This window comes from Pseudomonas veronii, from assembly GCF_001439695.1.
Classification (GTDB): domain Bacteria; phylum Pseudomonadota; class Gammaproteobacteria; order Pseudomonadales; family Pseudomonadaceae; genus Aquipseudomonas; species Aquipseudomonas veronii.
On record NZ_JYLL01000021.1, the window covers coordinates 1 to 99,959 of the forward strand.

General features: G+C 61.9%; 89 protein-coding genes and 1 tRNA gene. 51 read left to right on the forward strand and 39 right to left on the reverse strand.

The window, feature by feature from the left end; genetic code table 11:
* Positions 1–161: 161 nt before the first annotated feature.
* Positions 162–1,361, reverse strand: a complete 1,200-nt coding sequence (gene tyrS / locus TU80_RS21645) for a tyrosine--tRNA ligase (RefSeq protein ID WP_017847777.1) — start codon at positions 1,359–1,361, stop codon at positions 162–164.
* Positions 1,362–1,570: 209 nt separating this feature from the next.
* On the opposite strand from tyrS, the gene TU80_RS21650 reads away from it, so the two are divergent.
* The gene (locus TU80_RS21650) at positions 1,571–2,989 is read left to right on the forward strand and encodes a peptidoglycan DD-metalloendopeptidase family protein (RefSeq protein ID WP_057005386.1); all 1,419 of its coding nucleotides are present in this window, start codon (positions 1,571–1,573) and stop codon (positions 2,987–2,989) included.
* Between the two features lie 3 nt (positions 2,990–2,992).
* Positions 2,993–4,084 (forward strand): anhydro-N-acetylmuramic acid kinase, encoded by a 1,092-nt coding sequence (locus tag TU80_RS21655; RefSeq protein WP_026140132.1) that lies wholly within the window; start codon positions 2,993–2,995, stop codon positions 4,082–4,084.
* A gap of 78 nt (positions 4,085–4,162) precedes the next feature.
* Here the strand turns inward: TU80_RS21655 and erpA are convergent, their stop codons facing one another.
* Both erpA and argC read right to left on the reverse strand, forming a co-directional pair.
* Entirely contained in the window at positions 4,163–4,513 is a 351-nt protein-coding gene (erpA, locus tag TU80_RS21660; protein WP_007906865.1) for an iron-sulfur cluster insertion protein ErpA, read from the reverse strand.
* Positions 4,514–4,678: 165 nt separating this feature from the next.
* On the reverse strand, positions 4,679–5,713 hold the full coding sequence (gene argC / locus TU80_RS21665) for an N-acetyl-gamma-glutamyl-phosphate reductase (protein WP_017847781.1): 1,035 nt from the start codon (positions 5,711–5,713) through the stop codon (positions 4,679–4,681).
* 136 nt (positions 5,714–5,849) lie between these two features.
* On the opposite strand from argC, the gene hemJ reads away from it, so the two are divergent.
* The 6 genes from hemJ (at position 5,850) to coq7 (ending at position 10,287) form a co-directional block, all read left to right on the forward strand.
* A complete protein-coding gene (gene hemJ / locus TU80_RS21670) occupies positions 5,850–6,278 on the forward strand; it encodes a protoporphyrinogen oxidase HemJ (RefSeq protein WP_017847782.1) in 429 nt (142 codons plus the stop codon).
* Between the two features lie 24 nt (positions 6,279–6,302).
* Positions 6,303–7,265 carry an NAD(P)H-dependent flavin oxidoreductase gene (locus tag TU80_RS21675; protein WP_046381873.1) on the forward strand — a complete coding sequence of 321 codons (963 nt, stop codon included), beginning with the start codon at positions 6,303–6,305 and terminating at the stop codon, positions 7,263–7,265.
* 68 nt (positions 7,266–7,333) lie between these two features.
* The gene (locus TU80_RS21680) at positions 7,334–8,284 is read left to right on the forward strand and encodes a DUF805 domain-containing protein (protein ID WP_017847784.1); all 951 of its coding nucleotides are present in this window, start codon (positions 7,334–7,336) and stop codon (positions 8,282–8,284) included.
* A gap of 63 nt (positions 8,285–8,347) precedes the next feature.
* A complete protein-coding gene (locus TU80_RS21685; protein WP_017847785.1) occupies positions 8,348–9,136 on the forward strand; it encodes an SDR family NAD(P)-dependent oxidoreductase in 789 nt (262 codons plus the stop codon).
* Positions 9,137–9,182: 46 nt separating this feature from the next.
* Positions 9,183–9,521: a histidine triad nucleotide-binding protein gene (locus TU80_RS21690; protein ID WP_017847786.1), complete on the forward strand. Its 339-nt coding sequence runs from the start codon at positions 9,183–9,185 to the stop codon at positions 9,519–9,521.
* Between the two features lie 118 nt (positions 9,522–9,639).
* Positions 9,640–10,287 carry a 2-polyprenyl-3-methyl-6-methoxy-1,4-benzoquinone monooxygenase gene (coq7, locus tag TU80_RS21695; RefSeq protein WP_017847787.1) on the forward strand — a complete coding sequence of 216 codons (648 nt, stop codon included), beginning with the start codon at positions 9,640–9,642 and terminating at the stop codon, positions 10,285–10,287.
* A 57-nt stretch (positions 10,288–10,344) separates the two neighbouring features.
* On the opposite strand, the gene TU80_RS21700 is transcribed toward coq7, so the two are convergent.
* Entirely contained in the window at positions 10,345–10,767 is a 423-nt protein-coding gene (locus TU80_RS21700) for an OsmC family protein (protein ID WP_005792019.1), read from the reverse strand.
* A 248-nt stretch (positions 10,768–11,015) separates the two neighbouring features.
* Between TU80_RS21700 and crp the strand changes: the two genes are divergently transcribed.
* Positions 11,016–11,660 (forward strand): cAMP-activated global transcriptional regulator CRP, encoded by a 645-nt coding sequence (crp, locus tag TU80_RS21705; protein ID WP_017847788.1) that lies wholly within the window; start codon positions 11,016–11,018, stop codon positions 11,658–11,660.
* Here the strand turns inward: crp and TU80_RS21710 are convergent.
* The 14 genes from TU80_RS21710 to TU80_RS21775 form a co-directional block, all read right to left on the reverse strand.
* Positions 11,657–12,352 carry a lipoate--protein ligase family protein gene (locus tag TU80_RS21710; protein ID WP_057005387.1) on the reverse strand — a complete coding sequence of 232 codons (696 nt, stop codon included), beginning with the start codon at positions 12,350–12,352 and terminating at the stop codon, positions 11,657–11,659. The genes crp and TU80_RS21710 overlap by 4 nt on opposite strands.
* A gap of 182 nt (positions 12,353–12,534) precedes the next feature.
* Positions 12,535–13,371, reverse strand: coding sequence for an indole-3-glycerol phosphate synthase TrpC (trpC, locus tag TU80_RS21715; protein WP_017847790.1), 837 nt, complete (start codon positions 13,369–13,371; stop codon positions 12,535–12,537).
* Entirely contained in the window at positions 13,368–14,417 is a 1,050-nt protein-coding gene (gene trpD / locus TU80_RS21720; RefSeq protein WP_017847791.1) for an anthranilate phosphoribosyltransferase, read from the reverse strand. The genes trpC and trpD overlap by 4 nt, the downstream gene beginning before the upstream one ends.
* 9 nt (positions 14,418–14,426) lie before the next feature.
* The gene (locus TU80_RS21725; protein WP_017847792.1) at positions 14,427–15,020 is read right to left on the reverse strand and encodes an aminodeoxychorismate/anthranilate synthase component II; all 594 of its coding nucleotides are present in this window, start codon (positions 15,018–15,020) and stop codon (positions 14,427–14,429) included.
* A 20-nt stretch (positions 15,021–15,040) separates the two neighbouring features.
* On the reverse strand, positions 15,041–16,522 hold the full coding sequence (gene trpE, locus TU80_RS21730; protein ID WP_017847793.1) for an anthranilate synthase component I: 1,482 nt from the start codon (positions 16,520–16,522) through the stop codon (positions 15,041–15,043).
* Positions 16,523–16,591: 69 nt separating this feature from the next.
* Positions 16,592–17,410: a phosphoglycolate phosphatase gene (locus TU80_RS21735; RefSeq protein ID WP_046381869.1), complete on the reverse strand. Its 819-nt coding sequence runs from the start codon at positions 17,408–17,410 to the stop codon at positions 16,592–16,594.
* Positions 17,407–18,081 carry a ribulose-phosphate 3-epimerase gene (rpe, locus tag TU80_RS21740; RefSeq protein WP_046381868.1) on the reverse strand — a complete coding sequence of 225 codons (675 nt, stop codon included), beginning with the start codon at positions 18,079–18,081 and terminating at the stop codon, positions 17,407–17,409. Before rpe ends, TU80_RS21735 begins: the two co-directional genes overlap by 4 nt.
* An 84-nt stretch (positions 18,082–18,165) precedes the next feature.
* A complete protein-coding gene (locus tag TU80_RS21745) occupies positions 18,166–19,314 on the reverse strand; it encodes an iron-containing alcohol dehydrogenase (protein ID WP_046381867.1) in 1,149 nt (382 codons plus the stop codon).
* Between the two features lie 123 nt (positions 19,315–19,437).
* Positions 19,438–20,262: an ABC transporter permease gene (locus TU80_RS21750; RefSeq protein ID WP_017847797.1), complete on the reverse strand. Its 825-nt coding sequence runs from the start codon at positions 20,260–20,262 to the stop codon at positions 19,438–19,440.
* A 12-nt stretch (positions 20,263–20,274) separates the two neighbouring features.
* Positions 20,275–21,522: an ABC transporter permease gene (locus TU80_RS21755; RefSeq protein ID WP_046381866.1), complete on the reverse strand. Its 1,248-nt coding sequence runs from the start codon at positions 21,520–21,522 to the stop codon at positions 20,275–20,277.
* Positions 21,523–21,609: 87 nt separating this feature from the next.
* Positions 21,610–22,650 carry an ABC transporter substrate-binding protein gene (locus tag TU80_RS21760; protein ID WP_057005388.1) on the reverse strand — a complete coding sequence of 347 codons (1,041 nt, stop codon included), beginning with the start codon at positions 22,648–22,650 and terminating at the stop codon, positions 21,610–21,612.
* Between the two features lie 44 nt (positions 22,651–22,694).
* Positions 22,695–23,807 (reverse strand): ABC transporter ATP-binding protein, encoded by a 1,113-nt coding sequence (locus TU80_RS21765; protein WP_046381864.1) that lies wholly within the window; start codon positions 23,805–23,807, stop codon positions 22,695–22,697.
* A 225-nt stretch (positions 23,808–24,032) separates the two neighbouring features.
* On the reverse strand, positions 24,033–24,662 hold the full coding sequence (locus tag TU80_RS21770) for a response regulator (RefSeq protein WP_017847801.1): 630 nt from the start codon (positions 24,660–24,662) through the stop codon (positions 24,033–24,035).
* An 18-nt stretch (positions 24,663–24,680) separates the two neighbouring features.
* Positions 24,681–26,675 carry a sensor histidine kinase gene (locus tag TU80_RS21775; RefSeq protein WP_057005389.1) on the reverse strand — a complete coding sequence of 665 codons (1,995 nt, stop codon included), beginning with the start codon at positions 26,673–26,675 and terminating at the stop codon, positions 24,681–24,683.
* 77 nt (positions 26,676–26,752) lie between these two features.
* Here TU80_RS21775 and TU80_RS21780 point away from each other — a divergent pair, with 77 nt between their 5' ends.
* The gene (locus TU80_RS21780) at positions 26,753–27,727 is read left to right on the forward strand and encodes an alpha/beta hydrolase family protein (protein ID WP_046381862.1); all 975 of its coding nucleotides are present in this window, start codon (positions 26,753–26,755) and stop codon (positions 27,725–27,727) included.
* Positions 27,728–27,750: 23 nt separating this feature from the next.
* Here the strand turns inward: TU80_RS21780 and TU80_RS21785 are convergent, their stop codons facing one another.
* The 3 genes from TU80_RS21785 to TU80_RS21795 are packed head-to-tail and all read right to left on the reverse strand — an operon-like array spanning position 27,751 to position 30,216.
* Positions 27,751–28,518: a TerB family tellurite resistance protein gene (locus tag TU80_RS21785; RefSeq protein ID WP_017847804.1), complete on the reverse strand. Its 768-nt coding sequence runs from the start codon at positions 28,516–28,518 to the stop codon at positions 27,751–27,753.
* Between the two features lies 1 nt (position 28,519).
* The gene (murU, locus tag TU80_RS21790) at positions 28,520–29,194 is read right to left on the reverse strand and encodes an N-acetylmuramate alpha-1-phosphate uridylyltransferase MurU (RefSeq protein WP_046381861.1); all 675 of its coding nucleotides are present in this window, start codon (positions 29,192–29,194) and stop codon (positions 28,520–28,522) included.
* Complete coding sequence (locus tag TU80_RS21795) at positions 29,191–30,216, reverse strand: aminoglycoside phosphotransferase family protein (protein ID WP_057005390.1); 1,026 nt, start codon at positions 30,214–30,216, stop codon at positions 29,191–29,193. The genes murU and TU80_RS21795 overlap by 4 nt, the downstream gene beginning before the upstream one ends.
* A gap of 130 nt (positions 30,217–30,346) precedes the next feature.
* Between TU80_RS21795 and TU80_RS21800 the strand changes: the two genes are divergently transcribed.
* The 11 genes from TU80_RS21800 to TU80_RS21850 all read left to right on the forward strand — a co-directional run bounded on the left by TU80_RS21800 (position 30,347) and on the right by TU80_RS21850 (position 44,417).
* The gene (locus TU80_RS21800; protein ID WP_057005391.1) at positions 30,347–33,160 is read left to right on the forward strand and encodes an LPS-assembly protein LptD; all 2,814 of its coding nucleotides are present in this window, start codon (positions 30,347–30,349) and stop codon (positions 33,158–33,160) included.
* Positions 33,135–34,475 (forward strand): peptidylprolyl isomerase, encoded by a 1,341-nt coding sequence (locus tag TU80_RS21805; RefSeq protein WP_026140134.1) that lies wholly within the window; start codon positions 33,135–33,137, stop codon positions 34,473–34,475. Before TU80_RS21800 ends, TU80_RS21805 begins: the two co-directional genes overlap by 26 nt.
* Positions 34,472–35,461 carry a 4-hydroxythreonine-4-phosphate dehydrogenase PdxA gene (gene pdxA / locus TU80_RS21810; protein ID WP_017847809.1) on the forward strand — a complete coding sequence of 330 codons (990 nt, stop codon included), beginning with the start codon at positions 34,472–34,474 and terminating at the stop codon, positions 35,459–35,461. Before TU80_RS21805 ends, pdxA begins: the two co-directional genes overlap by 4 nt.
* Positions 35,458–36,270, forward strand: a complete 813-nt coding sequence (gene rsmA, locus TU80_RS21815; protein ID WP_017847810.1) for a 16S rRNA (adenine(1518)-N(6)/adenine(1519)-N(6))-dimethyltransferase RsmA — start codon at positions 35,458–35,460, stop codon at positions 36,268–36,270. The genes pdxA and rsmA overlap by 4 nt, the downstream gene beginning before the upstream one ends.
* Before the next feature lie 107 nt (positions 36,271–36,377).
* Positions 36,378–36,758: a Co2+/Mg2+ efflux protein ApaG gene (gene apaG / locus TU80_RS21820; protein WP_017847811.1), complete on the forward strand. Its 381-nt coding sequence runs from the start codon at positions 36,378–36,380 to the stop codon at positions 36,756–36,758.
* Positions 36,758–37,609 (forward strand): symmetrical bis(5'-nucleosyl)-tetraphosphatase, encoded by an 852-nt coding sequence (locus TU80_RS21825; protein WP_057005392.1) that lies wholly within the window; start codon positions 36,758–36,760, stop codon positions 37,607–37,609. The genes apaG and TU80_RS21825 overlap by 1 nt, the downstream gene beginning before the upstream one ends.
* A 33-nt stretch (positions 37,610–37,642) precedes the next feature.
* Positions 37,643–37,972: a thiosulfate sulfurtransferase GlpE gene (gene glpE / locus TU80_RS21830; RefSeq protein ID WP_057005393.1), complete on the forward strand. Its 330-nt coding sequence runs from the start codon at positions 37,643–37,645 to the stop codon at positions 37,970–37,972.
* A gap of 285 nt (positions 37,973–38,257) precedes the next feature.
* A complete protein-coding gene (locus TU80_RS21835; RefSeq protein WP_017847814.1) occupies positions 38,258–40,180 on the forward strand; it encodes a PrkA family serine protein kinase in 1,923 nt (640 codons plus the stop codon).
* A 113-nt stretch (positions 40,181–40,293) separates the two neighbouring features.
* Complete coding sequence (locus tag TU80_RS21840) at positions 40,294–41,565, forward strand: YeaH/YhbH family protein (RefSeq protein WP_017847815.1); 1,272 nt, start codon at positions 40,294–40,296, stop codon at positions 41,563–41,565.
* Positions 41,562–43,124 carry a SpoVR family protein gene (locus tag TU80_RS21845; protein ID WP_057005394.1) on the forward strand — a complete coding sequence of 521 codons (1,563 nt, stop codon included), beginning with the start codon at positions 41,562–41,564 and terminating at the stop codon, positions 43,122–43,124. The genes TU80_RS21840 and TU80_RS21845 overlap by 4 nt, the downstream gene beginning before the upstream one ends.
* Before the next feature lie 63 nt (positions 43,125–43,187).
* A complete protein-coding gene (locus TU80_RS21850; protein ID WP_057005395.1) occupies positions 43,188–44,417 on the forward strand; it encodes a multifunctional CCA addition/repair protein in 1,230 nt (409 codons plus the stop codon).
* Here the strand turns inward: TU80_RS21850 and folK are convergent.
* Both folK and folB read right to left on the reverse strand, forming a co-directional pair.
* Positions 44,412–44,930 carry a 2-amino-4-hydroxy-6-hydroxymethyldihydropteridine diphosphokinase gene (folK, locus tag TU80_RS21855; protein WP_046381854.1) on the reverse strand — a complete coding sequence of 173 codons (519 nt, stop codon included), beginning with the start codon at positions 44,928–44,930 and terminating at the stop codon, positions 44,412–44,414. The two genes, TU80_RS21850 and folK, sit on opposite strands and share 6 nt — an antisense overlap.
* Entirely contained in the window at positions 44,921–45,274 is a 354-nt protein-coding gene (gene folB, locus TU80_RS21860) for a dihydroneopterin aldolase (RefSeq protein ID WP_026140135.1), read from the reverse strand. Before folB ends, folK begins: the two co-directional genes overlap by 10 nt.
* A 72-nt stretch (positions 45,275–45,346) precedes the next feature.
* Between folB and plsY the strand changes: the two genes are divergently transcribed.
* Entirely contained in the window at positions 45,347–45,916 is a 570-nt protein-coding gene (plsY, locus tag TU80_RS21865; RefSeq protein WP_057005396.1) for a glycerol-3-phosphate 1-O-acyltransferase PlsY, read from the forward strand.
* A 33-nt stretch (positions 45,917–45,949) separates the two neighbouring features.
* Here plsY and tsaD read toward each other — a convergent pair whose 3' ends face one another.
* Positions 45,950–46,975 (reverse strand): tRNA (adenosine(37)-N6)-threonylcarbamoyltransferase complex transferase subunit TsaD, encoded by a 1,026-nt coding sequence (tsaD, locus tag TU80_RS21870; RefSeq protein ID WP_017847821.1) that lies wholly within the window; start codon positions 46,973–46,975, stop codon positions 45,950–45,952.
* Between the two features lie 203 nt (positions 46,976–47,178).
* Between tsaD and rpsU the strand changes: the two genes are divergently transcribed.
* From rpsU to TU80_RS21890, 5 genes are all read left to right on the forward strand, one after another.
* Positions 47,179–47,394 (forward strand): 30S ribosomal protein S21, encoded by a 216-nt coding sequence (gene rpsU, locus TU80_RS31935; RefSeq protein ID WP_002551877.1) that lies wholly within the window; start codon positions 47,179–47,181, stop codon positions 47,392–47,394.
* 448 nt (positions 47,395–47,842) lie between these two features.
* Positions 47,843–49,813, forward strand: a complete 1,971-nt coding sequence (dnaG, locus tag TU80_RS21875) for a DNA primase (RefSeq protein ID WP_057005397.1) — start codon at positions 47,843–47,845, stop codon at positions 49,811–49,813.
* Between the two features lie 67 nt (positions 49,814–49,880).
* Positions 49,881–51,731, forward strand: coding sequence for an RNA polymerase sigma factor RpoD (gene rpoD / locus TU80_RS21880; RefSeq protein WP_057005398.1), 1,851 nt, complete (start codon positions 49,881–49,883; stop codon positions 51,729–51,731).
* A 133-nt stretch (positions 51,732–51,864) separates the two neighbouring features.
* Positions 51,865–55,608, forward strand: coding sequence for an EAL domain-containing protein (locus TU80_RS21885; protein ID WP_057005399.1), 3,744 nt, complete (start codon positions 51,865–51,867; stop codon positions 55,606–55,608).
* Positions 55,609–55,623: 15 nt separating this feature from the next.
* Positions 55,624–55,700, forward strand: a tRNA-Ile gene (locus tag TU80_RS21890).
* A 74-nt stretch (positions 55,701–55,774) separates the two neighbouring features.
* On the opposite strand, the gene TU80_RS21895 is transcribed toward TU80_RS21890, so the two are convergent.
* Positions 55,775–56,200 (reverse strand): VOC family protein, encoded by a 426-nt coding sequence (locus tag TU80_RS21895; protein WP_017847825.1) that lies wholly within the window; start codon positions 56,198–56,200, stop codon positions 55,775–55,777.
* 113 nt (positions 56,201–56,313) lie between these two features.
* Here TU80_RS21895 and TU80_RS21900 point away from each other — a divergent pair, with 113 nt between their 5' ends.
* The 10 genes from TU80_RS21900 to pqqE all read left to right on the forward strand — a co-directional run bounded on the left by TU80_RS21900 (position 56,314) and on the right by pqqE (position 66,228).
* Entirely contained in the window at positions 56,314–57,183 is an 870-nt protein-coding gene (locus tag TU80_RS21900) for a LysR family transcriptional regulator (protein WP_057005400.1), read from the forward strand.
* Between the two features lie 35 nt (positions 57,184–57,218).
* Positions 57,219–57,665 (forward strand): Lrp/AsnC family transcriptional regulator, encoded by a 447-nt coding sequence (locus tag TU80_RS21905; RefSeq protein WP_046381848.1) that lies wholly within the window; start codon positions 57,219–57,221, stop codon positions 57,663–57,665.
* A 165-nt stretch (positions 57,666–57,830) separates the two neighbouring features.
* The gene (locus tag TU80_RS21910) at positions 57,831–59,513 is read left to right on the forward strand and encodes a flavin monoamine oxidase family protein (protein ID WP_046385157.1); all 1,683 of its coding nucleotides are present in this window, start codon (positions 57,831–57,833) and stop codon (positions 59,511–59,513) included.
* Positions 59,514–59,524: 11 nt separating this feature from the next.
* A complete protein-coding gene (locus TU80_RS21915; protein WP_046381847.1) occupies positions 59,525–60,319 on the forward strand; it encodes a carbon-nitrogen hydrolase family protein in 795 nt (264 codons plus the stop codon).
* Positions 60,320–60,367: 48 nt separating this feature from the next.
* Entirely contained in the window at positions 60,368–62,758 is a 2,391-nt protein-coding gene (pqqF, locus tag TU80_RS21920; protein WP_057005401.1) for a pyrroloquinoline quinone biosynthesis protein PqqF, read from the forward strand.
* Between the two features lie 159 nt (positions 62,759–62,917).
* Entirely contained in the window at positions 62,918–62,992 is a 75-nt protein-coding gene (gene pqqA / locus TU80_RS31940) for a pyrroloquinoline quinone precursor peptide PqqA (protein WP_003194766.1), read from the forward strand.
* Between the two features lie 71 nt (positions 62,993–63,063).
* The gene (gene pqqB, locus TU80_RS21925) at positions 63,064–63,975 is read left to right on the forward strand and encodes a pyrroloquinoline quinone biosynthesis protein PqqB (protein ID WP_017847831.1); all 912 of its coding nucleotides are present in this window, start codon (positions 63,064–63,066) and stop codon (positions 63,973–63,975) included.
* Positions 63,976–64,080: 105 nt separating this feature from the next.
* Positions 64,081–64,833: a pyrroloquinoline-quinone synthase PqqC gene (gene pqqC / locus TU80_RS21930; protein ID WP_017847832.1), complete on the forward strand. Its 753-nt coding sequence runs from the start codon at positions 64,081–64,083 to the stop codon at positions 64,831–64,833.
* Positions 64,830–65,105: a pyrroloquinoline quinone biosynthesis peptide chaperone PqqD gene (pqqD, locus tag TU80_RS21935; protein WP_046381845.1), complete on the forward strand. Its 276-nt coding sequence runs from the start codon at positions 64,830–64,832 to the stop codon at positions 65,103–65,105. Before pqqC ends, pqqD begins: the two co-directional genes overlap by 4 nt.
* Positions 65,098–66,228, forward strand: a complete 1,131-nt coding sequence (pqqE, locus tag TU80_RS21940) for a pyrroloquinoline quinone biosynthesis protein PqqE (protein ID WP_017847834.1) — start codon at positions 65,098–65,100, stop codon at positions 66,226–66,228. Before pqqD ends, pqqE begins: the two co-directional genes overlap by 8 nt.
* A gap of 5 nt (positions 66,229–66,233) precedes the next feature.
* On the opposite strand, the gene TU80_RS31945 is transcribed toward pqqE, so the two are convergent.
* A complete protein-coding gene (locus TU80_RS31945; protein ID WP_010207008.1) occupies positions 66,234–66,392 on the reverse strand; it encodes a YqaE/Pmp3 family membrane protein in 159 nt (52 codons plus the stop codon).
* Between the two features lie 182 nt (positions 66,393–66,574).
* Positions 66,575–67,843 (reverse strand): aspartate aminotransferase family protein, encoded by a 1,269-nt coding sequence (locus tag TU80_RS21945; RefSeq protein ID WP_046381844.1) that lies wholly within the window; start codon positions 67,841–67,843, stop codon positions 66,575–66,577.
* A gap of 209 nt (positions 67,844–68,052) precedes the next feature.
* Between TU80_RS21945 and TU80_RS21950 the strand changes: the two genes are divergently transcribed.
* Positions 68,053–68,952 carry a LysR family transcriptional regulator gene (locus TU80_RS21950; protein ID WP_046381843.1) on the forward strand — a complete coding sequence of 300 codons (900 nt, stop codon included), beginning with the start codon at positions 68,053–68,055 and terminating at the stop codon, positions 68,950–68,952.
* A gap of 226 nt (positions 68,953–69,178) precedes the next feature.
* Here TU80_RS21950 and TU80_RS21955 read toward each other — a convergent pair whose 3' ends face one another.
* The 10 genes from TU80_RS21955 to bioB form a co-directional block, all read right to left on the reverse strand.
* Positions 69,179–70,957, reverse strand: coding sequence for an acyl-CoA dehydrogenase C-terminal domain-containing protein (locus TU80_RS21955; protein WP_046381842.1), 1,779 nt, complete (start codon positions 70,955–70,957; stop codon positions 69,179–69,181).
* A gap of 122 nt (positions 70,958–71,079) precedes the next feature.
* Positions 71,080–72,849, reverse strand: a complete 1,770-nt coding sequence (locus TU80_RS21960) for an acyl-CoA dehydrogenase C-terminal domain-containing protein (RefSeq protein ID WP_057005402.1) — start codon at positions 72,847–72,849, stop codon at positions 71,080–71,082.
* A 90-nt stretch (positions 72,850–72,939) separates the two neighbouring features.
* Positions 72,940–74,229: a GGDEF domain-containing protein gene (locus tag TU80_RS21965; protein ID WP_057005403.1), complete on the reverse strand. Its 1,290-nt coding sequence runs from the start codon at positions 74,227–74,229 to the stop codon at positions 72,940–72,942.
* Between the two features lie 204 nt (positions 74,230–74,433).
* Positions 74,434–76,239 carry a phenylacyl-CoA dehydrogenase gene (locus TU80_RS21970; protein WP_057005404.1) on the reverse strand — a complete coding sequence of 602 codons (1,806 nt, stop codon included), beginning with the start codon at positions 76,237–76,239 and terminating at the stop codon, positions 74,434–74,436.
* A 249-nt stretch (positions 76,240–76,488) separates the two neighbouring features.
* A complete protein-coding gene (locus TU80_RS21975) occupies positions 76,489–76,770 on the reverse strand; it encodes a hypothetical protein (protein ID WP_046381838.1) in 282 nt (93 codons plus the stop codon).
* Positions 76,771–76,874: 104 nt separating this feature from the next.
* Positions 76,875–77,555: a dethiobiotin synthase gene (gene bioD / locus TU80_RS21980; RefSeq protein WP_046381837.1), complete on the reverse strand. Its 681-nt coding sequence runs from the start codon at positions 77,553–77,555 to the stop codon at positions 76,875–76,877.
* A complete protein-coding gene (gene bioC, locus TU80_RS21985; RefSeq protein WP_057005405.1) occupies positions 77,552–78,364 on the reverse strand; it encodes a malonyl-ACP O-methyltransferase BioC in 813 nt (270 codons plus the stop codon). The genes bioD and bioC overlap by 4 nt, the downstream gene beginning before the upstream one ends.
* Positions 78,357–79,088, reverse strand: coding sequence for an alpha/beta fold hydrolase (locus tag TU80_RS21990; RefSeq protein WP_057005406.1), 732 nt, complete (start codon positions 79,086–79,088; stop codon positions 78,357–78,359). Before TU80_RS21990 ends, bioC begins: the two co-directional genes overlap by 8 nt.
* Positions 79,081–80,262 carry an 8-amino-7-oxononanoate synthase gene (gene bioF / locus TU80_RS21995; RefSeq protein ID WP_017847845.1) on the reverse strand — a complete coding sequence of 394 codons (1,182 nt, stop codon included), beginning with the start codon at positions 80,260–80,262 and terminating at the stop codon, positions 79,081–79,083. The genes TU80_RS21990 and bioF overlap by 8 nt, the downstream gene beginning before the upstream one ends.
* 154 nt (positions 80,263–80,416) lie before the next feature.
* Positions 80,417–81,472: a biotin synthase BioB gene (bioB, locus tag TU80_RS22000; RefSeq protein WP_017847846.1), complete on the reverse strand. Its 1,056-nt coding sequence runs from the start codon at positions 81,470–81,472 to the stop codon at positions 80,417–80,419.
* 92 nt (positions 81,473–81,564) lie between these two features.
* On the opposite strand from bioB, the gene TU80_RS22005 reads away from it, so the two are divergent.
* The 5 genes from TU80_RS22005 to rarD all read left to right on the forward strand — a co-directional run bounded on the left by TU80_RS22005 (position 81,565) and on the right by rarD (position 87,574).
* Complete coding sequence (locus tag TU80_RS22005; protein ID WP_057005407.1) at positions 81,565–82,302, forward strand: ComFC family protein; 738 nt, start codon at positions 81,565–81,567, stop codon at positions 82,300–82,302.
* Positions 82,303–82,360: 58 nt separating this feature from the next.
* Positions 82,361–83,125 (forward strand): TOBE domain-containing protein, encoded by a 765-nt coding sequence (locus TU80_RS22010; RefSeq protein WP_057005408.1) that lies wholly within the window; start codon positions 82,361–82,363, stop codon positions 83,123–83,125.
* 90 nt (positions 83,126–83,215) lie between these two features.
* Entirely contained in the window at positions 83,216–85,114 is a 1,899-nt protein-coding gene (locus tag TU80_RS22015) for a PhoX family protein (protein WP_046489087.1), read from the forward strand.
* Positions 85,115–85,595: 481 nt separating this feature from the next.
* Positions 85,596–86,570, forward strand: coding sequence for a serine/threonine protein kinase (locus TU80_RS22020; protein WP_017847850.1), 975 nt, complete (start codon positions 85,596–85,598; stop codon positions 86,568–86,570).
* A gap of 119 nt (positions 86,571–86,689) precedes the next feature.
* Positions 86,690–87,574, forward strand: coding sequence for an EamA family transporter RarD (rarD, locus tag TU80_RS22025; protein WP_017847851.1), 885 nt, complete (start codon positions 86,690–86,692; stop codon positions 87,572–87,574).
* A gap of 222 nt (positions 87,575–87,796) precedes the next feature.
* On the opposite strand, the gene TU80_RS22030 is transcribed toward rarD, so the two are convergent.
* A complete protein-coding gene (locus tag TU80_RS22030) occupies positions 87,797–88,315 on the reverse strand; it encodes a glycine cleavage system transcriptional repressor (protein ID WP_017847852.1) in 519 nt (172 codons plus the stop codon).
* A 388-nt stretch (positions 88,316–88,703) separates the two neighbouring features.
* Between TU80_RS22030 and TU80_RS22035 the strand changes: the two genes are divergently transcribed.
* Positions 88,704–90,881, forward strand: a complete 2,178-nt coding sequence (locus TU80_RS22035) for a malate synthase G (protein ID WP_046489083.1) — start codon at positions 88,704–88,706, stop codon at positions 90,879–90,881.
* Between the two features lie 156 nt (positions 90,882–91,037).
* Here TU80_RS22035 and TU80_RS22040 read toward each other — a convergent pair whose 3' ends face one another.
* Entirely contained in the window at positions 91,038–91,484 is a 447-nt protein-coding gene (locus TU80_RS22040) for a response regulator (RefSeq protein ID WP_057005409.1), read from the reverse strand.
* A 247-nt stretch (positions 91,485–91,731) separates the two neighbouring features.
* Between TU80_RS22040 and TU80_RS22045 the strand changes: the two genes are divergently transcribed.
* From TU80_RS22045 to TU80_RS33135, 7 genes are all read left to right on the forward strand, one after another.
* Complete coding sequence (locus TU80_RS22045; RefSeq protein ID WP_169850728.1) at positions 91,732–93,654, forward strand: DUF294 nucleotidyltransferase-like domain-containing protein; 1,923 nt, start codon at positions 91,732–91,734, stop codon at positions 93,652–93,654.
* Complete coding sequence (locus tag TU80_RS22050; RefSeq protein WP_057005411.1) at positions 93,651–94,358, forward strand: 3'-5' exonuclease; 708 nt, start codon at positions 93,651–93,653, stop codon at positions 94,356–94,358. The genes TU80_RS22045 and TU80_RS22050 overlap by 4 nt, the downstream gene beginning before the upstream one ends.
* Positions 94,359–94,455: 97 nt before the next feature.
* Positions 94,456–94,974, forward strand: coding sequence for an RNA polymerase sigma factor (locus tag TU80_RS22055; RefSeq protein WP_026140138.1), 519 nt, complete (start codon positions 94,456–94,458; stop codon positions 94,972–94,974).
* The gene (locus tag TU80_RS22060) at positions 94,971–95,939 is read left to right on the forward strand and encodes a FecR domain-containing protein (protein ID WP_046381829.1); all 969 of its coding nucleotides are present in this window, start codon (positions 94,971–94,973) and stop codon (positions 95,937–95,939) included. Before TU80_RS22055 ends, TU80_RS22060 begins: the two co-directional genes overlap by 4 nt.
* A gap of 165 nt (positions 95,940–96,104) precedes the next feature.
* The gene (locus TU80_RS22065) at positions 96,105–98,534 is read left to right on the forward strand and encodes a TonB-dependent siderophore receptor (RefSeq protein ID WP_057005412.1); all 2,430 of its coding nucleotides are present in this window, start codon (positions 96,105–96,107) and stop codon (positions 98,532–98,534) included.
* A gap of 63 nt (positions 98,535–98,597) precedes the next feature.
* Positions 98,598–99,701, forward strand: coding sequence for a PepSY-associated TM helix domain-containing protein (locus TU80_RS22070; protein WP_057005413.1), 1,104 nt, complete (start codon positions 98,598–98,600; stop codon positions 99,699–99,701).
* Positions 99,698–99,850, forward strand: a complete 153-nt coding sequence (locus TU80_RS33135; RefSeq protein ID WP_090234716.1) for a hypothetical protein — start codon at positions 99,698–99,700, stop codon at positions 99,848–99,850. Before TU80_RS22070 ends, TU80_RS33135 begins: the two co-directional genes overlap by 4 nt.
* The last annotated feature ends 109 nt before the right edge of the window (positions 99,851–99,959 follow it).

Below are 99,959 nucleotides of genomic sequence, written 5' to 3' on the forward strand. Positions count from 1 at the left end.
CACTGCTCTACCAACTCCTTCCAGGCTTCGATGAACTGAAGCAGGTCGCTGTCGAATCTTGCGTAACTCTTTGTTTACCAAGGAGTTTTCCGTTTCGACTGCGCCGGAAGTGGGGCGAATTATAGACAGATATAAATCGCCGTCAACAGTTAATTTCAGACTTATTCGGATTTGAGCGTAATACGCGCAAATGCCTTCTTCCCAGCCTGGCAAACATGGGTCGCACCCAGCGCGTATATAAAGGTGCGATCAACCACTTCACCATCGATACGCACACCACCGGAACCCAAGAGGTCACGCGCGACCGCCGAGTTCTTCACCAGGCCTGCCTTATTAAGGACGGCCGCGATCGGCATTGCCTCGGCAGCAGTCAGCTCGATCTCCGGCAGATCATCCGGCAGCTCACCATCCTTCATCCGGTTGCCCGCCGCACGGTGAGCACTGGCCGCAGCCTCCTCGCCATGGAAACGCGCAACAATCTCTTCAGCCAGCTTGATCTTCACGTCGCGAGGATTGGCACCCGCCTCGACATCCGCACGCAGCGCATTGATCTCATCCATCGAGCGGAAGCTCAACAGCTCGAAGTAACGCCACATCAGCGCATCCGGAATCGAAACCAGCTTGCCGTACATCACGCCCGGCGCTTCCTGGATACCGACATAGTTGCCCAGGGACTTGGACATCTTCTTGACGCCGTCCAACCCTTCCAGCAACGGCATGGTCAGAATGCACTGAGCCTCTTGCCCATACGCACGCTGCAGCTCACGCCCCATCAGAAGGTTGAACTTCTGATCGGTGCCACCCAACTCAACGTCAGCGCGCAACGCCACCGAGTCATAGCCCTGGACCAGCGGGTACAGGAACTCATGAATCGCGATCGGCTGGTTGGTCGAATAGCGCTTGTCGAAGTCATCGCGCTCAAGCATGCGCGCCACGGTGTACTGGGATGTCAGACGAATGAAGTCCGCCGGCCCCATCTTGTCCATCCAGGTGGAGTTGAACGCCACCTCGGTCTTGGCCGGATCGAGAATCTTGAACACCTGGGTCTTGTAGGTCTCGGCATTCTCGAGAACCTGTTCACGGGTCAGCGGCGGACGCGTGGCGCTCTTGCCGCTTGGATCACCGATCATCCCGGTGAAATCCCCTATAAGGAAGATCACCTGATGCCCCAGGTCCTGGAACTGGCGCAGCTTATTGATAAGCACGGTATGGCCCAGGTGCAGATCCGGCGCAGTCGGATCAAAGCCGGCCTTGATACGCAGGGGCTGGCCACGCTTGAGCTTTTCGATCAGCTCCGCCTCGACCAACAGTTCTTCCGCACCACGTTTTATCAGCGCTAGCTGCTCTTCAACCGACTTCATAACAGACCCGCAAGGCTCAGATTCAAAAGGGAACCAACCATACAAGATCAGGGACTAATTACAAGTTTTGCCCTGCGCACGGACACCGTTCGACAAGCCCGGCGTTCGCGAGCTTGCGTCACAGATGATTTGGTTATATTTTATACAGTTATTTCATCTTCATCATGTCAGTCATCTTTTCCATTTCATCTTCAAAGTCAAAATTACCTATGACCACAGAACCGTCTAAAGCGCCGCCGCTTTACCCAAAGACCCACCTGCTCGCTGCAAGTGGTATCGCCGCCCTTCTGAGCCTGGCACTCCTGGTATTCCCTTCCAGTGACGTAGAAGCCAAACGAACATCCCTGAGCCTTGACCTGGAAAGTCCCGCAGAACAACTGACACAAGATCAAGACGCTTCCGACGCGCAACAAGCCACAAATGCACCCGTCGATTCGCCGTTTGCCCAGATCGAAAGCGCCCCGGACGAAACCGACAAAACCGCCCAGCAGCAGGCTGCACCTGCCGTAGCGCAGGCCAAGAGCCCTCAGCATCGCGAGGTGCTCGTCGGCAAGGGCGACACGCTTTCCACCCTGTTCGAGAAGGTCGGCCTACCTGCCACTACGGTTAATGAGGTCTTGGCCAGCGATAAACAAGCCAAGCAATTCACCCAGCTCAAACGCGGTCAAAAACTCGAATTCGAACTGACCCCAGATGGCCAGCTGAACAACCTGCACAGCAACCTCAGCGACCTGGAAAGCATCACCCTGACCAAGGGTGCCAAAGGTTTCGCGTTCAATCGCATCACCACCAAGCCAGTGATGCGCTCCGCCTACGTACATGGCGTCATCAACAGCTCGCTGTCGCAATCGGCCGCTCGTGCCGGCTTGTCCCACAGCATGACCATGGACATGGCCAGCGTGTTTGGCTACGACATCGACTTCGCCCAGGACATCCGCCAGGGTGACGAATTCGACGTGATCTACGAGCAGAAGGTCGCCAACGGCAAAGTGGTCGGCACCGGCAATATCCTCTCCGCGCGCTTTACCAACCGCGGCAAGACCTACACCGCCGTGCGCTACACCAACAAACAAGGCAACAGCAGTTACTACACCGCTGATGGCAACAGCATGCGCAAGGCCTTTATCCGCACACCTGTGGATTTCGCCCGCATCAGCTCGCGCTTCTCCATGGGACGCAAGCACCCCATCCTGAACAAAATCCGCGCCCACAAAGGCGTCGACTATGCAGCGCCGCGCGGCACGCCCATCAAGGCCGCAGGTGACGGCAAGGTACTGTTGGCCGGACGTCGCGGCGGTTACGGCAACACCGTGATCATCCAGCACGGCAACACCTACCGCACGCTGTATGGCCACATGCAAGGCTTCGCCAAGGGCGTACAGACCGGCGGCAACGTGAAGCAGGGCCAGGTGATCGGCTATATCGGCACGACCGGCTTGTCCACCGGCCCACACTTGCACTATGAATTTCAGGTCAATGGCGTACACGTCGACCCGCTGGGCCAGAAACTGCCGATGGCCGACCCGATCGCCAAGGCCGAACGCGCGCGTTTCATGCAACAAAGCCAACCGCTGATGGCACGCATGGATCAGGAGCGCTCCACCCTGCTGGCTTCGGCGAAGCGCTAAGGTATGCCGCTCTATATAGGCGTGATGTCAGGGACCAGCCTCGATGGCCTGGATATCGCCCTGATCGAACAAGAGGCGGCGATCAAGCTGATCGCCACTCACTACATCCCCATGCCAGACAGCTTGCGCGCGGAGCTGCTTGGCCTGTGCGCCAGCGGCCCGGATGAGATCGCCCGCTCGGCAATGGCCCAGCAGCACTGGGTGACACTCGCCGCCCAGGGCATCCATGCCCTGCTCGACCAGCACAACCTCAAGCCCCAGGACATTCGCGCGATCGGCAGCCATGGGCAGACTATCCGCCATGAACCGGCACGCGGCTTCACCGTACAGATCGGCAACCCTGCCTTGCTCACCGAATTGACCGGCATCACCGTGGTCAGCGACTTCCGCAGCCGCGACGTTGCCGCAGGTGGTCAGGGTGCGCCATTGGTACCGGCCTTTCATGAAGCACTGTTTGACGAACGCAGCGGGAATCGTGCGGTTTTGAACGTCGGAGGTTTCAGCAACCTCAGCTTGATCGAGACCGGAAAACCCGTAGCCGGCTTCGACTGCGGCCCGGGCAATGTCTTGCTGGATGCCTGGATTCATCAACAGCGCGGCGAACACTTTGATCGCGAGGGTCAATGGGCCGCCAGCGGCAAAGTCGAACCTCAGTTGCTCAACGCGCTGCTCAGTGACCCTTTTTTCTTGACCAAAGGCCCGAAAAGCACCGGGCGCGAAGTGTTCAACCTGGGATGGCTGCAACAACACCTGGCGCGCCTACCCGCCTTCGCCCCCCAGGACATCCAGGCCACGCTGCTGGAACTGACGGCCCTGACCATCGTCGAGGCCCTGCAAACCGCCCAACCCCAGACAAACACCCTGCTTGTCTGCGGCGGCGGCGCGCATAACCGCACGCTGATGAAGCGCCTGGCCACGCTATTGCCATCGACCCAGGTCAGCAGCACCGCCACCTGCGGCGTAGATCCCGATTGGGTCGAAGCCATGGCCTTCGCCTGGCTGGCCCATTGCTGCCTCGAAGGCATCGCCGCCAACCGCCCCAGCGTCACTGGCGCACGCGGGCTACGGGTGCTGGGCGCGATCTACCCCGCCTGACTGCCCGCCAGAATCCGCAGACAGCAAAACGCCGCTTGGCCGATCAAAGCCAAGCGGCGTTTTTATATCCGCTACCGATCAGATCGAGAACGAAGACCCGCAACCACACGTAGTCGTGGCATTAGGGTTCTTGATCACGAAACGCGAACCCTCCAGACCTTCCTGGTAATCCACCTCGGCGCCTGCCAGGTATTGGAAACTCATGGGGTCCACAACCAGGCTCACGCCCTCGCGCTCGACGATGGTGTCGTCATCGGCCACTTCTTCATCGAAGGTAAAACCGTACTGAAACCCTGAACAACCGCCGCCCGTAACAAATACGCGCAGCTTCAAGCGATCATTACCCTCTTCATCGACCAGGCTCTTCACCTTGTGCGCAGCACCGTGGGTGAATTGCAAAGCCGTGGGGGTGAAGGACTCAACGCTCATGCTGATAATCTCCCGGCGTACCGCCGCCATATGCGTAATGGTCGGTATTATCCGCTTCTCCTAGAAAAGCGGTCAACTATTGTTACGGTATATCAATCTGCGCAGCCGCCATTAAAAACACAAAAGGCCCGATCGACGGGCCTTCTGCTTGGCGACCTGACAGCCTTACGGCAGCATGCCTGCGTGGGACAGGCCCAGCTTCTCATCCAGGCCGAACAGGATGTTCATGTTCTGCACCGCCTGGCCCGAAGCGCCCTTGACCAGATTGTCGATCACCGACAGCACCACCACCAGATCACCGTCCTGCGGCCGATGCACGGCAATCCGGCACACGTTGGCGCCGCGCACACTGCGGGTTTCCGGATGGCTGCCGGCCGGCATCACATCGACGAACGGCTCGTTGGCGTAACGCTTTTCAAACAGCGCCTGCAAATCCACCGAGCGATCCACCACCGTCGCATACAGTGTCGAGTGAATGCCACGGATCATCGGAGTCAGGTGCGGCACGAAGGTCAGCCCCACATCCTTACCGGCGGCGCGACGCAGCCCCTGGCGGATTTCCGGCAGATGACGATGCCCTTTTACCGCGTAGGCCTTCATGCTTTCCGACGTCTCGGAGTACAGCGACCCCACCGCCGCCCCACGCCCGGCGCCGCTGACGCCCGACTTGCAGTCGGCAATCAAGCGCGAAACGTCGGCCAGCCCGGCTTCGAGCAATGGCAGGAAGCCCAACTGCGTCGCGGTCGGATAGCAACCCGGCACGGCGATCAAGCGCGCTTGCTTGATCTGCTCACGATTGACTTCCGGCAGGCCGTACACCGCCTCTTCCAACAGCTGCGGCGCGCCGTGTGGCTGGCCGTACCATTTGGCCCACTCGTCGGCGTCCTGCAGGCGGAAGTCCGCCGACAGATCGATGACCTTGGTGCCCGCGGCCAGCAACTCGCCGGCCAGCGCATGGGCTACGCCGTGGGGGGTGGCAAAGAACACCACGTCACAGGCACCGAGGGTCTTGATGTCCGGCACGCTGAACGCCAGGCCGTCGTAATGGCCTCGCAGGTTCGGGTACATATCGGCCACAGCCAGGCCGGCCTCGGATCGGGAAGTGATGACCACCACCTCAGCTTGCGGATGCTGAGCCAACAGACGCAGCAATTCGACACCGGTGTAACCCGTGCCGCCGACGATACCGACCTTGACCATAAACCTGCCCTCAAAGAACCCACTGGAAAGCCGTCGATAATAGGGGCCGCATTGTCCTGCGACAACCGCCAAGGTGACGTAAGGACGCATGAGCCACTACTATCTTCAGTTACCGTGAACCTGGGAATAACTAAAAATGCTTTATCTATGGGTCAAAGCCTTCCATATCGTCAGCATCGTGTGCTGGTTTGCCGGGCTGTTCTACCTGCCGCGCCTGTTCGTCTACCACGCCCAAAGCGAAGACACCGTCAGCAAGGAACGCTTCAGCGTCATGGAGCGCAAGCTGTATCGCGGCATCATGGGCCCGTCGATGCTTGCCACGCTGGTCTTCGGCATCTGGATGATCGCCCTCAACCCCGGCCTCTTCCATATGGGCGCCTGGCTCCACGTCAAGCTGACCCTGGTCGTTCTGCTGATCGGTTACCACCACATGTGCGGCGCACAGGTAAAACGCTTCGCCCGTGGCGAAAACACCCGCAGCCATGTCTTTTATCGCTGGTTCAATGAGTTCCCGGTTCTGATATTGCTGGCTATCGTAATTCTGGTCGTGGTCAAACCGTTCTAACGTCAATGCCTCGGGGTACCTCCAATGTCGCTGCCCGCTTTGCTTGAACAACGTCTGCGCCTGCCCGTCGTGGCCGCGCCGATGTTCCTGATTTCCAATCCGCAACTGGTTCTGGCGTGCTGCCGCAATGGCGTGGTCGGAAGTTTCCCGGCACTGAACCAGCGCGAAAGCAGTGGCTTCAAGGCCTGGCTGGAGGAAATCGAAGCGGGCCTGGCGCAGTTGAGCAACCCGGCGCCCTACGCCGTCAACCTCATCGTCCACCACAGCAACCCACGGTTGGAGGCAGACCTGGCGATCTGCGTCGAGCACAAGGTGCCGATCGTCATCACCAGCCTCGGCGCGGTGAAGGCGTTGGTCGATGCGGTACACAGCTACGGCGGCCTGGTCTTCCATGACGTCACCACTCGACGTCACGCCGAGAAAGCCGCCGAAGCCGGGGTGGACGGCCTGATCGCCGTGGCCGCCGGCGCCGGTGGCCATGCCGGCACCTGGAGCCCGTTCGCGTTGATCGCCGAGATTCGCCAGTTTTTCGACAAAACCCTGCTGCTGGCCGGCTGCCTCAACCACGGGCACGAGATCCTGGCCGCCCAGTTGCTGGGCGCGGACCTGGCGTATCTGGGCACGCGGTTTATCGCCACCGCCGAAAGCCACGCGCCGGATGCGTATAAAGAGATGCTGCTCACATCAGGCGCCGTCGACATCGTGCACACTGCCGCAGTCTCCGGCGTGCCCGCGAGCTTCATGCGCCAGAGCCTGACAAACGCCGGTTTCGACCTGGCCGCCCTGCAAGGCAAAGGCGAAGTCAATTTCGGCGCCAAGCTCAAGCCGTTGAACGACGAGGCCAAGGCCTGGAAGACCGTATGGTCTGCCGGCCAGGGCGTCGGTGAGATCGATGATTTGCCCGGCGTCGATGAACTCGTTGCGCGCCTGGATGCCGAATACCGCGAAGCCCGCGAGAAGGCGGCACAGTTGCGCTGGCCGCGCTGATACACTTGCCGGGCCCGCCCATTGAAGCGGGCCTGCCCCCTCCCCTGTAACATGACAAGGATGCCCGCATGAGCGACAACCGTTTCAAGATTGTGTTTGATGGAGCCCTGCTCCCGGGTGTCGAAAGCACCACCGCTAAACTGAATCTCGCCGAATTGTTCAAAAGCAACGTTGAGGCCATCGAGAAGCTCTTTACCGGTCGCCCCGTCGCCCTCAAGCGCGACCTCGCGCGCCCCGATGCCGAAACCTACCTCACCGCGCTGAAGAACGCCGGGATCGACGCGCGTATCGAAGCCGAACAGCCCGTGGCCTTCAGCCTTGACGAAACCCACGAGACCGAGCCCTCTGCCCGCCCTGCCGCCTCCCCGTATGCACCACCGCGTGCCGCAGTGGGTGACGATTTGCCGGAGTACGCCGAGCTCAAGATCTTCACGATCCATGGCCGCATCGGTCGCCTGCGCTACCTGGCCTGGACGCTGGTACTCACCGTCGCGATGCTCGTCGCCTCGGGCATCCTCGCCACTGCCGGCTTCGCCGTGGCGACCGCTTCGCCGACGGCGGGCATCATCCTGGGCTCGCTGCTGGGTTTCGCGCTGTTCGTGGCGATTGTCTGGGTCAGCGTGCAAATCGGCGTGCAGCGTCTGCACGACCTGGGCTGGTCCGGCTGGCTGTACCTGCTGAACCTGGTGCCGCTGGTGAACAGCATTTTCCCGCTGCTGCTGCTGGTGTTGCCAGGTAACACCGGCGCCAACCAGTACGGTGCGCCGCCACCGCGCAACTCCACGGCAGTGAAAGTCCTGGCCTCCCTGTGGCTGGCATTTATTCCGTTGATGCTCATCATCTTGATGGCCTTGGGGATGAACGGCTACCTGGACCAACTCGAAAGCAACGTGGACAGCAGCTACGAAAGCAGCTCCATCACCTCCGATGAAGACGCCGATCAAAGCGTGATCGTCAATGAAGAAGACGTGCAAAGTGCTGACGACGCGGCCGAACCTGTAGACTCTCCAGAACAGTGAAAAAACGCCCGCCGCCTGTGATGCCTCTGTCACAGGTCCGGCGGCGTTGCGATGGAGAAAGGCATGACCCGTTACGCTCTGATCACCGGTGCCTCCAGCGGCATCGGCCTGGCCTTGGCCGAAGCACTGGCCCGGCGCGGCCGCAGCTTGATTCTGGTGGCCCGCCAGCGTGATCAGTTGGAAAGCATTGCAATCGAATTGACGCAACGCTTCGGCGTCGAGGTGCTGTTCCGCGCCTGCGACCTGGGTGAGCCGCTGCGTTTGTCCGGGTTCCTGTTGGAGCTTGAGGAAGGCGAGCGGCAGATCGACTTGCTGGTCAACTGCGCTGGCATGGGCACCAGCGGGCCGTTCCTGGCCCAGGACTGGATGACCGAGCAGGACCTGATCGAAGTCAACATCCTCGCCCTGACCCGTATGTGTCACGCCCTCGGCAATGCCATGGCCCTGCATGGCGGCGGGCAGATCCTCAACGTCGCCTCGATCGCCGCATTCCAGCCCGGCCCGTGGATGAGCAGTTACTACGCCAGCAAAGCCTATGTATTGCACTTCTCCGAAGGCCTGCGCGAAGAATTGAAAACCTGCGGTATCAAGGTCTCGGTGCTGTGCCCCGGCCCGACGCGCACGGCCTTCTTTGGCACGGCGCAAATGGACACCGCCAAGCTCGAGCGCAGCGCGCACTTGATGAGCCCGGAAGAAGTGGCGCTCTACACCGTGCGCGCCCTGGAAAAAAACCAAGCCATCATCATCCCCGGCCGCCGCAATCGCTGGCTCGCCTTTAGTCCGCGCTTGAGCCCACGCTGGCTGACCCGCAAGCTCGCCGGCGCGATCAACAAGGCCTATTGCCCGCGCTGAAGGCCTGAGTACACTCACCCTGCACATTCACCATGGAGAAACAGCTTTGGATACTCTGTTCACCAAGATCATCAACAGAGAAATACCCGCGAAGATCATCTATGAAGATGATCAGGTCCTCGCCTTCCACGATATCGCCCCACAAGCGCCGGTACATTTTCTGGTTATCCCGAAAAAACCGATCCGCACCCTGAACGATCTGACCGAAAGCGACAAAACCCTGGCTGGGCACATCCTGTTCACCGCTCAGCGCCTGGCCCTGGAACAGGGCTGCGAGAAGGGCTTTCGTGTGGTGATGAACTGCAATGAAGACGGTGGACAGACCGTTTACCATATCCACATGCATGTGCTGGGTCAGCGCCAGATGAACTGGCCGCCGGGCTGATACGCCTGACACACGGGTCGCCGGCCTCCCGCATGCGACCCCATGCCCTTGACTCAACGCAAACGCTTCGCCCTCTCTTGCGGTAAACTGGCCGCCGAGATTCTTCCCGGAGGTCAGCATGACTACCCAACGTCACTACTCGCCGATTGACCGTCTGTTGTTGCAAGCCGACACGGCCATACGCACGCTGCTGCCATTCAGCGGCCAGCCGTATCGCCCGTCGCCCGCCATCGTGCAGCCCGATGCACAGATGAACGAGACCGACACCCGCCACGTCGCCGGCCTGATGCGTATCAACCATACCGGCGAAGTCTGTGCCCAGGCGCTGTACCAGGGCCAGGCGCTGACCGCCAAGCTGCCGCAAGTGCGCGCAGCCATGGAGCATGCCGCCGAGGAAGAAATCGACCACCTGGCCTGGTGCGAGCAACGCATTCGCCAATTGGGCAGCCATCCCAGCGTGCTGAACCCGCTGTTCTATGGCCTGTCGTTTGGGATTGGCGCCGCAGCCGGCTTGATCAGCGACAAAGTCAGCCTGGGGTTTGTCGCGGCCACGGAACAGCAAGTATGCAAGCACCTGGATGAGCACCTGGAACAGTTACCGACCGAAGACGAAAAGTCCCGGGCGATTCTTGAACAGATGCGTATCGACGAAGAACACCACGCAGAAAGCGCACTGGACGCCGGTGGTTTCCGCTTCCCGGCGCCGGTGAGGTTTGGCATGAGCCTGATGGCCAAGGTCATGACCAAAAGCACCTACCGCATCTAACCTGCAAAAAAGGGCGCTATCAAAGCGCCCTGTCTTTATTGCCGACGAATCCCTGGATCAGCCCAACTCAATGATTTCGTAATCATGGGTAATGGCGACACCGGCCGCGCCCAGCATGATCGACGCCGAGCAATACTTCTCGGCCGACAGCTCGATGGCACGTTTGACTTGGGCTTCTTTCAGCGCCCGGCCCTTGACCACGAAATGCATATGGATCTTGGTGAACACCTTGGGATCTTCAGTCGCACGCTCGGCTTCGAGGAAGGCTTCGCAGCTTTCCACGGCCTGGCGGGACTTTTTCAGAATGCTGACCACGTCGAAATTGCTGCAACCGCCTACACCAAGCAGGAGCATTTCCATCGGGCGTACGCCCAGGTTGCGGCCACCGGCTTCCGGCGGACCGTCCATGACCACGACATGGCCACTGCCCGACTCACCGAGGAACATGGCTTCGCCCGCCCATTGGATGCGTGCCTTCATCGCCCAGACTCCACTGCTAAAAAAGGGTCGCCAGCTTAGCACACGGCCCGCGGCCGGCAGCTTTTGCGCGTAAAACCATCAATCGCCACAGTTACCCGGTAAATTGGCTAATCGAGTCACAATGTGTCTGGTAAGCTGGCGCCAAATGAATGGCGCATTGCCATCCTTTGTACAACGTGTATCAATGCAGATACAGCTGGATAAAAACAATTCCAACCACCCTGTGCAGTCTTTTTCGGGATACAACCATGGTTGCTTTTACTCCCATACCCAAGATCAAGAATCTCGACAGACTGCTGACGCATTGCCAGAGTCGTCGTTACCCGGCCAAGCACAACATCATCTGCGCAGGCGAACGCTCCGAAACACTGTTCTTCATTATCAAGGGCTCGGTCACCATCCTGATCGAGGATGAAGACGGCCGCGAGATGATCATTGCCTACCTCAATACCGGCGATTTCTTCGGCGAGCTGGGGTTATTTGAACAAGCGGGCAAAGAACAGGAGCGCAGCGCCTGGGTGCGGACCAAAATCGAGAGCGAAGTGGCCGAGATCAGTTACACGAAGTTTCGTGAACTGACCCAGCACGATCCCGACATCCTTTATGCACTGAGCGGCCAGATTGCCCAGCGCCTGCGGGACACCACGCGCAAAGTCGGCGACCTGGCATTCTTTGATGTCACCGGCCGTGTGGCCCGCTGTCTGTTGGAGCTGTGCAAGCAGCCTGACGCGATGACTCACCCCGATGGTATGCAGATCAAAGTCACGCGCCAGGAGATCGGGCGCATTGTCGGTTGTTCACGGGAGATGGTCGGTCGCGTGCTCAAGGATCTGGAAGAACGCAACCTGGTAGACGTCAAAGGCAAGACGATGGTGGTGTTCGGCACCCGTTAAACCGGCAGGAAGCTGGCCAGCATCTGCCGGTACAACGCATCCAGCCGGCTGAGCGCGTCCGGTGCGGGGAAGGCTTCGTGCAGGGCGATATGGCTGTCGGCGCGAACGCGCTGTTCCAGGCCGCAGGCTTGATTGAAGCGATTGACCGCCGCGATCAGTTCTTCGCGATTGTTGTCCAGCAACAAGGCTCCGTGTACCAGCCCCACCGGACGGCCACCACTTTGGCGCCAGCGCTGGGCGGTGCCGACCATTTTGCGGCCATTGAGGTTGACGTTGTAGCGGCCGTCGCAGAACGCGCCGTCGATTTCGCCGACGGAAGCATCGCCGCCCAGTTCGATCAGCAAGTCACAGATCGGCTGGCACAAACGCAGGTAGCCGGTTTCGATGCGCCCCTGATCGCCTTCGCTGCGCGGCGGTGCGTAGACCAGGGCGATATTGACCGTGGCGTTTGATTGCGGCACCGGCTCGCCGCCGGTTTCGCGTAACAGCACCGGCCAGCCGGCCGCGGCTGACACTTGGCTGGCCACGTCAAACCCCGGCAGTCGGCTCAAGCGCCGCGGCATCACCAATGCCTGATCACTGGGCTGCCAGAACAGCAGGCCAAACGCCTGCTCCCCTGCACAAACAGCCGCCAGCAGGTTTTGCTCGGCAGCAAGCCCGGCTTCGACGCTCATCGACACTGGCTGGATCATCGAACACCTACCTCGCTGAATAAATACAAAACCCAATGTGAATGTGGGAGGGGGCTTGCCCCCGATGGCGGAGTGTCAGTCAGTACATCTATCAACTGATACACCGCCATCGGGGGCAAGTCGAACCGTCGCACCGCCCCTCCCACATGTTGACCGCACTTCAAATACTGACCGCGGTTTGATCAATCCAGGGTCGAACCGCTGACTGCCACACCACGCTCCGGGAAGAACAGGCGTTGCAGTTCGGCGCCCGGGTTCTCGGCGCGCATGAAGGTCTCGCCCACCAGGAACGAATACACGTCGCTGATTTCCATCAGTTCCACGTCGGCGCGGTTAACAATGCCGCTTTCGGTAATCACCAGGCGGTCGCGCGGGATACGCGGCAGCAGGTCGAGGGTGTTTTCCAGGCTGACTTCGAAGGTGTGCAGGTTGCGGTTGTTGACCCCCACCAGCGGTGTGTCGAGGGTTTTCAGCGCACGTTCCAGCTCATCGCCGTCGTGGACTTCCACCAGCACGTCGAGGCCGACGCTTTTGGCCACGGCCGCCAGCTCGGCCATCTTCACGTCATCCAGCGCGGAGACGATCAGCAGCACACAGTCGGCGCCCAGGGCACGGGCTTCAACGATCTGGTATGGATCGATCATGAAGTCCTTGCGGATCACCGGCAACTTGCACGCGGCGCGGGCCTGTTGCAGGAACAGGTCGGAACCCTGGAAGAAATCGACATCAGTCAGCACGGAGAGGCAAGTCGCCCCGCCTCTCTCATAGCTGGCGGCGATGTCGGCCGGTACGAAGTTTTCGCGGATCACGCCTTTGCTTGGCGAGGCCTTCTTGATTTCAGCGATGACAGCCGGCTGCTTGAGCTTGGCCTGAGCGATCAATGCCTTGGCGAAGCCACGCGGCGCATCGGCGATTTTCGCCTGGCTTTCCAGCTCGGCCAGGCTCACGCGGGCACGGCGTTCCGCGACTTCTTCGGCTTTGCGGGCCAGGATCTTTTCCAGAACGGTCGGCACACTCATCCTTCATTCTCCATCTTGAACACCGCAGTAAAGGCCCCCAGTTCTTCGAGCTTCTCGCGGGCAAGGCCGGTGTGCAATGCATCATGCGCGAGGGCCACGCCTTCGTTAAGACTATAGGCGTGATCGGCGGCATAAAGCGCGGCACCGGCATTGAGCACAATCATTTCGGCGGCTTTCTGGCCGTTTTCGGTCTTGCGACGCCCCAAGGCATCCTGAATCAGCGCCAGGGAGTCCGCCGGGCTTTCCACTGCCAGGCCATGCAGGCTCTGGCTCTTCATGCCGAGGTCTTCGGGCTCGACCCAATATTCGGTGATCTGATCATTCTTCAGCTCCGCCACAAAGGTCGGCGCCGCCAGGCTGAATTCGTCCAGGCCATCTTTGGAATGCACCACAAGCACATGCTTGCTGCCCAGGCGCTGCAACACTTCGGCCAACGGCCGGCACAACGCCTGGCTGAACACGCCGACCACCTGATGCTTCACACCGGCCGGATTCGTAAGCGGGCCGAGCATGTTGAACAGGGTGCGCAGGCCGAGATCCTTGCGCGGGCCGGCGGCGTGTTTCATCGCGCCGTGGTGGGACTGCGCAAACATGAAGCCGATGCCCACGTTGTCGATGCAGCGCGCCACTTGTACGGGGGTCAGGTTCAGGTAGATCCCGGCCGCTTCGAGCAGATCCGCGCTGCCGCTTTTGCCGGACACCGCTCGGTTGCCGTGTTTGGCCACGGTGCAACCCGCTGCCGCGACCACGAAGGAGGCCGCCGTGGACACGTTGAAAATATTCGCACCGTCGCCGCCGGTGCCGACCACGTCGACCACGCCGTCGAGGGTCTTGAGCTCGACCTTGTCCGCCAGCTCGCGCATCACCGACACGGCGCCGACGATTTCGTCGATGCTCTCGCTCTTCATACGCATCGCCATCATGAACGCGCCGATCTGCGCGTCGGTGCATTGACCGGTCATGATCTCACGCATCACATCGCTCATTTCCGCGGTGCTCAGGTCCAGATGGCCGACGATACGGCTCAGGGCAGTCTTGATATCCATGAAAAGTCCTTAGCGCGTGCCGCCGCTCTGCTTGAGAAAGTTGGCGAACAGCTCGTAGCCCTGCTCGGTCAGGATCGACTCGGGGTGAAACTGCACCCCTTCGATGTTCAGTGTCTTGTGGCGCAAGCCCATGATCTCGTCGACCGAGCCGTCTTCCAGCTGGGTCCAGGCGGTCAATTCCAGGCAGTCGGGCAGGGTTTCGCGCTTGACCACCAGCGAATGGTAGCGCGTCACGGTGACCGGCAGGTTGAGGCCTTCGAACACGCCGAGGTTGTTATGGAACACCGGGCTGGTCTTGCCGTGCATCACTTGGCGCGCCCGCACCACCTCACCGCCAAACGCCTGGCCGATGGACTGGTGACCCAGGCACACGCCGAGGATCGGCAGCTTGCCGGCGAAGTATTTGATCGCCTCCAGGGAGATGCCCGCCTCGGTCGGCGTGCAGGGCCCCGGCGAAACCACAATGCGCTCCGGGTTCAGGGCGGCGATTTCGGCGACGGTCAGTTCGTCGTTGCGCACCACCTTGACCTCGGCACCGAGTTCGCCCAGGTACTGCACAACGTTGTAGGTAAAGGAGTCGTAGTTATCAATCATCAGCAACATGGGGGAAACCTCAAGAATTCTTAGCCCTGGGGGGTCTGTTCAGCCAACGCCACTGCACGGAACATGGCGCGGCGCTTGTTCAGGGTTTCTTCCCATTCGAGGGCCGGCACCGAGTCGGCGACGATCCCGCCACCGGCCTGCACATGCAGTTCCCCGTCCTTGATCACCGCCGTGCGAATCGCAATGGCGGTGTCCATGTTGCCGTTCCAGGCGAAATACCCCACGGCGCCGCCGTAGACACCGCGCTTGACCGGCTCGAGCTCGTCGATGATCTCCATCGCGCGAATCTTCGGCGCGCCCGACAAGGTGCCCGCCGGCAGAATCGCCCGCAGCGCGTCCATCGCGGTCAGGCCGGCCTTCAATTCGCCGGTGACGTTGGAGACGATGTGCATCACGTTGGAGTAGCGCTCGATGACCATCTTCTCCGTCAACTTCACCGAACCGATTTCCGAGACGCGCCCGGTGTCATTGCGGCCCAGGTCGATCAGCATGAGATGCTCGGCGATTTCCTTGTCGTCGCTGAGCAGCTCTTCTTCGAGCGCCAGGTCCGCTTCCTCGGTCGCGCCACGCGGGCGAGTACCGGCGATCGGGCGCACGGTGATCAGGTTGTCTTCGACGCGCACCAGCACTTCCGGCGAACTGCCGACGACGTGGAAGTCGCCGAAGTTGAAGAAGTACATGTACGGCGTCGGGTTGAAGCAACGCAGCGCGCGGTACAGGTCGATCGGCGCGGCCTTGAAGTCGATGGACATGCGTTGCGACGGCACCACCTGCATGCAGTCTCCAGCGAGGATGTATTCCTTGATGGTATCGACCGCCCGCTCGTAGTCATCCTGGGTAAAGCTGGAGCGGAACACCGGGTCGGCCGCCGGCGGACGGCGCAAATCCAGGCCGCGACGCGGGGTGATCGGCTGGCGCAGTTTTTCCAGCAGGGCTTCGAGGCTGGCCAGGCCTTGCTCGAACGCATCGCTCTGGGAGGGGTCGGCCAGCACGATTGCATGCATCTTGCCGGCGAGGTTGTCGAACACCACCACGGCGTCGGAGACCATCAGCAGAATGTCCGGAACGCCCAATGGATCGGGGTTCGGGCATTTACCCAGGCGTTTTTCCACATAACGCACGCAGTCGTAGCCGAAATACCCGACCAGGCCGCCGTTGAAACGCGGCAGCCCAGGGATGGTCGGCACGTTGTAGCGCGCCTTGAAGGTTTCGACGAAGGCCAGTGGGTCTTCGACGTCATGGCTTTCGATCTCGACGCCGTCATGGGTGATGCTGACGTGATGGTCGTACACGCGCATGACGGTGCGGCACGGCAGGCCGATGATCGAGTAACGGCCCCACTTCTCGCCGCCCTGTACCGATTCAAGCAGGTAGGAGTTTGGCGCGTCGGCCAGCTTCAGGTAGATCGACAGCGGCGTGTCGAAGTCGGCCAGGGTTTCGCAGGCCAGGGGGATACGGTTGTAGCCGGCAGCGGCCAAGCGCAGGAATTCTTCGCGGATCATGAGGTGCCTCGTGGCATGAGGGTCTAACAGTCAGGTGTGCAAACGTGCCGCAGCGCGGCCAGGATTCAGTCAGGCGCGCCAACGCCAGCGGGCCAGGGCCTTGATAACTTTCATCCAGAGTTTGCGAGTGACTACCACGATGGTATTTCCAGAAGGGGATGGATCGGTGTCGGCCAACGTTATCTCAGCGCCCGCTCCCAAGCAACCGGGGATTAGTCGGCGCAGGTCATCAATTACCAGCGCGGGCGACTCTTCGGCGATCGGCCGACCGTGGTTATAGCCGTAACTCAAGGCCACGCACTGCACGCCCGCCGCCTTGGCCGCCAGCACATCGCTACGCGAATCGCCGACAAACAACGACTGGGACGCCGGGATATTGGCCATTTTCATCACGAAAAACAGCGCCGCCGGGTCGGGTTTCTTCTGCGGCAAGGTATCGCCACCGATGATCCAGCGGAAATAACGACCGATTTTCATCTGGTCCAGCAACGGCGCGACGAAGCGCTCCGGCTTGTTGGTGATCAGGGCCATTTCCACGCCCTGCTTGCTCAGCCATTTGAGAGTGTCGCGCACGCCGGGGTACACCACGGTCAGTTCGTGGTGGTCTTCATAGGCGAGGTTGAACAATTCCAGGGCATGTTCGGCCTCGACATCATCGACCCCCTCGGCCTCGATGTGGTTGGCCAGCGCCCGGCGTACCAGTACCTGCGCACCGTTGCCGACCCATTTGCGCACCGACTCGATACCGACCGGCTTGCGCCCCAGCTTGAGCAGCATCTCGTCCACCGCCGCCGCCAGGTCCGGCACCGAGTCGATCAACGTACCGTCCAGATCGAACATCACCAGCCGTGGCAGTTTGCCGGGGAACAGCCGCTCGAAGCCGCTCATGGACGCGCCAGCGCCAGTTCCGCACGCATCTTGGCGATGACGTCCTGGTAGTTCGGCGCATTGAAGATCGCCGAGCCGGCGACAAAGGTGTCGGCGCCGGCGGCAGCGATTTCGCGGATATTGTTGACGTTGACCCCGCCGTCGATTTCCAGGCGGATCTCACGCCCCGAGGCATCGATCAGCGCACGGGCTTCGCGCAGCTTGTCGAGGGTGCCGGGGATGAACTTCTGCCCGCCGAAACCTGGGTTGACGCTCATCAGCAGCACCATGTCGACTTTGTCCATCACGTACTTGAGCACGTCCAGCGGGGTGGCCGGGTTGAACACCAGGCCCGCCTTGCAGCCGCCTTCGCGGATCAGTTGCAGGGTGCGGTCGACGTGCAGCGAGGCTTCCGGGTGGAAGGTGATGTAAGTCGCGCCCGCTTCAATGAAGTCCCCGACGATGCGGTCTACCGGGCTGACCATCAGGTGCGCGTCGATCGGCGCGGTGACACCGTACTTGCGCAACGCCGCGCAAACCATCGGGCCGATGGTCAGGTTGGGGACGTAGTGGTTGTCCATGACATCGAAGTGGACGAAGTCGGCACCGGCGGCCAACACGTTGTCCACTTCCTCACCCAGACGGGCGAAGTCGGCGGAGAGAATCGATGGAGCGATAACGAAGGGCTGCATGACGCACCTTTTTTGAGCTAAATCACAATGGCGCGCATTGTATACCTCATGCTTTGCCCAGCGCACCGTGACCTAACTCAACGGCTAGTACGCCGCCCGATAGATTTTCTCGATATCGGCAGCGCTGAGTTGGCGCGGATTGTTGCACATCAGGCGCTCGATACCCGCCGCTTCCACGGCCATCGCGGCGAGTGCGTCTTCGGGGATACCGAAGCTGCGCAGGCCCGATGGGATCTCCACCGCGGCGCACAGTCGCGTCATCGCCTCAACCGCCTGGTCGGCGGCGTCATTGATGCTCAGGCCGGTGACATTCACGCCCATGGCCTGGGCAATGTCCTGCATGCGTTCGACACACGCCAGCTTGTTCCAGTGCATGACATACGGCAGCAACAGCGCATTGCTCACGCCATGGGCGATATTGAAGCGCCCGCCCAGCGGATACGCCAACGCATGCACCGCGCCGACCCCGGCGTTACCGAACGCCATCCCGGCCATCAGGCTGGCGGTGGCCATGTCGTCGCGGGCCTGCAGGTTGGCCGGGTTGGCGTAAGCCTTGGGCAACGCCTTGGCAATCAGCTTGATCGCGCCGATGGCCAAGGCATCGGTAATCGGCGAGGCGTTCAGCGACAGGTAGGACTCAATGGCATGCACCAGCGCATCCACGCCACTGGCGGCGGTGACGCTGCGCGGGCAGGTCAGGGTCATCTGCGGGCTGATGAGTGCGACGTCCGGCAGCAGGAAGTCACTGACGATGCCCTTTTTCAGTTGCGCGGCCTTGTCGGAGAGGATCGCGACGTTGGTCACTTCCGAGCCGGTGCCGGCCGTCGTGGGAATGGCGATCAGCGGCGGGCCCTTGCGCGGCACCTGATCGACACCGAACAGGTCCGCCAGCGCGCCGTGGTATCCGGCATAGGCCGCCACGCTCTTGGCGATATCGATCGCACTGCCGCCGCCCAGGCCGATCAGGCCGTCATGCCCGCCTTCGCGGTAGGCGCGCATGCAATCTTCGACAATGGCGATTTCCGGGTCGGGCAGCACCCGGTCGAAGATCTCGTAAGAGCGCTCGCCCAAATGCGCCAGCGCCAGCGCCACGGTGCCGGACTTGACCAGCGCGGCATCGGTGACGATCAGCGGGTTGTCGACATCCAGCCGCGTCAACTCTGCGGCCAATTGCTCGATGGCGCCGGCGCCAGTCAACAGTTTGTGGGCGATCTTGAATGAGGAAGTACTCATGTGCGCGGCCTCTTGTCGATTGTGGGCTGGCACAAGAGTAGCTGACGGAGATCGGTTGTCTTCCATTCAACAGCTGAATGGTCACAGAACCGATTGTGGGAGGGGGCTTGCCCCCTCCCACATTTAGACCTGGGCGGTGCGCAACTTCTCGCTACGGCCGCGCAGCCATTCCAGGGTCAGCAGCAGCAACACCGAGAAAGCAATCAGCAAGGTCGCCGCGGCGGCAATCGTCGGGCTGAGGTTTTCGCGGATACCGCTGAACATCTGGCGCGGCAGGGTCGCTTGCTCGGGGCCGGCGAGGAACAGCGTCACCACCACTTCGTCGAACGAGGTGGCAAACGCGAACAGCGCCCCGGAAATCACCCCCGGCGCGATCAGCGGCAAGGTCACCCGGCGAAATGCGGTCAACGGCGATGCCCCCAGGCTGGCCGCTGCCCGCACCAGGTTATGGTTGAAACCCTGCAAGGTCGCGGACACCGTGATGATCACAAACGGCACGCCCAACACGGCATGGACCACGATCAGCGAAAAGAAACTGTTACCCAGCCCCAGCGGCGCGAAGAACAGGTAACTGGCCACGCCGATGATCACCACCGGCACCACCATCGGCGAAATCACCAGGGCCATCACCAGCGCCTTACCGGGGAAATGCCCACGGGTCAGGCCGATCGCCGCCAACGTGCCGAACACCATGGCCAGCACGGTGGCCGCCGGGGCGACGATGACGCTGTTCTTCAGCGCCCGCATCCATTCGGCCGAGGCGAAAAAGTCCTGGTACCAGTGCAGCGAGAAGCCTTGCAGCGGGTACACCAGGAAGCTGCCGCTGTTGAACGACAGCGGGATGATCACCAGCACAGGCAGAATCAGGAACAGCAGGATCAAGCCGCAGAGGATCCGCAAGCTGTAGAACCACACCCGCTCCACGGGCGACATATAAGGGCTCAGCATCGCAAGGTCTCCTTAGCTCAGGCGCAGGCGGCTGGCGCCCACCAGCCGGTTGTAGATCAGGTACAGCAGCACGGTGGCCAGCAGCAGCAAGCCGCCCAACGCGGTCGCCATGCCCCAGTTGATGCTGGTGTTGGTGTAGAAGGCCACGAAGTAGCTGACCATCTGGTCGTTCGGGCTGCCCAGCAAGGCTGGGGTGATGTAGTAACCAATCGCCAGGATGAACACCAGCAGGCAGCCTGCGCCCACACCGGCGTAGGTTTGCGGGAAGTACACGCGCCAGAAGCTGGCGAATGGGTGACAGCCCAGGGAAATCGCAGCGCGCATGTAGGTCGGCGAGATGCCTTTCATCACGCTGTAGATCGGCAGAATCATGAACGGCAGCAGGATATGCACCATGGAGATGTAGACCCCGGTGCGGTTGAACACCAGCTCCAGCGGCTTATCGATCAGGCCCATGCCCATCAGCGCGCTGTTGATCAGGCCACCGGACTGCAGCAGCACGATCCACGCCGCCACGCGCACCAGGATCGAGGTCCAGAACGGCAGCAGCACCAGAATCATCAGCAGGTTGCTTTGCCGTGCCGGCAGGTTCGCCAGCAGGTAGGCCAGCGGATAGGCCAACAGCAGGCAGACAAAAGTGATCACCAGGCCCATCCAGAAGGTGCGGGCGAAGATGTCCAGGTAGATCGCCTGGTCCGGCGTGGCCGGGGCCACTTCGCCGAGGTCGTCGATGCGGTGATCGACGGCCGCCAGCAGATAGTACGGCGTCAGGCTGCTGGTATTGCGCCGGATCGCCTGCCAGTACGCCGGGTCGCCCCAGCGTTCGTCGAGGGTTTCCAACGCTTCTTTATAAGAGGCCGGCGCTTCGGTAAACGGCAGCGCCCGCGCGGTTTTGGTCAGCAGGCTGCGATAGCCGGCCAGTTCCATGTTCAAGCGTTTCGACAGATCGCCGAGGGTCTGGTTCTTGCGCGCTTCGCCAAGGTCTTCGCTGAGCGCCTGGTACACCGGCTCGCCAGGCAAGCCGCGACCGTCCCAGGTCTTCACCGCCACCACCGTGCGCGGCAGGCCGCCCACGACTTCCGGGTTGCCGACACTTTTGTACAACAGCGCAACGATCGGCACCAGGAACACCAGCAGCAAAAACAGCACCAGCGGCGCAATCAAGGCCTGGGCCTTCCAGCGATTAAGCCGCTCGGCACGCGCCAGGCGCTGCTTGAGGGTGGGGCTGTTGACCTCGGTCGAGGGAACGGCGATGGCCATGGCTAACTCCGAAACTTGAAAATGAATGCACTCTGCCAAACGCAGCAGATCCCCTGTGAGAGGGGGCAAGCCCCCTCCCACATGGAGTTACTTGGCAGCCCAGGAATTGAAGCGCTGCTCAAGTTGCTCGCCGTTATCCGCCCAGAAGCTCACATCGATCTGCACCTGGTTGGCGATGTTCTCAGGCGTGGTCGGCATGTCTTTGAGCACGTCCTTGGCCAGCAACGGTACGGCTTGGGTGTTGGCCGGGCCGTAAGCGATGTTTTCCGAGTAGATCTTCTGCTGCTGCGGCTGCACCGAGAAGGCGATGAACTTCTTCGCCGCTTCTGCGCGATCCTTGGCCAGGCCTTTTGGAATAGCCCACGCGTCGAAGTCGTAGATGCCACCGTTCCAGACCACTTTCAGGTTGCTCTCTTTCTGTACGGCAGCGATGCGACCGTTGTAGGCCGAGCTCATCACTACGTCACCCGAGGCGAGGTACTGCGGCGGTTGCGCGCCGGCTTCCCACCACTGGATCGACGGCTTGAGTTCGTCGAGCTTTTTGAACGCACGGTCCTGGCCGTCTTTGCCGGCCAGCACTTTGTACACATCCTTCGGCGCCACGCCGTCAGCCATCAACGCGAATTCGAGGGTGTATTTGGCACCCTTGCGCAGGCCGCGCTTGCCAGGGAATTTCTTGGTGTCCCAGAAGTCCGCCCAACTGGTCGGCGCGCTGCTCAGCTTGTCAGCGTTGTAGGCGAGTACGGTCGACCACACGAAGAAGCCCACGCCGCATGGCTGGATCGCGCCTTTGACGTAGTCAGCGCTGTTGCCGAACAGTTTCGGGTCCAGCGGCTCGAACATGTCTTCGTCGCAACCACGGGACAGTTCCGGCGACTCCACTTCCACCAGGTCCCAGGACACGCTCTTGGTGTCGACCATGGCTTTGATCTTGGCCATCTCACCGTTGTACTCGCCGGCGACGATTTTGCCGTTGCCCGCACTTTCCCACGGTGCATAGAAAGCCTTGACCTGTGCGGCCTTGTTCGCGCCACCAAAGGACACGACCGTCAGATCCGGGCCAGCCATGGCCTGGGTCGCGCCGATCAAGCCGATCGCCAGTGCGGAATACTTAAGGGATCTCAACATTGTTGTTCTCTCCACGTGCAGGGTTGGTGAAGCCATGGGGGCGATTATTTCGCCTCTAGAAGTGGGTCGAGTGCGCGAACGTGCTCGACTTGCCAGCCAATCGGTACCACGTCGCCGACCGCCAGTGCCGGGTCCAGCTCGGCGATCGGTTGTTTCACAAAAAAATCGGTCATGCCGCAGACTTCCAGGCGCACGCGCACGTGGTCGCCCAGGTAGACAAATTCCGCTACTCGCCCAGAGAAGCGGTTCACGCAACGTTCGCTGGAGCCATTGAGGCTGACGCGCTCAGGCCGCACCGACAAGGTCACCGGGCCGCCAACCTGGCCGACGTTCACCGCCAGTGCCTCGACTTTCTCGCCGCGCGCCAGTTCCACCACGCAGCGGTCGCCGGTGTGGCTGTGCAGGCGACCGTTGAGGCGGTTGTTTTCGCCGATGAAGTTGGCGACGAAGGTATTTTTCGGCTCTTCGTACAGGGTACGTGGCGCCGCAATCTGCTGGATCTCGCCCTGATGGAACACGGCCACCCGGTCGGACATGGTCAAGGCTTCGCCCTGGTCGTGGGTCACATACACCACGGTCACGCCGAGGCGTTGGTGCAGGTGCTTGATCTCCATCTGCATGTGTTCGCGCAATTGCTTGTCGAGGGCGCCGAGGGGTTCGTCCATCAGCACCAGCTGCGGTTCGAACACCAGCGCCCGGGCCAATGCCACACGCTGTTGCTGGCCGCCGGAGAGTTGCGCCGGGTAGCGTTGGGCGAAGGCGTCGAGCTGGACCATGCTCAGCACGCGCTTGACCCGCTCGCTGATATCGGTCTTGCTCAACCCTCGCACCGACAGGGGAAACGCCAGGTTCTCGGCCACGGTCATGTGCGGGAACAACGCGTAGTTCTGGAACACCATGCCGATATCGCGCTTGTGCGGCGGCACGTGGTTGATGGCACGCCCGGCCAGCTGGATTTCGCCGGCAGTCGGCGTTTCGAAGCCGGCCAGCATCATCAGGCTGGTGGTCTTACCCGAACCCGACGGCCCTAGCAGGGTGAGGAACTCGCCCTTGCGAATCTCCAGGTTGAGGTCTTTGACGATCAGGTTCTCGCCGTCGTAGCTCTTCTGCACGCCACGAAAGCTGACCAGCACATCATTTGAATCCGCCTCGCTCATACCCGCACCTTTGTATTTTGGACTGCTGTGGCACAAGCGTAGTCCAGGGGCGGGGCCCCGGAAATCGGGGGCCAGGAGAGAATCACATCAGCCGGATGGAAGGTTGGGGGTAGGGAACGCCCTACAGCGATGACGGGGATAGAACAGCGCCGCTATGAGCGCCAGCCTGCAAGCGCCGAGAACGGGCAAATGGCGCCCTGAAGGAGGTCGCAAACAGGCATGTCGTCAGAGCAGCTTGTGCTCCATGGCGTACTTCACCAGTTCGGCCAGGGAGGTGATGTTGAGCTTTTGCATCAGGCGTGCCTTATGGGTGCTGATGGTCTTGCTGCTCAACGCCAGTTGCTGGGCGATGTCGTTGACGTTGGCGCCCTGGGCCAGGCGTTCGAACACCGAGAACTCGCGTTCCGACAGCAGCGAATGCAAAGGTCGCGAATCGGTCAGGCCGACCTCGAAGACCATGCGATCGGCCAGGTCCGGGTCGATATAGCGCCCGCCAGCCGCGACCTTGCGAATCGCCATCAAGAGCAGGGCCGGGTCGCTGTCCTTGGTGGCATAACCGGCCGCGCCTACCTTCAGGGCCCGCGCGGCCATCTGCGCTTCATCGTGCATCGACAGCACCAGGATCGCCGGCGGATTGCTCAGCGCACGAATCCGCGCGATGGCTTCCAGGCCGTTGACGCCAGGCATCGAGATATCCAGCAACACCACCTCGCAAGGCACATGGCGCAAGGTCTCCAGCAACTGCTCGCCATTGCCCGCCTCGCCCACCACCAGCAAGTCTTTGGCCAGGCCGATCAATTGCTTGATGCCTTCACGCACGATGGTGTGGTCTTCGGCTACCAGTACACGGATCACAGGGGTTTCCTCTTATTGTTATGCATCCAATGGCACCGTCACACTCAGGATGGTGCCCTCCCCCGGCTGGCTGTCCAGGTTCAACTGCCCGCCCATGATCAGCACGCGCTCACGCATGCCGACCAGGCCGAACGACACCGGGCGGCCCTTGGCCTCGATGAAACCGACGCCGTCGTCGCTGATGGTCAGCCGCAGTTGCTTGCCCTCCACCGCCAGGGTCAGCTCGACAGTATGCGCCTGGGCATGGCGCATCACATTGGTCAGCGCCTCCTGCAGGATACGGAACAGGCCAATGGCCTTGGCATCGCTCAAGGCCGGCAGGTTATCCGGGACTTGCACCAGGCAGGGAATCTGCGTGCGCGCTTCGAAGCGCCGCGCCTGCCACTCGATGGCCGAGGCGATCCCGGCGTCGAGAATCGGCGGGCGCAACGCCGTGGCCACGTCGCGCACCAATTGAAACAGTTGGGCGATCAGGCGTTTCATGCTGTTCAAGCGCTCGTTCAGGCCGGGGTCCAGTTGCGCATAGGCCAGCTCGCACATGGAGGTTTCCAGCTTGAGTACGGTGAGCATTTGCCCGAGTTCGTCGTGTACTTCGCGGGCGATGCGCGCCTTTTCTTCTTCACGCACGGTTTCCAGGTGCGCCGACAGTTCGCGCAACTGCGCTTCGCTTTGCAGCAACGCAGCCACATAACGGCGACGTTCGGTGACGTCATTGAGGTAGACCACCAGGTATTCGCCGTCGGCAAACCGCAGAAAGCTCAACGACACCTCGGCCGGCAGGATGCTGCCGTCTGCACGCAGGCAGTCGGCGGCGAAATGCTGTGGGCCCTCTTCGCTGGCACGCGCGCGTTTCCACAGGTTCAGCCAACGGTCCATGCTCAGGCTCGGGTCGAAATCGGCCAGCGGACGCTCGATCAGCGCGCCGGGGCCATAACCGAGCATGGTTTCCGCCGCCAGGTTGGCGTAGCGCACATGGCTGTCCCAATTGACCCAGAGGATGCCGACGGTACTTTGATCGATGGAAAACTGCGTCAGGCGCAGCGCTTCGGCACCGGCGGCGCGCGCGGCGCTTTCTTCGCGAGCGGCGAGCAGGTTGTGTTCCAGCACTCGTTGCTGGCGACGCTGCCAGAACACCACCGCCAGGCTGGCGAGCAGCAGCAACCCCAGCAGCAGGCTGAGGTTTTGCCACAGGCCGGGAGACTCGGACAGACGCGGGTATTTGGGTTGCAGCCAGCGGTTGTGCAACTGGTCCAGATCGCGGGCGGGGATGGCGCGCAACGCGCTTTCCATGATGCCGGACAGTTCCGGCCAGTCGCGGCGGGTCGCCACCCGCAGCAATTGCGGCAGGCCGATATCGCCGACCACCGCCAGCCCGGAGAACTCAGGCTCGCCCGACAAGCGGCTCAGTTGCGCCTCATCCACCACGGCGTAACGCGCCTGCTGACTGACCAGCAACTGCAAGGCCTGGCGCTCCATGGGCACGCCTTGCAGGTTGAGACCGGGATAGGTGCTGCGCAGGTAATCGGCCACGGCGCTGGGCATACGCACGGCGACGCGGGAATGTTCGTCGAGTTTTTCCAATTCCACCGCACCGCCGCCCTCACGCACACCGACGATACGCTGGGGCACGCGCATGTACGGGTCGGTGAACAACCACAGGCGCAAACCGGCCGGGGTTTGCTGCAGGCCGGGGGCGATGTCCACCTCGCCGTCGCGCAGGGCGGCTTCCAGTTGCTCCTGAGTGGGGAAATTGCGCCACGTCAGCTCGATGTTCAGGGCCTTGGCCAGCCATTGCATCAACTCGACATTGGCCCCCGACAAACGCTGCAGGCGCCGGTCGTATTGCGCATACGGCGCCTGCAAGACCAGTCCCACCCGCAACTCCGGGTGCTGCGCCAGCCATTCGCGTTGCGGCACAGAGAGCTGCGCTTGCGCAGCGACAGGCACGGGCGCAGCCCCCGCCATCAAGGCAAAGCACATACAGCCGATAACCAGCAGACAGCGAAAACCCATGATCCACGTCTCACATCACTGACAAATACTGACCAACCCATTAGGCTGCTGGAATCACTTCTGGCCGGGAATTAACGATGCCCTATCGAAACCGTTCGGCACTGCCAGCATTGTGCCTGTCACTCCTCTTTACCGCCGTCTTTTCTGCCCAGGCCGCCGACGCGCCTGCGCCGGTTGCGGAAAAACCGCTCGAACGCCAGCCCCTGCCGGAGCGGAGCCGGGAAGAAGCCAGCGCCCTCGAACGCCAGATCCCACGCGAAGAACAGCAACAGCTGCAGGCCGGCAGCGATTCATTCCTGGCCTTGTGGAAACCGGCCAACAGCGCCGAAGCCGAAGGCGTGGTGATTATCGTACCTGGCGCGGGTGAAAATGCTGACTGGCCGCAAGCAATTGCACCATTGCGGCGTAAATTGCCGGATGCCGGCTGGGGCACCCTCAGTCTGTCACTGCCGGACGTGAACCTGGACACCTTGCCACCACGGGTGATCGAAGCGCCCAACGCGGCCGTCGACACCAGCAGCAAAGACGGCAGCACCGCCGCCAAACCGATCGAGCAAGCCGCCAGCGCGGAAGCCGAAGGCACCGACCCGGCCGTGGTGCCGGGCGCGGACGAACAGGACAAGACCGATGCCAAGCGCATCTTCGAGCGCATCGATGCCGCCGTCGCTTTCGCCCAGACCCAAGGCGCCCGCAGCGTGGTGCTGCTTGGCCATGGCAGCGGCGCCTGGTGGGCCGCGCGGTACTTGAGCGAGAAACAACCGAGCCAGGTGCAGAAGCTGGTGATGGTGGCGGGCAAGGCCCCCGTGGGTCGCCAACCGGACCTGCAACAACTCGCCCCGGGCTTGAAAGTCCCCACGGCGGATGTCTTCTACCAGGACCTCGCCCAGGACCGGAACACCGCACGGGAGCGCGCCCAAGCCGCCAAACGCTTGAAGAATGGCGGCTACAAGCAAGTGTCGCTCAAAACCTTGCCCGGCAACAGTTCGGCCGAGCAGGAGCAGTTGTATCGGCGGGTGCGCGGGTGGTTGAGCCCAGAGCCAAAAGACAGCTGACCGCCAGCACCCAAATGGGATGACTAGCGGAAATCCCGCCGCTCGCGAATCAACGTATAGGCGTTATGCAGTTCGCGGGTTCGCTCGGTGGCCTCACGCACTTGCGCGGGGCTGGCGCCGCTACCGGCGATCTTGTCTGGATGGTGGCGGCTGAGCAGGCGGCGGTAGGCGCGCTTGATCGCCGAGGGCTCGGTGGTGCTGGTCACCCCCAGAATCCGCAACGCCTCCTGATACGCGGCGCCACGGCTGGCCACCGGCTTGCGCTCCGGCGCGTAATCGGCGGCCAGCGCCTGAAGCTGTTGCGGCGTCCAGCCCAACCACTTGCCCCACAAGTTGATCAGGTCACGCTCGGCATCATCCGCGCGGCCATCCGCCCAGGCCATGCGCCAACAGGCGCGCAACACGCCTTCTGACGCATGGGGCTGGGACTTGAGGACGCGCAGGTAGGCGCGCACCCGGTCAGAGCCGGATTTACCGCGGTTGAACGCCGCAATCGCCCGACGCTGGGCCGGTTCGGTCATGTCCAGCGCGCGCATTTCCTGGCGTGCCTGCTGGATATGCCCGTCCGCCACGCGGCCATTGCTTTTGGCCAGGCGGCCCAGCAGCACAAACAACAGTTCGTCATTGCGCAACGCCGGGCGCCCGCCCAGGCGCTCACGCAACTGTGCCCAGCTGTGCAGTTGCAGGCGGCGATCCAGCGCCTGCCCGAGCAAGGCTCCCAACAAGGCCCCCGGAATACTGGCAATGGCAAAGCCAGCCCCGGCGCCGATCAGCGTCCCAGGCCACAACATCTTAGCGCCCCGCTGTCAGCAGGGTTTCGACTTGCGCCAGGCGCTCCAGCGTGCCGACATCGATCCAGCGTCCCGTCATGTGTTCTCCCGTTACTTGACCTTGCGCCATGGCCGCGCGCAACAGCGGCGCCAGCTTGAAGGCACCGGTGCTGCAACCCGCGAACAACTTGGGGTCGAGCACAGATATGCCACTGAAGGTCAGGTTATCGGCACCGGGCGCCGCATCATGAAGCACACCATGATCCAGGTGGAAATCCCCGCCCGAGGGGTGATGCGCCGGGTTATCGACCATCACCAAGTGGGCCAGGCCCTGGAGCGGGCGCTGGAGTTGGGCGAAGTCGTAATCGGTCCAGATATCGCCATTGACCACCAGAAAGGGCTCATCCCCCAGCAACGGCAGCGCCTGGAAAATCCCGCCGCCGGTTTCCAACGGTTCGCCCTCGGGGGAGTAGCGGATGCGCAGGCCAAACTGCGCACCGTCGCCCAGGTAGTTTTCAATCTGCTGGCCGAGCCAGGCATGGTTGATCACGACATCGGTGAACCCGGCCCTGGCCAGCGCCTCCAGGTGATACTCGATCAGGCGCTTGCCGCCCGCCTGCACCAGCGGCTTGGGCGTGTGCAAGGTGAGCGGGCGCATCCGCTCGCCTTTGCCGGCCGCCAGGATCATCGCCTTCATACGCTCGCCTCGGCGGGTTGGCGCAGGCTGGCCAGCAGCTCAGCCAGTTCGCCCAACTCCGGACGGTCCGCCAGTACCGCGTCTATATAGGCAAAGAAGCGCGGCACGTCGGCCAGGTAGCGTGGCTTGCCGTCGCGGTGGCAGATACGCGCGAAAATACCGATCACCTTGAGGTGACGCTGCACGCCCATCAGGTCGCTGGCGCGCAGGAAGCCATCGAAATCCGCCTGCACCGGGATGCCCAGGGTTATGGCGCGCTGCCAATAACCGCGCTGCCATTCGCGCACGCGGGCCTGGGGCCAACTGAGGAACGCGTCCTTGAACAGGCAGGTGATGTCGTAGGTCACCGGGCCGTAGACCGCGTCCTGGAAATCCAGCACGCCGGGGTTCGGTGCGCTGATCATCAGGTTGCGCGGCATGTAGTCGCGGTGTACCAGCACTTTCGGCTGGGCCAGGGCGCTGTCGATCAGGCGCTCGCTGACACGCTGCCAGAGCGCCTGCTGGTGCGCGTCGAATTCGATCCCCAGGTGGCGGCGCACGTACCATTCAGGGAAGAGCTCCAGCTCGCGGCGCAGTAAAGCGACGTCATAGCTGGGCAGCGGCGCGTCCATCGGCAACTGCTGGAAAGCCAGCAAGGCGTCGATGGCATCGGCGAACAATTGATCGGCATTTTGCTCGTCAATCACGTCCAGGTAGGTTTTTCTGCCCAGGTCGTTGAGCAAAAGAAAGCCGCGCGGCAAATCTTCTGCATAAATTTTTGGCACATTGATTGCCGATTTCGCCAGTAAATCGGCGATATCGACGAAAGGTTTGCAGTTTTCCTGGGGGGGTGGAGCGTCCATCACCACGAAAGTATGCGCCCCGCCTTCCCAGCGGAAGTAGCGCCTGAAACTCGCGTCGCTACTGGCCGCGGTCAATGTGGCCGGGGGTACGACGCCCCAATCCTGAGCGTTGAAGAGGATCGGCAACTGCTCATCCAGCCAGACTTTCAGCTGTTGTAAACGTAGATCTTGCTCGGGCATTACAAGGGTCTCCGACGGCGCTAGCCGTCAAGCGGGTCATGCTTTATTATCACGCATCTTTTTCAGACCATCGAGAGGCGTGCGGCCCACACCGCGGGCAGATGGCACGCAGGAAGCCCGGACTAATAAGATGGCATTGAAATCCCCCGCGTTTCGTAGAAAATTTCCGTTGCTGGTAACCGGCAGTCTGCTGGCCATGCAACCTTTCGCCACCTCATTCGTGGTCGCCGCGGAACAGTATGACTGCTCAGTCTCTGCTTCGGGTGCCTGGGATTGCGCGCCGAAAACCGCCGCCGCCCCATTGCCACCGCGCCCGGTGCACGACGGTGCAGCCGTCAGCTCGGCCAACGGCACGGCGCAAGCCAACGCTGAAGGCGGCACCGAGGCCGAGCCGAAGACCATGCTGGTCACCGAATCCAAGGGCCGTGGCCTGCGTTCGCGCAGCGCCGACTACAGCCACTTGGACTGGGTGCCTCGCGAGAAGCTGACCGCCGCCCAACTGGCGGAAACCGGTCCTTATTGCTCCGGCGCGTACATCGAGCCGATTCGTCCTGGCATGAACGACAAGACGAACCAGAGCGATGCGCCGACCTTCATCGGCGCCAAGGCCTCGCGTTACGAGCAGGAACAGCAGGTCGCGACCCTGGCCGGTGACGTCGTCATGCGCCAGGGCAGCATGCAGCTGGAGTCTGAAGAAGCCAGCCTGTACCAGGCCGAGAACCGTGGCGAGCTGAACGGCAACGTCCGCCTGCGCGACAACGGCGCCCTGATCGTCGGCGACCACGCCCAGGTCCAGCTCGATACCGGCGCGGCACAGATCGACAACGCCGAATACGTGATGCACAAGTCACGCATCCGCGGTAACGCGCTGTACGCCAAGCGCGCCGAAAACGCGATCATCCGTCTCAAGGACGGTACGTACACCACCTGCGAGCCAGACAGCAACGCCTGGCAGCTCAAGGGCAACAACATCACGTTGAACCCGGCCACCGGTTTCGGTACGGCCACCAACGCGACGTTGCGGATCAAGAACATCCCGATCCTGTATACCCCTTACATCTATTTCCCGATCGACAACCGTCGTCAATCCGGCTTCCTGCCGCCGAGCTTCAGCACCGGCGGCGAGACTGGCTTTACGCTGGTGACGCCGTACTACTTCAACCTGGCACCGAACTACGACGCCACGTTGTACCCGCAATACATGACCAAGCGCGGCTTGTTGATGGAAGGCGAATTCCGCTACCTCACCAAATCCAGCGAAGGCCAGTTCGGCGGCGCGTACCTGAACGACGACAGCAACGAACGCAGCAAGCAGACCGATTACGAAAAAACCCGTTATATGCTCAATTGGCAGCATAAGGGCGGGCTGGATTCGCGCCTGACGACTCAGGTGGATTACACCAAGATCAGTGATCCTTACTACTTCCAGGATTTGAAGTCGTATGAAGAGGGGGTTCAGAGTCGGGATGCGCTCAACCAACAGGGCGCCTTGACCTATCGTGGCGACTCTTATCAAGCGCGCTTGAATGTCCAGGCTTATCAGTTGGCGACGATCTCTCAGATCACGCCGTATGATCGCTTGCCGCAGATTACTTTCAACGGTGCGCTGCCTTACCATCCGGGCGGGTTGAATTTTACCTACGAGACCGAAGCAGTTAGGTTTGAGCGTAGCCTGGAAAAGGGTATGTTTTCCGATGAAAATGGCCTCGTATCACGTCGTCTGGACACCTACGTCACAGGCCTGACCCGTGCAAACGGTACTCGCTTGAACGCGGCCCCCGCCGTCGAATACCCGATGAACTGGACCTACGGCTTTATTACGCCGAAGTTGAAGTACGTCTATACCAAGTACGACCTTGACCTTGACAGCCAAGGCAAAAACGACATCGTGACTGCGCAAGCAAATGCAGTTACAAACGGCACAAAATACGCCGGCGGTGTTTTCAAAAGCTCGCAAGACCGTGCAGTCCCAGTCGCCAGCGTCGACAGCGGCCTGTACTTCGACCGCAACACCAACTGGTTCGGCAAAGACTATCGCCAAACCCTCGAGCCGCGCGCGTTCTACCTTTATGTTCCGAATAAAGACCAGAGCGACATCCCGGTTTTTGACAGCGGCGAATACTCGTTCAGCTATGCCTCGCTGTTCCGTGACAACCGCTTCGTCGGTTCGGACCGGATCGGCGATGAGAATAAGCTGTCCCTGGGTGTCACCAGCCGCTGGATCGCAGAAAACGGCTTCGAACGCCAACGCGTCAGCGTCGGCCAGGCCCTGTACTTCAAGGACCGCGAAGTTCAACTACCAGGCGTCCTGGCAGCCGACCGCGCCGACGCCCAGAGCGACGTTTCGCCGATCGCGCTGGACTACGAGTTCCGCTTCAACCGCGACTGGCGCGCCACTGCCGATTACAACTGGGACACGGAAAGCCACGCCCCACGTTCCGGCAGCGCGATGTTCCACTACCAGCCGGAAGACAACCCGAACAAGATCGTCAACCTCGGTTATCGCTATCGCAACGACCAAGTGGTCTACAACCAGTTGACCGGCAAATGGCAGTTTGGTGGCGACTACGGCACGGAAGGCCAACCAAACTTCGTGAAGGATTACTACAAAATCCAACAACACGACTTCTCGATGATGTGGCCGATCATTCCTCAGTGGAACATGATTACCCGCTGGCAGTACGACTACGCTCGCAACCGTACCTTGGAAGCCTTCGGTGGTTTCGAGTACGACAACTGCTGCTGGAAACTGCGCGTCATCAACCGTTACTGGGTTTCCAACGACGAATACAGCCAGATCGCCCCGCTTAACGAAAAGGGTGACCACGGGCTCTTCTTCCAGATCGTCCTCAAAGGACTCGGCGGCCTGACCGGCGCCAAGGTAGAGAGCTTCCTCGACAAAGGCATTCAAGGTTATCGTGAACGTGAAGATCAAGCTTTCTGATTGTCTGCGCCCGCTCGTGCTGGGCGCGCTGTTCCTGGGTACCGCATCGGCGCATGCCGCGGTTCAACAGCTGGATAAGGTCGTGGCCATCGTCGATAACGACGTGATCATGCAGAGCCAACTGGACCAACGGGTCAAGGAAGTTCAGCAAACCATCGCCAAGCGTGGCGGTGGTGTGCCGCCGACCAGCGTCCTGGACCAACAGGTGCTGGAGCGCCTGATCGTCGAAAACCTGCAATTGCAGATCGGCGATCGTTCCGGCATCCGTATTTCGGACGAAGAACTGAACCAGGCTGTTGGCACGATCGCGCAACGCAACAACATGAGCATCGATCAGTTCCGCGCCGCCCTGGCCCACGACGGCCTGTCCTATGAGGACGCGCGTGACCAGATCCGCCGCGAAATGATCATCAGCCGTGTGCGTCAGCGCCGTGTGGCCGAGCGGGTTCAGGTATCCGAGCAGGAAGTGAAGAACTTCCTCGCATCGGACCTGGGCAAGATGCAGCTCTCCGAAGAACTGCACCTGGCCAACATCCTGATCCCGACCCCGGACAGCGCCAACTCTGAGCAGCTCAATGCAGCCGCCGCCAAAACCCAGGCTATCTATGATCGCCTGAAGGCCGGTGCTGACTTCGCCCAGATGGCAATCGCCCAATCCGGCAGCGACAACGCCCTGGAAGGCGGCGATATGGGCTGGCGTAAAGCCGCTCAATTGCCACCGCCGTTCGACCGTGAGCTGAGTGCCATGGAAGTGGGAGGCATTACCCAGCCAGCCCGCACCCCAGGCGGCTTCATCATCCTCAAGTTGCTGGAACGTCGCGGCGGCGAGACCTCGCTGAAAGACGAAGTCCACGTTCGTCACATCCTGGTTAAACCAAGCGAAATCCGCACCGAAGCGCAAACCAAGGAACTGGCCCAGAAGATCTATGACCGCATCGAAAGCGGCGAAGACTTTGCCACCCTGGCCAAAAGCTTCTCGGAAGACCCAGGTTCCGCCCTCAACGGTGGCGACCTCAACTGGATCGACCCGAAAGCATTGGTGCCGGAGTTCCAGGAAGTGATGGCCAAGACCCCGCAAGGCGTACTGTCCAAACCGTTCAAGACGCAATATGGCTGGCATGTACTGGAAGTCCTTGGCCGCCGCGCCACCGACAACACCAGCCAGGCCCGCGAACAGCAAGCCCTGACCGTCCTGCGCAACCGCAAGTACGATGAAGAGCTGCAAACCTGGCTGCGTCAGATCCGTGACGAAGCCTACGTAGAAAACAAACTGCCAGGCGCCGAGCAAACAGGCACCAACCAGGCAAACCAGTGAAACCCCAGCGTTTCGCGGTGACACCCGGCGAGCCGGCCGGCATTGGTCCAGACCTGTGCCTGCTGCTCGCCTCGCAGCCCCAGCCACACCCCCTGATCGCCATTACCAGCCGCGACCTGCTCCTTGAGCGGGCCGCGCAACTGGGCGTGGCCGTCAAGCTGCTGGACGTTGCGCCGGGTAACTGGCCCGACCTGCCGGCTCCTGCGGGCAGCCTGTATGTATGGGATACCCCGCTGCAGGCCAAGGTGGTCGCCGGGCAACTGGACAAGGCCAATGCGGCCTTTGTGCTGCAAACCCTGACCCGTGCAGGGCAAGGGTGTATCGACGGCGACTTCGCCGGCATGATCACCGCCCCCGTACACAAGGGTGTGATCAACGAATCCGGCATCGCCTTTTCCGGCCATACCGAATTCCTCGCCGAACTGACCCACACCCCCCAAGTCGTGATGATGCTGGCCACACATGGCCTGCGCGTCGCCCTGGTGACCACGCATTTGCCGTTGCGCGACGTGGCCGATGCCATCACCGTCGAACGCCTGGAGCGCGTCACGCGCATCCTGCATGCCGACCTGCAACAGAAATTCGGCATCGCCCAACCGCGCATCCTGGTCTGCGGGCTCAACCCCCACGCCGGTGAGGGCGGCCACCTGGGCCATGAAGAAATCGACATCATCGAACCCACCCTGGAGCGTCTGCGCCAAGACGGCATGGACCTGCGCGGCCCATTGCCCGCGGACACTCTGTTTACCCCCAAATATCTGGAGCACTGCGACGCAGTGCTGGCGATGTACCATGACCAGGGGCTGCCCGTGCTGAAATACAAAGGCTTCGGCGCCGCAGTCAACGTGACGCTGGGCCTGCCGATCATCCGCACTTCCGTCGACCATGGCACCGCCCTGGACCTGGCGGGCAGCGGCAAGATCGATACCGGCAGCCTGCGCGTGGCCCTGGAAACCGCCTATCAGATGGCCGAGACCCGTATATGACCGAGCATTACCAACACCGGGCGCGCAAGCGCTTCGGGCAAAACTTCCTGCACGACGCTGGCGTGATCGACCGCATCCTGCGCTCCATCCATGCCAAGCCCGAAGACCGTCTGCTGGAAATCGGCCCGGGCCAGGGCGCACTGACCCAAGGCCTGCTGGCCAGCGGCGCGCAACTGGATGTGGTTGAACTCGATAAAGACCTGATCCCGATCCTCAATCAGCAGTTTGGCGGCAAGTCCAACTTCATCCTGCACCAGGGCGATGCGCTGAAGTTCGACTTCACCAGCCTCAATGCCGCGCCCAACAGCCTGCGGGTGGTGGGTAACCTGCCGTACAACATCTCCACGCCGCTGATCTTCCACCTGCTGAACAACGCAGGGATCATCCGCGACATGCACTTCATGCTGCAGAAAGAAGTGGTTGAGCGCTTGGCCGCCGGCCCTGGCGGCGGCGATTGGGGCCGCCTGTCGATCATGGTTCAGTACCACTGCCGCGTCGAACACCTGTTCAATGTTGGCCCAGGCGCGTTCAACCCGCCGCCGAAGGTCGATTCGGCCATCGTGCGCCTGGTGCCTCACGCCGTGCTGCCGCACCCGGCCAAGGATCACAAACTGTTGGAGCGCGTCGTGCGCGAAGCCTTCAACCAGCGCCGCAAGACCCTGCGCAATACGCTCAAAGCGCTGTTGAGCAACGCCGAGATCGAAGCCGCTGGCGTCGACGGCAGCCTGCGCCCGGAACAACTGGACCTGGCCGCATTCGTGCGCCTGGCCGACCAGCTTGCGATCCAGCCGCCGCCCGTCGCGGACTGAAGCCCGCCCTGCACCAGGCCCGACAGCATGTCTGGCCTAGTGCCCGCCTCTTGGCCTAGACTGATCCGCATCTGCTGTCCTCCGCTTTTGCTTTTAAGGCCTCTTGCATGTCCGATCCTCGCTACCAGATCGACGTCAGCGTCGTTACCCGCTTCCTGGCGGACCAATCGCAACCTGAACACAACCGTTTCGCCTTTGCCTACACCATCACGGTGAAAAACAACGGGCTGGTGCCGGCCAAGCTGCTGTCACGCCACTGGGTGATCACCGACGGTGACGGTCAAGTGGAGGAGGTGCGGGGTGCCGGCGTGGTCGGCCAACAACCGCTGATCGATATCGGCGCCAGCCATACCTACAGCAGCGGCACGGTGATGACGTCCAAGGTCGGCACCATGCAAGGCTCGTATCAGATGAAAGCCACTGACGGCAAACTGTTCGACGCGATCATCAAGCCATTTCGCCTGGCCGTGCCCGGAGCCTTGCACTGATGGCAACCTATGCGGTCGGCGACCTGCAAGGCTGCCTGCAACCCCTCAAGTGCCTGCTCGAACGCGTGGCCTTCGACCCAGCGAACGATCGCCTGTGGCTGGTAGGCGACCTGGTCAATCGTGGCCCCGAGTCCCTGGAGACCCTGCGCTATCTATATGGCCTGCGCGATTCCCTGGTGTGCGTACTGGGCAACCACGACCTGCACCTGCTCGCGGCCGGCAGTAACATCGAGCGTCTGAAAAAGGCCGATACCCTGCGGGAAATCCTCGAGGCCCCGGATCGCGCCGACTTGCTGGACTGGCTGCGCCGGCAAAAGATCATGCACTACGACGAACAGCGCGACATGGTGCTGGTCCATGCCGGCATTCCACCGCAGTGGACACTGAAAAAGGCCCTCAAGTGCGCCGCCGAAGTCGAAAGCGCCCTGGCCGATGACAACCTGTACGTCGCCTATCTCGACGGCATGTACGGCAATGAACCGGTGAAATGGGACAACGACCTGACGGGCGTCGCCCGCCTGCGCGTGATCACCAACTATTTCACACGCATGCGCTTCTGCACCGCCGACGGCAAACTGGACCTCAAGAGCAAGGAAGGCGCCGACACCGCGCTGCCCGGCTACAAACCGTGGTTCGCCCACAAGGAACGCAAGACCCGCGACACGAAGATCATCTTCGGTCACTGGGCGGCCCTCGAAGGCAAATGCGATGAACCCGGCGTGTTCGCCCTCGACACCGGCTGCGTGTGGGGCGGCGCCATGACCCTGATGAACATCGACACCGGCGAGCGCCTGAGCTGCCAGTGCCCTTCCCCTCTTCCCGTGACCCCGTCGGTTGCCGCGAAGCGCTAGACGCCGCTTGCAGCCAAACCCAAGGAGCCCGCCATGAGCGAATTCAAACGTATCCCACCCGAACAAGCCCAGGCCCTGCGCGAACAAGGCGCGGTGGTGGTGGATATTCGTGATCCGCAGGCCTACGCCCTGAACCACATCAAAGGCGCCCGGCACCTGGACAACCACAACATCGCCGATTTCATCCGCGCCGCCGACCTCGACGCGCCGGTGATCGTGGCCTGCTATCACGGCAATTCCAGCCAGAGCGCGGCCGCCTATCTGATCAGCCAGGGCTTCTCCGACGTCTACAGTCTGGACGGCGGCTTTGAGCTGTGGCGTACGACCTATCCTGCAGAAATTGCCTCCGGCGATTCGCAATAATTTTTTTCACACCCCGCCACCCCGCGTGACGCTTGGGCTTGCGCCGTTTCTGACGAACGGCGCACCCAAACTAATTGCGTATCCCTCCTTTACCTCGCGGATTCCGAACTATCCTTAAGCGCAGGCCATCCGAATCAGGGGAGAGCCGGTACACCGGCGTGCGGGTCATCGGTAGCGTTTCAGGGTGTTCTGGGGGGAAAACGGCCATTGGCGTTCGTCAATGACTGCCAGCATCGACTGATTGATCCGGCGTCGGCTCCACGTATCGAGCGAGGTGACGACGTCATGAGTATTTTTAGCCACTTCCAACAACGCTTCGAGTCCACGCAGCAGGAAGAACTCACACTGCAAGAGTATCTCGACCTGTGCAAGCGTGACCGCAGCACCTACGCGTCTGCCGCCGAGCGTTTGTTACTGGCGATTGGCGAGCCGCAGTTGGTGGACACCTCCAACAATTCGCGTCTGTCGCGAATCTTCTCGAACAAGGTGATCCGCCGCTATCCGGCCTTTGAAGACTTCCACGGCATGGAAGAATGCATCGACCAGATCGTCTCCTACTTCCGGCACGCCGCCCAAGGCCTGGAAGAGAAGAAACAAATCCTCTACCTGCTCGGCCCGGTTGGCGGCGGTAAATCGTCCCTGGCCGAAAAGCTCAAACAACTGATCGAGAAAGTGCCCTTCTACGCCATCAAGGGTTCACCGGTCTTCGAGTCGCCCCTGGGCCTGTTCAACGCCACGGAAGATGGCGCGATCCTCGAAGAAGACTTCGGCATACCACGGCGCTACCTCAACACCATCATGTCGCCCTGGGCGACCAAGCGCCTGGCCGAGTTCGGCGGTGACATCAGCCAGTTCCGCGTGGTGAAACTCTACCCGTCGATCCTCAACCAGATCGGCGTGGCCAAGACCGAGCCGGGCGATGAGAACAACCAGGACATCTCGGCGCTGGTGGGCAAAGTCGATATCCGCAAACTGGAAGAATTCCCACAAAACGATGCCGACGCCTACAGCTACTCGGGCGCACTGTGCCGGGCCAACCAGGGCCTGATGGAATTCGTGGAGATGTTCAAGGCTCCGATCAAGGTCCTGCACCCACTGCTCACCGCCACCCAGGAAGGTAACTACAACAGTACCGAAGGCCTCGGCGCGATTCCGTTCACCGGGATCCTGCTGGCCCACTCCAACGAATCGGAATGGCACACCTTCCGCAACAATAAGAACAACGAAGCCTTCATCGACCGGATCTACATCGTCAAGGTGCCGTACTGCCTGCGGGTCAGCGATGAAATCAAGATCTACGACAAGCTGCTGTTCAACAGCTCCCTGGCCAAGGCCCATTGCGCGCCCGACACCTTGAAGATGCTCGCGCAATTCACCGTGCTGTCGCGCCTCAAGGAGCCGGAGAACTCGAATATCTATTCGAAGATGCGCGTGTACGACGGCGAAAACCTCAAGGACACCGATCCGAAGGCCAAGTCGATCCAGGAATACCGCGACACCGCCGGCGTGGATGAGGGCATGAACGGCCTGTCGACGCGCTTCGCGTTCAAGATCCTGTCCAAGGTGTTTAACTTCGACCCTCACGAGATCGCCGCCAACCCGGTCCACTTGCTCTATGTGCTGGAGCAGCAGATCGAACAGGAACAATTCCAGGCCGAAACCCGCGAACGCTACCTGCGCTTCCTCAAGGAATACCTGGCGCCGCGCTATATCGAGTTTATCGGCAAGGAAATCCAGACTGCGTACCTGGAATCCTACAGCGAATACGGCCAGAACATCTTCGACCGCTACGTGCTGTATGCCGACTTCTGGATTCAGGACCAGGAATACCGCGATCCGGAAACCGGCGAAATCCTCAACCGCGTAGCCCTCAACGAGGAACTGGAAAAGATCGAAAAACCCGCCGGCATCAGCAATCCGAAGGATTTCCGCAACGAAATCGTCAACTTCGTGCTGCGCGCCCGCGCCAACAACAACGGCAAGAACCCCACTTGGCTCAGCTACGAGAAGCTGCGGGTGGTCATCGAGAAGAAAATGTTCTCCAACACCGAGGATCTGCTGCCGGTCATCAGCTTCAACGCCAAGGCCAGCAAGGAGGATCAGCAAAAACACAACGACTTCGTTACACGGATGGTCGAGCGTGGCTACACCGACAAACAGGTACGGTTGCTCTCCGAGTGGTATCTGCGGGTGCGCAAATCGCAGTAAGGCAGCGACGGGCGTGTACTGCCGGGCCCATGGCCTGGCAGTCGACCGCTTGTCTCTAAGCTTCCAGCTCGCGGCTTGAAGCTTGTAACGTGAAGCTGCCCGGAGGGCTCCCCATGAGCTATGTGATCGACCGACGCCTCAATGGCAAGAACAAGAGCACGGTAAACCGTCAACGTTTCCTGCGGCGTTACCGTGACCACATCAAAAAGGCCGTTGAAGAGGCCGTAAGCCGCCGTTCCATCACCGACATGGAGCATGGCGAACAGATCAGCATTCCCGGACGGGACATCGACGAACCGGTGCTGCACCACGGCCGGGGTGGCAAGCAGACTGTCGTGCATCCGGGCAACAAGGAGTTCACCACCGGCGAACACATCCAGCGCCCCCAAGGCGGTGGCGGCGGCAAAGGCCCCGGCAAGGCGGGTAACTCCGGCGAAGGCATGGATGAGTTCGTGTTCCAGATCACCCAGGAAGAATTCCTCGAATTCATGTTCGAAGACCTCGAACTGCCCAACCTGGTCAAGCGCAACCTGACCGGCACCGACACGTTCAAGACCGTGCGCGCCGGGATCAGCAACGAAGGCAACCCTTCCCGGATCAACATCATCCGCACCCTGCGTTCGGCACACGCCCGGCGCATCGCCCTGTCCGGCAGCAGCCGCGCCAAATTGAAGGAGGCCAAGGAAGAGTTGGCGCGCTTGAAACGCGAAGAACCGGACAACTTCGGCGATATCCAGGAAATCGAGACAGAAATCGAGAAGCTCAGCGCGCGCATTCACCGCGTGCCGTTCCTCGACACCTTCGACTTGAAATACAACCTGTTGGTCAAACAACCCAACCCAAGCTCCAAGGCAGTGATGTTCTGCCTGATGGACGTGTCCGGCTCCATGACCCAGGCCACCAAAGACATCGCCAAGCGCTTTTTCATCCTGCTGTACCTGTTCCTCAAGCGCAACTACGACAAGATCGATGTGGTGTTCATCCGCCACCACACCAGCGCCCGGGAAGTCGATGAGGAGGAATTCTTCTATTCACGGGAAACCGGCGGCACCATCGTCTCCAGCGCGTTGAAACTGATGCAGGAAATCATGGCCGAGCGCTACCCGGCCAACGACTGGAACATCTATGCGGCGCAGGCCTCCGACGGCGACAACTGGAATGACGATTCGCCGATCTGCCGCGACATCTTGATCAACCAGATCATGCCATTCGTGCAGTACTACACTTATGTCGAGATCACCCCCCGTGAGCACCAGGCGCTGTGGTTCGAATACGAGCGCATCGGCGAAGCCTTCGCCGATACGTTCGCCCAACAGCAATTGGTCTCGGCCGGCGATATCTATCCGGTCTTCCGTGAACTCTTCCAGCGCAGGTTAGTGACATGACCGCCAAAGAGCATAAACGCCAACCCATTTCCACGGGGTCTGAGTGGACCTTTGAACTGATCCAGGCCTACGACCGGGAAATCAGCCGCATCGCGGCCGGTTATGCCCTGGACACCTATCCCAACCAGATCGAAGTGATCACCGCCGAACAGATGATGGATGCCTACGCTTCGGTAGGCATGCCCCTGGGTTACCACCATTGGTCCTACGGCAAACACTTCCTCAGCACCGAAAAGTCCTACAGCCGCGGCCAGATGGGTCTGGCCTACGAAATCGTGATCAACTCCGACCCTTGCATCGCCTACCTGATGGAAGAAAACACCATCTGCATGCAGGCGCTGGTGGTGGCTCATGCCTGCTACGGGCATAACAGTTTCTTCAAGGGCAACTACCTGTTTCGCACCTGGACCGACGCCAGCTCGATCATCGATTATCTGGTGTTCGCCAAGCAGTACATCATGCAGTGCGAGGAGCGCCACGGCATCGATGCGGTGGAAGACTTGCTCGACTCCTGCCATGCCCTGATGAACTACGGCGTCGATCGCTACAAACGCCCGTATCCGATTTCCGCCGAAGAAGAACGCCTGCGCCAGAAGGAGCGCGAGGAACACCTGCAGAAGCAGATCAACGACCTGTGGCGCACCATTCCCAAACGCGCCGATAAAAACAGCGACAAGGACAATGCGCGCTTCCCCGCCGAACCTCAGGAAAACATCCTGTATTTCCTGGAAAAGCACGCGCCCCTGCTGGAGCCGTGGCAACGGGAAATCGTGCGTATCGTGCGCAAGATCGCCCAGTACTTTTACCCACAGCGCCAGACCCAGGTGATGAACGAAGGCTGGGCGACGTTCTGGCACTACACCCTGATAAACGACCTGTACGACGAAGGCCTGGTCACTGACGGCTTCATGATGGAGTTCCTCACTTCCCACACCAGCGTGGTGTACCAACCCGGTTTCGACAGCCCGTATTACAGCGGCATCAACCCGTATGCGCTGGGCTTTGCCATGTACCGCGACATCCGGCGCATGTGCGAAAACCCCACTGAGGAAGACCGCCACTGGTTCCCGGAAATCGCCGGCACCGACTGGCTTTCCACCATCAAGTTCGCCATGAGCAGCTTCAAGGACGAGAGCTTCATCCTGCAATACCTGTCGCCCAAGGTGATTCGCGACCTCAAGCTGTTCAGCATCCTCGATGACGACCTCAAGGACGACCTGGTGGTGCCGGCCATCCACGACGAGCCCGGCTACCGCACCATTCGCGAAACCCTGGCGGCGCAGTACAACCTGGGCAACCGCGAGCCCAACGTGCAGATCTACAGCATCGACGTGCGCGGCGACCGCTCGCTGACCCTGCGTCACCAGCAGCACGACCGCAAACCCCTGGGCGAGTCCACCGAGGAAGTGCTCAAGCACCTGCATCGGCTGTGGGGGTTCGACATCCACCTGGAAACCCTGCAGGGCGATCAGGTGATGAAAACCCACCACGTCCCCCCACGCAGCGATCACAACGATAACGACTACGGCCGCCTGGACCTGGCCGTCGTTCATCTCTGAAACGGCAAAGCCGCCATTGGCCGGGCACAGGCGTTATCCTGTGCGGCTAATGGAGGCTTTTTCATGAAAATCTACAAAGTCGGCGGCGCGGTGCGTGACCGCCTTCTGGGCATCAAGGTCACCGATATCGACCGTGTCGTCGTCGGCGCAACGGCCGAGGAAATGCTCGCCAAGGGCTATAAACCGGTGGGCGCGGACTTCCCGGTATTCCTCGACCCGAAAAACGGCGACGAGTACGCCCTCGCCCGTACCGAGCGCAAGAGTGGCCGGGGCTATGGCGGCTTTGTGTTTCACGCCAGCCCCGACGTCACGCTGGAAGAAGACCTGATCCGCCGCGACCTGACCATCAACGCCATGGCAGAGGACGACGACGGCAGGCTGACCGACCCCTATCACGGCCAGCGCGACCTTGAAGCCCGCATTTTACGCCACGTTTCCCCGGCGTTCGCCGAAGATCCCCTGCGCGTATTGCGGGTTGCGCGCTTTGCTGCGCGCTACGCCCACCTGGGTTTTACAGTGGCGCCGCAAACCCTGGACCTGATGCGTCAACTCAGCGAATCCGGTGAACTCGAAGCCCTGACACCGGAGCGCAGTTGGAAGGAAATTTCCCGTGCCCTGATGGAAGATCAGCCCCAGGTGTTCATCCAGGTACTGCGCGATTGCGCCGCACTGAACACCTTGATGCCGGAAGTCGACGCCCTGTTCGGCGTGCCGCAGCCCGCAGCCCATCACCCCGAGATCGACAGCGGCGTTCACACCTTGAGCGTGCTCGAACAGGCCGCTTTGCATCACCAGCCGCTGACAGTGCGCTGGGCCTGCCTGCTGCATGACGTCGGCAAAGGCCTGACACCTGTGGATAAGTTGCCACAGCATATTGCCCATGAGCAGCGCGGCCTGAAGCTGATCAAGGCGGTCAATGAACGCTTCAAGGCGCCGAGGGACTGCCAGGAACTGGCGCTGCTGGTGGGCCAATACCACACCCATGGCCATCGCGCCCTGGAGCTTAAAGCCTCGACATTGCTGGAGTTGCTGCAGAGTTTTGACGTTTACCGGCGGCCGCAGCGCTTTGAAGAGTTCGTGGTCGCCTGCGAAATGGACGCCCGCGGCCGCAAGGGCTTGGAACAACGCAGTTATCCACAGGCGGATTATTTACGCGGCGCCGCAAAGGCCGCGCGCGAGGTCGCGGTGGCGCCGTTGCTGGAGAAGGGTTTCAAGGGCCCCGAACTGGGCGAGGCCCTGAAGCGCGAACGGCTCAAGACCTTGAAAGCCTACAAGGAACAGCACGCCCTATAGCAGCGCGCTCGGCGTCAGTTGCTGGCCCCGCCATTCGAATCCGACGGGCGCCAGCACCTGATCGATCTGTGCATCCCGCCACAGCTCAGCCAGCGTCTTGCCCACTTCAGGATGTACACGATCCGGCGCCATCATCGACAACGGCCACAGCACGAAGGCGTTTTTCAGGATTTCTGCACGCGGCAGGATCAGGCCATCGAAGTTGCCCACCAGATCGCCATACAGCAGCACGTCGATATCCAGCGGCAGGCCCTTGCGATCCGGCGCGTAACGGCCATTGTCGGCCTCGATGGATTTCAGCCGGCGATCCAGCTCCATCAACGACAGGTCGGTATAGGCCGACACCACCAGATTGAAGAACAGCCCGCTCTTGATGCCCACCGGCTGGCTCTCGAACACCGCCGAGCAGCGCATGTCGATCAAGAAGCCCGCGAGTGCATCCAGGCCCGCGCACAGATGGGGCTCGCGCTCGATATTGCTGCCAAGACCAAGGTAAACCTGAGTTAGCGACATCCGCGCTCGATCTCCACGCCCACGCCCTTGGCGGCCGGCACGGCCCCCGGCTTGGTCAACTTGAGGTGCAGCCAGGGAATCTGGAACTCGCTCATCAGCACTTCGGCCAGACGCTCGGCAAAGGTTTCCACCAACTGGTACTGCGACTGCTCGGCAAAGGCCTGGATACGCGCGGACACACTGGCGTAATCCAGTGCCAGGGTGAGGTCGTCACCCGCAGCGGCCGGGCGGTTGTCCCAGGCGAAACTCAGGTCCAGGCGCAAGCATTGCTTGATGCCGCGCTCCCAGTCGTAGGCCCCGATCACGGTGTCGACTTCCAGGCCTTCGATAAACACTCTGTCCAAGCTCTTCTCCGCAGCACGACAAGGGCGCGATGCCCCGTTAGAATCAGGGCGTCCTCGCCCGGAATAGTTAGCATGTTTTGGTCACTGGCGATTTTCGCCTACCTGCTCGGCTCGCTGTCCTTCGCCATTTTGCTCAGCCGCCTGACGGGAAATCCCGACCCGCGAATGGGTGGCTCAGGCAATGCCGGCGCCACCAACATGCTGCGCCTGGCCGGCAAGAAGCTCGCCGTGCTGACGCTGCTGGGCGACGTGTGCAAGGGCCTGTTGCCCGTACTGATCGCCAGCCTTGCCGGCCTTAACCTGCAACAGCAAGCCTGGATTGGCGTGTGCGCCGTCCTCGGCCATCTGTTTCCGTTGTACTTCCGTTTTCGCGGCGGCAAGGGTGTCGCCACGGCGGCCGGCATGCTGCTGGGGATCTACCCTCCGGCGGCGCTGCTGGCCATGCTCGCTTGGCTGCTGACCTTCTACCTGACCCGCACCAGCTCGCTGGCCGCGCTGATCGCCACGCCGCTCACCCTGCCGTTGCTGGCCTGGCAGGAACCGGCGGCGCTGTTGCCGATGAGTGTGCTGACCCTGCTGATCGTCTGGCGCCATCGCGGCAATTTACGCGACCTGTTTGCCGGGCGCGAACGGCATTTTTAAATCCGGCCGATGAATTCCGCTCACCTTGAGCGCCTACAACGGTGACAACTGCTCCATCGGCCAGCGTGCCTGCACGCTGATCGCCAGGCTTTCGTGCTGCCCGGCCTGCAGGCGCTGGCAACCGGCATAAGCGATCATCGCGCCGTTGTCGGTGCAGAATTCAGGGCGCGCATAGAACACATCGCCCTTCATGTCGCCGAGCATTTTTTCCAGGGATGCGCGCAAGGCCTTGTTGGCGCTGACGCCGCCTGCGATCACCAGGCGCTGCATGCCCGCCTGTTTCAGGGCGCGCTTGCACTTGATGGTCAAAGTCTCCACCACCGCCTGCTGGAACGCCAGCGCGATGTCGCAACGGGCTTGCTCACTGTCGTCCCCGGCGCTGACGCTGTGCTGCCAGGTATTCAGGGCAGAGGTCTTCAAACCGCTGAAGCTGAACATCAGCCCCGGGCGATCACACATCGGACGCGGGAAGGTATAGCGACCGGCGACGCCTTTTTCGGCCAGGCGCGCGATTTCCGGACCGCCGGGATAATTGAGGCCCATCATCTTCGCGGTCTTGTCGAACGCCTCACCGGCGGCATCGTCCAGCGACTCGCCCAATAGCGTGTATTGACCGATCCCATCGACCTGAACCAGCTGCGTATGGCCACCCGAAACCAACAAAGCGACGAACGGGAACTGCGGCGGTGTTTTTTCCAGCATCGGCGCCAGCAAATGGCCTTCCATATGGTGTACGCCGAGGGCGGGAATGTCCCAGGCAAATGCCAGCGCCTGGGCGCAAGAAGCCCCAACCAGCAGGGCTCCGACCAATCCGGGGCCGGCGGTGTAGGCGATCGCATCGATCTCGGTCGGCACACAGCCGGCCTCGTCCAGCACCTGCCGAATCAACGGCAGCATGCGTTTGACGTGATCACGGCTGGCAAGCTCCGGCACCACGCCGCCATAGGCGCGATGCAAGTCGATCTGACTGAACAGCGCATCGGCCAAAAGCCCGCGTTCACTGTCGTAAAGTGCGACACCGGTTTCGTCGCAGGAGGTTTCAAGTCCCAGTACTAGCATGGGTTTGCGCCTTGTAGAGGCTGAATTCGAAGGCGCGCATAATAGTCGCCACTCCCCCTCCCGACTAGCGGTTTTCGATCAGAGGCTTTGCATTCCTGGCAATGAGGGGTTAACATCCGCAACCCTTAAAAACCGACGACCTCAGCCGCGAATTTTTTGCGACGAGAACGTTGATTCCCGGTAATGAAAGAAGGTAGCTCTGGATGCCAGCCGTCAAAGTAAAAGAGAACGAACCCTTCGACGTAGCTCTGCGTCGTTTCAAGCGCTCCTGCGAAAAAGCCGGTGTTCTGGCTGAAGTTCGTAGCCGCGAATTTTACGAGAAGCCAACTTCTGAGCGTAAGCGTAAAGCAGCAGCCGCTGTTAAGCGTCACGCCAAGAAAGTTCAGCGCGAGCAGCGCCGCGCCGTTCGTCTGTACTAATACACAGACGTTCGTAGCAAGCTTCTGCCAAGCCCGGCCCTAAGCCGGGCTGTTGGCATTTGCGGATATCGCTTGATGCTTCACCGTCGACGCCGCCCATGCGACCGAGACACTGCTTCACACGTCAGGACTGGCTCTTCTGCCAGCGGTGCGCGTCTCTTCTGACGAGTCTAACAAGGCTACTGACGAGCACACTTATTTCTTCAAGCAGACGATCGACTGTGTCGGCTGTGCCCATCGATGCGCTTCCGAGGCCCGCCATTGGCCAAGACCGGACGCCGGGGCAACATTTCTTCGCCGAACAGACTGAGTAGAAATTAACGTCAGTGGATGTTCGGCAGATACACTTCCTGACAGCCCAAGCAGACGATTGATGGTCGAGCCATACGATACGTGCGCTTGAGCACTTCACGGGCCCTCATTTCCACGCAGTGATGACGAGAACGCCATGGCCGGGCTGATTCCCCAGAGCTTTATTGACGACCTTCTGAACCGCACCGACATCGTCGATGTGGTCAGCTCGCGCCTGCAAATGAAGAAGGCGGGCAAGAACTACACCGCCTGCTGCCCGTTCCACAAGGAAAAGACCCCGTCGTTCAGCGTCAGCCCCGACAAGCAGTTCTACTACTGCTTCGGCTGCGGCGCGGGCGGCAACGCCCTCGGCTTTATCATGGACCACGACAACCTGGACTTCCCCCAGGCCGTCGAGGAACTGGCCAAAGCCGCCGGCATGGAAATCCCTCGCGAAGAAAGCGGCCGCCCGCACAAACCGCGGCAACCCACCGATTCGCCGCTGTACCCGCTGCTGACCGCCGCCGCCGACTTTTATCGCCAGGCGCTCAAGAGCCATCCGCAGCGCAAGGCCGCCGTCGACTACCTCAAGGGGCGCGGCCTCACCGGCGAAATCGCCCGCGACTTCGGCCTGGGCTTCGCCCCGCCGGGCTGGGACAACCTGTACAAACACCTGAGCAGCGACACCCTCCAGCAAAAAGCCATGATCGACGCCGGCCTGCTGGTGGAAAACGCCGAGACCGGCAAGCGCTACGACCGCTTCCGCGACCGCGTGATGTTCCCGATCCGCGACAGCCGTGGCCGGATCATCGCCTTCGGTGGCCGGGTGCTCGGGGACGACAAGCCCAAGTACCTCAACTCGCCGGAAACCGCAGTGTTTCACAAGGGCCAGGAACTCTATGGCCTGTTCGAAGCGCGCAAGAACAACCGCAACCTCGACGAAATCATCGTGGTTGAAGGCTATATGGACGTGATCGCCCTCGCCCAGCAAGGCCTGCGCAATGCCGTGGCGACCCTGGGCACCGCCACCAGCGAAGAACACTTGAAGCGCCTGTTCCGCGTAGTACCCAGCGTGCTGTTCTGCTTCGACGGCGACCAGGCCGGCCGCAACGCTGCCTGGCGCGCCCTCGAAGCCACGCTGCCGTGCCTGCAGGACGGGCGCCGCGCACGCTTCTTGTTCCTGCCCGAAGGCGAAGACCCGGACACCCTGGTCCGCTCCGAAGGCACCGACGCCTTCCGCGCGCGCATCAACCAGCATGCGCAGCCGCTGGCGGACTATTTCTTCCAGCAACTGACCGAAGAAGCCGACCCGCGCTCCCTCGAAGGCAAGGCGCACATGGCCACCCTCGCGGCGCCGCTGATCGACAAAGTGCCGGGCGCGAACCTGCGCACCCTGATGCGTCACCGCCTGCTGGAAATCACCGGACTGAGCGGCGAAGCGGTCAGCCAGCTGGTCCACAGCGCACCGCAAGATGCGCCGCCGGCCTACGACCCAGGCATGGATTACGACGCCATGCCGGACTATTCCGACTTCCACCAACCGCAGGAGGCCTACACGCCCCAGCAGGAGTGGACACCGAAAAAGCCCGGCGCCGGCGGCAAGAAATGGGACAAGAAGCCCTGGAACAAAAACGGCAAGCGTGGTGACCGCGACGAGGCCTACGCCCCGCGCACCCCGGTGGCCGTAGAGGCGCCGACGCTGATTGCCCTGCGCACGCTCATCCACCATCCGCAATTGGCGGGCAAGGTCGAGAGTGCCGAGCACTTTGCCAACGAGAGCAATACCTATGCCCAGGTACTGATCGCGCTGATCGAGGCGGTGCAGAAAAATCCTAAGCTAAACTCCATTCAGCTGATGGCTCGCTGGCATGGCACCGAACAAGGGCGGTTGTTGAAAGCACTCGCGGAAAAGGAGTGGCTAATTGACGGCGATAACCTTGAACAACAGTTTTTAGACACCATTACTAGGTTATCCGCGGGTCAGCACACGCAGACCCTCGATGAACTCATCAAGAGAGCGAGGCAGCCGGGATTATCGGCTGAAGAGCAAATTCAGATAGCAAAACAGATGCGTGACCTCTTAAAACAGAATGTTTCCGCATCAAACCCGACCTCAGCTGGCGCGTGAGGTCATAGCTCGGGTATAATCCTCGGCTTGTTTTTTGCCCGCCAAGACCTTCAGTGGATAGGGTGTTATGTCCGGAAAAGCGCAACAGCAGTCTCGTATCAAAGAGTTGATCACCCTGGGTCGTGAGCAGAAGTATCTGACTTACGCAGAGGTCAACGATCACCTGCCTGAGGATATTTCAGATCCAGAGCAGGTGGAAGACATCATCCGCATGATCAACGACATGGGGATCCCCGTACACGAGAGTGCTCCGGATGCGGACGCCCTTATGTTGGCCGACGCCGATACCGACGAGGCAGCCGCTGAAGAAGCCGCTGCCGCGTTGGCCGCGGTGGAGACCGACATCGGTCGCACGACTGACCCTGTACGCATGTATATGCGTGAAATGGGTACCGTCGAGTTGCTGACACGCGAAGGCGAAATCGAAATCGCCAAGCGTATTGAAGAGGGTATCCGTGAAGTGATGGGCGCAATTGCGCACTTCCCTGGCACGGTTGACCACATTCTCTCCGAGTACACTCGCGTCACCACCGAAGGTGGCCGCCTGTCCGACGTCCTGAGCGGTTATATCGACCCGGACGACGGCATTGCGCCACCTGCTGCCGAAGTGCCGCCGCCTGTCGACCCGAAAGCCGTGAAAGCGGACGACGATGCCGAAGACGACGATGCCGAAGCCAGCACCGACGACGACGATGAAGTCGAAAGCGGTCCAGACCCGATCATCGCTGCCCAGCGTTTCGGTGCGGTTTCCGATCAAATGGAAATCACCCGCAAGGCCCTGAAAAAGCACGGTCGCTCCAACAAGCTGGCAATTGCCGAGCTGGTGGCGCTGGCTGAGCTGTTCATGCCGATCAAGCTGGTGCCGAAGCAATTCGAAGGCCTGGTCGAGCGTGTTCGTAGCGCCCTTGAGCGTCTGCGCGCACAAGAGCGGGCGATCATGCAGCTCTGTGTGCGTGATGCGCGCATGCCGCGTACCGACTTCCTGCGCCAGTTCCCGGGCAACGAAGTTGACGAAAGCTGGACCGACGCTCTGGCCAAGGGCAAGGCGAAATACGCCGAAGCCATTGGTCGCCTGCAGCCCGATATCATTCGTTGCCAGCAGAAGCTGACCGCACTTCAGACCGAAACCGGTCTGACGATTGCCGAGATCAAGGACATCAACCGTCGCATGTCGATCGGTGAGGCCAAGGCCCGCCGCGCGAAGAAAGAGATGGTTGAAGCGAACTTGCGTCTGGTGATCTCCATTGCCAAGAAGTACACCAACCGTGGCCTGCAATTCCTCGATCTGATCCAGGAAGGCAACATCGGCTTGATGAAGGCGGTGGACAAGTTCGAATACCGTCGCGGCTACAAGTTCTCGACTTATGCCACCTGGTGGATCCGTCAGGCGATCACTCGCTCGATCGCCGACCAGGCCCGCACCATCCGTATTCCGGTGCACATGATCGAGACGATCAACAAGCTCAACCGTATTTCCCGGCAGATGTTGCAGGAAATGGGTCGCGAACCGACCCCGGAAGAGCTGGGCGAACGCATGGAAATGCCTGAGGATAAAATCCGCAAGGTATTGAAGATCGCTAAAGAGCCGATCTCCATGGAAACCCCGATCGGTGATGACGAAGACTCCCATCTGGGCGACTTCATCGAAGACTCGACCATGCAGTCGCCAATCGATGTAGCCACCGTTGAGAGCCTTAAAGAAGCGACCCGCGACGTACTGTCCGGCCTCACTGCCCGTGAAGCCAAGGTACTGCGCATGCGTTTCGGCATCGACATGAATACCGACCACACCCTTGAGGAAGTCGGTAAACAGTTTGACGTGACCCGCGAGCGGATTCGTCAGATCGAAGCCAAGGCGCTGCGCAAGTTGCGTCACCCGACGCGAAGCGAGCATCTGCGCTCCTTCCTCGACGAGTGATCCCAGAACCCCCGGCCCAGGCCGGGGGTTTTGCTTTCTACCGATTACTTTTTATAGATTCACCGCCGCGCCCTCCCTCCCCCGCAATGCCCGTCTACACTCGAAACATTCCCCGTGCCATAACGAGACCGTTATGCCCAGATTGCCGACCGTGCTTTTGCTGTCGCTGCTGACCTGGACCGCAACGGCTGGCGCCTTGACTCTCACGGAGGATGAGCGTGGCTGGTTGGCGGACCATCAGGAGCTGCGCCTGGGGGTGGATGCCTCCTGGCCGCCCTTCGAATACCGCGACGAGAACGGACGCTACCAAGGCTTGGCGGCGGATTACGTGCGCCTGATCCAAGACCGCCTGGGCGTCCGGATCAAGCTGATCGAGCCGGTGAACTGGAGCGCCGTCCTCGAACAGGCCCGCAACAACCAGCTCGACCTGCTGCCGGGCATCATGTCCACCCCCGAGCGCCAGGCCTACATGGCGTTCACGCGGCCTTACCTGGACTTCCCCATCGTCATCCTCGCCCATGAAGGCGGTGCGCAACCGCACAACCTGAAGGACCTCTATGGGTTGAAGATTGCCGTGGTGGAGAACTACGCGCCCCATGAATTGCTGCGCACCCACCACCCCGACCTCAACCTGGTGGCCTTGCCGAATGTCAGCTCGACCCTGCAGGCGCTGGCCACCGATGAAGTGGACGCAGTAGTCGGCGACCTGGCTTCGAGCGTATGGAGCCTGCGCCAACTCAAGCTCGATGGCTTGTACGTCAGCGGTGAAACGCCCTACCGCTACCAACTGGCGATGGGCGTGCCTCGTGAAAACAAAATGCTGGTAGGGATTCTGGACAAGGTCCTCGCCGACCTCAGCCCGGACGAAACGCAAGCGATCCAGCGACACTGGGTCGGCAGCCTCACCGATCACCACACGTTCTGGACGGATCTGCTGACGTATGGCCTGCCCACGGTACTGCTGCTGAGCAGCGTATTGGTCGTCGTGATTCGGATCAATCGTCGGCTCAGTTCAGAAATTTCCCGCCGCGTCGCCCTCGAGCAGGAACTGCGCAGCAGCGAATATCACTATCGCGGCCTGGTGGAGAGCTTGTCCGCCATTGCCTGGGAAGCCAGCATTAGCGATTTCACCTACAGTTACGTGTCGCCGCATGCCGAAGAACTGCTCGGTTACCCCCGCGCCCATTGGCTGATTCCAGGCTTCTGGCGCAGCATCATTCACCCCGCCGACCTGACGCGCACCGAAGCCTATTGCTACCGCGAAACCCGCGCCAGCCGTGATCACAGCGTCGATTACCGGGTGATCACCGCCGACGGCCGTTGCCTGTGGGTACGCGATATTGTCAGCCTGATCGAACACGGCCATGAACCGGTACTCCGTGGCTTGATGATCGACATCAGTGACGCCAAGCGCACGGAAGAGGCGCTGCAATTGTCCGAGCAAAAATTTGCCTCGGTGTTCCAACAGTGCCCAGACATTCTGGTGATCGCACGAATGTCCGACGGCTGCCTGTTGGAGGTCAACAAAGCGTTCGAGGACCAGGTGGGCCTGAAGGCCGAAGACGTGATCGGTAAAACCGCTACTTCGCTGAATATCTGGGGTATCCCGGGCATCGGCCCGGACCTGCTGCAACGGCTGCAGACCACCAGCATCCGCAACCTGGAAATGCGCTTTCTGCGCAGCAACGGCCAAGCCTTTACCGGGCTGATTTCCGCCGAACCGTTCCAACTCGACACGACCGAAGCCCTGGTAGTTGTGGTGCGAGACATCACCCAGCTCAAGGAAACCCAGCAACAGCTGCAAACCTCCGAAGAGAAATTCGCCAAGGCCTTCCATGCCTCGCCCGACGGTTTGCTTTTGAGCCGTCAGAGCGATGGCCAACTGATCGAGGTCAACGAAGGGTTCAGCCGCATTACCGGCATCGCCAGCGTGAGTTCCCTCGACCAGTCAACCCTGGACCTGGGCATCTGGGTCGACCTCAACGAACGCAAACACATGCTGGAGCTGCTGCAACGCGACGGGTTTGTCCGCGATTTCATCTGCCATATCCGCCGCAGCGACGGGCAGATCCGGCTGTGCGAGTTGTCCAGCCGCCCACTGCCCATCGGCGATGACGACTGCATGCTGACCATCGCTCGGGACATTACCGAGCGCCAACAGATGCAGGAAAAACTGCAACAGGCCGCTACCGTCTTCGAAAGCACCGCCGAAGGCGTGTTGATCACCGACACCCGGCAAAACATCAGCGCCGTGAACCGCGCCTTCAGCGAGATCACCGGCTACAGCGAAGCCGAAGCCCTCGGCCACACCCCGCGCCTGCTCGCCTCCGGCCTGCATGACAGCGCATTCTATGCCGCGATGTGGCACCAGTTGACCACTCACGGGCATTGGCAGGGCGAGATCTCCAACCGTCGCAAGAACGGCGAGGTCTACCCCAGTTGGCTGACCATCAGCGCCGTGCGCAACCGCGACCAGCCGATCACGCACTTCGTCGCGGTGTTTGCCGACATCTCCAGCCTCAAACACGCCCAGGCCCGCCTCGACTACCAGGCCCATCACGACCCGCTGACCGGCCTGCCCAACCGCACCCTGTTTGAAAACCGGCTACAGGCCGCGCTCAACAATCAACAGGAGAGCGGCCACCAGGGCGCCGTGCTGTTCCTCGACCTGGATCGCTTCAAACACATCAACGACAGCCTCGGCCACCCGATCGGCGACCTGCTGCTCCAGAACATCGCCGTGCGCCTCAAGGAGCAACTGCGCGACATCGACACCGTCGCCCGCCTGGGCGGCGACGAGTTCATCATCCTCCTGCCCGGCCTGCAGCAAGCCAGCGACGCCCAGCACCTGGCCAATAAACTGCTGGCCTGCTTCACCCCGCCGTTCCAGGCGGGTGAGCACGAGTTTTTTATCAGCGCCAGCATCGGCACCAGCCTGTACCCCCAGGACGGCATGGACGTCGCCACCCTGGTCAAAAACGCCGACGCCGCGATGTACCGCTCCAAGGCCAAGGGCCGCAACCGCGTCGAAGGCTACACCCGCGACCTGACCGCCCAGGCCAAAGAACGCGTGGCGCTGGAACATGAACTGCGCCGGGCCATCGAACGCGATGAGCTGAGCCTGTATTACCAACCCAAACGGAGCCTGGAGACCCAGGAACTGATCGGCGCCGAAGCGCTGATCCGCTGGCACCACCCGACCTTCGGCGACGTACCGCCCGAACACTTCATCGCCCTGGCCGAAGAGAACGGCATGATCCTGCAGATCGGCGATTGGGTCCTGGAGCAGGCCTGCCAACAAATGCACGCCTGGCAAACCGTCTTCGATCACTTCGGCCCGCTGTCAGTCAACCTCGCCGGCGCACAACTGCGCCAGCCCAACCTGCTGTCACGCATCGAACAGCTACTGCGCGATTACCGCCTCGAACCCGGCTGCCTGCAACTGGAGATCACCGAAAACTTCATCATGAGCCAGGCCGAAGAAGCGCTGGACGTGCTGCACCAACTCAAACGCCTGGGCGTACAACTGGCGATCGATGATTTCGGCACCGGCTATTCATCCCTCAGCTACCTCAAGCGCCTGCCCCTGGACTTCCTGAAAATCGACCAATCCTTCATCCGCGGCCTGCCCGACGACCCCCACGACGTGGCGATCGTGCGCGCCATCATTGCCCTGGGCCACAGCATGCAATTCACCATCATCGCCGAAGGCGTAGAGACCCCCGCACAACAAACCTTCCTCGCCGCCGAGGGCTGCGAACAGATGCAAGGCTACATCGTCAGCCTGCCCCTGCCCCCGGAGCTTTTTGCCGCGACGTTTCTTCGTATGAGGGTTCAGGATTTTTCGGATAGCACAGCGGAGAAACCATCGCTATAATCCGCGACCTGTTAAGGGCCTATAGCTCAGTTGGTCAGAGCAGAGGACTCATAATCCTTTGGTCCACGGTTCAAGTCCGTGTGGGCCCACCAATTCGAAAGCCGCGCATTGCGCGGCTTTTGTGTGTCTGTCGCTGCCGTTTTAGCCAGCGCCCTCGCCCTCAGGCTCACGTCGCAAACAACTGCCCGATATCCCGGAACGCCTTGAACTCCAACGCGTTACCGCAGGGGTCAAACAAAAACAGTGTCGCCTGCTCCCCCACTTGGCCTTTGAAGCGAATGTGCGGTTCCAGCACGAACGCGGTCTGCCGTGCCTGCAAGCGCGCCGCCAGGGCATGCCAGTCGTCCCAGCTCAATACCACGCCGAAATGCGGCACGGGGACGTCGTGGCCGTCGACTGCGTTGGTGTGCGCCGCAGCCTGGGAGGCTGTTTTGGGGTGTTCATGAATCACCAGTTGATGGCCGAAGAAGTTGAAGTCGACCCAGTGGTCGCTGGAGCGCCCCTCTTGCAGGCCGAACACGTCAGCGTAGAAATGCCGGGCAGCGGCCAGGTCGAATACCGGAATGGCCAAGTGAAAAGGTGCCAGTGTCATCAGGTCAAACCTCTGCGGGTCGTGGAGAGGCTCGAGTTTAGCCTTGCTGCTGGCGATGAAAAGACGATAGTTTTTGCGCCGAGCTCAAATAATTTCGATGAGTTGAGGCGCCCATGCTGCGTGAATTGAAGACCTTTATCGCGGTAACGCGCCACGGTACGTTCGCCGCGACGGGCATGCATATCGGGCTGACGCAATCGGCGGTCAGTGCGCAGATTCGTCAACTGGAGCAGGCGCTCGGGGTGGCGTTGTTCGACCGCACCGGGCGCCAGGCTACGCTGAATGCCGCAGGCGTTCGCGCCTTGCCGCTGGCCAAGGAGATTCTGGAGACGTTCAACCGCATGGCAGTGCCGGTGGAGGCCAATGAATACCGGGGCGAGCTGAAAGTCGGGGCGATCAGCACTGCGCAGACCGGGTTGTTGCCCCAGGCCCTGGTCCGGTTACGTCAGGCCGCGCCGACCGTGGAATGCAAGTTGGTGCCCGGCGTGTCCCTGGAACTGCTGAGCCAGGTGGACGCCGGCGAGTTGGACTCGGCGATTATCATTCGACCGCCTTTTGACTTGCCTAAGGAGCTGCACGTACAGGTGCTGCGCAAGGAGCCTTTTGCGCTGATCGTGCCGCATGCACTGGCAGGCGATGACCCCTTGCAGTTGCTCGGCAGCCAGCCCCATGTGCGCTACGACCGGGCGTCGTTTGGCGGTCGATTGGTCAGCCGGTTTCTGCGCGAGCAGAAGCTCGAGGTGCAGGTGGCGCTAGAGTTGGATGAGCTGGAAGCCATCGTCAAGATGGTCGAGTGTGGCCTGGGGGTGTCGCTGATTCCTCAGGCGGGGCTGTGGCTCGAACGCTCGCCCCAGGTACGAATTATTCCGCTAGGCCATCTGACCTTTTACCGGGAGATCATCCTGCTCAGTCGCTACAACCACCGCAACCTGCCCGTGCCGCAACTGTTTGCCCGCTGTCTGTTGGCTGACGCAAGCCTGTAACATATGCCCCCTATCCGTCCGCACCGGAGCTGCCCTTGCCTGTCCTCGATGAAATCGACCGCCAACTGATCTCCGCATTGCAGATCAATGCCCGTGAAAGCGTCGCCATGCTGGCACGGCAACTCGGCATTGCGCGCACCACGGTGACGTCGCGCCTGGCTCGTCTGGAGAAAACCCAGGTGATTACCGGTTATGGCGTGCGCCTCGGCCAGCGTGTGGTGGATGGCGGGCTGCAGGCGTATGTCGGCATCACCGTGCAGGCGCGCTCGGGCAAGGACGTGCTGCGCAAGCTCAGCGCCATGGCCCAGGTTCAGCAACTGTGCGCGGTGAGCGGCGAGTTCGATTACGTGGCATGGCTGCGCACCGATTCGCCAGAACAGCTCGATCAATTGCTGGACCAGATCGGCAGCGTCGACGGCGTGGAAAAAACCACCACATCGATCATCCTCAGCAACAAACTCGATCGCAGACAACCAATCTGACCGCCAACCTCGTCACTTTGACTGAAAACAATTCAATTCGACGACACTTTGCGTCTTATTAACGAACGCTACGCTCCCTAAACTGGCTGCCATCTTTTCCTATACTCAGCGGGTACGTCCCGCGAGCCGCTAGTAAGGTCAGCCATGAGCATTCCGTCCAGCAGCATCAGCAAGACCAATCGCCACCCCGCCGACGGTAAAAAACCGATCACCATCTTCGGCCCGGATTTCCCCTTTGCGTTTGATGACTGGATCGAACACCCCGCCGGCCTGGGCAGTATTCCGGCCGCCAACCACGGCGCCGAAGTGGCGATCGTCGGCGCCGGGATCGCCGGCCTGGTGGCCGCCTACGAACTGATGAAGCTGGGCCTCAAGCCCGTGGTGTACGAGGCCTCGAAGATGGGCGGCCGTTTGCGCTCCCAGGCGTTTGAAGGCGCCGAAGGGATCATCGCCGAGTTGGGCGGCATGCGTTTCCCGGTGTCGTCCACCGCGTTCTACCACTATGTCGACAAGCTCGGCCTGGACACCAAACCCTTCCCCAACCCGCTGACGCCGGCTTCCGGCAGCACGGTCATCGACCTGGAAGGCCAGACCCACTACGCACAAAAACTGTCCGACTTGCCTGCACTGTTCCAGGAAGTGGCTGACGCGTGGGCCGACGCCCTGGAAGCCGGCTCGCAGTTCGGCGATATCCAGCAAGCCATTCGCGACCGCGATGTGCCGCGCCTCAAGGCGCTGTGGAACAAACTCGTGCCGCTGTGGGACGACCGCACCTTCTACGACTTCGTCGCCACCTCCAAGGCCTTTGCCAAGCTGTCCTTCCATCACCGCGAGGTGTTTGGCCAGGTCGGCTTCGGCACCGGTGGCTGGGATTCGGACTTCCCCAACTCCATGCTGGAAATCTTCCGCGTGGTGATGACCAACTGCGACGACCATCAACACCTGGTGGTCGGCGGCGTGGCGCAGGTGCCCATGGGTATCTGGCGCCATGTGCCGGAGCGCTGCGCCCACTGGCCGGCGGGCACCAGCCTGAGTTCGCTGCACAGCGGCGCGCCACGGGCCGGGGTCAAGCGCATTGCCCACGCGCCCGGCGGCCGTTTCGCCGTGACCGACAACTACGGCGATACCCGCGAATACGCCGCCGTGCTGACCACCTGCCAAAGCTGGCTGCTGACCACCCAGATCGAATGCGACGAGACCCTGTTCTCGCAAAAGATGTGGATGGCCCTGGACCGCACCCGCTACATGCAATCGTCGAAGACCTTCGTGATGGTCGACCGCCCGTTCTGGAAAGACAAAGACCCGCAAACCGGCCGCGACCTGATGAGCATGACCCTCACCGATCGCCTGACCCGTGGCACTTACCTGTTCGACAACGGCGACGACAAGCCGGGCGTGATCTGCCTGTCGTACTCGTGGATGAGCGATGCGCTGAAAATGCTCCCGCAGCCCATCGATAAACGCGTGAAGCTGGCCCTCGACGCACTGAACAAGATCTACCCGAAAGTCGACATCAAGGCGCGCATCATCGGCGACCCGATCACCGTGTCCTGGGAAGCCGACCCGCATTTCCTCGGGGCCTTCAAAGGTGCGTTGCCCGGTCACTATCGCTACAACCAGCGGATGTACGCGCACTTCATGCAGAAGGATATGCCCGCCGAGCAACGTGGGATTTTTATCGCCGGCGATGACGTATCCTGGACACCGGCCTGGGTCGAAGGCGCGGTGCAAACCTCATTGAACGCGGTGTGGGGCATCATGACCCACTTCGGCGGCCACACTCACCCAGAGAACCCGGGGCCGGGTGACGTGTTCGATGAAATCGGGCCAATTGCCCTGGCCGATTAAGGAGCCAAGCCATGCGTGTCGCCCTGTACCAATGCCCACCGCTGCCACTGGATGTGGCCGGCAACCTCGAGCGCCTGCACCGACTCGCGCATGAGGCATCCGGCGCCGACCTGCTGGTGCTGCCGGAGATGTTCCTCACCGGCTACAACATCGGTGCCGAAGCTGTCGGCGCATTGGCCGAGGCGCAGGATGGCGAGTCGGCGCGAACGATTGCCGAACTGGCGCGAAGTGCCGGGCTGGCAATCCTGTACGGCTACCCGGAGCGCGCCGCGAACGGGCAGATCTATAACGCCGTGCAGTTGATCGATGCCCACGGCCAGCGCCTGTGCAACTACCGCAAGACGCACCTGTTCGGCGACCTCGATCATTCGATGTTCAGTGCCGGCGGCGATGATTTTCCGCTGGTGGAACTCAACGGCTGGAAACTGGGCGTGCTGATCTGTTACGACCTGGAGTTCCCGGAAAACACACGGCGCCTGGCCCTGGCCGGCGCCGACCTGATCGTGGTGCCCACCGCGAATATGGTGCCGTTCGACTTTGTCGCCGACGTCACCGTGCGGGCGCGGGCTTTCGAGAACCGGTGCTACGTGGCCTACGCCAATTACTGCGGGCACGAAGGCGAGATTCAGTATTGCGGGCAAAGCAGCATTGCCGCGCCGGATGGGCAGCGAATCGCCCAGGCCGGCCTGGATGAAGCCTTGATCGTCGGCACGCTGGAACACCAATCGATTCTCGATGCCCGCGCCGCCAATGACTACCTGCAAGACCGCCGCCCCGAACTGTACGGCACGCTGCACAAGCCCTGATCTGGAGGGTTTGCTAGCATAGGCACTTCCCTCGTATCGGAAGTGCCCATGCCTGCGCCGGCCCAGCCCCATCACCTTCACCTGACCCTGGCCAACGGCCTGCGGGTTTCCCTGCGCCATGCCCCGCGTTTAAAGCGTTGCGCCGCTGTTTTGCGGGTGGCGGCCGGCAGCCATGACGTGCCGTTGGCGTGGCCCGGCCTGGCGCACTTTCTGGAACATCTGTTGTTTCTTGGCACTGAGCGTTTTCCGAGCGATGAAGGGCTGATGACCTACGTGCAGCGCCACGGTGGCCAGGTCAATGCCAGCACCCGCGAGCGCACCACGGATTTCTTCGTTGAACTGCCGTTGTCGACCTTTGCCGATGGGCTCGAACGCCTGGCCGATCTGCTGACCCATCCGCGCCTGGCGCTGGACGATCAACTGCGCGAGCGCGAAGTGCTGCACGCGGAGTTCATCGCCTGGTCCCAGGACGCCAACGCGCAACAACAGGTCGCGCTGCTGGAGGGCCTGGCGGCCGATCATCCGCTGCGCGGCTTCCATGCGGGTAATCGCGACAGCCTGCCGGTGGAACGTCAGGCGTTTCAGCAAGCATTGCGGGATTTCCACCAGCACTTCTATCAGTCGGGGCAAATGACCTTGAGTCTGGCCGGCCCACAACCGCTGGCAGAACTGGAACGCCTGGCGCGGCGCTTCAGTGAGCAACTGCGCGCCGGCCCGCGACACCCGCAGGCGGCCCCGCCGGCGCTGATGCCCGCTCATACACAGCATTTCCAACACAGCGCCGACGGCCATCTGCATCACGTCATCAGCGTCGACGCCCCCAGGGAAGCCCTGGATTTCCTTTGTTTCGGGCTCAACGCCTCGGCGCCCGGCGGGCTGCGCGCGGAACTGCAAGCGCGGCAATTGGCGAGCACTGTGCAGGCCTCCGTGCTCTACCATTTCGCCGGGCAAGCGCTGCTGGATCTCGACTTTACCCTCGGAACTCAAAGCGACGCGGCGACACAGATCGAAGCGTTGTTGTACGACTGGCTGAGCTTTTTCGCACACAGCGACTGGACATCTCTGCGCGAGGAATTCGCCCTGCTCAACGCACGCCAACAGCAGGTCCAAGGCGCCCTCGCGTTGGCGCGGCATGACAGCGAAGAACTCGAAGCGCCGGTGTCGGAGCAGCACGTTGCCGCCCTCAAGACCCTGCTCGACGCCCTGCCGCTGCAAGCCTGCCGACATGCGTGGCAACTGCCGCCCAACAACCCGTTCCTGCGCCCACCCGTGAAGGACGAACGCGCCGGCCTGATTCGCGGCCAGACCAGCGCCCACCGGGGCCTGCGCACCTTTGCCCAGGACCGTTCCCGAGGGCGGCGAGAGCTGTCGGCGTTGTCGTTCAGCCCGGCGTTGGCCGATGCCCATGAGGAAGGCGCGCTCTACCTGCGCTGGCGGCTGGATTGCGCGCGCCCATCGACGCTGGAAAACACCCTGGCACCGTTGCGCGAAAATGCCCGCCAGGCCGGCGTCGACTTATCCTTCGACGCGATCGGCAATGACTGGCTGGTGAAGATGGTCGGTCTTCACCAACCCATGCCGGCGATACTCGATGAACTCGCGCGCAGCCTGAACCTGCTTGAGGAGGATCGGCAACACGCCACTGCCGGTACACCGCCGATTGCCATCCGGCAATTGCTCAAGGCGCTGCCGGCGTGCTGTGCCGGCGTTCGACCAAACCCGCCTGCGCCCTCGCTGTCGTGGGCCCACGCACGCTGGGAAGGCCTGGGCATTGGGCTGCCCGCCCACTGCGAAGCGGCGCTCAGATCCGCCGCCACCCGCTTGCCCGGGCAACCGGCCATTCTTGAATCCGAATGCCCCAGCCTCAACGGCCAGCGTCTATGGCATGAGGTCCACACCGATGCCCTCGATGCGGCCTTGCTGCTGTTCTGCCCGACGCCGACGCGCTCCCTGGCAGATGAAGCCGCATGGCGCCTGCTGGCGCACCTGCTCCAAGGGCCGTTCTACCAACGCCTGCGGGTAGAACTGCAAATCGGCTACGCGGTGTTCAGCGGTATCCGACAGATCAATGGGCAAACCGGCCTGCTGTTTGGCGTGCAGTCGCCCAGCGTTTCCCTTGAGGGCATCATGCAGCACCTGCGCACCTTCCTCACGCAATTACCGGCATTGATCGACGCCAGCGACGACCTCGGCCACCCAGCGCTGGCGCAACAATTCACGGCGCAGGCGCTGCCCCTCGCCCAGGCCGCCGAACTGTTGTGGCAGGCGCGCCTGGCCGGCCATCCAGCGGATTATCTGACGCTGCTTCAACACCAGATCCAAGCCCTGACGCACGCGGATCTGCAGCGCGCCGCCCAACAGGTGCAGGACGCCGCGGGCGGCTGGCGCTGCATCGCCAACGGCCCGCGCAGCGGCGGTGACTGGCAATCGGCAGACTGATCGTTGCCGCTGCCGCAATAGGCTTTTTCCACCAAGACAGCGCTAACTTGGAAAAAAATGCGTAATATTCATAGGCACACATCTGAACATCTCCGACTGGAGGTGGACTATATGTATTACTTGGTAGTAAACGTCCCATCCCTTCGTAGGAGTAAGAATATGACTTGGTCCAAACCTGCTTACACTGATCTGCGCATCGGTTTCGAAGTGACTATGTACTTCGCCAGCCGCTGATTGGCTGGGTAAGACAACGCCTCGGCTCGTCCGGGGCGTTTTTGTTTTCAGCTTTGTTTGATGGAGCGGCCATGTTTGTCCAGATTCTAGGTTCCGCCGCCGGCGGCGGCTTCCCGCAGTGGAACTGCAATTGCGCGAACTGCGCAGGCTTTCGTGATGGCAGCCTGCGAGCGCAGGCGCGTACCCAGTCATCCATCGCGATTTCCGACGATGGCGTGAACTGGGTACTGTGCAATGCCTCGCCGGATATCCGCGCACAACTGCAGGGCTTCGCGCCGATGCAACCCGGCCGCGCCCTGCGCGACACCGGCATCAGCGCGATCATCCTGATGGACAGCCAGATCGACCACACCACTGGCCTGCTGAGCCTGCGCGAAGGCTGCCCGCACCAGGTGTGGTGTACCGACATGGTCCATGAAGACCTCAGCAGCGGTTTCCCGCTGTTCACCATGCTCACCCATTGGAATGGCGGCCTGGCCTGGAACCGTATCGAGCTGGACGCCAGCTTCACCATCCCGGCCTGCCCCAACCTGCGTTTCACCCCGCTGCCGCTGCGCAGTGCCGCGCCACCGTATTCGCCGCACCGCTTCGACCCGCACCCCGGCGACAATATCGGCCTGATCGTCGAAGACCTGCGCACCGGCGGCAAACTGTTCTACGCCCCAGGGCTGGGCAAGGTGGACGCGCCATTGCTGGAAATCATGGCTGGCAGCGACTGCCTGCTGGTGGACGGCACGATGTGGGACGATGATGAAATGCAGCGCCGTGGCGTCGGCACCCGCACCGGCCGCGAGATGGGCCACCTGGCGCAGAACGGCCCCGGTGGCATGCTCGAAGTGCTGGAACACCTGCCGAAGCAGCGCAAGGTACTTATCCACATCAACAACACCAACCCGATCCTCGATGAAGATTCTCCCGAGCGGGCCGAGCTGGTGCGGCGCAATGTCGAAGTGGCTTACGACGGCATGAGCATTGAACTGTAGGAGCGAGCTTGCTCGCGAAAAACGCAAGAACACCGCAGATATTCAGGGTGCACGCGTCACCGTTAACGACCTTCGCGAGCAAGCTCGCTCCCACAGGAGACCCATATGACTGATATACCGATGAGCACCGATGCATTTGAAAAAGCCCTGCGGGCCAAGGGCGCCTTCTACCATATCCATCACCCGTACCACGTGGCGATGTATGAAGGCCGCGCCACCCGCGAGCAGATCCAGGGCTGGGTCGCCAACCGCTTCTACTATCAAGTGAACATCCCGCTGAAGGACGCCGCGATCCTGGCCAATTGCCCGGACCGTGAAATCCGCCGCGAGTGGATTCAGCGCCTGCTCGACCACGACGGCGCCCCCGGCGAAGACGGCGGCATCGAAGCCTGGCTGCGCCTGGGCCAGGCCGTCGGCCTCGACCCGGACCAACTGCGCTCCCAGGAGCTGGTGTTGCCCGGCGTGCGCTTTGCGGTGGACGCCTACGTCAACTTCGCCCGCCGCGCCTGCTGGCAGGAAGCCGCCAGCAGCTCGCTGACCGAACTGTTCGCGCCGCAGATCCACCAATCGCGCCTCGACAGCTGGCCGCAGCATTACCCGTGGATCGACCCCACCGGCTATGAGTATTTCCGCACCCGCCTGGGCCAGGCCCGCCGCGATGTCGAACATGGCCTGGCGATCACCCTGCAGCACTACACCACCCGCGAAGGCCAGGAGCGTATGCTGGAAATTCTGCAGTTCAAACTGGACATCCTGTGGAGCATGCTCGATGCCATGAGCATGGCCTACGAATTGAAACGCCCGCCCTATCACAGCGTGACCACACAGCGGGTCTGGCATAAAGGGATCGCCCTATGAGCTTTGATCGCAGCAAGAAACCGACCTGGCGCCAGGGTTATCGCTACCAGTACGAGCCCGCGCAAAAAGGCCATGTACTGCTCTACCCCGAGGGCATGATCAAGCTCAATGAAAGTGCCGCCTTGATCGGTGGACTGATCGACGGCGAGCGCGACGTCGCCACGATCATCGGTGAGCTGGATAAACAATTTCCCGGTGTGCCTGAGCTGGGCAATGACGTAGAGCAATTCATGGAGGTCGCCCGTGCCGAGCACTGGATCACCCTTGCCTGAAAAACCAGCCATCGGCCTGCCCTTGTGGCTGCTCGCCGAGCTGACCTATCGCTGCCCGCTGCAGTGCCCGTATTGCTCCAACCCGCTGGATTTCGCCGAGCAGGGCAAGGAGCTGAGCACCGAGCAGTGGTTCAAGGTATTTCGCGAAGCCCGTGAGATGGGCGCCGCGCAGTTGGGCTTTTCCGGCGGTGAACCGCTGGTGCGCCAGGACCTCGCCGAACTGATCGCCGAAGCGCGCAAGCTGGGCTTCTACACCAACCTGATCACCTCCGGCATCGGCCTGACCGAGCAGAAGATCAGCGACTTCAAGAAGGCTGGCCTGGACCACATCCAGATCAGCTTCCAGGCCAGCGACGAACAGGTGAACAACCTGCTGGCCGGCTCGAAAAAGGCCTTCGCGCAAAAGCTGGAAATGGCCCGCGCAGTGAAGGCTCATGGCTATCCGATGGTGCTGAACTTCGTCACCCATCGGCACAATATCGACAAGATCGACCGCATCATCGAGCTGTGCATTGCGCTGGAAGCGGATTTTGTCGAACTCGCCACCTGCCAGTTCTATGGCTGGGCGCAGCTCAATCGTGTGGGGTTGTTGCCGACCCAGGAACAGTTGGTGCGCGCCGAACGCATCACCAACGAATACCGCGCCAAGCTCGAAGCCGAAGGGCACCCGTGCAAGCTGATTTTCGTCACCCCGGATTACTACGAAGAACGCCCGAAAGCCTGCATGAACGGCTGGGGCAGCATCTTTCTGACCGTAACTCCGGACGGTACCGCCCTGCCCTGCCACGGCGCCCGACAGATGCCGGTGCAGTTTCCCAACGTGCGCGACCACAGCATGCAGCACATCTGGTACGACTCTTTCGGTTTCAACCGCTTTCGCGGCTACGACTGGATGCCCGAGCCGTGCCGTTCATGCGATGAAAAGGAAAAGGACTTCGGCGGCTGCCGCTGCCAGGCGTTCATGCTGACCGGGGATGCAAGCAATGCCGACCCGGTGTGCAGCAAGTCCGAGCACCACGGCATCATCCTTCAAGCACGGGAAGAGGCCGAACACGCCACCCAGACCATCGAGCAACTGGCCTTTCGCAACGAGCGCAACTCACGACTCATCGCAAAAAGCTGAGGGCCTCAGCGCTTGGCGATGATGTACACCGCGTGAATGATGCCTGGGAAGTAACCGCACAAGGTCAGCAGAATATTCAGCCAGAACGCGCCGGCGAAACCCACTTGCAGGAACACACCCAGTGGCGGCAACAGAATGGCGATGATGATACGAATGATGTCCATGGGTTCAGCTCCTGAAAATCGGCTCGTGTGAGCCGTGTAGCTAATCGACCTTGGACGTTCGTGAGGGTTCAGTAGGATCTGGCACCGCGACCATCGTTCGCTGCACAAAAAAAAACGCCCCCAGCCAAAAAAAACAAGCTGGGGGCGCCGCGTATACCGCGAGACGGTTCAGGAATAAGGGGTCAGACGGCGATGCCCTTGCGGCATTGCAGTTGTGCGGTGCGTACCCGGGAAAAGGCGTGCCCCAGGCGCAGGAGCATTTCGTCGATGTTGCTTTTGCTCACCGTCAGGGCCGGGGTGAAGCGCAGGCAGTTGGGTTGCGGGGCGTTGAGGATCAGTCCTTCGTCCAGAGCCGCTTTTACTACGGCATCCGCAGAATCATCCGATAACGTCAGGCCCCACATCAGGCCCTGGCCGCGCAGTTGACCGTGGCCATAGCGATAAGCCAGGCGAGCCAGACCTTCGCCGAGGTAACAACCAGACTCACGCACATGCTCGAAGAAGCCATGCCCCAGCACAGCATCGAGCACCGCCCCCCCGGCGCAGGCCATCAGCGCATTGCCATGATGGGTGCCTTCCAGCTCACCGACTTCAAAGCAACAAGCCTTGCCACGCGCCAGCAGTGCCGCCAGCGGTACGCCACCGCCCAGGCCTTTGCCGAGCGCAATGATGTCGGCGCGTACACCGTAGTACTCTTCGGCGAGCAAGGTGCCGCAACGGCCGATGCCGGTTTGCACTTCGTCGAGGATCAGCAGAATGCCCAGCTCGCGGCACAGCCGCTCGACACCCTTGAGGTAATGCTCGGTCGCCGGGATGACGCCGGCTTCGCTCTGGATCGGCTCGAGCATGATGGCAACGGTTTGCGCGTCAACGGCGGCGTGCAGCGCCGCCAGGTCGTTGAGCGGGACGTGACTGAAGCCCGGCAATTGCGGTTCAAAGCGGTTTTCACGGCTGCTCGCCGAGGCCGACATCGCCGCGAAGCTGCGCCCATGGCAACCGTTGCTGGCGCTGATGATGCGATAAGCACCGCCGCGATACAGCTGACCCCACTTGCGCGCCAGTTTGATCGCCGCTTCGCAGGCTTCCGCGCCGCTGTTGAGCAAATACGCCTGGTCGCTGCCGGTGCGGTGGCACAGGCGGTCGACGAGGTTGAGTTGGGGACGGTTATGCAAGCCGTTACCGGGATTGATCAGCGCCTGGGCCTGATCGGCCAGGGCCCGGATCAATACCTGCGGGCTGTGGCCGAGGCTGTTGGCCGCGCAGCCCTGGCTGAAGTCCAGATAGGCGCGATCATCGCTGTCCCACAACCAGGAACCCTGGCCGCGCACAAAGACCTGCGGGGGGCGCGCTACGGTAGGCATCAGGCATCCACTGGGAAAATCTTCGCCACAAGCATCCAGGATCAGGTCATCCAGACTGGCCGCCGAGCGGCGCAAATTGAACAGGTTCACACTTTTCCTCCCATGGCAACCATGCCGTGGTCGGTGTACCCCGCAAAACCTACCTGGAGGTTTTTTGACTTGCCTATGCAAACACCATCAACATAAACGCTAATCATCGCCCGATCTGGCCCTGTAAGCCTTGTGGATAGGCGCTAGACTAGGCGTCTTGGGGGCCAACGGCCATTTCGATTTTCCAGCTTTTTCGATAAGAATTACTTATGGATTTTAAGCAACTGCGTTATTTCGTCGCGGTGTATGAGGAAGGCCACGTAGGCCGTGCCGCTGAGCGTCTGTCGATCTCCCAACCGGCCCTGTCACAGCAGATCCGCCAGCTCGAACAAAACCTCGATGTGAGCCTGTTCGAACGCAGCAGCAAGCGCCTGCTGCCGACCCTCGCGGCCCATACGTTATACAACCACGCCCTGCCGTTGATCGATGGCATGCAGCAAGCCGTGGAGGCGTTGCGCAACTTCAAGGGCCAGGCATTGCGCACCTTGGCCATCGGTGTGTTGCAAACCGTACACACCAGCCTGGTGCCGCAGATGCTGGAGCGTGTGCGCAAGGCCCAGCCGCACCTGGTGGTGCAAATCTACGAACTGACCGGGCTGGAGATTGAACGGCGCCTGCTCAATGGTTCGCTGGACATCGGCATCAGTTACCTGCCGCCCCGCCAGCCGGGGTTGCACGGCGTGCTGCTGTATGAAGATGAGCTGAAGGTGGTCATCCCGGAGGATCACCCCCTGCGTGAATTCAAGAAAGTCTCCCTGACACAAGCGGCCGAGTTGCCGATGTTGCTGCTCGGGGAGGAGTTTCAGATCCGGCAGATCTGGCAGGGTCAGCTATCCAACCTCGGGCGGCGCCCGCAGGTGCAGGCGGAGTTGAATACCATGGTGGGGATTCTCGACAGCCTGCCGCATACCAAACTGGCCACGGTACTGCCGGGACGTTCCCAGGACCAACACAACAGCCAGGCGCTGCTGTGGAAACCCTTGAGTGAACCGAGGGTGCCGCTGAAAGTCGGGTTGGTGTGCCGCGATGTGCAGCGCCAGCAAGCGACGTTGGCGCTGCTGCGCACCTTGCTGGAGGACGTGATGAACGCTCCGCAGGTGCCGGGCTGACTTTTTCGCGGGCAAAAGAAAACCCCGCCGAAGCGGGGCTTTGCAGACTGTTTCCCTGACATCCATTTCACTCCGCCATCCTGGCAGAATCCTACGTGTCCGTGTTGTTGCTTTGCGCTTCCTGCGCGACGTCCATGTGAAGTAGATTATCCGTGGATCCAATTTGGCGATAGAGGACGATTAGCAGCACGTCATGTAAGAGAATGCTTACAAAGCCTCTACACCCTTAGAACAGGGCCTCATCCAGCAAGAACAGCGATTCGCTACCGGCTTTTACCGACGCGCTCAACGACTGAATACGCGGCAGCAGACGGGCAAAGTAGAAACGTGCGGTGCCCAGCTTGCTGGCGTAGAAACCTTCCTCGGCTTCTTTGCCCAGCGCCGCCTTGGCCATCCTTGCCCACATGTAGGCGTAGGCCATGTAACCGAATGCATGCAAATACTCCACCGAGGCCGCACCGATTTCATTCGGGTTGCTCTTGGCACGGTCCAGCACCCAGGCCGTCAACTCATCCAGGCTATCCACCGCGGCATTGAGCGGCGCGGTGAACTCAGCCAGCTCCGCGCCCGCGGTGGCGGTGAACTGGCGGATCTCGTCGGCGAACAGGGTGTAGAACGCGCCGCCACTGCCGACAATCTTGCGTCCCATCAGGTCCAGGGCCTGAATGCCGTTGGTGCCTTCGTAGATCTGGGTAATGCGTACATCACGCACCAATTGCTCCTGGCCCCACTCGCGGATGTAACCGTGGCCGCCAAAGATTTGTTGGCCGAGTACCGTGGTTTCCAGGCCCAGATCGCTGAGGAATGCCTTGGCCACCGGGGTCAGCAAGGCCACCAGGTTATCCGCGCGCTCGCGGGCGGCGGCGTCTTCGCTGAACTTGGCGATATCCAACTGCATCGCCACATATGTGGAGAATGCACGGCCGCCTTCGTTCGACGCCTTCATGGTCAACAGCATGCGACGCACGTCGGGGTGGACGATGATCGGGTCGGCGACTTTGTCCTTGGCCTGGGCACCGGTCGGCGCACGGCTCTGCAGGCGGTCGCGCGCATATTCAATCGCGTTCTGGTAGGACCGCTCACCGGACGCCAGGCCCTGGATGCCTACGCCCAGACGCTCGTAGTTCATCATGGTGAACATTGCCGCCAGGCCCCGGTTAGGCTCGCCCACCAGGTAACCCACGGCTTGGTCGAAGTTCATCACACAGGTCGCCGACGCTTGAATCCCCATCTTGTGTTCGATGGAGCCACAGCTCACCGGGTTACGCGCGCCCAGGCTGCCGTCGGCATTGACCATGAACTTCGGCACCAGGAACAACGAGATGCCCTTGGGACCGGCCGGGGCATCCGGCAGTTTGGCCAGGACCAGGTGGATGATGTTCTCGGTGAGGTCGTGTTCGCCGCCGGTGATGAAGATCTTGGTGCCGCTGATGGTGTAGGAACCGTCCGCCTGAGGCTCGGCCTTGGTGCGGATAATGCCCAGATCGGTGCCGGCATGGGCCTCGGTCAGGCACATGGAACCGGCCCACTTGCCGGAGTACATATTCGGCAGGTAAGTGGCCTTGAGTGCTTCATTGGCGTGGGTGTTGATCGACACGCAGGCGCCGGAAGTCAGCATCGGGTACAGGCCAAACGCCAGGCTCGACGAGTTGATCATCTCTTCGACTTGCGCCGACACCGCCTTGGGCATGCCCATGCCACCAAACGCCGGATCGCCGCCTACGCCCACCCAGCCGCCTTCGGCGTAGGTGGTGTAGGCCTGTGGAAAGCCGTCCGGGGTGCTGACAACGGTGTCGGCCCAGCGGCAGCCCTGTTCATCGCCGCTGCGGCTGAGCGGGGCGATGGATTTGGCGGTGACTTTACCGGCTTCTTCGAGGATTGCCTCAACGGTTTCGGCGTCGACAGTGTCTGCCAATGCCGGCAATTGGGCCCAAAGTGTGGCGACCTCAAAAACTTCGTTGAGGACGAAGCGCATATCACGCAACGGCGCTTTGTAATCAGCCATGGCAAACCTCGTGAGAACGTGAAAAGTAATTCGATAGGGTCGGTTTTACAGGCGCCGAGTGTACCCGAACAACTTTTCAGACACATAGGGTCCACTTTTGACTGATTGGTATTTTTAAGTCATCAGCCGCCGAATGCCTCCGCAGGCAGACTCATCAGGCACTCGCTGCCCGCTTGCACGGCAGCCCGATGGGTGGCAGTGCGCGGCAGCAGGCGCTTGAAGTAAAAGTCGCAGGTGGCCAGCTTGGCCTTGGCGAAGTCGGCATCGTCGTGGGTCTGCGCCGCGATCGCCATGCGCAGCCACAAATAGGCGAGGACGATGTAACCGCTGTACATCAAGTAGTCCACCGCGGCGGCGCCCACTTCGTCAGGGTTTTTCATCGCGGCCATGCCGACCTCGGTCGTCAGCTCGCCCCATTGCCGGTTCAGTTGATCGAGCTGCGCCACATACGCCTTGAGCTGCGCATGCTCGGCATGCGCCTCACAGAACTTATGCACAATCCGGGTAAAACCGCGCAGCAGCTTGCCCTGGCTGCCCAACACCTTGCGCCCCAGCAAGTCGAGCGCCTGGATGCCGTTGGTGCCTTCGTAGATCGACGCAATGCGGCAATCGCGCACCAACTGCTCCATGCCCCACTCGCGAATAAAACCATGGCCGCCGAACACCTGCATGCCGTGGTTGGTCACTTCCAGCCCGGTGTCGGTCATGAAGGCTTTGCAGATCGGCGTGAGGAATGCCAACAGGTCTTCGGCCTCCTGGCGCTGGCCGGCGTCGGCGCTCAAGTGCGCGGTGTCGAGCAGTTGCGCGGTGAAATAGGTGAGCGCCCGGTTGCCTTCGTTGAACGCCTTCATGGTCAGCAGCATGCGCCGCACGTCGGGATGGACGATGATCGGGTCGGCGGCTTTTTCCGGGGCCTTGGCGCCGGTCAGCGCGCGCATTTGCAGGCGGTCGTTGGCGTACCTGATCGCGCCCTGGAAGCTCGCTTCGCCGTTGCACAGCCCTTGCATCCCGGTGCCGAGGCGCGCGTGGTTCATCATGGTGAACATGCAGTTGAGGCCTTTGTTCGCCTCGCCGATCAAAAAGCCCTTGGCCCCGTCGAAGTTCAGCACGCAGGTGGCCGAGGCCTTGATCCCCATCTTGTGCTCGATGGAGCCGCAATGCACCGCGTTGCGCTCGCCCGAATCGGCATGGAACTTGGGCACGATAAACAGCGAGATGCCTTTGGTGCCGGCCGGGGCGTCCGGCAGCTTGGCCAGCACCAGGTGGATGATGTTGGCGCTCAAGTCGTGCTCACCGGCAGAGATGAAGATCTTGCTGCCGCTGACCGCATAGCTGCCATCCGCCTGGGGCACGGCGCGGGTCTTGATCAGGCCCAGGTCGGTGCCGCAGTGGGCTTCGGTCAGGCACATGGTGCCGGTCCATTCGCCAGCGGTGAGTTTGCTCAGGTAGGTGGCTTTCTGTTCGGCGCTGCCGTGGGCGTGGATCGCCGACATCGCGCCGTGGGTCAGCCCCGGGTACATGCCCCAGGAGGTGTTGCTGGAGCCGATCATTTCGCTGAGCACCAGCCCCAGGGATTGCGGCAGGCCTTGACCGCCGTAGGCCGGGTCGGCTGCCACGCCGTGCCAGCCGCCTTGCACATACTGAGCGAAGGCTTCCTTGAAGCCCTTGGGCGTGGTCACCACGCCTTTGTCGAAATGGCAGCCTTCTTCATCGCCGCTGCGGTTGAGCGGCGCGAGCACGTTCTCGCAGAATTTCGCACCTTCTTCGAGGATCGCGCTGACCATGTCCGGGCTGGCGTCCGTCGCGCCAAGGGCGGCGTAGTGAGCGTGGAAATCAAACACGTTGTCGATCAGAAAGCGCATGTCGCGCAGGGGAGCTTTGTACTCAGGCATGGCGATGTCTCCGGCAGCAGATGGTTTCAACCTACTGCCGGCCACCGCCCCGGACAATCACTGTAGCGCCGCTGAATACAGCACCATCACTCAACCGGCAGCACTCTGCGTGCGTACCGCGCCACGGCGGGTTTGCCCGGCCGCAATCACGCAGTTACGCCCCGCGCCCTTGGCGGCATACAGCGCCTGGTCGGCGGATTTGAGCACCTCTTCGGAGGTGCGATGCTCGGCCTGGCGCTCGGCCACGCCGATGCTGACGGTCACCGAGACACTCGACGCACCGCTGCCCGCGCGCCGCTGGCGACCTTGCAGGTCATCCTGCGGGCGGTCCGGGTTGCGCAGCTTGATGTCGTAGTTGGCGATGATCTCGCGGATTTCTTCCAGGTGCGGCATGCATTCATCCAGGGTCTTGCCGGCAAACACCACGGCGAACTCTTCACCGCCATAACGGTAGGCGCGTCCGCCGCCATTGACCTTCGACAGCTTGCTGGCGACCAGGCGCAGCACTTGGTCGCCGACATCGTGGCCATGGGTGTCGTTGAAGCGCTTGAAGTGATCGACGTCGCTCATCGCCAGCACATAGTTGCGCCCCAGTCGCTGCATGCGCTCATTGAGTGCGCGACGCCCCGGCAGGCCGGTCAACTCGTCACGAAACGCCATCTGATAGGCCTCGTGGGCCACCGCGGCCGCAATCATCAGCATCACCTGGCTGCACATGATGTTCAGAGTGAACGGCAGGATAAACGTCTGCGGCAACATCCAGAACAATCCCACCAGCCCCACCATCTGCGCCGCGTGCAGCGGGCGCGGCTGGTACCAGTATTGCGCCACCAGGGTCAGGAAACCGATCAGGAACATCGGGTACGACAGCTGGATCAGGCTCATCCAGGCGCCATGCAGCGCCGGCCAGCGAATTTCCGCCAGCCAGTTCAGCAGCGCCTGGGGATAACTTTGCTCCAGCGCCAACGCGACACTGCCGACCGCCAGCAGCACCGCACAGCGCGCGACAAAATCACGGAACAAGTGGGTTTTTTCCTGCCACAGCCCATAGAGGCCGAACAGCAGCGGCAGCAACAGGCAGCACAAGTGGAACACCACCGCGGCGTCTTCGCGCACGCGGCCGTTGTCGCGGTAGTAGTCGGTCTGGGTGTCGAGCAGGAAGTAGGCGATGTACACCGTGATCATCAGGAACAGTTCACGCTGGCGACGATAGACCGCGCAATACGAACCGCCGAGCAACAGCACCAGGGTCGGCAACACGTTGAACAGCGAGGTGAAGAAGACGTTGAGGTCCTTGACATACGCAGCCGAGAGCCCGGCCAGTAACAGCAGCAATGAAGGGAGGAAATGACTGAAACGTAAAGCGGACGCGCGTGACAAGGGTAAAACTCCGACCCGCCAGGAATGATGGCACTGTGCCTTACTCCAGACAGTTAAACATACCCTGCCCGGCCTGTATCACATTGCCATCACTGTAACGGCAGCCAATCGCAATCCCTGAGCGCCCCGCTGCGTTTTTTATCGGCAAAAAAAAACCGTCGCCCCCAACAGGAGCGACGGTTTTTCAAGTGGGCTCGGTGAGGCTTAGTAAGCCAGGCCGAAGTCCTCTTCTTTCATGTCCATCAGGTTATTGGCGCCCGACAGCATGGTGGCCACGTGAGTACGGGTACGCGGCAGGATGCGCTGGAAGTAGAAGCGCGCGGTCTGCAGCTTGGCGGTGTAGAACGCCGCTTCGCTGGTGCCGGCGGCCAGTTTCTCGGCCGCCAGGCGTGCCATGTCGGCCCAGAAGTAAGCCAGGCAGGCGTAACCGGAGTACATCAGGTAGTCCACCGACGCGGCACCGACTTCTTCACGGTCTTTCATCGCCGCCATGCCGACCTTCATGGTCAACTCGCCCCACTCTTTGTTCAGCGCGGCCAGCGGTGTCACGAACTCTTTGACCGCTTCGTTGCCTTCGTTGGCCTGGCAGAACTTGTGGACGATCTTGGTGAAGCCCTTCAGCGCTTCGCCTTGGGTCATCAGCACTTTACGGCCGAGCAGGTCCAGCGCCTGGATGCCGGTGGTGCCTTCGTACAGCATCGAAATGCGGCTGTCGCGCACGTTCTGCTCCATGCCCCACTCGGCGATGAAGCCGTGACCGCCGTAGATCTGCACGCCGTGGTTGGCGGACTCGAAGCCGACTTCGGTCATGAACGCCTTGGCAATCGGGGTCATGAAGGCCAGCAGGCCATCGGCCTGTTTCTTGGCTTCGTCGTCGGTGCCGTACTTGACGATGTCCACTTGCTTGGCGGTGAAGTACACCATCGCACGGTTACCTTCGGCGAAGGCTTTCATGGTCAGCAGCATGCGGCGCACGTCAGGGTGGACGATGATCGGGTCGGCCGCTTTGTCCGGCGCTTTCGGGCCGGTCAGGGAACGCATTTGCAGGCGATCGCGAGCGTATTTCAGGCCGCCCTGGAAGCCGATCTCGGCGTGGGCCAGGCCTTGCAGCGCGGTGCCCAGGCGAGCGGTGTTCATAAAGGTGAACATGCAGTTCAGGCCTTTGTTCGCCGGGCCGATCAGGAAACCGGTGGCTGCGTCGAAGTTCATCACGCAGGTGGCGTTACCGTGGATGCCCATCTTGTGTTCCAGGGAACCGCAGGTCACCGCGTTGCGCGCACCGATCGAGCCATCGGCGTTCGGCAGGAATTTTGGCACGATGAACAGCGAGATGCCTTTGGTACCGGCCGGTGCGTCCGGCAGGCGGGCCAGGACGATATGGACGATGTTGTCGGCCATGTCGTGTTCGCCGGCCGAGATGAAGATCTTGGTGCCGGAGACTTTGTAGGTGCCGTCGGCCTGAGGTTCGGCCTTGGTGCGCAGCATGCCCAGGTCGGTGCCGCAGTGAGGCTCGGTCAGGCACATGGTGCCGGTCCATTCGCCCGACACCAGCTTGGTCAGGTAGGCGTCTTGTTGCTCGGGGGTGCCGTGCTCGGAGATGGTGTTCATCGCGCCATGGGACAGGCCTGGGTACATGCCCCACGACCAGTTGGCTTCGCCGACCATTTCGCTGACCGCCAGGCCCAGGGATTCCGGCAGGCCTTGTCCACCGTGCTCCACGTCATGGGCCAGGCTCGGCCAGCCGCCTTCAACAAACTGTTGGTAGGCTTCTTTGAAACCAGTAGGGGTCTTAACGCCTGACTCGCTCCAGGTACACCCTTCGATGTCACCCACGCGGTTCAACGGTGCCAGTACTTGCTCACAAAACTTGGCGCCTTCTTCGAGAATGGCGTCAACCATGTCCGGAGTAGCGTCCTGGCAAGCCGGCAGGCTTTGATAATGCGCTTCATAGCCGAGCAGTTCGTCACGAACGAAGCGAATATCACGCAAGGGGGCCTTGTAGTCAGGCATAGCGATAAACCTCTGCTGATGTGTCTGGGATGAACAACCGCGTGGGATTTGTTATGGCGGTCAAACAGGTGTTTGAAACATACGTTTACCACCTGGGGATGTCAAGCGTCGTCCCGCTGCCGTTTGTCATGACACCGCTCAAGAGCGCGCACGACGATGCCTGCGGCGAGGCGCCACAAGGGTTATCGGGAAAAAGGCGAAGGTGCAGGCGCGAGCGGTGTGCCTGGCACACCGCGTTGCTTCAGGGGGTCAGGCGAAGGTGTCGATCAACGTGCCGAGCATTTCATCGGAAGCCTTGGCGACTTTCGCGCCCAGCTCCACCTGAAACTTGCCTTGGGCCATTTCGACCATATTGCTCGCCGAGTTGGTCGGCTGGGCGCGGTCATTGGCCTGCAGCAGGTCGCTCTGGGCGTCCGACGGCTGGGTAGTGGCGGCGCTGGCAATCCTGCCGGCGGCCTGGTCGACGCGGCTCTGCCCGGCCTGAATGGTGCTCAGACCTGAATAAAACGCGCTGCTGCCAGAGATTTCCATGGCGTGGACCTGCTGAGAGAATCGTGAAGTTGAATTGAAACAGACATCCGGGCAAAAGGCCCGTCAAAAACACTAATGGCATAATGCCTTATCGATAGCCAAAATCAGTCAAGCAAGTCCAAGTGCAGGTACTCGGCCACCGCGGCGCTGCTGGCGTGCTTGAGTTTGGGCACCCGGCCCAGGCACGGCGCGGGCAAGCGTTCGGCCAGGGTGGCGAGGTTTTCTTCCAGACGAGAGGTCTTCGGCTCGATGATATTCGCCACCCAACCGGCCAGCGGCAGGCCATCGCGCGCGATCGCTTCGGCGGTGAGCAGGGCATGGCTGATGCACCCCAGGCGCACGCCCACCACCAGGATCACCGGCAATTGCAGCGCCATGGCCAGGTCGGACAGGTTGTCCTGGTCGGCCAACGGCACGCGCCAGCCGCCCGCGCCTTCGATCAGGGTGAAATCCGCTTTTCGCGCCAGGATCTGTTGCATGGGTTTGAGCAGCGATTGCACCGTCAGCGCAACGCCCGCCTCGCGCGCGGCCAGGTGCGGCGCGATGGCCGGCTCGAACGCCACCGGGTTGACCTCGGCGTAACTCAACGGCAACGAACACTCGGCCAGCAGTGCCAGCGCATCGGCGTTGCGCAAACCTTTGGCGGTGACCTGGCAACCGGAAGCCACCGGCTTGCCGGCGGCGGTGCTTTTGCCGGCCAGGCGCGCGGCATGCAGCAGGCCGGCGGCGATGGTGGTCTTGCCGACATCGGTATCGGTGCCGGTGATGAAATAAGCGGCGTTCATAGCGGTTTCTCCAGTACGGCGTACACCACTTGGTAGGTGGCCGGCAGGCCCTGGGCCTGGCGGAACTGCTCGTAGGCGTCGATCAGTGCAACAATCCGCGCGCGGCCCGTCAACCCTCCTGGCCGCCCCGGGTTGAGATTGTGCGCGCCAAGCGCTTTCAATTCGTGGGTCAGGCTGCGCACATCCGGGTAATGCAACACATGAGCACGCCGCTCCAGGCTCCGCACCTTGAAGCCACTGGCCGCGCACAGCTGTTGATAGGCTTCGAAGCTGCGGAAGCGGTTGACGTGGACCCGCCCGTCCACCGCCCGCCAGCTTTCGCGCAACTCGTCCAATGTGCCCACGCACAAGCTGGCGAACGCCAGCACGCCGCCCGGCTGCAGCACGCGATAGGCTTCGCTGAGCACCGCCGCGAAATCCGCGCACCATTGCACCGCCAGGCTGGAGAAGATCAACCCGCAGCTGGCCGCCTGCAACGGCAGGCGCTCGGCGTCACCGGCGATGAAATGCTGCGCGCCGCCCAACGGCCGCGCATGGTCGAGCATGCCTTGGGCAATATCCAGCGCCACGCCTTGGCCGGCCGGCAGCCGTTCGCCCAGCACGCGGCTGAAATAACCGGTGCCGCAGCCCATGTCCAACCAGCGCTGCGCACTGCAGGCCGGCGGCAGACGGGTCAGCAATTCATGCCCCACCGCGCGCTGCAACTCGGCCACGCTGTCGTAACTGGCGGCGGCACGGGAAAAGGAGGCCGCCACCTGGCGCTTGTCCGGCAACGCGCCTGGCAGGCAGGCATGGGCTAAATCAGTCATCAACGCACTCGTGCAAAAAAGCCTGGATGGCCCCCGCTACACCGTGGGGGTCCTCCAGGAGAAAAGCGTGGCCGGCCTGTTCAATCAGGCCGATTTCGACATCGGGCAGCAGGCTCAGCAGGTCGCTGGCGGCTTCGGCGGGCACCAATTCATCCAGGCCCGCGAACAGGTGCAATTGCGGGCCGCGGAAGGCCACCAAGGCGTCGCGGGTATCCAGTTGGGCAAGCAGCTCGAGGCCGTTCATCAACACGTCCCACGGCGTCTGTGGTGCCGCGCTGGCCAGCAGACGCGCCAAGCCGCGAGGGTCCGCGGCGCCTTTGGCGCACAACAGGCCGAAGCGCTTGAGGGTGACCGGGGCGTCGGCGTGGCAACCGGCGAGGAACGCCTCGAAGGTTGCGCCGGGCATCGCGTTCGGCCAACTATCACGGGCGACGAAACACGGGTTGCTCGCCAGGGTCAGCAACCCACAACAACGCTCACCGCGCCGCGCGGCCAGCTCGGAAGCGAGCATGCCGCCCAACGACCAACCACCGAGCCAGGCGTTGTCCGGCAGGCTCGCGTCGAGTTCGTCGAGCCATTCATCCAGGTCGCTGGAGGCCAACGCCGGCAACGGCTCGACCTGTACGCGCAGGTGCTCGTTCAGGCCGTGCAGGGCGGCGGCCAACGGCTCCAGCGGCGACACGCCGAGGCCCCAGCCGGGCAGCAGGATCAAGCGATCACGCATGGTCGGGCTCCGTCGTACCGGACAAGCGGAAACACGCTTCCAATGCGTTTAACAATAGCTGCACCTGCGCCGCGCTGTGGGCCGCGGTCAGCGTCACGCGCAAACGGGCGCTGCCGGCGGGCACGGTGGGTGGGCGGATCGCGGTGACCATCAGGCCGCGCTCGCGCAACATCCGCGACAACGCCATGGCCTTGGCACTGTCGCCGATCAGGATCGGCTGAATCGGCGTGAAACTGTCCATCAGCGTCAGGCCGATCTGCTCGGCACCGTGGCGGAACTGGCGGATCAGGCCGTTGAGGTGCTCGCGCCGCCAATGCTCGGTGCGCAGCAGCTCCAGGCTTTTGAGGGTGGCGCAGGCCAGGGCCGGGGGTTGGCTGGTGGTGTAGATGTAGGGCCGGGCGAACTGGATCAGGCTTTCGATCAAATCGTCACTGCCCGCGACAAAGGCGCCCGCAGTGCCGAACGCTTTGCCCAGGGTGCCGACCAGCACCGGCACATCCGCCTGGCTCAGGCCGAAATGCTCGACGATACCGCCGCCGTTCGCGCCCAACGGGCCGAAACCGTGGGCATCGTCCACCATCAACCAGGCGCCTTTGGCCCGCGCTTCACGGGCCAGCGCCGGCAAGTCGGCGAGGTTGCCGTCCATGCTGAACACGCCATCGGTGACCACCAGAGTATTGCCGGTGGCTTTCTCCAGGCGCTTGGCCAGGCTGGCGGCGTCGTTGTGCAGGTAGCGATTGAAGCGCGCCCCGGACAGCAGGCCGGCATCCAGCAATGAAGCATGGTTGAGGCGGTCTTCCAGCACCGTATCGCCCTGCCCCACCAGCGCCGTGACCGCGCCGAGGTTGGCCATGTAACCGGTGGTAAACAACAACGCACGCGGGCGTCCGGTGAAGTCGGCCAGGGCTTCTTCCAGCGCATGGTGCGGCGTGGCATGCCCGACCACCAGGTGCGAAGCGCCACCGCCCACGCCCCAACGGGACGCACCGGCACGCCAGGCCTCGATCACCTGCGGGTGATTGGCCAGGCCCAGGTAATCGTTACTGCAGAACGCCAGTAACGGTTGACCGTCCACCACCACTTCCGGGCCTTGCGGGCTGTCCAGCAGAGGGCGTTGGCGGTAAAGGTGTTCGGCACGACGGGCAGCGAGACGCGCGGCGAGATCGAAAGACATGCAGGCCTCGGCAGATCAGAGAAATGTAAGACAGGGCGCGATCCCCTGTGGGAGCTGGCTTGCCTGCGATAGCGGCAGGACTGTCACCACCGAAGTGTCAGAAAGACCGCTATCGCAGGCAAGCCAGCTCCCACATTTGGATCGCCGTGGTGCTTTAAACCGCGGCGTTGTAGAACTGCTCGCTGCTTTTCTGTTCCACCAACGCTTGCTCGATCGCCGCCTGGTGGACTTCGTCGGCGTGCTCTTCCCGCGCTTCCGGCAAGATGCCCAGGCGCGAGAACAGTTGCATGTCCTTGTCGGCCTGCGGGTTGGCGGTGGTCAGCAGTTTGTCGCCGTAGAAGATCGAGTTGGCGCCAGCAAAGAACGCCAGGGCCTGCATCTGCTCATTCATCGCCTCACGGCCGGCCGACAGGCGCACATGGGACTGCGGCATCAGGATGCGCGCCACCGCCAGCATGCGGATAAAGTCGAACGGGTCGATCTCCTCGGCGTTTTCCAGCGGCGTGCCGGCCACCTTCACCAGCATATTGATCGGCACCGATTCCGGATGCTCCGGCAGGTTGGCCAGCTGGATCAGCAGGTTGGCGCGGTCGTCGAGGGACTCGCCCATGCCGAGAATGCCGCCGGAGCAGATCTTCATCCCCGAATCGCGCACATAGGCCAGGGTTTGCAGGCGCTCGGCGTAGGTGCGGGTGGTGATGATCGAGCCGTAGAACTCCGGCGACGTGTCGAGGTTGTGGTTGTAGTAGTCGAGGCCGGCCTGGGCCAGGGCTTCGGTCTGGTCCTGGTCGAGACGGCCGAGGGTCATGCAGGTTTCCAGGCCCATGGCCTTCACGCCTTTGACCATCTGCAGCACGTAGGGCATGTCTTTGGCCGACGGATGTTTCCACGCCGCGCCCATGCAGAAGCGGGTCGAACCGATGGCCTTGGCGCGGGCCGCCTCTTCGAGGACCTTCTGCACTTCCATCAGCTTTTCTTTTTCCAGGCCGGTGTTGTAGTGGCCCGACTGCGGACAATATTTGCAATCTTCCGGGCAGGCGCCGGTCTTGATCGACAGCAGGGTCGACACCTGCACACGGTTCGCATCGAAATGCGCGCGGTGTACGGTCTGCGCCTGGAACAACAGGTCATTGAACGGTTGCACGAACAGTGCTTTGACTTCGGCCAAGGACCAATCGTGACGCAGGGTGGCAGTGGTGCTGGCGCTCATGGGCGATTCCTTGATTATGCTTTGGCAAACGCTGCGGGAAGGGCAATACCCACAGGCACGACACGGATGCTCGGCATATTTAAGGAAGATTCATGCACTGTCAACCTGGATACAAACACCAAGTTTACATATGGTCAAAAAACGTACAGAACTGTTTAATCTGCGATGAAGCCACTGAGTCGGCCGATTGTGTGTGCAACGCCTGCGAAACCGAGCTGCCCTGGCTGATGGAGCAGTGCGAGGTCTGCGCCCTGCCCCTGCCGCTGGACGGTCTGATCTGCGGCCAATGCCAGAAACACCCGCCGGCCTTTAAACAGGTCATTGCCGCCTGGCGCTACAGCTTCCCCGTCGATAGCCTGATCAGCCGCTTCAAGCATCAGGCGCGCTGGCCCCTCGGGCATCTGCTGGGGCGCTTGCTGGGACGCCATCTGCAACACCGCTTCGACAATGCCGAACTGCCGCGCCCCGACTGTCTGCTGCCGGTGCCCATGGCGCGCAAACGCCTGCGCGAGCGCGGTTATAACCAGGCGTTGATGCTGGCACGCTGGCTCAGCGCCGAACTGCACATTGCCTACAATGAACACCTGTTGTTACGCCCCAGTGAAACCGTCGCGCAACAGGCGCTCGACGCCAAGAGCCGCCAACGCAACCTGCGCGGCGCCTTCGCCCTGGCGCGCGACATACCGGTACACGACCGCCACTTTGCGCTGGTCGACGACGTGCTCACCACCGGCGCGACCGCCCATAGCCTGGCACGTCTGTTGACGGAGGCCGGAGCGCGGCAGGTCGACGTGTACTGCCTGGCGCGCACGCCCAAACCGGGTGCCTGACTTGACTCCGGCCGGCCTTGCCCGCAACGTTCCGCTCATCTCATCGAAGCGTAACCCCATGTCTCTGCCGACCTCCCTCAGCCAACACATCATCCGTCGCCCGCAGCGCATCGCTTTGCTCGCGCATATCGCCGAGCAGGGCTCGATCACCCGCGCGGCGAAAAGCGCCGGCTTGAGCTACAAAGCGGCCTGGGACGCCATCGACGAACTGAACAACCTCGCGCAAAACCCGTTGGTGGAACGCAGCGTCGGCGGCAAGGGCGGCGGCGGCGCCAGGCTGACGGCCGAAGGCGAGCGCGTGCTGCGTCTCTATCAGCGCCTGCAAGTGTTACAGGCCGAAGTGCTCGGCTCGGACGAAGCTGCCAGCGACTTCAACCTGCTGGGCCGCCTGATGCTGCGCACCAGTGCGCGCAACCAACTGCATGGCCAGGTCGTCGCCATCGAGCGTCACGGCCGCAATGATCTGATCCGCCTGCAACTGGCCGGCGGCCTGAGCCTGAGCGCGCAGATCACCCACGACAGCACGCAACGGCTGGAGCTGGAAGCCGGTGTCGAAGTGGTCGCCCTGATCAAGGCCGGCTGGCTGGAGGTGTGCGCCAGCCAGCACCCAGAAACACCTGGACACAATTGCCTGATCGGCAGCGTCGACGCCATTCTCGACGCCGAGGACGGCCCCAGCGAAGTGCGAATCGCCCTGCCCAACGGCCAGGTACTTTGCGCCCTGGCCCAGCCCCACGCGCTCAAGGCCCTGGGCGCCGCCGAAGGCCAGCCGATCCAGGTGCAATTCGCGCCGAGCAATGTATTGCTCGGCACGCCCGTCTAAGCGCCGGGCCTGCTGCGCCCGCCGTCAAACTGCAACAATTTCGTCATGCCCGCTCCTTATGGTGTCTGCAAAAACCGCAGGGAGCCTGACATGAGCCTATTAGAAGAAAACCAAGCCACCGACCTCGAACAGATGGTCGGCCTCACCCGCCGCCGCTTCATCGGCGCCGGTGCCCTGTGCGGAGCCGCGATGTTCCTCGGCGGCAACCTGCTGACCCGCAGCGCGCTGGCCGTGAATGCCGCCAACGCCAGCCCGCTGCTGGGGTTCGCCAGCATCGCCGCCGCCACCAGCGACAGCATCACCCTGCCGCCCGGCTACAGCGCCTCGGTGCTGATCAGTTGGGGCCAGCCGCTGCACAAGAATGCCCCGGCGTTCGACCCTTCCGGCAACGGCACGGCCAAGGCCCAGGAGCAGCAGTTCGGTGACAACAACGATGGCATGAGCCTGTTCGCCTTCCCCGGCGACGACAACCGCGCGTTGATGGCGATCAATAACGAATACACCAACTACCGCTACCTCTTCGCCCACGGCGGCGCGCCGCAATCGGCCGAAGACGTGCGCAAGGCCCAGGCCAGCGAAGGTGTGTCGGTGATCGAAGTGCGCCGCCAGGGCGACACCTGGCAGTTCGTCCAGGACTCGCGCTACAACCGGCGCATCCACGGCAACTCGCCGATCCGCCTGAGCGGCCCGGCGGCCGGCCATGACTGGCTGAAAACCAGCGCCGACAAATCCGGCAAAAAAGCCCTCGGCACCTTCCAGAACTGCGCCAACGGCAAGACGCCGTGGGGCACTTATCTGACGTGCGAAGAGAACTTCACCGACTGCTTCGGCAGCAGCAACCCACAACAAACCTTCGACGCCGGGCAAAAGCGCTACGGCGTGGTGGCGGCGAGCAAGGAGATCAACTGGCACCTGCACGACCCGCGTTTCGATATGGCCAAGAATCCCAACGAACTCAATCGCCATGGCTGGGTGGTGGAAATCGACCCGTTCGACCCGCATTCCACCCCCGTCAAACGCACCGCCCTTGGCCGCTTCAAGCATGAAAACGCAGCCCTCGCGGAAACCCGCGACGGCCGCGCCGTGGTGTACATGGGCGACGACGAGCGCGGCGAATTCATCTACAAGTTCGTCAGCCGCGACCCGATCGACCACCAGAACCCCAAGGCCAACAAAGACCTGCTCGACCATGGCACGTTGTTTGTGGCGATCTTCGACGCTGGCGACGGCAACGCCGACCACCCCAAGGGCAACGGCCAGTGGGTCGAGTTGACCCATGGCAAGAACGGCATCGACGCCAGCACCGGTTTCGCCAGCCAGGCCGAAGTGCTGATCCATGCACGCCTGGCTGCCAGTGTGGTGAAAGCCACGCGCATGGACCGCCCGGAATGGATCGTGGTCAGCCCCACCGACGGCCAGGTCTATTGCACCCTGACCAACAACGCCAAGCGCGGCGAAGACGGCCAGCCGGTCGGTGGGCCCAACCCACGCGAGAAAAACGTCTACGGCCAGATCCTGCGCTGGAAGCCCAACGCCGATAACCACGGCGCCGCCGATTTCACCTGGGATCTGTTTGTGGTCGCGGGCAACCCCGGCGTGCATGCCGGTACGCCGAAGGGCGGCTCGTCGAACATCAACCCGCAGAACATGTTCAACAGCCCCGATGGCCTGGGTTTCGACAAAGCCGGGCGCCTGTGGATTCTGACCGACGGTGACTACAGCAACGGCGGCGACTTCGCCGGCATGGGCAATAACCAGATGCTCTGCGCCGACCCCAACACCGGCGAAATCCGCCGTTTCATGGTCGGGCCGGTGGCGTGCGAGGTGACGGGGATCAGCTTCTCGCCGGATCAGAAGACCTTGTTCGTGGGGATTCAGCATCCCGGCGAAACCGGCGGTTCGACCTGGCCGGAGCATCTGCCCAATGGCAAACCGCGTTCGTCGGTGATGGCGATTCGGCGGGATGATGGTGGGATCGTGGGCGCCTGACAGACCGCTATCGGGGGCAAGCCCCCTGCCACATTTTGATTTGTGAATACCTTCAACTGTGAGAGGGGGCAAGCCTCCTGCCACATTTTGATTTGTGAATACCTTCAACTGTGAGAGGGGGGCAAGCCCCCTGCCACATTTTGATTTGTGAATACCTTCAACTGTGGGAGGGGGCAAGCCTCCTGCCACATTTTGATTTGTGAATACCTTCAACTGTGAGAGGGGGCAAGCCCCCTGCCACATGTTGATTTGTGAATACCTTCAACTGTGGGAGGGGGCAAGCCCCCTGCCACATGTTGATTTGTGAATACCTTCAACTGTGAGAGGGGGCAAGCCTCCTGCCACATTTTGATTTGTGAATACCTTCAACTGTGGGAGGGGGCTTGCCCCCGATAGCAATGGCACAGCCGCCCCCTATCTCAAGCCCGGTGCGTTACCATACCCGGCCGGACGCGGCGCCCTGCTGCGCGCAGGAGTTCGCATGGCCCATCCGTTTGAAACACTCACCCCCGACCTGGTGCTCGATGCTGTCGAAAGTATCGGCTTCCTCAGCGATGCGCGCGTATTGGCGCTCAACAGCTACGAAAACCGTGTGTATCAAGTGGGCATCGAAGACGCCGAGCCGCTGATCGCCAAGTTCTACCGACCGCAGCGCTGGAGCAACGAAGCGATCCTCGAAGAACACAGCTTCACCTTCGAACTGGCCGAGTGCGATGTGCCGGTGGTCGCGCCGATGATCCATAACGGCTCAAGCCTGTTCGAACACGCCGGTTTCCGCTTCGCTCTGTTCCCGCGCCGTGGCGGCCGGGCGCCGGAGCCGGGCAATCTGGACCAGCTCTATCGCCTTGGCCAGTTGCTCGGGCGCTTGCACGCGGTCGGCGCGACCCGCCCGTTCGAACACCGCGAAGCCCTGGGCGTGAAGAACTTCGGCCACGACTCCCTGACCACCCTGCTCGAAGGCAACTTCATTCCCAAAAGCCTGCTGCCGGCCTACGAGTCCGTGGCCCGCGACCTGCTCAAGCGTGTGGAAGAGGTGTACAAGGCCACGCCGCACAAGAACATCCGCATGCACGGCGATTGCCACCCCGGCAACATGATGTGCCGCGACGAGATGTTCCACATCGTCGACCTCGATGACTGCCGCATGGGCCCGGCCGTACAGGACCTGTGGATGATGCTCGCCGGCGACCGTCAGGAATGTCTGGGCCAGCTGTCGGAGTTGATGGACGGCTACCAGGAATTCCACGATTTCGACCCGCGCGAACTGGCGCTGATCGAACCGCTGCGGGCCTTGCGCCTGATGCACTACAGCGCCTGGCTCGCGCGGCGCTGGGATGATCCGGCGTTCCCCCACAGCTTTCCGTGGTTCGGCAGCGAGCGGTATTGGGGTGATCAGGTGTTGGCGTTGCGCGAACAGTTGTCGGCGCTCAACGAAGAACCGCTGAAACTGTTCTGACGGCGTTGCTTCCTGTGGGAGGGAGCAAGCCCCCTCCCACATAAAGCACTGCAGGCCCCACGAGCGGACAAATATCCTTACAATCGCGCTTTGTTAGCTGCCTAAGCAAGGATTCTGCAATGCACGCCGCCAACCCCCGCAAGGGCTACATCCTGGGCCTGAGCGCCTATGTCATCTGGGGTCTGTTCCCGCTCTATTTCAAAGCCATCGCCAGTGTCCCCGCCGCCGAAATCATCGTACACCGCGTGCTCTGGTCGGCGCTGTTCGGCACGCTGTTGCTGATGGTCTGGAAACACCCCGGCTGGTTCCGCGAACTGCGCGATAACCCGCGGCGCCTGGCGATCCTGGCGCTCAGCGGGGCGTTGATTGCGGCTAACTGGCTGACCTATGTGTGGTCGGTGAACAGCGGACGCATGCTCGAAGCCAGCCTGGGTTACTACATCAACCCGCTGGTGAACGTGTTGCTCGGCATGCTGCTCCTCGGCGAACGCCTGCGCCGCCTGCAATGGCTCGCCGTCGGTCTCGCCGCCGCGGGGGTGGCGCAACAGGTGTGGCAGGTGGGCAGTTTGCCGTGGGTGTCGCTGGCGCTGGCGCTGACCTTCGGTTTCTATGGCCTGATCCGCAAGCAGGCGCCGGTCAAGGCACTGCCGGGGCTGGTGGTGGAAACCTGGATGTTGGTGCCGATCGCCGTCGCCTGGTTGCTGTTCAACCCGTCGGCGCACAGCGCGCAGCTGGCATTCTGGAGTACGTCCGAAGCCTGGTGGCTGGTGGCCGCCGGCCCGGTGACGCTGATCCCACTGGTGTGCTTCAACGCCGCCGCACGGCATTTGCCCTACACCGCCCTGGGCTTTTTGCAGTACGTGGCGCCGACCCTGGTGCTGCTCGAAGCGGTGCTGCTGTTTGGTGAACAACTGGCAACCAGCACGCTGATCGCCTTCGCGTTTATCTGGGCCGGCCTGGTGGTCTACAGCCTGGACGCCTGGCTGACCGTGCGCAAACGCTGATCAAATAACGTACAAACCTCTGCAAGCCACGGCCCGCATGGCTTGCAGAGATCCACCCCAAGGTTATCCACAACCTGATCCCCGCCATTTGTGTACAAGCCCTTGAAACTGCTCGTTTTTTGCTCAGCTGACGGAGAAGCACGGCCGGCGTGGCCTGGCGCCGGGTCTCTACAGGTTATCCACAGGCCCATGCAAGATTTCCATGCATAACCTTGTGGGTGGTTATTCCTCGCGGCGCAGTTCCAACTCCACCATCAAGTCGTCGGCCAGGGTTTCCAGGGCCGCTTGCAGGGTGTCCAGCGCCAAGCCAGACGGCACCGCCAGTGATGCATCGGCGTGGAACAGCGGGTCGCCGCTCATCGGCGCCGGGCGCACGTCGGTGCTCAAGCGTTCGAGGTTCACCCCCTGCTTGCTCAACAGCGCGGTAATCTCACGCACGATCCCCGGCCGGTCGTTGCCCACCAGCGTCATGGTGATCGGTTTGGACGCCGCCGCCTGCCCGGCGCCGCTCTCGCCCACCAGCACGCGAATGCCGTGTGTGGATAAGTCCTCCAGCGCATTCACCAGGGCCTGACGGTTCTCGGCGGGAACGCTGACCCTCAGAATCCCGGCAAACTGCCCGGCCATGTGCGCCATGCGGCTCTCCAGCCAGTTGCCGCCGTGGGCCGCGATGTTCTGCGCAATGCGTTCAACCAGGCCGGGTTTGTCGGCGGCAATGATAGTGAGTACAAGATGGTCCATGGCGAAGCCCTCTGGAATTCAATCTACAAGGTGGACGCAGATGCCCCCGAAAACAAATCGTGTACCATTTTTATATTTATCTGGAACAATCCATCTGTTTCTTGAGAACATCCAAGACCCCACTGTGACCATACGACCAAAGTGGGTCGCTAAACGACGTATTTAGTCTAATTTTCACAAGCGCAAGTCATCATGTAGTATGCGCAATCGCGCACTACATAACGTTGGGTCGATGTCTGCCACGGCAACCATGCTCCGCGACACAGCCTGCCCAGCCGCCTTCACAGGCATGTACCGGCGCAGCGTGCCCGCGGTTTAAATGGCCAGAGGCTTCATTGGTAAATTGAAAAGCTGAAAAGCGCATAAGCTCCGCAGAGTGAGGCAAGCAATGACTGAACACGTTCAAGTCGGTGGCCTGCAGGTCGCCAAAGTCCTGTTCGACTTCGTGAACAACGAAGCCATTCCCGGTACCGGCATCACTGCCGACCAGTTCTGGGCCGGTGCCGACAAGGTCATCCACGACCTGGCACCGAAGAACAAAGCCCTACTCGCCAAACGCGACGATTTCCAAGCGCGGATCGACACCTGGCACCAGACTCACGCCGGCCAGGCGCATGACCCGGTGGCCTACAAAGCCTTCCTGCAAGATATCGGATACCTGCTGCCAGAAGCCGCAGACTTCCAGGCCTCGACCCAAAACGTCGATGACGAAATCGCCCGCATGGCCGGCCCCCAGCTGGTTGTGCCGGTGATGAACGCCCGTTTCGCCCTCAACGCCTCCAATGCGCGCTGGGGCTCGCTGTATGACGCGCTGTATGGCACCGACGCCATCAGCGAAGCCGACGGCGCCGAAAAGGGCCAGGGCTACAACAAGGTGCGCGGCGACAAGGTCATCGCCTTCGCCCGCGCCTTCCTCGACGAAGCCGCGCCGCTCAGCGCCGGCAGCCACGTCGATTCCACTGGCTACAAGATCGTTGACGGCAAACTCGTGGTCAGCCTCAAAGGCGGCAGCAACAGCGGCCTGCGCGACGATGCCCAGTTGATCGGTTTCCAGGGCGACAGCGCCCAGCCGATTGCGATCCTGCTCAAACACAACGGCCTGCATTTCGAAATCCAGATCGATGCCAGCACCCCGGTCGGCCAGACCGACGCGGCCGGCGTCAAAGACGTGCTGATGGAAGCCGCGCTGACCACCATCATGGACTGCGAAGACTCCGTCGCCGCCGTCGATGCCGACGACAAAGTGGTGATCTACCGCAACTGGCTCGGCCTGATGAAAGGCGACCTGGCCGAAGAAGTGGCCAAAGGCGGCAAGACCTTCACCCGCACCATGAACGCCGACCGCGTCTACACCGGCGTGAATGGCCAGGACGTGACACTGCACGGTCGCTCGCTGCTGTTCGTGCGCAACGTTGGCCACTTGATGACCATCGACGCGATCCTCGACAAAAACGGCAACGAAGTACCGGAAGGCATTCTCGACGGCCTGCTCACCAGCCTGGCGGCGATCCACAGCCTCAACGGCAACAGCAGCCGCAAGAACAGCCGCACCGGCTCCGTGTACATCGTGAAACCGAAAATGCACGGCCCGGAAGAAGCGGCGTTCACCAACGAGCTGTTCGGCCGCATCGAAGACGTGCTGAACCTGCCGCGCAACACCCTCAAGGTTGGGATCATGGACGAGGAGCGCCGTACCACGGTCAACCTCAAGGCCTGCATCAAGGCCGCCAGCGAGCGCGTGGTGTTTATCAACACCGGCTTCCTCGACCGCACCGGCGATGAAATCCACACCTCCATGGAAGCCGGCGCGATGGTGCGCAAGGCCGCGATGAAGACGGAAAAATGGATCGGCGCCTACGAAAACTGGAACGTGGATATCGGCCTGGCTACCGGCCTGCAAGGCCGTGCGCAGATCGGTAAAGGCATGTGGGCCATGCCCGACCTGATGGCGGCGATGCTCGAACAGAAAATCGCCCACCCGCTGGCCGGCGCCAACACCGCCTGGGTGCCGTCGCCGACGGCGGCTGCGTTGCACGCGTTGCACTACCACAAGGTCGACGTGTTCGCGCGCCAGGCCGAACTGGCCAAGCGCGAGCGCGCGTCGCTGGACGATATCCTGACCATCCCGCTGGCGAACAACCCTAACTGGTCGGACGAAGAGATCCGCAACGAGCTGGACAACAACGCCCAGGGCATCCTCGGTTATGTGGTGCGCTGGATCGACCAGGGCGTCGGCTGCTCGAAAGTGCCGGACATCAACGACATCGGCCTGATGGAAGACCGCGCCACCCTGCGCATTTCCAGCCAGCACATCGCCAACTGGCTGCGCCACGGCGTGGTCACTCAGGATCAGGTGATGGAAAGCCTCAAGCGCATGGCGCCGGTGGTAGACCGTCAGAATGCCGGGGATGCGTTGTACCGCCCGCTGGCGCCGGACTTCGATAGCAATATCGCGTTCCAGGCGGCGGTGGAGTTGGTGATTGAAGGCACCAAACAGCCTAACGGTTATACCGAGCCGGTGTTGCATCGCAGGCGTCGGGAGTTCAAGGCTAAAAACGGCCTGTAAATGAAAAAGCCCTGGTCTTGCGATCAGGGCTTTTTCTTTGAGGCTTGTGGTGTCCGGAATGGCCTCATCGGGGGCAAGCCCCCTCCCACAGGATGTACGCGGTCAACTGTGGGAGGGGGCTTGCCCCCGATGAGGCCATTACATACACCGCAAAAATCAGGAACTCATCCCCAACTCGCGCTTGACCATCTTCGCCAACTTCACGCTATCAATCGGCTTGAGCAGAAAGTCCACCACGCTCAAATGCATCGCATCGATCACATCCAGCGCTCCGGCGTTCCCGGACACAACGATGATCGGCAACGCCGCGCGCTCGGATTCGCGCACTTCGCGAATCAACTGGAGGCCGTTGCTCGGCGCCATGCGCAGGTCGGTGATCAGCAACCCAATGGAGCGGCTCGACTTCAAGAGTTTCAAGGCTGCCTCACCACTCTCGGCGGTCATGCAGCGAATCCCGTCCAGGCCCAGGATTTCCGCCAGCAGTTCGCGCGCGTCCTTGTCGTCGTCGACGATCAACACGCGTTGTGGCGGTAAATCAGGCTTCAGCATCACAGCGCTCAGCGCTTCGCGCTCGGCATCACTCAAAATATCGTGGTCGGACATACGGTTCTCAGCTAGCTCTCATCAATCTCCCAGCACACTCGTCAGACATCTGCGGAAGGGCGAACAATGTGCACTTCGTCGGAAAGTTTGCCTAGTGGGCGTTCTACGGGGTTTGGACGATCGTCATGTAAGGTTTTTCCCTAGTTATGCGCCGTTTTCATCGACCTAGACTTACGTCCAATGGGCACCCGCCGTGCAGGAGTCGACCATGCAGGACGATAACGACAAAAACATCGCGGTCATAGTTATGAGTAAAGCTGATGCATTCGCCCAGGCGGGAAAAACTGCGGTGTTGCAGAACATCCACGGCACCTTGCAGTTCCTGCAACGCTTCCCGCCGTTCAACCAAATGGAAAACGCGCACCTCGCGTTCCTGGTAGAGCAGTGCCAATTGCGCTTTTATGGCCCCGGCGAAAGCATCCTCAAGCCGTCGGCCGGGCCGGTGGAGCACTTTTACATCGTCAAGCAGGGCCGGGTCATCGGCGAACGGCCGGATTCGGCCGAACCCACCTTTGAGATTGCCACCGGCGAGTGCTTCCCCCTGGCGGCACTGCTGGGCGAACGTGCGACGCGCACCGAGCACAAGGCCGCCGAAGACACCTTCTGCCTGCAACTGAACAAGCCGGCGTTTATCAAGCTGTTCGCGCTGTCCAGCGAGTTCCGCGATTTCGCCTTGCGCGGCGTCAGCAGCCTGCTCGATCAGGTCAACCAGCAAGTGCAGCAAAAAGCCGTGGAAACCCTCGGCACCCAATATTCCTTGAACACCCGCCTCGGCGAGTTGGCCATGCGCCACCCGGTGACGTGCAGCCCGGCTACACCGTTGCGCGAAGCGGTGACGCTGATGCACGAGCAACAGGTCGGCAGCATTGTGATCGTGGATGAGCACAAGGCGCCCCTGGGGATCTTCACCCTGCGCGATCTGCGCCAGGTGGTGGCCGACGGCACCAGCGATTTCACCCTGCCGATCGACGCGCACATGACCCATGCGCCGTTCTTCCTCACCCCGGACCACAGCGCCTTCGACGCCGCCATTGCAATGACCGAGCGGCATATCGCCCACGTGTGCCTGGTCAAAGACCAGCGTCTGTGCGGCGTGGTGTCCGAGCGCGACCTGTTTTCCCTGCAACGCGTGGACCTGGTCCACCTGGCCCGTACCATCCGCAACGCGCCCAAGGTGGAAAACCTGGTGGCGATACGCGGCGAGATCGGCCAGTTGGTGGAGCGCATGCTGGCCCATGGCGCGTCGTCGACCCAGATCACCCACATCATTACCCTGCTCAACGATCACACCGTGTGCCGAGTCATCGAGCTGACCCTCGCCGACAAAGGCGACCCCGGCGTGCCGTTCACCTGGTTGTGTTTCGGCAGCGAAGGCCGGCGCGAGCAGACGCTCTACACCGACCAGGACAACGGCATCCTGTTCGACGCCAAGGACTCCGCCGAAGCGGCTGAGATCCGCGCGCGCCTGCTGCCCCTCGCGCAGCAGATCAACCAGAGCCTGGCGCAGTGCGGCTTCACCTTGTGCAAAGGCAACATCATGGCCGGCAACCCCGAGCTGTGCCTGTCGCGGGCCGAATGGGCGCGACGGTTTGCGGCGTTCATCCGCGAAGCCACACCGGAGAACCTGCTGGGGTCGACCATCTATTTCGACCTGCGGGTGGTGTGGGGCGATGAACAGGGCTGTGAACAACTGCGCCAGGGCATTCTCGACCAGGTCGCGGATAACCGCCTGTTCCAGCGCATGCTGGCGGAGAACGCCTTGCGCCAGCGCCCGCCGGTGGGGCGCTTCCGCGATTTCGTGCTGACGCGCAAAGGCGGCGAAAAAGCCACCCTCGACCTCAAGGTGCAAGGCCTGACGCCCTTTGTCGACGGCGCGCGCCTGCTGGCCCTGGCCAACGACGTCCACGCCATCAACACCCTGGAGCGCCTGCGCCAGTTGGTGGTCAAGGAAGTGATCGAGCCGCTGGATGGCGCCGCCTATGAAGAGGCGTACCACTTTATCCAGCAAACCCGCATGCAGCAGCACCAATTGCAGATGCGGGAAAACCAGCCGTATTCCAACCGCGTCGACCCCGACAGCCTCAACCACCTGGACCGGCGCATCCTGCGCGAATCCCTGCGCCAGGCCCAGCGCCTGCAAAGCAGCCTGACCGTGCGGTATCAGCTGTGAACTTATTTGGTTGGTTGCGCACGGCCAAACCCCATCTCGACGCAACACAACAGCAGCGCCTGGCGCAGTTACCCCAGCCGGTCGCGCTGGGCGACGCGGCATTGCGCAGCCAGCGCTGGGTGGTACTGGACCTGGAAACCAGCGGCCTGAACCTCAACCGCGATCAGGTGTTGTCCATCGGTGCGGTGGTGATCGAGGACGGCGCGGTGGATTTTTCCCAGATGTTCGAGCGCACCCTGCAACGCGCCGAAACAAAACTCAGCCCCAGCGTGCTGATCCACGGTCTCGGCCCCAGCGCGATCGCCGCCGGCAGTGACCCGGTGGACGCGTTGCTGGATTTCATGGAGTTCGTCGGCGACAGCCCGTTGCTGGCCTTCCATGCGCCGTTCGATCAACACATGCTGGCCCGGGCGCTCAAGGACAGCCTGGGTTATCGCCTGGCCCATACCTTCCTCGACGTGGCCGACATCGCCCCGCTGCTGTACCCCGAGGCGCTGCTGCGCGAAGCCGGGCTGGACGACTGGATCGACCACTTCCACCTGCAGGTGGGCGAACGCCATCACGCCAGCGCCGACGCCCTGGCCACTGCGGAGCTGATGCTGATCCTGCTCAGCCGCGCGCGCCAGCAGCACATCGACACACCGCGCGCCCTGCAAGCACGTTTGAGCCAATGGAAACGGCGCAAGCAGGCGCCATCGTTTTAATAGCACCGCCGGACAGACGCCAATTGCGCCCGCTGCACGCCTCTGACACAATCGCGAATAATTCTCGTTAGTTTAAACTTGTTTATTCGGTGATGCCTTGTCGTCGGTCCAGACCCCACACAGTGAGCTTGTCGGTGCGTTGTATCGCGACCATCGCGGCTGGCTGCTGGCCTGGCTGCGGCGCAATGTGGCCTGCCCGAGCCGCGCCGAAGACCTGAGCCAGGACACCTTCATGCGCCTGCTCGGCCGCGACGGGTTGCGCGAACCCCGCGAGCCCCGCGCCTTCCTGGTGGCGATCGCCAAAGGCTTGCTGTTCGACTACTTCCGCCGCGCCGCCCTGGAACAGGCCTACCTCAGCGAATTGATGCTGATCCCGCAAAGCGAACAGCCGTCGCCGGAAGACCAGCAACTGATCCTCGAAGACCTCAAGGCCATCGACCGCCTGCTCGGCACGCTGTCGAGCAAGGCCCGCGCCGCGTTCCTCTACAACCGCATCGACGGCCTGGGCCACGCCGACATCGCCCGGCGCCTCGGCGTGTCGGTGCCGCGCGTGCGCCAGTACCTGGCCCAGGGCATCCGTCAGTGCTACATCGCGTTGTATGGCGAGCCGCTGTGAGTGCGATCAGTTGCAAACCGGTGTCGGCCCGGGTGCTGGATGCGGCGATTGCCTGGCAACTGTCCCTCGACTCAGGGGACGGCAGCGCCGTGGAACAGGAAGAGTTCGCCAAATGGCTGGCCAGCGATGCAGAACATGCCCGCGCCTGGCGCCAACTGGGCCTGCTCGACCAGCGCTTCAGCGTGGCCTCGGGCCCGGCGCGGGCGGCGTTGTTGCAGTCACGCGAGGGCATTCGCCAGCGCGTGCGCAAACTCGGCAGCGGCCTGGCGAGTATCGCACTGGTCTGCGGCCTGGCCTTGTTTGCCGGGGAGCGTTATGTACCGCTCCACTATTGGCTGGCCGATCAACGCACCGCCACCGGCGAACAACGCACGCTGACACTGGCGGACGGCACGCAGATCAACCTCAACACCCACAGCGCCATCGATGTGCGCTTCGATGAAAAACGCCGGCTGATCGTGTTGCAGGAAGGCGAAATCCTCGTCGAAACCGGCCACAACGATGCGCGCCCGTTCTATGTGCAGACCCGCGACGGCAGCCTGCGCGCGCTGGGCACGCGGTTTATCGTCAAACGCGAGGACGCCGCCACGCGCCTGAGCGTGCTGCAATCGGCGGTGGCCGCACAACCCGAGGCGCTGCATCAGGAACAGATCTTCAAGGCCGGCCAGCAAGTGCTGATGCGCAGCGACAGCCTCGGCCCGCTGCTCGCCGTCACCCCCGCCACCGACGCCTGGACCCGCGGCATGCTGGTGGTGGACAACGCCCGCCTGGGCGATGTGGTCGAGGAACTGAGCCGTTATCGCCGCGGCTACCTGGGTGTGGATAACGCCGTGGCCGACCTGCGCATCACCGGCAGCTTCCCGCTGCACGACACCACCCTGGCGCTCAACGCGCTGCTGCCGACGCTGCCGGTGCGGATCGAACAGCGCACGCCGTGGTGGGTGACGGTGAAGGGTAGGCCCTAGGTCCGGCGGTGTCGGGGATATTGCTATCGCGAGCAAGCCCGCGATGAGGCCCTCAAGAACACCGAATAGCCCCAGGCAACAATTATTTTCCCCAAGCCCTATCACTTTTCGAATCTCGCTCGGCACATGGGTAATTGCGAATTACTTCCATTCAGGAGCCGCCCTATGTCCCGCACGCTAGACACCTTGTTGCGCCCCAGCCTGTTAGCCGTGGCCATTGCCCTCAGCACCCCGCTGACCAGCAGCGTGCTGATCGCCGCCGAGCAAGCGTCCAGCGTGCGCGCCTACAACCTGCCCGCCGCGCCATTGGCCGCCACCCTGAACCAGATCGCCAGCCAGGCCGGCCTCGCACTGACCCTCAGCCCGGCACTGGCCGCGGGCAAAACCTCGGCGCCGGTCCAGGGCCAGTTCGACGCCCCGGGCGCACTGCGCGAGGCACTGCGCGGCAGCGGCTTGCAGGTGGAGCAGAGCAGCGCGGGGACTTACACGCTGGTGGCGATTGCGGACGGGGTCGTGGCGTTGCCGCAAACCAGCATCGTTGCCCAGGGCAACACTGAAAGCGCCTGGGGCCCGGTGCAGGGCTACCTGGCGACGCGCACCGCCGCCGGCACCAAGACCGATACCGCGCTGGTCGAAGCACCGCGCTCGATCTCCGTCGCCACCCGCGAGCAGATGCAGGACCGCAACGTGCAGAACCTGGATGACGCCGTCAAATACATGCCCGGCATTGTGTCCGCCAGCTACGGCAGCGACACCCGCTACGACTGGATGCGCGTTCGCGGCTTCGAACCGACCCAATTCCTCGACGGCCTGCCGTTGCCACGCGGTGTGTACGCCAACCCCAAGGCCGAAACCTGGAACCTGGATCGCCTCGCCCTGCTGCGTGGCCCAGCCTCCTCGGTCTATGGCCAGACCCCGCCGGGCGGCCTGCTGGACATGGTCAGCCGGCGCCCCAGCGCGGAGTCGAGCCATGCCATTCAAGTGCAATACGGCAGCGACAACTATCGCCAGATCAATTTCGCCAGCACCGGCAAGATCGATGATGAAGGCCAGTTCCTTTACGGCGTCAGCGGCGTGGTCCGGGATGCTGGCACCCAGGTCGACCATATCGACAACAAGCGCTACAACATCGCCCCCAGCCTGGTCTGGAACATCGACCCCGATACCCAACTGACCTTGCTCTCGCAGTTCACCCGCGACGATACCGGCACCACCAGCCAGTTCCTGCCGATCCAGGGCACCAAGATCAAATCGCCGCTGGGCGAGGTCTCCCACCACAAGAACCTCGGCGATCCGGACTATGAATTTTACGACCGCACCTACTACGCGCTGGGCTATGCGTTCGAGCATCGCTTCAACGATACATGGCAGTTCCGCCAGAACCTGCGCTACACCAAGTCGGAGCTGGCGTTCCAGCAACTGACCGTGGGCTCACTGATCTACGGCCCTGCCGACGCTGCGGGCAACATCGGTCGTTCGTCGACCAACGTTGACGAAAACATCGGCCAATTCGCGGTCGACAACCATTTCCAGGCTGACTTCAACACGACTGACATCACGCACACGCTGTTGCTGGGGCTCGATCATCAACGCACCGACACTTCGTATCTGTCGATTTTCGGCAGCGCCGGGACGACCAATATCTTCAACCCGACCTACGGCCAGACGATCGTCCGCCCGCCGCGCTCCGACGCGTACTACGACTACAACCAGAAAACCATACAGACCGGCCTCTACGTGCAAGACCAGATGGCCCTCGACAAATGGCGCCTGACCCTCGGCGGGCGTGAAGACTGGGTGCATCAGGGCACCACGTACTTCAACAAGGACGACGCGACCAACACCGACCGCAGCCGGAACTTCAGTGGCAACGCGGCGCTGAGCTATGTCTTCGATTCGGGCTTCGTGCCGTACCTGTCCTACGCCGAGTCCTTCCAGCCGGCGAGCAATGCCAGCGTCGACCCGGTCAAATCGTACAAGCCCACGCAGGGCAAGCAATGGGAACTGGGGGTCAAGTATCAGCCTCCCGGCTCCAACACATTGCTCAGCGCAGCGGTTTACGACCTGACCCAGAAAAACGTGCTGGTCACCAGCTTCGGCGCCGGGGGCGAATCGGTGACCGACCAGACCGGCGAAGTGAAGGTCAAGGGCCTGGAACTCGAAGCCGTGTCTGACGTGAGTGAAAACCTCAAGCTGATAGCCGCCTACACCCTGGCCAAGTCTGAAGTGCAAAAAGGCCAATACAAGGGCAACCGCCTGCAGCTGATGCCGAACCAGCAAGCCTCCCTGTGGACGGACTACACCTGGCACAGCGGCATGCTCGACGGTTTCGGCATTGGCGCCGGGGCCCGCTACACCGGCAATACCTATGGCGACCAGGGCAATACCTGGACGGGCAAGGCCAACGCCTACACGGTGTTCGACGCCGCCGTGCATTACGACCTCGGCCGCCTGGACAACAGCTTCAAAGGCGCCTCGCTGAAACTGAACGCGACCAACCTGTTCGACAAGGACTACCTCTCCACCTGTGACGGTTCCTACTGCTACTTCGGCGACCAGCGCAGTGTGGTCGCCAGCGCCACCTACCAGTGGTAAACGACTGAGTTGACCTCCCGGCCGCCCCCAAGGGGCGGCTTGGGTGTGTCTGAAGGCCAACAAATGAAAAGCCGAACCATCCGCCGCTGGTCCTTTATCCACACCTGGACCAGCCTGATCTGCACCTTGTTCCTGCTGTTGCTCGCCCTTACCGGCCTGCCGTTGATTTTCCACCACGAGCTCGATCACCTGCTGGGCAACGAACCCGAGTTGCAGCAGATGCCCGCCGACACACCACAGCTGAACCTCGAGCAACTGGTGGCCAAAGCCCAGGCGCATCGCCCTGGCGAAGTCATGCAATACCTGGCGTGGGACGAAGACGACCCGCACGGCGTGATCGCGATCATGGCCGCCACCGCCGGCACCGAACCCAATGCGTCGCACACGTTCATGCTCGACGCGCGCACCGGCGCAACCGTGGAGATGCCGTCGGCCAACGGCGGCTTGACGCTGTTCCTGCTGCGCCTGCATGTGGATATGTTCGCCGGCCTGCCGGGCAAGTGGCTGCTGGCGTTCATGGGCCTGCTGTTTGGGCTGGCGATTGTCTCGGGCACGCTGCTTTACCTGCCGTTCATGCGCCGCTTGACGTTCGCCACCGTGCGCCAGGACAAATCCACCCGCCTGCGTTGGCTCGACCTGCACAACCTGATCGGCGTGGTCACCCTGACCTGGGCGCTGGTGGTCGGCGTGACCGGCGTGATCAGCGCCTGCGCCGACCTGATCATCGCCGCCTGGCGCAACGACAGCCTCAGCGCAATGATCGAACCGTACCAGCACGCCCCGCCGCTGACCCTGCGCGCACCGGCCAACGATCTGCTCAAGATCGCCGCCGCGGCCGCGCCCGGCATGCAGCCGGACTTCATCGCCTTCCCCGGCACGCGCTTTTCCAGTGAACACCATTACGCGGTGTTCATGAAGGGCAGCACCCACCTGACCTCGCACCTGCTCACGCCGGTGCTGATCGACGCCAGCAGCCTGGCCGTCACCGCGATCGCCGAGCGGCCGTGGTACATGGACGCCATGGGCATGTCGCAGCCGCTGCACTTCGGCGACTACGGCGGCATGCCGATGAAAATCCTCTGGGCGCTACTGGATGGGCTGACCATCGTCGTGCTCGGCAGCGGTGTGTACCTGTGGTGGGTTCGGCGCAAGGCGGGCAAGGCATGAGGCCGCGTCAATCGAGTTTCTGGAAAGTGTTCGGCATTCCGCTGGGGATCGGCCTGCTCAGCGCCGTCGGTTTGTTTGCCGCGTTGCTGGGGGATGGGCTGTGGGATGCGCTGAGTTGGGTCGGGTTGGGTATTGAACGAGCCCCATGAAAGACAGGACACCGTTTCCCCCTTACGATAAGGGATAGGCAAACGGGTATGTTTATGACTAACAGCAACGATAAGGGTGGTGAGCTGCTCGGCCAGGAACGCCGACGCC

What these genes read in the sequence shown, in the direction of transcription:
- tyrS (WP_017847777.1), bottom strand. Translation starts at nt 1,361, where the DNA reads ATGAAGTCGGTTGAAGAGCAGCTAGCGCTGATAAAACGTGGTGCGGAA.
- TU80_RS21650 (WP_057005386.1), top strand. Translation starts at nt 1,571, where the DNA reads ATGACCACAGAACCGTCTAAAGCGCCGCCGCTTTACCCAAAGACCCAC.
- TU80_RS21655 (WP_026140132.1), top strand. Translation starts at nt 2,993, where the DNA reads ATGCCGCTCTATATAGGCGTGATGTCAGGGACCAGCCTCGATGGCCTG.
- erpA (WP_007906865.1), bottom strand. Translation starts at nt 4,513, where the DNA reads ATGAGCGTTGAGTCCTTCACCCCCACGGCTTTGCAATTCACCCACGGT.
- argC (WP_017847781.1), bottom strand. Translation starts at nt 5,713, where the DNA reads ATGGTCAAGGTCGGTATCGTCGGCGGCACGGGTTACACCGGTGTCGAA.
- hemJ (WP_017847782.1), top strand. Translation starts at nt 5,850, where the DNA reads ATGCTTTATCTATGGGTCAAAGCCTTCCATATCGTCAGCATCGTGTGC.
- TU80_RS21675 (WP_046381873.1), top strand. Translation starts at nt 6,303, where the DNA reads ATGTCGCTGCCCGCTTTGCTTGAACAACGTCTGCGCCTGCCCGTCGTG.
- TU80_RS21680 (WP_017847784.1), top strand. Translation starts at nt 7,334, where the DNA reads ATGAGCGACAACCGTTTCAAGATTGTGTTTGATGGAGCCCTGCTCCCG.
- TU80_RS21685 (WP_017847785.1), top strand. Translation starts at nt 8,348, where the DNA reads ATGACCCGTTACGCTCTGATCACCGGTGCCTCCAGCGGCATCGGCCTG.
- coq7 (WP_017847787.1), top strand. Translation starts at nt 9,640, where the DNA reads ATGACTACCCAACGTCACTACTCGCCGATTGACCGTCTGTTGTTGCAA.
- TU80_RS21700 (WP_005792019.1), bottom strand. Translation starts at nt 10,767, where the DNA reads ATGAAGGCACGCATCCAATGGGCGGGCGAAGCCATGTTCCTCGGTGAG.
- crp (WP_017847788.1), top strand. Translation starts at nt 11,016, where the DNA reads ATGGTTGCTTTTACTCCCATACCCAAGATCAAGAATCTCGACAGACTG.
- TU80_RS21710 (WP_057005387.1), bottom strand. Translation starts at nt 12,352, where the DNA reads ATGATCCAGCCAGTGTCGATGAGCGTCGAAGCCGGGCTTGCTGCCGAG.
- trpC (WP_017847790.1), bottom strand. Translation starts at nt 13,371, where the DNA reads ATGAGTGTGCCGACCGTTCTGGAAAAGATCCTGGCCCGCAAAGCCGAA.
- trpD (WP_017847791.1), bottom strand. Translation starts at nt 14,417, where the DNA reads ATGGATATCAAGACTGCCCTGAGCCGTATCGTCGGCCATCTGGACCTG.
- TU80_RS21725 (WP_017847792.1), bottom strand. Translation starts at nt 15,020, where the DNA reads ATGTTGCTGATGATTGATAACTACGACTCCTTTACCTACAACGTTGTG.
- trpE (WP_017847793.1), bottom strand. Translation starts at nt 16,522, where the DNA reads ATGATCCGCGAAGAATTCCTGCGCTTGGCCGCTGCCGGCTACAACCGT.
- TU80_RS21735 (WP_046381869.1), bottom strand. Translation starts at nt 17,410, where the DNA reads ATGAGCGGCTTCGAGCGGCTGTTCCCCGGCAAACTGCCACGGCTGGTG.
- rpe (WP_046381868.1), bottom strand. Translation starts at nt 18,081, where the DNA reads ATGCAGCCCTTCGTTATCGCTCCATCGATTCTCTCCGCCGACTTCGCC.
- TU80_RS21745 (WP_046381867.1), bottom strand. Translation starts at nt 19,314, where the DNA reads ATGAGTACTTCCTCATTCAAGATCGCCCACAAACTGTTGACTGGCGCC.
- TU80_RS21750 (WP_017847797.1), bottom strand. Translation starts at nt 20,262, where the DNA reads ATGCTGAGCCCTTATATGTCGCCCGTGGAGCGGGTGTGGTTCTACAGC.
- TU80_RS21755 (WP_046381866.1), bottom strand. Translation starts at nt 21,522, where the DNA reads ATGGCCATCGCCGTTCCCTCGACCGAGGTCAACAGCCCCACCCTCAAG.
- TU80_RS21760 (WP_057005388.1), bottom strand. Translation starts at nt 22,650, where the DNA reads ATGTTGAGATCCCTTAAGTATTCCGCACTGGCGATCGGCTTGATCGGC.
- TU80_RS21765 (WP_046381864.1), bottom strand. Translation starts at nt 23,807, where the DNA reads ATGAGCGAGGCGGATTCAAATGATGTGCTGGTCAGCTTTCGTGGCGTG.
- TU80_RS21775 (WP_057005389.1), bottom strand. Translation starts at nt 26,675, where the DNA reads ATGGGTTTTCGCTGTCTGCTGGTTATCGGCTGTATGTGCTTTGCCTTG.
- TU80_RS21780 (WP_046381862.1), top strand. Translation starts at nt 26,753, where the DNA reads ATGCCCTATCGAAACCGTTCGGCACTGCCAGCATTGTGCCTGTCACTC.
- TU80_RS21785 (WP_017847804.1), bottom strand. Translation starts at nt 28,518, where the DNA reads ATGTTGTGGCCTGGGACGCTGATCGGCGCCGGGGCTGGCTTTGCCATT.
- murU (WP_046381861.1), bottom strand. Translation starts at nt 29,194, where the DNA reads ATGAAGGCGATGATCCTGGCGGCCGGCAAAGGCGAGCGGATGCGCCCG.
- TU80_RS21795 (WP_057005390.1), bottom strand. Translation starts at nt 30,216, where the DNA reads ATGCCCGAGCAAGATCTACGTTTACAACAGCTGAAAGTCTGGCTGGAT.
- TU80_RS21800 (WP_057005391.1), top strand. Translation starts at nt 30,347, where the DNA reads ATGGCATTGAAATCCCCCGCGTTTCGTAGAAAATTTCCGTTGCTGGTA.
- rsmA (WP_017847810.1), top strand. Translation starts at nt 35,458, where the DNA reads ATGACCGAGCATTACCAACACCGGGCGCGCAAGCGCTTCGGGCAAAAC.
- apaG (WP_017847811.1), top strand. Translation starts at nt 36,378, where the DNA reads ATGTCCGATCCTCGCTACCAGATCGACGTCAGCGTCGTTACCCGCTTC.
- TU80_RS21825 (WP_057005392.1), top strand. Translation starts at nt 36,758, where the DNA reads ATGGCAACCTATGCGGTCGGCGACCTGCAAGGCTGCCTGCAACCCCTC.
- glpE (WP_057005393.1), top strand. Translation starts at nt 37,643, where the DNA reads ATGAGCGAATTCAAACGTATCCCACCCGAACAAGCCCAGGCCCTGCGC.
- TU80_RS21835 (WP_017847814.1), top strand. Translation starts at nt 38,258, where the DNA reads ATGAGTATTTTTAGCCACTTCCAACAACGCTTCGAGTCCACGCAGCAG.
- TU80_RS21840 (WP_017847815.1), top strand. Translation starts at nt 40,294, where the DNA reads ATGAGCTATGTGATCGACCGACGCCTCAATGGCAAGAACAAGAGCACG.
- TU80_RS21845 (WP_057005394.1), top strand. Translation starts at nt 41,562, where the DNA reads ATGACCGCCAAAGAGCATAAACGCCAACCCATTTCCACGGGGTCTGAG.
- TU80_RS21850 (WP_057005395.1), top strand. Translation starts at nt 43,188, where the DNA reads ATGAAAATCTACAAAGTCGGCGGCGCGGTGCGTGACCGCCTTCTGGGC.
- folK (WP_046381854.1), bottom strand. Translation starts at nt 44,930, where the DNA reads ATGTCGCTAACTCAGGTTTACCTTGGTCTTGGCAGCAATATCGAGCGC.
- plsY (WP_057005396.1), top strand. Translation starts at nt 45,347, where the DNA reads ATGTTTTGGTCACTGGCGATTTTCGCCTACCTGCTCGGCTCGCTGTCC.
- tsaD (WP_017847821.1), bottom strand. Translation starts at nt 46,975, where the DNA reads ATGCTAGTACTGGGACTTGAAACCTCCTGCGACGAAACCGGTGTCGCA.
- rpsU (WP_002551877.1), top strand. Translation starts at nt 47,179, where the DNA reads ATGCCAGCCGTCAAAGTAAAAGAGAACGAACCCTTCGACGTAGCTCTG.
- dnaG (WP_057005397.1), top strand. Translation starts at nt 47,843, where the DNA reads ATGGCCGGGCTGATTCCCCAGAGCTTTATTGACGACCTTCTGAACCGC.
- rpoD (WP_057005398.1), top strand. Translation starts at nt 49,881, where the DNA reads ATGTCCGGAAAAGCGCAACAGCAGTCTCGTATCAAAGAGTTGATCACC.
- TU80_RS21885 (WP_057005399.1), top strand. Translation starts at nt 51,865, where the DNA reads ATGCCCAGATTGCCGACCGTGCTTTTGCTGTCGCTGCTGACCTGGACC.
- TU80_RS21895 (WP_017847825.1), bottom strand. Translation starts at nt 56,200, where the DNA reads ATGACACTGGCACCTTTTCACTTGGCCATTCCGGTATTCGACCTGGCC.
- TU80_RS21900 (WP_057005400.1), top strand. Translation starts at nt 56,314, where the DNA reads ATGCTGCGTGAATTGAAGACCTTTATCGCGGTAACGCGCCACGGTACG.
- TU80_RS21915 (WP_046381847.1), top strand. Translation starts at nt 59,525, where the DNA reads ATGCGTGTCGCCCTGTACCAATGCCCACCGCTGCCACTGGATGTGGCC.
- pqqF (WP_057005401.1), top strand. Translation starts at nt 60,368, where the DNA reads ATGCCTGCGCCGGCCCAGCCCCATCACCTTCACCTGACCCTGGCCAAC.
- pqqB (WP_017847831.1), top strand. Translation starts at nt 63,064, where the DNA reads ATGTTTGTCCAGATTCTAGGTTCCGCCGCCGGCGGCGGCTTCCCGCAG.
- pqqC (WP_017847832.1), top strand. Translation starts at nt 64,081, where the DNA reads ATGACTGATATACCGATGAGCACCGATGCATTTGAAAAAGCCCTGCGG.
- pqqD (WP_046381845.1), top strand. Translation starts at nt 64,830, where the DNA reads ATGAGCTTTGATCGCAGCAAGAAACCGACCTGGCGCCAGGGTTATCGC.
- TU80_RS31945 (WP_010207008.1), bottom strand. Translation starts at nt 66,392, where the DNA reads ATGGACATCATTCGTATCATCATCGCCATTCTGTTGCCGCCACTGGGT.
- TU80_RS21950 (WP_046381843.1), top strand. Translation starts at nt 68,053, where the DNA reads ATGGATTTTAAGCAACTGCGTTATTTCGTCGCGGTGTATGAGGAAGGC.
- TU80_RS21955 (WP_046381842.1), bottom strand. Translation starts at nt 70,957, where the DNA reads ATGGCTGATTACAAAGCGCCGTTGCGTGATATGCGCTTCGTCCTCAAC.
- TU80_RS21960 (WP_057005402.1), bottom strand. Translation starts at nt 72,849, where the DNA reads ATGCCTGAGTACAAAGCTCCCCTGCGCGACATGCGCTTTCTGATCGAC.
- TU80_RS21970 (WP_057005404.1), bottom strand. Translation starts at nt 76,239, where the DNA reads ATGCCTGACTACAAGGCCCCCTTGCGTGATATTCGCTTCGTTCGTGAC.
- TU80_RS21975 (WP_046381838.1), bottom strand. Translation starts at nt 76,770, where the DNA reads ATGGAAATCTCTGGCAGCAGCGCGTTTTATTCAGGTCTGAGCACCATT.
- bioD (WP_046381837.1), bottom strand. Translation starts at nt 77,555, where the DNA reads ATGAACGCCGCTTATTTCATCACCGGCACCGATACCGATGTCGGCAAG.
- bioC (WP_057005405.1), bottom strand. Translation starts at nt 78,364, where the DNA reads ATGACTGATTTAGCCCATGCCTGCCTGCCAGGCGCGTTGCCGGACAAG.
- TU80_RS21990 (WP_057005406.1), bottom strand. Translation starts at nt 79,088, where the DNA reads ATGCGTGATCGCTTGATCCTGCTGCCCGGCTGGGGCCTCGGCGTGTCG.
- bioF (WP_017847845.1), bottom strand. Translation starts at nt 80,262, where the DNA reads ATGTCTTTCGATCTCGCCGCGCGTCTCGCTGCCCGTCGTGCCGAACAC.
- bioB (WP_017847846.1), bottom strand. Translation starts at nt 81,472, where the DNA reads ATGAGCGCCAGCACCACTGCCACCCTGCGTCACGATTGGTCCTTGGCC.
- TU80_RS22005 (WP_057005407.1), top strand. Translation starts at nt 81,565, where the DNA reads ATGCACTGTCAACCTGGATACAAACACCAAGTTTACATATGGTCAAAA.
- TU80_RS22010 (WP_057005408.1), top strand. Translation starts at nt 82,361, where the DNA reads ATGTCTCTGCCGACCTCCCTCAGCCAACACATCATCCGTCGCCCGCAG.
- TU80_RS22015 (WP_046489087.1), top strand. Translation starts at nt 83,216, where the DNA reads ATGAGCCTATTAGAAGAAAACCAAGCCACCGACCTCGAACAGATGGTC.
- TU80_RS22020 (WP_017847850.1), top strand. Translation starts at nt 85,596, where the DNA reads ATGGCCCATCCGTTTGAAACACTCACCCCCGACCTGGTGCTCGATGCT.
- rarD (WP_017847851.1), top strand. Translation starts at nt 86,690, where the DNA reads ATGCACGCCGCCAACCCCCGCAAGGGCTACATCCTGGGCCTGAGCGCC.
- TU80_RS22030 (WP_017847852.1), bottom strand. Translation starts at nt 88,315, where the DNA reads ATGGACCATCTTGTACTCACTATCATTGCCGCCGACAAACCCGGCCTG.
- TU80_RS22035 (WP_046489083.1), top strand. Translation starts at nt 88,704, where the DNA reads ATGACTGAACACGTTCAAGTCGGTGGCCTGCAGGTCGCCAAAGTCCTG.
- TU80_RS22040 (WP_057005409.1), bottom strand. Translation starts at nt 91,484, where the DNA reads ATGTCCGACCACGATATTTTGAGTGATGCCGAGCGCGAAGCGCTGAGC.
- TU80_RS22045 (WP_169850728.1), top strand. Translation starts at nt 91,732, where the DNA reads ATGAGTAAAGCTGATGCATTCGCCCAGGCGGGAAAAACTGCGGTGTTG.
- TU80_RS22065 (WP_057005412.1), top strand. Translation starts at nt 96,105, where the DNA reads ATGTCCCGCACGCTAGACACCTTGTTGCGCCCCAGCCTGTTAGCCGTG.
- TU80_RS22070 (WP_057005413.1), top strand. Translation starts at nt 98,598, where the DNA reads ATGAAAAGCCGAACCATCCGCCGCTGGTCCTTTATCCACACCTGGACC.
- TU80_RS33135 (WP_090234716.1), top strand. Translation starts at nt 99,698, where the DNA reads ATGAGGCCGCGTCAATCGAGTTTCTGGAAAGTGTTCGGCATTCCGCTG.